General features: G+C 44.0%; 130 protein-coding genes and 2 pseudogenes (1 of these 132 only partly in view). 24 read left to right on the top strand and 108 right to left on the bottom strand.

The genetic code is table 11. The annotated features are described in order from the left end of the window. From JOC95_RS14405 to JOC95_RS14395, 3 genes are all read right to left on the bottom strand, one after another. On the bottom strand, positions 1-515 hold the start of the coding sequence (locus JOC95_RS14405) for an ATP-binding protein (protein WP_204417709.1). The gene continues 1027 nt to the left of window position 1, outside the view; only the first 515 of its 1542 coding nucleotides appear in the window; it begins with the start codon at positions 513-515; its stop codon lies beyond the left edge, outside the window. Positions 516-663: 148 nt separating this feature from the next. Next, the gene (locus JOC95_RS14400) at positions 664-912 is read right to left on the bottom strand and encodes a DUF2552 family protein (protein WP_204417707.1); all 249 of its coding nucleotides are present in this window, start codon (positions 910-912) and stop codon (positions 664-666) included. Then, positions 909-1244 (bottom strand): iron-sulfur cluster biosynthesis family protein, encoded by a 336-nt coding sequence (locus JOC95_RS14395; RefSeq protein WP_204417705.1) that lies wholly within the window; start codon positions 1242-1244, stop codon positions 909-911. Before JOC95_RS14395 ends, JOC95_RS14400 begins: the two co-directional genes overlap by 4 nt. Positions 1245-1411: 167 nt before the next feature. Between JOC95_RS14395 and JOC95_RS14390 the strand changes: the two genes are divergently transcribed. Beyond that, positions 1412-1624, top strand: a complete 213-nt coding sequence (locus JOC95_RS14390) for a CDGSH iron-sulfur domain-containing protein (RefSeq protein WP_204417703.1) — start codon at positions 1412-1414, stop codon at positions 1622-1624. A 40-nt stretch (positions 1625-1664) separates the two neighbouring features. Here JOC95_RS14390 and JOC95_RS14385 read toward each other — a convergent pair whose 3' ends face one another. Continuing rightward, a complete protein-coding gene (locus JOC95_RS14385; protein WP_204417701.1) occupies positions 1665-2504 on the bottom strand; it encodes an SPL family radical SAM protein in 840 nt (279 codons plus the stop codon). Positions 2505-2599: 95 nt separating this feature from the next. Here JOC95_RS14385 and JOC95_RS14380 point away from each other — a divergent pair, with 95 nt between their 5' ends. Continuing rightward, positions 2600-2839: an HPr family phosphocarrier protein gene (locus tag JOC95_RS14380; RefSeq protein ID WP_204417693.1), complete on the top strand. Its 240-nt coding sequence runs from the start codon at positions 2600-2602 to the stop codon at positions 2837-2839. Positions 2840-2925: 86 nt separating this feature from the next. On the opposite strand, the gene JOC95_RS14375 is transcribed toward JOC95_RS14380, so the two are convergent. Together JOC95_RS14375 and JOC95_RS14370 are read right to left on the bottom strand one after the other, a co-directional pair. Then, entirely contained in the window at positions 2926-3252 is a 327-nt protein-coding gene (locus JOC95_RS14375) for a YolD-like family protein (RefSeq protein ID WP_204417691.1), read from the bottom strand. 15 nt (positions 3253-3267) lie between these two features. Next, a complete protein-coding gene (locus tag JOC95_RS14370; RefSeq protein WP_204417689.1) occupies positions 3268-4524 on the bottom strand; it encodes a Y-family DNA polymerase in 1257 nt (418 codons plus the stop codon). A 180-nt stretch (positions 4525-4704) separates the two neighbouring features. Here JOC95_RS14370 and JOC95_RS14365 point away from each other — a divergent pair, with 180 nt between their 5' ends. After that, positions 4705-4899: a YqzH family protein gene (locus tag JOC95_RS14365; protein ID WP_204417687.1), complete on the top strand. Its 195-nt coding sequence runs from the start codon at positions 4705-4707 to the stop codon at positions 4897-4899. A 20-nt stretch (positions 4900-4919) separates the two neighbouring features. On the opposite strand, the gene JOC95_RS14360 is transcribed toward JOC95_RS14365, so the two are convergent. From JOC95_RS14360 to JOC95_RS14350, 3 genes are read right to left on the bottom strand one after another with little or no spacing between them, the layout of a single operon-like run. Continuing rightward, positions 4920-5354, bottom strand: a complete 435-nt coding sequence (locus JOC95_RS14360; protein ID WP_204417686.1) for an NUDIX hydrolase — start codon at positions 5352-5354, stop codon at positions 4920-4922. 14 nt (positions 5355-5368) lie between these two features. Continuing rightward, positions 5369-5989, bottom strand: a complete 621-nt coding sequence (locus JOC95_RS14355; RefSeq protein WP_204417685.1) for a class I SAM-dependent methyltransferase — start codon at positions 5987-5989, stop codon at positions 5369-5371. Then, positions 5958-6596, bottom strand: a complete 639-nt coding sequence (locus JOC95_RS14350; protein WP_239582927.1) for a zinc dependent phospholipase C family protein — start codon at positions 6594-6596, stop codon at positions 5958-5960. Before JOC95_RS14350 ends, JOC95_RS14355 begins: the two co-directional genes overlap by 32 nt. 207 nt (positions 6597-6803) lie before the next feature. On the opposite strand from JOC95_RS14350, the gene JOC95_RS14345 reads away from it, so the two are divergent. Then, positions 6804-7001: a hypothetical protein gene (locus tag JOC95_RS14345; protein WP_204417684.1), complete on the top strand. Its 198-nt coding sequence runs from the start codon at positions 6804-6806 to the stop codon at positions 6999-7001. 121 nt (positions 7002-7122) lie between these two features. On the opposite strand, the gene JOC95_RS14340 is transcribed toward JOC95_RS14345, so the two are convergent. The 4 genes from JOC95_RS14340 to JOC95_RS14325 form a co-directional block, all read right to left on the bottom strand. After that, positions 7123-8808, bottom strand: a complete 1686-nt coding sequence (locus tag JOC95_RS14340) for a hypothetical protein (protein ID WP_204417683.1) — start codon at positions 8806-8808, stop codon at positions 7123-7125. A gap of 99 nt (positions 8809-8907) precedes the next feature. Next, positions 8908-9321 carry an NUDIX hydrolase gene (locus JOC95_RS14335; RefSeq protein WP_204417682.1) on the bottom strand — a complete coding sequence of 138 codons (414 nt, stop codon included), beginning with the start codon at positions 9319-9321 and terminating at the stop codon, positions 8908-8910. Positions 9322-9338: 17 nt separating this feature from the next. Next, on the bottom strand, positions 9339-9827 hold the full coding sequence (locus JOC95_RS14330; RefSeq protein WP_204417681.1) for a DinB family protein: 489 nt from the start codon (positions 9825-9827) through the stop codon (positions 9339-9341). 229 nt (positions 9828-10056) lie between these two features. Continuing rightward, on the bottom strand, positions 10057-10869 hold the full coding sequence (locus JOC95_RS14325) for a DUF2935 domain-containing protein (protein WP_204417679.1): 813 nt from the start codon (positions 10867-10869) through the stop codon (positions 10057-10059). A gap of 207 nt (positions 10870-11076) precedes the next feature. Between JOC95_RS14325 and JOC95_RS14320 the strand changes: the two genes are divergently transcribed. Continuing rightward, positions 11077-11553: a hypothetical protein gene (locus JOC95_RS14320; RefSeq protein WP_204417677.1), complete on the top strand. Its 477-nt coding sequence runs from the start codon at positions 11077-11079 to the stop codon at positions 11551-11553. Between the two features lie 26 nt (positions 11554-11579). On the opposite strand, the gene JOC95_RS14315 is transcribed toward JOC95_RS14320, so the two are convergent. The 3 genes from JOC95_RS14315 to JOC95_RS14305 are packed head-to-tail and all read right to left on the bottom strand — an operon-like array spanning position 11580 to position 13968. Beyond that, on the bottom strand, positions 11580-12143 hold the full coding sequence (locus tag JOC95_RS14315) for a DUF3221 domain-containing protein (protein ID WP_204417675.1): 564 nt from the start codon (positions 12141-12143) through the stop codon (positions 11580-11582). A 53-nt stretch (positions 12144-12196) separates the two neighbouring features. After that, entirely contained in the window at positions 12197-12991 is a 795-nt protein-coding gene (locus JOC95_RS14310; protein ID WP_204417672.1) for an SDR family NAD(P)-dependent oxidoreductase, read from the bottom strand. Continuing rightward, a complete protein-coding gene (locus JOC95_RS14305; protein WP_204417670.1) occupies positions 12991-13968 on the bottom strand; it encodes an MBL fold metallo-hydrolase in 978 nt (325 codons plus the stop codon). The genes JOC95_RS14310 and JOC95_RS14305 overlap by 1 nt, the downstream gene beginning before the upstream one ends. Positions 13969-14487: 519 nt before the next feature. Here JOC95_RS14305 and proC point away from each other — a divergent pair. After that, positions 14488-15327 (top strand): pyrroline-5-carboxylate reductase, encoded by an 840-nt coding sequence (gene proC, locus JOC95_RS14300; RefSeq protein ID WP_204417668.1) that lies wholly within the window; start codon positions 14488-14490, stop codon positions 15325-15327. A gap of 52 nt (positions 15328-15379) precedes the next feature. Here proC and JOC95_RS14295 read toward each other — a convergent pair whose 3' ends face one another. The 3 genes from JOC95_RS14295 to JOC95_RS14285 form a co-directional block, all read right to left on the bottom strand. Then, entirely contained in the window at positions 15380-16057 is a 678-nt protein-coding gene (locus tag JOC95_RS14295; protein WP_204417666.1) for a hypothetical protein, read from the bottom strand. A 13-nt stretch (positions 16058-16070) separates the two neighbouring features. Further along, on the bottom strand, positions 16071-16991 hold the full coding sequence (locus JOC95_RS14290) for a GNAT family N-acetyltransferase (protein WP_204417664.1): 921 nt from the start codon (positions 16989-16991) through the stop codon (positions 16071-16073). A 120-nt stretch (positions 16992-17111) separates the two neighbouring features. Continuing rightward, the gene (locus JOC95_RS14285) at positions 17112-18713 is read right to left on the bottom strand and encodes a M20/M25/M40 family metallo-hydrolase (RefSeq protein WP_204417662.1); all 1602 of its coding nucleotides are present in this window, start codon (positions 18711-18713) and stop codon (positions 17112-17114) included. Between the two features lie 138 nt (positions 18714-18851). Between JOC95_RS14285 and namA the strand changes: the two genes are divergently transcribed. Further along, entirely contained in the window at positions 18852-19868 is a 1017-nt protein-coding gene (gene namA / locus JOC95_RS14280; RefSeq protein ID WP_204417660.1) for an NADPH dehydrogenase NamA, read from the top strand. Positions 19869-20275: 407 nt separating this feature from the next. Here the strand turns inward: namA and rnz are convergent, their stop codons facing one another. Continuing rightward, on the bottom strand, positions 20276-21196 hold the full coding sequence (rnz, locus tag JOC95_RS14275) for a ribonuclease Z (protein WP_204417658.1): 921 nt from the start codon (positions 21194-21196) through the stop codon (positions 20276-20278). A gap of 115 nt (positions 21197-21311) precedes the next feature. Between rnz and JOC95_RS14270 the strand changes: the two genes are divergently transcribed. From JOC95_RS14270 to JOC95_RS14260, 3 genes are all read left to right on the top strand, one after another. Next, complete coding sequence (locus JOC95_RS14270) at positions 21312-22160, top strand: HAD family hydrolase (protein ID WP_204417650.1); 849 nt, start codon at positions 21312-21314, stop codon at positions 22158-22160. Positions 22161-22258: 98 nt separating this feature from the next. Further along, positions 22259-22465: a hypothetical protein gene (locus JOC95_RS14265; RefSeq protein ID WP_204417648.1), complete on the top strand. Its 207-nt coding sequence runs from the start codon at positions 22259-22261 to the stop codon at positions 22463-22465. Continuing rightward, on the top strand, positions 22455-22628 hold the full coding sequence (locus tag JOC95_RS14260) for a hypothetical protein (protein WP_204417646.1): 174 nt from the start codon (positions 22455-22457) through the stop codon (positions 22626-22628). Before JOC95_RS14265 ends, JOC95_RS14260 begins: the two co-directional genes overlap by 11 nt. Positions 22629-22724: 96 nt before the next feature. Here JOC95_RS14260 and yunB read toward each other — a convergent pair whose 3' ends face one another. The 7 genes from yunB to mce all read right to left on the bottom strand — a co-directional run bounded on the left by yunB (position 22725) and on the right by mce (position 29312). After that, a complete protein-coding gene (yunB, locus tag JOC95_RS14255; RefSeq protein ID WP_204417644.1) occupies positions 22725-23570 on the bottom strand; it encodes a sporulation protein YunB in 846 nt (281 codons plus the stop codon). A 125-nt stretch (positions 23571-23695) separates the two neighbouring features. Continuing rightward, on the bottom strand, positions 23696-24937 hold the full coding sequence (locus tag JOC95_RS14250) for a DNA polymerase IV (protein ID WP_204417635.1): 1242 nt from the start codon (positions 24935-24937) through the stop codon (positions 23696-23698). A gap of 104 nt (positions 24938-25041) precedes the next feature. Next, positions 25042-25521 carry a chemotaxis protein CheW gene (locus JOC95_RS14245; protein ID WP_204417633.1) on the bottom strand — a complete coding sequence of 160 codons (480 nt, stop codon included), beginning with the start codon at positions 25519-25521 and terminating at the stop codon, positions 25042-25044. An 88-nt stretch (positions 25522-25609) separates the two neighbouring features. Further along, positions 25610-26728 (bottom strand): tripeptidase T, encoded by a 1119-nt coding sequence (locus JOC95_RS14240; RefSeq protein ID WP_204417631.1) that lies wholly within the window; start codon positions 26726-26728, stop codon positions 25610-25612. A gap of 82 nt (positions 26729-26810) precedes the next feature. Continuing rightward, positions 26811-27290: a GNAT family N-acetyltransferase gene (locus JOC95_RS14235; RefSeq protein WP_204417628.1), complete on the bottom strand. Its 480-nt coding sequence runs from the start codon at positions 27288-27290 to the stop codon at positions 26811-26813. Between the two features lie 59 nt (positions 27291-27349). Further along, positions 27350-28897: an acyl-CoA carboxylase subunit beta gene (locus JOC95_RS14230; RefSeq protein WP_204418109.1), complete on the bottom strand. Its 1548-nt coding sequence runs from the start codon at positions 28895-28897 to the stop codon at positions 27350-27352. Further along, positions 28893-29312, bottom strand: a complete 420-nt coding sequence (mce, locus tag JOC95_RS14225; protein WP_204417620.1) for a methylmalonyl-CoA epimerase — start codon at positions 29310-29312, stop codon at positions 28893-28895. Before mce ends, JOC95_RS14230 begins: the two co-directional genes overlap by 5 nt. 147 nt (positions 29313-29459) lie before the next feature. On the opposite strand from mce, the gene prli42 reads away from it, so the two are divergent. Next, positions 29460-29552, top strand: coding sequence for a stressosome-associated protein Prli42 (gene prli42, locus JOC95_RS14220; protein ID WP_204417613.1), 93 nt, complete (start codon positions 29460-29462; stop codon positions 29550-29552). Positions 29553-29602: 50 nt separating this feature from the next. On the opposite strand, the gene JOC95_RS14215 is transcribed toward prli42, so the two are convergent. From JOC95_RS14215 to pepF, 9 genes and pseudogenes are all read right to left on the bottom strand, one after another. Then, positions 29603-29887 carry a hypothetical protein gene (locus tag JOC95_RS14215; protein WP_204417606.1) on the bottom strand — a complete coding sequence of 95 codons (285 nt, stop codon included), beginning with the start codon at positions 29885-29887 and terminating at the stop codon, positions 29603-29605. Between the two features lie 2 nt (positions 29888-29889). After that, a pseudogene (locus JOC95_RS14210) lies at positions 29890-30429 on the bottom strand (GNAT family N-acetyltransferase). 115 nt (positions 30430-30544) lie between these two features. Continuing rightward, positions 30545-30967: a hypothetical protein gene (locus JOC95_RS14205; RefSeq protein WP_239582924.1), complete on the bottom strand. Its 423-nt coding sequence runs from the start codon at positions 30965-30967 to the stop codon at positions 30545-30547. A 199-nt stretch (positions 30968-31166) separates the two neighbouring features. After that, the gene (locus JOC95_RS14200) at positions 31167-31577 is read right to left on the bottom strand and encodes a hypothetical protein (RefSeq protein ID WP_204417604.1); all 411 of its coding nucleotides are present in this window, start codon (positions 31575-31577) and stop codon (positions 31167-31169) included. 114 nt (positions 31578-31691) lie between these two features. Continuing rightward, positions 31692-31934 (bottom strand): hypothetical protein, encoded by a 243-nt coding sequence (locus JOC95_RS14195; RefSeq protein ID WP_204417598.1) that lies wholly within the window; start codon positions 31932-31934, stop codon positions 31692-31694. A 115-nt stretch (positions 31935-32049) separates the two neighbouring features. Continuing rightward, positions 32050-32256: a type II toxin-antitoxin system RelE family toxin gene (locus JOC95_RS21700; RefSeq protein ID WP_419096250.1), complete on the bottom strand. Its 207-nt coding sequence runs from the start codon at positions 32254-32256 to the stop codon at positions 32050-32052. Between the two features lie 250 nt (positions 32257-32506). Then, complete coding sequence (locus JOC95_RS14185; protein ID WP_204417596.1) at positions 32507-33010, bottom strand: L,D-transpeptidase family protein; 504 nt, start codon at positions 33008-33010, stop codon at positions 32507-32509. A 54-nt stretch (positions 33011-33064) separates the two neighbouring features. Next, positions 33065-34030, bottom strand: coding sequence for an aromatic acid exporter family protein (locus JOC95_RS14180; protein WP_204417594.1), 966 nt, complete (start codon positions 34028-34030; stop codon positions 33065-33067). A 108-nt stretch (positions 34031-34138) separates the two neighbouring features. Continuing rightward, the gene (gene pepF, locus JOC95_RS14175; RefSeq protein ID WP_204417592.1) at positions 34139-36010 is read right to left on the bottom strand and encodes an oligoendopeptidase F; all 1872 of its coding nucleotides are present in this window, start codon (positions 36008-36010) and stop codon (positions 34139-34141) included. Positions 36011-36179: 169 nt separating this feature from the next. Here pepF and JOC95_RS14170 point away from each other — a divergent pair, with 169 nt between their 5' ends. The 3 genes from JOC95_RS14170 to JOC95_RS14160 are packed head-to-tail and all read left to right on the top strand — an operon-like array spanning position 36180 to position 38343. Beyond that, positions 36180-36833: an alpha/beta family hydrolase gene (locus JOC95_RS14170; RefSeq protein WP_239582923.1), complete on the top strand. Its 654-nt coding sequence runs from the start codon at positions 36180-36182 to the stop codon at positions 36831-36833. Further along, complete coding sequence (locus JOC95_RS14165; protein WP_204417582.1) at positions 36830-37636, top strand: GNAT family N-acetyltransferase; 807 nt, start codon at positions 36830-36832, stop codon at positions 37634-37636. Before JOC95_RS14170 ends, JOC95_RS14165 begins: the two co-directional genes overlap by 4 nt. Before the next feature lie 26 nt (positions 37637-37662). Continuing rightward, on the top strand, positions 37663-38343 hold the full coding sequence (locus tag JOC95_RS14160) for a hypothetical protein (RefSeq protein ID WP_204417580.1): 681 nt from the start codon (positions 37663-37665) through the stop codon (positions 38341-38343). A gap of 45 nt (positions 38344-38388) precedes the next feature. Here the strand turns inward: JOC95_RS14160 and JOC95_RS14155 are convergent, their stop codons facing one another. Genes JOC95_RS14155 through JOC95_RS14145 form a run of 3 tightly spaced genes read right to left on the bottom strand, consistent with a single transcriptional unit; the run spans position 38389 to position 40519 of the window. Further along, on the bottom strand, positions 38389-38829 hold the full coding sequence (locus JOC95_RS14155) for a GNAT family N-acetyltransferase (RefSeq protein WP_204417578.1): 441 nt from the start codon (positions 38827-38829) through the stop codon (positions 38389-38391). Positions 38830-38836: 7 nt separating this feature from the next. After that, the gene (locus JOC95_RS14150; protein WP_204417576.1) at positions 38837-39649 is read right to left on the bottom strand and encodes a class I SAM-dependent methyltransferase; all 813 of its coding nucleotides are present in this window, start codon (positions 39647-39649) and stop codon (positions 38837-38839) included. An 18-nt stretch (positions 39650-39667) separates the two neighbouring features. Further along, positions 39668-40519 carry an inositol monophosphatase family protein gene (locus JOC95_RS14145; protein ID WP_204417574.1) on the bottom strand — a complete coding sequence of 284 codons (852 nt, stop codon included), beginning with the start codon at positions 40517-40519 and terminating at the stop codon, positions 39668-39670. A gap of 190 nt (positions 40520-40709) precedes the next feature. Here JOC95_RS14145 and JOC95_RS14140 point away from each other — a divergent pair, with 190 nt between their 5' ends. Beyond that, entirely contained in the window at positions 40710-42686 is a 1977-nt protein-coding gene (locus JOC95_RS14140) for an LTA synthase family protein (RefSeq protein ID WP_204417572.1), read from the top strand. 279 nt (positions 42687-42965) lie between these two features. Here the strand turns inward: JOC95_RS14140 and JOC95_RS14135 are convergent. The 5 genes and pseudogenes from JOC95_RS14135 to JOC95_RS14115 all read right to left on the bottom strand — a co-directional run. After that, positions 42966-43541, bottom strand: a pseudogene (locus JOC95_RS14135) (peptide-methionine (S)-S-oxide reductase MsrA); the annotation flags it as partial. A gap of 81 nt (positions 43542-43622) precedes the next feature. Continuing rightward, positions 43623-44348: a hypothetical protein gene (locus JOC95_RS14130; RefSeq protein WP_204417556.1), complete on the bottom strand. Its 726-nt coding sequence runs from the start codon at positions 44346-44348 to the stop codon at positions 43623-43625. Continuing rightward, on the bottom strand, positions 44345-45049 hold the full coding sequence (locus JOC95_RS14125; protein WP_204417553.1) for a fluoroquinolone export ABC transporter permease subunit: 705 nt from the start codon (positions 45047-45049) through the stop codon (positions 44345-44347). The genes JOC95_RS14130 and JOC95_RS14125 overlap by 4 nt, the downstream gene beginning before the upstream one ends. Then, positions 45050-45961: an ABC transporter ATP-binding protein gene (locus JOC95_RS14120; RefSeq protein WP_338083102.1), complete on the bottom strand. Its 912-nt coding sequence runs from the start codon at positions 45959-45961 to the stop codon at positions 45050-45052. Then, complete coding sequence (locus JOC95_RS14115) at positions 45907-46500, bottom strand: TetR/AcrR family transcriptional regulator (RefSeq protein WP_204417551.1); 594 nt, start codon at positions 46498-46500, stop codon at positions 45907-45909. Before JOC95_RS14115 ends, JOC95_RS14120 begins: the two co-directional genes overlap by 55 nt. A gap of 214 nt (positions 46501-46714) precedes the next feature. On the opposite strand from JOC95_RS14115, the gene JOC95_RS14110 reads away from it, so the two are divergent. Then, positions 46715-47323, top strand: coding sequence for a glycosyltransferase (locus JOC95_RS14110; RefSeq protein WP_419096249.1), 609 nt, complete (start codon positions 46715-46717; stop codon positions 47321-47323). Between the two features lie 31 nt (positions 47324-47354). Here the strand turns inward: JOC95_RS14110 and JOC95_RS14105 are convergent, their stop codons facing one another. From JOC95_RS14105 to JOC95_RS14090, 4 genes are all read right to left on the bottom strand, one after another. Continuing rightward, positions 47355-47561, bottom strand: coding sequence for a hypothetical protein (locus JOC95_RS14105; RefSeq protein ID WP_204417549.1), 207 nt, complete (start codon positions 47559-47561; stop codon positions 47355-47357). Positions 47562-47660: 99 nt separating this feature from the next. Further along, positions 47661-48383: an ATP-binding cassette domain-containing protein gene (locus tag JOC95_RS14100; RefSeq protein ID WP_204417547.1), complete on the bottom strand. Its 723-nt coding sequence runs from the start codon at positions 48381-48383 to the stop codon at positions 47661-47663. Beyond that, the gene (locus JOC95_RS14095; RefSeq protein ID WP_204417545.1) at positions 48376-49044 is read right to left on the bottom strand and encodes an amino acid ABC transporter permease; all 669 of its coding nucleotides are present in this window, start codon (positions 49042-49044) and stop codon (positions 48376-48378) included. The genes JOC95_RS14100 and JOC95_RS14095 overlap by 8 nt, the downstream gene beginning before the upstream one ends. Before the next feature lie 81 nt (positions 49045-49125). Further along, on the bottom strand, positions 49126-49932 hold the full coding sequence (locus JOC95_RS14090) for a transporter substrate-binding domain-containing protein (RefSeq protein WP_204417542.1): 807 nt from the start codon (positions 49930-49932) through the stop codon (positions 49126-49128). Between the two features lie 265 nt (positions 49933-50197). Here JOC95_RS14090 and JOC95_RS14085 point away from each other — a divergent pair, with 265 nt between their 5' ends. Continuing rightward, complete coding sequence (locus JOC95_RS14085; protein WP_204417540.1) at positions 50198-50650, top strand: hypothetical protein; 453 nt, start codon at positions 50198-50200, stop codon at positions 50648-50650. Between the two features lie 144 nt (positions 50651-50794). Here the strand turns inward: JOC95_RS14085 and JOC95_RS14080 are convergent, their stop codons facing one another. The 7 genes from JOC95_RS14080 to JOC95_RS14050 all read right to left on the bottom strand — a co-directional run bounded on the left by JOC95_RS14080 (position 50795) and on the right by JOC95_RS14050 (position 57328). Further along, on the bottom strand, positions 50795-51301 hold the full coding sequence (locus JOC95_RS14080; protein WP_204417538.1) for an RNA polymerase sigma factor: 507 nt from the start codon (positions 51299-51301) through the stop codon (positions 50795-50797). Further along, complete coding sequence (locus JOC95_RS14075) at positions 51302-53539, bottom strand: sensor histidine kinase (protein WP_204417536.1); 2238 nt, start codon at positions 53537-53539, stop codon at positions 51302-51304. Beyond that, on the bottom strand, positions 53517-54209 hold the full coding sequence (locus JOC95_RS14070; protein WP_204417534.1) for a response regulator transcription factor: 693 nt from the start codon (positions 54207-54209) through the stop codon (positions 53517-53519). The genes JOC95_RS14075 and JOC95_RS14070 overlap by 23 nt, the downstream gene beginning before the upstream one ends. A 447-nt stretch (positions 54210-54656) precedes the next feature. Beyond that, entirely contained in the window at positions 54657-55334 is a 678-nt protein-coding gene (locus JOC95_RS14065; RefSeq protein ID WP_204417532.1) for a hypothetical protein, read from the bottom strand. Beyond that, the gene (locus JOC95_RS14060) at positions 55331-56083 is read right to left on the bottom strand and encodes a hypothetical protein (RefSeq protein ID WP_204417530.1); all 753 of its coding nucleotides are present in this window, start codon (positions 56081-56083) and stop codon (positions 55331-55333) included. Before JOC95_RS14060 ends, JOC95_RS14065 begins: the two co-directional genes overlap by 4 nt. Next, positions 56067-56954, bottom strand: a complete 888-nt coding sequence (locus JOC95_RS14055; RefSeq protein ID WP_204417528.1) for an ATP-binding cassette domain-containing protein — start codon at positions 56952-56954, stop codon at positions 56067-56069. The genes JOC95_RS14060 and JOC95_RS14055 overlap by 17 nt, the downstream gene beginning before the upstream one ends. Beyond that, positions 56951-57328 (bottom strand): GntR family transcriptional regulator, encoded by a 378-nt coding sequence (locus JOC95_RS14050; protein WP_204417526.1) that lies wholly within the window; start codon positions 57326-57328, stop codon positions 56951-56953. Before JOC95_RS14050 ends, JOC95_RS14055 begins: the two co-directional genes overlap by 4 nt. Before the next feature lie 259 nt (positions 57329-57587). Here JOC95_RS14050 and JOC95_RS14045 point away from each other — a divergent pair, with 259 nt between their 5' ends. The 3 genes from JOC95_RS14045 to JOC95_RS14035 are packed head-to-tail and all read left to right on the top strand — an operon-like array spanning position 57588 to position 60077. Continuing rightward, positions 57588-58517 (top strand): ABC transporter ATP-binding protein, encoded by a 930-nt coding sequence (locus JOC95_RS14045; RefSeq protein WP_204417523.1) that lies wholly within the window; start codon positions 57588-57590, stop codon positions 58515-58517. After that, on the top strand, positions 58514-59614 hold the full coding sequence (locus JOC95_RS14040) for an ABC transporter permease (RefSeq protein WP_204417521.1): 1101 nt from the start codon (positions 58514-58516) through the stop codon (positions 59612-59614). Before JOC95_RS14045 ends, JOC95_RS14040 begins: the two co-directional genes overlap by 4 nt. A 28-nt stretch (positions 59615-59642) precedes the next feature. Beyond that, complete coding sequence (locus tag JOC95_RS14035; protein WP_204417519.1) at positions 59643-60077, top strand: DUF6526 family protein; 435 nt, start codon at positions 59643-59645, stop codon at positions 60075-60077. A gap of 63 nt (positions 60078-60140) precedes the next feature. Here the strand turns inward: JOC95_RS14035 and JOC95_RS14030 are convergent, their stop codons facing one another. From JOC95_RS14030 to JOC95_RS13980, 11 genes are all read right to left on the bottom strand, one after another. After that, positions 60141-61670, bottom strand: coding sequence for a glycosyl hydrolase family 18 protein (locus JOC95_RS14030; RefSeq protein ID WP_239582922.1), 1530 nt, complete (start codon positions 61668-61670; stop codon positions 60141-60143). 89 nt (positions 61671-61759) lie between these two features. Further along, positions 61760-62251, bottom strand: a complete 492-nt coding sequence (locus JOC95_RS14025) for a GyrI-like domain-containing protein (protein ID WP_204417518.1) — start codon at positions 62249-62251, stop codon at positions 61760-61762. 48 nt (positions 62252-62299) lie between these two features. After that, positions 62300-62659 carry a DUF4181 domain-containing protein gene (locus JOC95_RS14020; RefSeq protein ID WP_204417510.1) on the bottom strand — a complete coding sequence of 120 codons (360 nt, stop codon included), beginning with the start codon at positions 62657-62659 and terminating at the stop codon, positions 62300-62302. 86 nt (positions 62660-62745) lie between these two features. Next, on the bottom strand, positions 62746-63876 hold the full coding sequence (dnaN, locus tag JOC95_RS14015) for a DNA polymerase III subunit beta (RefSeq protein WP_204417508.1): 1131 nt from the start codon (positions 63874-63876) through the stop codon (positions 62746-62748). Positions 63877-63900: 24 nt separating this feature from the next. Further along, positions 63901-64419, bottom strand: a complete 519-nt coding sequence (locus JOC95_RS14010) for a DinB family protein (RefSeq protein WP_204417506.1) — start codon at positions 64417-64419, stop codon at positions 63901-63903. 239 nt (positions 64420-64658) lie between these two features. Continuing rightward, positions 64659-65174 (bottom strand): redoxin domain-containing protein, encoded by a 516-nt coding sequence (locus tag JOC95_RS14005; protein WP_204417504.1) that lies wholly within the window; start codon positions 65172-65174, stop codon positions 64659-64661. Beyond that, the gene (locus JOC95_RS14000) at positions 65175-65576 is read right to left on the bottom strand and encodes a VOC family protein (protein WP_204417495.1); all 402 of its coding nucleotides are present in this window, start codon (positions 65574-65576) and stop codon (positions 65175-65177) included. Between the two features lie 15 nt (positions 65577-65591). Further along, the gene (locus JOC95_RS13995) at positions 65592-65957 is read right to left on the bottom strand and encodes a VOC family protein (protein ID WP_204417487.1); all 366 of its coding nucleotides are present in this window, start codon (positions 65955-65957) and stop codon (positions 65592-65594) included. Positions 65958-65965: 8 nt separating this feature from the next. Next, entirely contained in the window at positions 65966-66949 is a 984-nt protein-coding gene (locus JOC95_RS13990; RefSeq protein ID WP_239582921.1) for a phosphotransferase, read from the bottom strand. A gap of 27 nt (positions 66950-66976) precedes the next feature. Beyond that, positions 66977-67549, bottom strand: coding sequence for a DJ-1/PfpI family protein (locus JOC95_RS13985; protein WP_204417478.1), 573 nt, complete (start codon positions 67547-67549; stop codon positions 66977-66979). A 33-nt stretch (positions 67550-67582) separates the two neighbouring features. Then, complete coding sequence (locus JOC95_RS13980; RefSeq protein ID WP_204417469.1) at positions 67583-68329, bottom strand: class I SAM-dependent methyltransferase; 747 nt, start codon at positions 68327-68329, stop codon at positions 67583-67585. 183 nt (positions 68330-68512) lie between these two features. Between JOC95_RS13980 and JOC95_RS13975 the strand changes: the two genes are divergently transcribed. Then, a complete protein-coding gene (locus JOC95_RS13975) occupies positions 68513-68731 on the top strand; it encodes a hypothetical protein (protein ID WP_204417466.1) in 219 nt (72 codons plus the stop codon). A 40-nt stretch (positions 68732-68771) separates the two neighbouring features. Here JOC95_RS13975 and JOC95_RS13970 read toward each other — a convergent pair whose 3' ends face one another. From JOC95_RS13970 to JOC95_RS13930, 9 genes are all read right to left on the bottom strand, one after another. Then, on the bottom strand, positions 68772-69635 hold the full coding sequence (locus JOC95_RS13970; protein WP_204417464.1) for an aminoglycoside phosphotransferase family protein: 864 nt from the start codon (positions 69633-69635) through the stop codon (positions 68772-68774). 34 nt (positions 69636-69669) lie between these two features. Further along, positions 69670-70608: a hypothetical protein gene (locus JOC95_RS13965; RefSeq protein ID WP_204417462.1), complete on the bottom strand. Its 939-nt coding sequence runs from the start codon at positions 70606-70608 to the stop codon at positions 69670-69672. Positions 70609-70665: 57 nt separating this feature from the next. Then, positions 70666-71355: an ABC transporter ATP-binding protein gene (locus JOC95_RS13960; RefSeq protein WP_204417460.1), complete on the bottom strand. Its 690-nt coding sequence runs from the start codon at positions 71353-71355 to the stop codon at positions 70666-70668. 24 nt (positions 71356-71379) lie between these two features. Then, complete coding sequence (locus tag JOC95_RS13955; protein ID WP_204417458.1) at positions 71380-73965, bottom strand: FtsX-like permease family protein; 2586 nt, start codon at positions 73963-73965, stop codon at positions 71380-71382. Positions 73966-74027: 62 nt separating this feature from the next. Continuing rightward, complete coding sequence (locus JOC95_RS13950; RefSeq protein ID WP_204417456.1) at positions 74028-74342, bottom strand: hypothetical protein; 315 nt, start codon at positions 74340-74342, stop codon at positions 74028-74030. Positions 74343-74467: 125 nt separating this feature from the next. Then, positions 74468-74905, bottom strand: a complete 438-nt coding sequence (locus tag JOC95_RS13945; protein WP_204417454.1) for a BrxA/BrxB family bacilliredoxin — start codon at positions 74903-74905, stop codon at positions 74468-74470. A gap of 169 nt (positions 74906-75074) precedes the next feature. Then, entirely contained in the window at positions 75075-76091 is a 1017-nt protein-coding gene (gene meaB, locus JOC95_RS13940) for a methylmalonyl Co-A mutase-associated GTPase MeaB (protein WP_204417452.1), read from the bottom strand. After that, complete coding sequence (gene scpA / locus JOC95_RS13935) at positions 76084-78264, bottom strand: methylmalonyl-CoA mutase (RefSeq protein WP_204417450.1); 2181 nt, start codon at positions 78262-78264, stop codon at positions 76084-76086. Before scpA ends, meaB begins: the two co-directional genes overlap by 8 nt. Continuing rightward, complete coding sequence (locus JOC95_RS13930) at positions 78254-80113, bottom strand: methylmalonyl-CoA mutase subunit beta (protein ID WP_204417442.1); 1860 nt, start codon at positions 80111-80113, stop codon at positions 78254-78256. The genes scpA and JOC95_RS13930 overlap by 11 nt, the downstream gene beginning before the upstream one ends. Before the next feature lie 184 nt (positions 80114-80297). Here JOC95_RS13930 and JOC95_RS13925 point away from each other — a divergent pair, with 184 nt between their 5' ends. Beyond that, a complete protein-coding gene (locus tag JOC95_RS13925) occupies positions 80298-81080 on the top strand; it encodes an SDR family oxidoreductase (RefSeq protein ID WP_204417440.1) in 783 nt (260 codons plus the stop codon). 91 nt (positions 81081-81171) lie between these two features. Here the strand turns inward: JOC95_RS13925 and JOC95_RS13920 are convergent, their stop codons facing one another. From JOC95_RS13920 to JOC95_RS13880, 9 genes are all read right to left on the bottom strand, one after another. Further along, a complete protein-coding gene (locus JOC95_RS13920) occupies positions 81172-81321 on the bottom strand; it encodes a hypothetical protein (RefSeq protein ID WP_204417438.1) in 150 nt (49 codons plus the stop codon). A 200-nt stretch (positions 81322-81521) separates the two neighbouring features. Then, on the bottom strand, positions 81522-82865 hold the full coding sequence (locus JOC95_RS13915; RefSeq protein WP_204417436.1) for a dihydrolipoamide acetyltransferase family protein: 1344 nt from the start codon (positions 82863-82865) through the stop codon (positions 81522-81524). 78 nt (positions 82866-82943) lie between these two features. Further along, positions 82944-83927 (bottom strand): alpha-ketoacid dehydrogenase subunit beta, encoded by a 984-nt coding sequence (locus JOC95_RS13910; protein ID WP_204417434.1) that lies wholly within the window; start codon positions 83925-83927, stop codon positions 82944-82946. A gap of 12 nt (positions 83928-83939) precedes the next feature. Next, positions 83940-84932 (bottom strand): thiamine pyrophosphate-dependent dehydrogenase E1 component subunit alpha, encoded by a 993-nt coding sequence (locus JOC95_RS13905; protein WP_204417432.1) that lies wholly within the window; start codon positions 84930-84932, stop codon positions 83940-83942. A gap of 67 nt (positions 84933-84999) precedes the next feature. Beyond that, positions 85000-86424 carry a dihydrolipoyl dehydrogenase gene (gene lpdA, locus JOC95_RS13900; protein ID WP_204417430.1) on the bottom strand — a complete coding sequence of 475 codons (1425 nt, stop codon included), beginning with the start codon at positions 86422-86424 and terminating at the stop codon, positions 85000-85002. 16 nt (positions 86425-86440) lie between these two features. Further along, positions 86441-87565, bottom strand: coding sequence for a butyrate kinase (buk, locus tag JOC95_RS13895; protein ID WP_404802048.1), 1125 nt, complete (start codon positions 87563-87565; stop codon positions 86441-86443). Between the two features lie 79 nt (positions 87566-87644). Further along, a complete protein-coding gene (bcd, locus tag JOC95_RS13890) occupies positions 87645-88748 on the bottom strand; it encodes a branched-chain amino acid dehydrogenase (protein WP_204417425.1) in 1104 nt (367 codons plus the stop codon). Positions 88749-88793: 45 nt separating this feature from the next. Further along, complete coding sequence (gene yqiS / locus JOC95_RS13885; RefSeq protein ID WP_204417416.1) at positions 88794-89693, bottom strand: phosphate butyryltransferase; 900 nt, start codon at positions 89691-89693, stop codon at positions 88794-88796. 136 nt (positions 89694-89829) lie between these two features. Continuing rightward, on the bottom strand, positions 89830-91878 hold the full coding sequence (locus JOC95_RS13880; protein ID WP_204417414.1) for a sigma-54 interaction domain-containing protein: 2049 nt from the start codon (positions 91876-91878) through the stop codon (positions 89830-89832). Between the two features lie 209 nt (positions 91879-92087). Between JOC95_RS13880 and JOC95_RS13875 the strand changes: the two genes are divergently transcribed. Further along, complete coding sequence (locus tag JOC95_RS13875; RefSeq protein WP_204417407.1) at positions 92088-92321, top strand: DUF2627 domain-containing protein; 234 nt, start codon at positions 92088-92090, stop codon at positions 92319-92321. Positions 92322-92361: 40 nt separating this feature from the next. Here JOC95_RS13875 and JOC95_RS13870 read toward each other — a convergent pair whose 3' ends face one another. Continuing rightward, on the bottom strand, positions 92362-93081 hold the full coding sequence (locus JOC95_RS13870) for a glycerophosphodiester phosphodiesterase (protein WP_204417405.1): 720 nt from the start codon (positions 93079-93081) through the stop codon (positions 92362-92364). 101 nt (positions 93082-93182) lie between these two features. On the opposite strand from JOC95_RS13870, the gene JOC95_RS13865 reads away from it, so the two are divergent. Continuing rightward, entirely contained in the window at positions 93183-93332 is a 150-nt protein-coding gene (locus JOC95_RS13865; RefSeq protein ID WP_204417403.1) for a YycC family protein, read from the top strand. Positions 93333-93485: 153 nt separating this feature from the next. On the opposite strand, the gene spo0A is transcribed toward JOC95_RS13865, so the two are convergent. From spo0A to JOC95_RS13750, 23 genes are all read right to left on the bottom strand, one after another. Further along, positions 93486-94277 (bottom strand): sporulation transcription factor Spo0A, encoded by a 792-nt coding sequence (spo0A, locus tag JOC95_RS13860; RefSeq protein ID WP_204417401.1) that lies wholly within the window; start codon positions 94275-94277, stop codon positions 93486-93488. 283 nt (positions 94278-94560) lie between these two features. Further along, positions 94561-95853, bottom strand: a complete 1293-nt coding sequence (gene spoIVB / locus JOC95_RS13855; protein ID WP_204417399.1) for a SpoIVB peptidase — start codon at positions 95851-95853, stop codon at positions 94561-94563. A 375-nt stretch (positions 95854-96228) separates the two neighbouring features. After that, the gene (gene recN / locus JOC95_RS13850) at positions 96229-97935 is read right to left on the bottom strand and encodes a DNA repair protein RecN (protein WP_204417397.1); all 1707 of its coding nucleotides are present in this window, start codon (positions 97933-97935) and stop codon (positions 96229-96231) included. Between the two features lie 467 nt (positions 97936-98402). Then, the gene (gene ahrC, locus JOC95_RS13845; protein WP_204417395.1) at positions 98403-98852 is read right to left on the bottom strand and encodes a transcriptional regulator AhrC/ArgR; all 450 of its coding nucleotides are present in this window, start codon (positions 98850-98852) and stop codon (positions 98403-98405) included. A gap of 120 nt (positions 98853-98972) precedes the next feature. Continuing rightward, a complete protein-coding gene (locus JOC95_RS13840; RefSeq protein WP_204417393.1) occupies positions 98973-99806 on the bottom strand; it encodes a TlyA family RNA methyltransferase in 834 nt (277 codons plus the stop codon). Positions 99807-99811: 5 nt separating this feature from the next. Then, a complete protein-coding gene (gene dxs, locus JOC95_RS13835; RefSeq protein WP_204417391.1) occupies positions 99812-101704 on the bottom strand; it encodes a 1-deoxy-D-xylulose-5-phosphate synthase in 1893 nt (630 codons plus the stop codon). A gap of 386 nt (positions 101705-102090) precedes the next feature. Beyond that, the gene (locus tag JOC95_RS13830) at positions 102091-102987 is read right to left on the bottom strand and encodes a polyprenyl synthetase family protein (protein WP_338083101.1); all 897 of its coding nucleotides are present in this window, start codon (positions 102985-102987) and stop codon (positions 102091-102093) included. Beyond that, entirely contained in the window at positions 102988-103233 is a 246-nt protein-coding gene (locus JOC95_RS13825; RefSeq protein WP_204417382.1) for an exodeoxyribonuclease VII small subunit, read from the bottom strand. It abuts the gene before it with no gap. Next, positions 103226-104581 (bottom strand): exodeoxyribonuclease VII large subunit, encoded by a 1356-nt coding sequence (gene xseA / locus JOC95_RS13820; RefSeq protein ID WP_204417380.1) that lies wholly within the window; start codon positions 104579-104581, stop codon positions 103226-103228. Before xseA ends, JOC95_RS13825 begins: the two co-directional genes overlap by 8 nt. Before the next feature lie 94 nt (positions 104582-104675). Further along, on the bottom strand, positions 104676-105548 hold the full coding sequence (gene folD / locus JOC95_RS13815) for a bifunctional methylenetetrahydrofolate dehydrogenase/methenyltetrahydrofolate cyclohydrolase FolD (protein WP_204417378.1): 873 nt from the start codon (positions 105546-105548) through the stop codon (positions 104676-104678). A 32-nt stretch (positions 105549-105580) separates the two neighbouring features. Then, positions 105581-105976 carry a transcription antitermination factor NusB gene (gene nusB / locus JOC95_RS13810; RefSeq protein ID WP_204417376.1) on the bottom strand — a complete coding sequence of 132 codons (396 nt, stop codon included), beginning with the start codon at positions 105974-105976 and terminating at the stop codon, positions 105581-105583. A gap of 380 nt (positions 105977-106356) precedes the next feature. Then, on the bottom strand, positions 106357-106761 hold the full coding sequence (locus tag JOC95_RS13805) for an Asp23/Gls24 family envelope stress response protein (RefSeq protein ID WP_204417374.1): 405 nt from the start codon (positions 106759-106761) through the stop codon (positions 106357-106359). Continuing rightward, positions 106754-108133 (bottom strand): acetyl-CoA carboxylase biotin carboxylase subunit, encoded by a 1380-nt coding sequence (gene accC, locus JOC95_RS13800; protein ID WP_204417366.1) that lies wholly within the window; start codon positions 108131-108133, stop codon positions 106754-106756. The genes JOC95_RS13805 and accC overlap by 8 nt, the downstream gene beginning before the upstream one ends. Before the next feature lie 12 nt (positions 108134-108145). Continuing rightward, the gene (gene accB, locus JOC95_RS13795; RefSeq protein ID WP_204417364.1) at positions 108146-108640 is read right to left on the bottom strand and encodes an acetyl-CoA carboxylase biotin carboxyl carrier protein; all 495 of its coding nucleotides are present in this window, start codon (positions 108638-108640) and stop codon (positions 108146-108148) included. Between the two features lie 274 nt (positions 108641-108914). After that, entirely contained in the window at positions 108915-109526 is a 612-nt protein-coding gene (locus tag JOC95_RS13790) for a SpoIIIAH-like family protein (protein WP_204417362.1), read from the bottom strand. Between the two features lie 2 nt (positions 109527-109528). Continuing rightward, the gene (gene spoIIIAG, locus JOC95_RS13785) at positions 109529-110194 is read right to left on the bottom strand and encodes a stage III sporulation protein AG (RefSeq protein ID WP_204417360.1); all 666 of its coding nucleotides are present in this window, start codon (positions 110192-110194) and stop codon (positions 109529-109531) included. Positions 110195-110200: 6 nt separating this feature from the next. Next, positions 110201-110833, bottom strand: coding sequence for a stage III sporulation protein AF (spoIIIAF, locus tag JOC95_RS13780; protein WP_204417350.1), 633 nt, complete (start codon positions 110831-110833; stop codon positions 110201-110203). Positions 110834-110848: 15 nt separating this feature from the next. Beyond that, on the bottom strand, positions 110849-112018 hold the full coding sequence (gene spoIIIAE / locus JOC95_RS13775) for a stage III sporulation protein AE (protein WP_204417348.1): 1170 nt from the start codon (positions 112016-112018) through the stop codon (positions 110849-110851). 26 nt (positions 112019-112044) lie between these two features. Further along, positions 112045-112434, bottom strand: coding sequence for a stage III sporulation protein AD (gene spoIIIAD / locus JOC95_RS13770; protein WP_204418101.1), 390 nt, complete (start codon positions 112432-112434; stop codon positions 112045-112047). A 16-nt stretch (positions 112435-112450) separates the two neighbouring features. Then, positions 112451-112654, bottom strand: coding sequence for a stage III sporulation protein AC (gene spoIIIAC / locus JOC95_RS13765; RefSeq protein WP_204417341.1), 204 nt, complete (start codon positions 112652-112654; stop codon positions 112451-112453). A 19-nt stretch (positions 112655-112673) separates the two neighbouring features. Continuing rightward, complete coding sequence (gene spoIIIAB, locus JOC95_RS13760; protein ID WP_204417338.1) at positions 112674-113189, bottom strand: stage III sporulation protein SpoIIIAB; 516 nt, start codon at positions 113187-113189, stop codon at positions 112674-112676. Beyond that, complete coding sequence (spoIIIAA, locus tag JOC95_RS13755; protein WP_419096244.1) at positions 113177-114115, bottom strand: stage III sporulation protein AA; 939 nt, start codon at positions 114113-114115, stop codon at positions 113177-113179. Before spoIIIAA ends, spoIIIAB begins: the two co-directional genes overlap by 13 nt. Positions 114116-114174: 59 nt before the next feature. Continuing rightward, positions 114175-114456, bottom strand: a complete 282-nt coding sequence (locus tag JOC95_RS13750; protein WP_204417337.1) for a YqhV family protein — start codon at positions 114454-114456, stop codon at positions 114175-114177. Between the last annotated feature and the right edge of the window lie 513 nt (positions 114457-114969).

The following is a 114969-nucleotide window of genomic DNA, read 5'->3' as shown; positions in this document are numbered from 1 at the left end:
ACGGTTTCCAACGAGGCCATGATCATCGGATTCGCTACATGCAGGAATGTCATCATGGAAATCGTGCCGATCACTTTTTCCTGAAGAAACAACGGGACACTGTAGCAGGCTGTCAGATGGAGAAAATGATAGAAGTGATCATCCCCGATCATCTGGACCGGCATCTTAAGCTCCAGCGCTGCAAGAATGGAATTTACCCCAGCCTTCTCTTCCGTAAACCTGACCCCCTTTTGCAGTCCGATTTGATTGACTACCGTATCCTCGAGACTTTCATCTCCCATATATTCAATAATATTCCCTTTATCATCTGTCACAGCAACCAATAAGGGAATTCCCTTGCTCTTATCTAAAAATTTATCCATAAACAATCTGATAATATGTAATCTTTCTTTATATTCACCTTGTATTCTAGCAAGCTCCTCATTGGATAACCTTGTAAAGGCAGGAATTACATTTGGATCTAACTTATACTCAAGGCATCTAGTTCTCACCTCTGCTATATAATTATCCAACATGCTTATCAACCCTTTTGACTTTAGTTTATTTTATACGTAAAAAGTATACCTTAGTGTGTCTGTATGTGCACGAAGTTCTTTATTTGTTCCCGGATATACAAAAAAGCCAAAGATTTAATCTCTGGCTCGTTTCACATCATTCTTTTCATTAACCCAGTACATCTGTGATGCCATCCATATTTGCCGCTATCCACTCGACGGCAACATCCAAGCTCGCAAATTCCTGCACTTCAAATGTCACTTCGTCCTGCAGAAGCCATACATCCTTATCTTCATGATTGATGCCGCCTATCGACCAGTGCAGCAGGCTGTACGGGTGATTGTTGTTCAGGAAGGATGCCCATGTCTTGGATTGGGCGGCATTCTTCAAGGAGTTGATTTTGCCTTCGACACTCATTTCGTTCCCCCCACTACGAGTAGTGACATGCGTGGGTTCAAAATCTGGCTTGGACACTTCAGCATGTATGTATTTGCACTCTCTACGAAATCGACTGTCATATCCTCATCGAAGAAAAGCAGCTTTGACTTTTCCATCAACAACGGACCGATATTGGTCTCCAATGCGACATCGTCGTCCTCTTTCTCCGGTGTGATCCATAATGCGGAGACTCCGCTGACAACACAGCCACATCCATCTGTATCATATTTAAGCTTCAACCATTTGCCTTCCTGGTTTTCAAGCTTTGCTTTTACTCTTTCTGCTGCTCTTTCAGTAAACGTCACTTTCACGTTTCATGCCTCCAACTGTTTCAATGTTAGCATGATTGTACCATATTTCCACGGATTGTATAACTAGAAGGCATTTGGAAAGGATGGTAGGGGTACAAGTTCTTGTTGTCAAATTGGGTAATTGTAGGTACGATACTAATATGTGAATATGAAGGAGGGTTTTACCAATGTCAAAAGTGACGATCAAAGTACTGGATAACGGAGGCTTCCGTGTAACAGGAGATGTGGAGCTAATTGATGCAGAAGGAAACAAGTTCCCGGACAAGCCGGCATTTACACTTTGCCGCTGCGGCCTTTCCAAGAAGCTTCCGTATTGCGATGCTTCCCATAAAGGGAATTTCGAGTCCTGTGTGCGGGCTGAGCAAGTATTGAACGACTGATACGGTTCAGCCTATCAGGTACATAAAAGAGTATGGGCCTTTACGGTTCCATACTCTTTTTTGGTGGCATGAACCCTTCTGGACTAAGGATCAGCTTCTCGGGTGGAAACACCTCATTCAGCTTTTCCCAGACGCGCCTCTGAACATTTCCTTTATACCACTCTTCCTTCTCCGATCCATCAAACCGCTCATCGATTTTCAACCGATCTGTCCGCTTGCCACCGCTTCCATCTCCTGTAAAATCATCCACACAAATACGGTTCACAAGTCCTCTTAGCTTTTCTGGGAACTTATCCGAAAATGGCAAGGCCGGGGCTACGGCTGCCTGTACTGGAATGCCTGCATCCCCTAACTCCTTTAACGCCTTCAACCTGGCGGGAATGGGCGGTGCTGCGGGGGAAAAGCGTTTCCGCACTTCCTCGAGATCGGTTTCCACGGTAATGCTGACCATCACTTTGTCCCCAAGCTTTTCAAACAAATCAATATCCCTTGACACCATGGGACTTCTTGTCTGCACGAACAGAAAGTCAGGCGGGATTTCCGTCATCACTTCAAGTAAGGTTCGTGTAATCTGCTCCTTGTGCTCGATTGGCTGATATGGATCTGTGCTCGATGACATGAAGATGACAACCTGCTTTCCTTTTTTCCGAAGCAGCAGCAACTCCTTCCTCAGCTTTTCTGCCACCCCTTTTTTTACATCCACCCAGGTCCCCCACTCCTGTTTCCGGAACAATCCGACCGGACTCTGCCTGACGTAGCAATAGGAGCAGCCGAAGGCACAGCCGATATATGGATTCAATGAATGGGTATAGCCCTCGAGAAATCCGCTTGTCGGAGTGAGGATTTTTTGCGGTGTCTTTTCTGTCACATCTATTTTCATGTTCTCACTCCCGATCGATATCAATATTTTTCTCTTGTTGTTTCCAACTTTTTCTTTATACTAATAAGTATTACAGTCCAAAGGGGAAGATATAAATGAAACTTAAAGTGTTAAAACCCATTTTTGCGGAATCCGCCAGCAGCCTTGTCAATACGACTAGCTCTTACCCTGGCACGGTACTATTCAAAAAGGAGCATTGGGTAGTGGATGCGAAAAGCCTGCTTGGTGTGCTTGCTCTTGCGCTTCAGCCCGGCCAAGAGGTCGAAGTCACTTCCGATGAGGGTGACGACGTGTTTGCAGCGATTTTGGAGCTTGGCTATTTCGAACAGGTATAATATAGGAATAAGTCAGACACATCCTCGTGCAGTCTGACCATCCTTCATCGGCGTCCTTCCCCTTCATTGGGAAGGATGTTCGTTTTTTAGGAGATATCCAAAATATTGTCCAGGATCAGATAGCTTGCCTCACCAAACTTATCCACTACATGCAAACGGCGCTGATGGGCATCCAGATGATGCACCGCTCCTACGAATAGATGGTATCTTCTCTTTTCATAATAGGTGATGGTTACTTCCTTACCCGTTTCCATCGCTTCGCAAAACAGTTCATTCATTTCTTCGAGCCGCTGTTCATCGAGTTCCGGTTTTGTTTCATATAGATCTTCCTTCGTCCAGTCCCGCAGCAGCTTTACATGCTCCGGCAGCATCATGGACGTCCATTTGATGGTTCCTCTATCTCGTATTGCCATTCTTTTGCACCTCCTCTATGCTTTATGTCCGCCAACTAATCGGCTGCGATGCTTCGCCGTTCCTGCATTTGTATAAGAGACCGCCCGGAGCAAGGCATTCGATCCATGCTTTCCGCGAATGCGATCCATCACATATCCAAGCTGCCTTTTCTTTGGCCGCTCGAGTTCGAACAGGCTGAGCTGCATCTCGCTGTCGTCGATGATGTTGGAGATGGAGACGGCTATTTTCCTTACCGTCTTATGCTCGTAATTTTCTTCGAATAATTCCAAGCAGGTGTTGTAAAGATCCATCGTGATATTGGTTGCCCGCTCCATCGTCCGGGAACGATAGAAGCCTCCACCAAGTTCGTCGCGGCTGTAACCGATGCCAAGGCTGATCGTCCGACCGGCTTTCCGGTGATGACGCGTCCTTCTTGCCACCTCCTCGCAAATTTCAAGAAGGACATGCTTCACTTCCTCCGGGTCGGTATAGTCGCGCATCAGGATCTGGCTTTTCCCAAAGCTGATCTGCCCTTGGATGATGGGCGCGCCGAGCTCTGACAGATCGATGCCCCATGCATGATGATAAAGCTGATTGCCCATGATTCCGAATTTCTTCTCCAGCAGCTCGAGCGGATAATTCGCAAGCTGTCCGACGTTGAAAATCCCCATCCGGTTGAGTGTTTTTTCCACCTTTGATCCGATCCCCCACATTTCACGCAAGGGCGAAAGGGGCCATAGCTTCGTTTTAACATCCTCATAGGTCCATTCGGCAATGCCCTTCTTTTTCGCTTCAAGATCCAGGCAGAGTTTGGACATCAGCATATTCGGTCCGATCCCGATGGCACATGGCAGCTGAAATTCCCGCTCCATGTCTTCTTTTATTTTCTGTGCAATGATGGTGGCATCCCCCCAAAGGCCTTCCACTCCGTCCACCTGCAGAAAGCTCTCATCGACACTGTACGTGTGGATTGCATCCTTTGGGACGTAGCGGTTAAAAAGACGGGTTATTTCGGTGGAGATGCGGAGATAGGTCGCCATCTGCGGATTGACGACATGAATGCGCGGATCATTGGGTATCTCGAATCTTCGCGAGCCTGTTTTGATTCTGAATTCCTTTTTCAGCATCGGGGAAGCCGCAAGCACGACACTCCCCTGCCTTTCTGTATCCCCGACCACCGCCAAATAGCAGGAAAGCGGGTCAAGCCCCATCATGACAGCCGAGCAGCTGGCATAGAAGCTTTTCATATCTACGCAAAGAATCTTGTTGTTTGGCATCTGGCTGTAATCCATTTTAGGGTCACACCTCTCTAAAATAGAATATACGTTCGCATTAGTAGTATATACCCAATAATAAGCGAATATACGTTCGGTTTCAATGGTAAATTCCAGTACTTTTTCCGACATTTTTCGACGACAGGCTCTTATCTTAAGCACAAATCCTTTATACTAAAGGAATAATGGGGTGAAAACGTGGAAAATAAATTATTGCGCAAGATGATCAGAAATTGTTTCATTCAGTACCAGCATGACCTAGAATCGGTGCCGCTGAGTGAAGAGGATTATATAAGGATGACAGCTGAAATTACGGAGATTTTACGGACGGATGACGCTTCTGATGTATTTGAAATCGTCAATGATGTGGTGTATGAATATTTGAGCCAGTAAAAAAGCTTGAGACGGGAGCCTCAAGCTTTGACTTTTATGACAGCCTCGGCTGCCTTTATGCTATCGATCAACCAGACAGGGGCATCCGGGTGCATGATGACCTCCTCTGAGGTGAGCCAGTATACCGCCTCCACCTCATCCGGGCTTTTGATAAAAGCCTCTTCCGCATCCAACAGCTCGCAAAGATACACGATATCAATCACTTCGCTGCCATCGTCCAGTATGAAGGAGGTGTTTCTCACATAGATCATCTCGTCCTTCACCTTTACCCCGACCTCTTCAAAAAGTTCCCTTTGGACGGTTCTCTCCAGGATGTTGGCAGAGAAGCCTTCCGGATCGACCGTACCACCGACAAGTGACAGCAATCCTCCCGCATGGCCTTCCTTTTTGCTCCTTTCTATCACCAGCCACTTTCCATCCCGGAATATCGCGCCTTCCACATTCACATGAAACATGTGACCCTCTCCCTTCAAACTTCTTTTTTCATCAGTATTTTCCGGTACATCCCGTTCATCATCATGGGTTTGTCGTCTACAATCTTCAAGCTCCTGCTATACTTTTTGTACAGTTTTTCAAAACTCAAGCCGATATCCGTTCCAAGCAGTTGAACGAACGGCCTGATGACTCGTTTGCCAAACGCGAGCTTTCTTTGTTTGGGGGCAAACTTGTCAAACACAATCAGGCTGCCATTCTGCTTTAGGACCCGCTCCATCTCTTGAAAGCATTTTTCCGCATCAGGCACTACAGAGAGAATGAGGCTCGCAACAACATAGTCAAAGGAATGACTAGGAAATATCATGTTCTGTGCATCCATCTCCAAAAATTCAATGCGGGAATTTTTGAACTTAGATTTCGCCTTCTCCAGCATATCCGGAGAAAAGTCAATGGCCTTGATATCCAGATTTGCATGGGGAATCAGTTCCAGATCCGCTCCAGTACCCACACCAACAAACAAAATCTTTTGACACTTTTCAAAAGGGAGCTCCTGAAAGATTTCCTTGCGTGCCTGCAGGAAAGAACCCGAGTTGAAGAACTTATCATACACAGGCGCCCAGATTTTATATATTACTTTGTTCCAAGGATTGTTCATTGTTCCCCACACTCCCGAATGCCTTGTTAATATGTATGATTCCTTTATCCACCGACGTTTCCACATACCCGACTATCTGCTCAAGGGTGAAAACCTTCAACGGTGCTTGAAGGTCATCGGATGGATACTGCATATCGCCTTTTACATAAGGCAGGAAATCGAGCAAGGCCTTTATGGTCACTTCCTCTAGATCAACCATTGCGGCAGGAGGTTGTTCCATTTCCTTCAACACTTCTACATCCAGTCCGTAATAATCCAACAGCTTCGCATTCAGCAGGCCAAAGTCCTCATGATAAAGCCTGAGGATATCCGGATCATGTTCCATCCTGTTTTTCAGCCATGGCAGGTAAAACCCCTTCAGCCACAGGTCATCCGCGATTAGATGGGTGTAGTAGCCGAGAATATAATCATGCTGCGGCAGCGTACGATATTTATCCAGAAATCCGTTGTAATCGATTATCCTGGAATAGTCCTGGACATCTCCCGAGTAGAAGTGGGAAAGATCCTTGGGGGATACGGCATCCGCTGCGATGCCACCTAAAAGGAAAGCAGACCTGTTCAGATCGGGGAATTTTTCAGCGATTCTATTGGCAATGATGAGGTGCATGATTCGAGAGCCTATGTTGCCCACCCTTTCATTAATGGGATAATTATGAAAATTATAACATTTTTTGAATAGTTGGGGAAAAATAAAAAAAATGAAATGATGAGAAATCTCAAAAATGGAATAATTATGGTACTATTTAAATAAATGGTATTCAGTTGATAATCAGAAATGTGACCGAAAAAATATTACATAAAGGGGAGAGAATTTTTGGAGAAAGAAAGATTAGCAGCAGTTTATATGTTATGGGCACTGATAGTCATAATCGAGTTATGGTGGTTACATAGCGTATCTATCGGAACAAACGACACTGCCTCCCATACATTTGCGGTGACAGTAATTGCCGCTACTCTTGTAATGGGTGCAGTAGGGTTAAATTTGCTTGGAAAATCAAAGGGGCAAAAATAGTGTAATTTGGATTTCCATTACATATTTCTAAATACCATTACCCGATATTAATTAAATAATGTAAACGCAGGGTTTCCAAAACCCTGCGTTTTCTGATTCAAAAATGGTCGTAGTTTTTCTACTACTCTTCAATGAACGGCCTCTCACGCAAATGCTGTGTCTGCTCTCTCAATACATAAGAAAAGTGGTCATAATTGACCCATTTCAATGGAACTTGTAGCTGCAGCGCATTTTCTTTATTGAAGATCTCGATTTGCTTCTTGTTGTATTTCACCTTTTTTATATCCTGAATGCGGATCACTTTCGAGTCTTTTCCTTTATTTATAATCAGTTCCTGTCCCACGATGCTAATCTTGCTGCGTTTGATTTTCCACATTTCATAGGCGGTCAGAAGCAGACCAAGCGCAGTAAATCCGATGGAGATGTATACCTCATCATCCACCCCGTTTAACAGCACCCTCACCCAATGCGAAATAAGGATCGCGTAGAAGAACCACAAGCCTTTTGACAATTTCGGGGCACTTTCATAATGGATTTCTTCATGGTATTTCTGACTCATCTCTTCCCGTCTTGAAAAGAAATCCTGCTTATGCCCCTCTAGGGATTTGGAATCGAGCTCCACGAAATCCGTATATGTCCCTTCCCAGACATGCGCAGTATCATCCCCGTCCTCTAGAGAATAGCCGCCGACCCAAGCCACATAGTCGGTGCCGGACTCCTTGAAGCTCATCAGATAATAGCGCACAGGCTGTTTGTATTGATTTTCAGTTTCTATCGTATCCTGCATATGGATCTCTTCGGGAAATTTGTTCATCAGACTTCCTTCTTCATCCCTCAGGTAGACAAGATAGGTGAAGAGTTTAGCTTTTGCCAATAGGGGCTGCTTCTTTTCCTTGATTGGATAAAGGTGTTCCTTGTTACTGGATTTCAGATCCCAATAGAGGCCTTCCGCACTTTCAAGATTGCTTGCAAGTTCATCCAGAAGGTCCTTTTCGACTTCAATATTCTTTTCGATACATACATGAAGCACCCTGGCGCGGATGACAGGGTCCCTGAAATTCAGCGCTTCCCTTAAATACACTTCCGCTTCTTTAGAGTAATAATAATTCATCAGACCGATCAGCATGCTCATATGGTAACGGAGGGTAAAATAGCTTTCCTTCCAAGACGTGTAAACAAATTTCGCATGATAATCCTTGTCGTAGGTGAGGTACTCATCCCTCAGTTTTTCATAATCGGCGTGAAGCAATGGAAGGACTTCTTCTTTCCTGTAGCCCCATTCCAGGTCGGATTCATTGATGGCAGAGATAAATTCATACATCGAAAATTTATAATGAGGAGAATGAATCTTTTCAAAAGTGCGCTCCACTACATCCCGCACAAAGACTGGATATCGGGTGAGCTGATCAACAGGAAGCTGGACATCCTCGCTTTTCATCAATGCAACAAGCTTTTCTTCCATTTCATAAAATAGTTCCTCATCCTCGGTCGCTAAAAATAATTCCATCACCCTCACTTTTGCATCCGAGGGGAGACGGTCAAAATACTTCAATAATTGTTCCAGCACCTCAGGCATCGGATAATCACACAAGAAGTCGATCAGATAATAGGAAGGGTTGTCCCACCCATCCACAGGCTCTGGAAAAGTGCCGGCGGCAAGGCCCACCATTTCCTTCAACAGGTCGACCCTGACTTCCAGGTCTTTTTCCATCTTGCATTCATACAGTGTCCCAAGTGCTTCAAAACGCTTCCCAGGATCATCGCTCTTCAGGCGTTTCATCATACTTCTTATCTTCAATTCGTTCATGTCTTCACCTTTTTATATAGAAATTTTCAAGTTTTCGACTAATTTTAAAAGACAAAAAATAAAATCACATCATTCTTTTGACCTATACAGAAAACTTATTCAACTTGGCAACATGCATCCCATTAAATCAAGCAAGTAATGCCTATCTTCCGGAAAAGAAAGCTTCAACCCCTTCACTTCCTCTGCACTTTTCCAGGCAATTTCATGGATAAGATTGTCCGGGTCCTGGATCTGCTGTTTTCCCCCGACCACTTTCACTTCAAAATAATGGACCTCCACGTCGATTCCGTATGTAGTTCCTTCCTTGATCTTTAATCGGGCAATCACTTCCACTTCATACCCCGTTTCTTCCCTTAACTCCCTCACACAGCACGCTTCAAAGCTTTCCTTTTTCTCCAATCCGCCAGATGGCACCGTCCATACCTTCTCTTCGCCGGGCTTCCCTTGCAGGACCATCAGAATCTCCTTATGTTCATTGATGCAGATTCCTGCTGAACCGTACCATTTTTGCATGGTGCACCTCTCTTCTATCATTTTTTTGAATGATGAGATCCAAGTCCTCTCCCAATAAGGTTTGCGGAGACCGGCTTAAGCCCCAATTCCCTTGACCATACAGAAAGCTGGCCGATGTGATGTATTTCATGTGCAATGATATGTCTCATCACTTCGCCCCAAGTAAATACCGTAACACTGCCATCCTCCTCAGGAAGGTGTAGTAGCTTATTTTCCATATCGTTGTCCCATTTCTCCACAAATTGCTGCACTTCCAGGCGAAAGGAAGCATCCAATTCACGTACCCGCTCCAAACTGTTGTAGCTCTCAAACCTTTCCATAAAGTCGGGTTTCCCCTGTAAAATCCTGATCCAACTCCATTCCACATCAGCATTATGAAAAAGGGTATGCAGAATACCACCCATTCCACCAGTCCGCTTCTTCAACAACTCAGCTTCCTCCACTTCCTCACACCAGCGGTACCACTCTTCCCGAACCATCCAGTTGTATTTGAACAACATTTCCAAGCTCATCCCTCCAAAATAATGCATAAAGACTATATTCCGTAAATATGGAAAAATCCCTTTTTATTTGTGGTTGTTTTCTCCAGATGGTGGTTGGGCATCAACTTGGGGTAGTTTGGCACGAACTCGGGTGACTTTGGCACGAACTTTCCACTTTTCCGCACGAACTCTATTGAACCGAGGAAACAAAAAGACACTTCCTTTGGAGGAAGTGCCTCATTGCAGGTGATTTTTAATAGGAGACCCTTTTCAATGAGCATTTACCCGCTTCACCCTGCAGCTCTGGCGCATAATAGCTGAGCTTTTTGATGAAATAGCACGTTTCCGGGAAATGATGCTCTAGAAATCTTAAGGTGGAGTCGTTGAGGAGTTTGTTTTCCTTGAATTTATGGACCATGGTGGAAATGTATCGGCACATCTCCAAGGTCGTTCTCCCTACTTCGTTTGCGAATTCCCGCTGTCTTGCAAAACCCGGCTCCTTGAAGCGAAGATATCCTTTCAATATCCGGTTTTGTACCAAGAACCCCTGATACAGACCAATATATACCTCCGATTGTCTTCTGGCTGCAAGTTCAATCGGATCAAGCAAATCCTCAAAAAGCAATGCATGACCAAGTTGGTCTTCTAGCCACAGATCCATCAGATTCACAAGGGGAAGCGGCACAGGTTCTTTTCCTTGCACGAGATGGCTTAGAATCCGCAAATACTCCTGGTTTTCCGCGAGTGTCCCATTAAGATAGGTAGGCGATAAATTCAGATTCACCTTGTTATCGATCCGCAGCGACTGCAGCTTCCCCTCGAATTCGAAATACCCCTTCGCAACCGGCCATACCCTCTGGGAAAAATACATCATGTTCTCATCCGAATGATTTGAGGTCCGGGGAATATTTTCTAACATTTTGTTCAGTTCACCGAACCAATTGATATATGCTTCGGCAGTTTTCACATACTCGATTTCCGTAGGTGAAAGGTGCTCTCGAATAAAATAAGCATGATCCTGAAGGATTCCGAGCCAAAAAAGATGCTCTTCCCATATCGAAATCATTTCGCCCCCTCCTTTCTGTCTTCTATATATTTACGACATGAAATTGGAAGTAGAAATGATTTAACGCAATTTATTAAAATTACAAGCACATAACTTGATGATGATTAGGAAAAATATACTTATCATGATGCAAAGTGTTCACGAGTCATAATTCCCTTAAAATAACACATCCTAACTAAAAACCAATCTTGAAAAGGAGGAAAACAGTTGCAATTGAAAAAACATCCAATATTAGTGTTATGGACCATGGTGTTTGTTTCCTTGCTCACACTTCCTTTTCTCGGACGGGAACATATTAAGCGCTTTTTACCTGCTACCATTTTTATGTCTATCGTCATCGCTCTTGAGAGTATCCTTGCGGAAAAGCTGAAATGGTGGAAGATCTACAAGAAAATCCCTCCCTATTTCGTCAATGAATTTGCTTTTATAGTGGGTCCGTTCTTTGCCGGGTCATTATGGATTCTCCGACTGACCTATGGAAGGTTCGGATTGTATTTTTTATTAAACCTTGTAGTGGATGCCTTGTTCGTTTATCCATTTTACTTCTGGTTCCGGAACCTTGGCATCTTTGCCTTGAAAAAAATGAATAATATTCAGCTATATTTACTTTTCCTGATAAAAGCCCTGCTCATGTACGGGTTTCAGTCCTTATGGGAAAAAAAAATCAAAAACGGCTCGCATTAGTCAAAAATGCGAGCCGTTTCTCATGCTTATAATTGTACTTCCACTTCAACAGGTTCGCTGTCCTCCAATAGATTCTTGAGTGTAACCTTGTAGTGGGATTCTTTTATCTCCTCGACAGCTTCCACAAGCCAAGGATCCCCTGCTTTAACGTCACCTAACGCTTTTTCTATGGCTGCCTGTTCACGACCGTCCTGACCGGCATCCACCACCACTTTCAAGGCCCCGGACTGTGCCGGGAAGGATTCGGCTACAATCCCGGTATTCCAGACGGTAACCTTCATGCCAATCTTTAAATCAGCTGCGTCCATTGCCTTTCCATCTGTATCTGACACTTTTGTGCTCTCCTCCAAGGTGTACATCGTGGCGGACACACCGGAGCTGTTTGCTTGAGAACCTGTCACGAGGATACGGATGTTCCCTTCATTCGAAATGGAAATGATATGACCGGTCAGATCCTCCACCGCCTCCTCATCTTCCATATTGTCGGTTGGCGGGGCATTGCCCGATCCTGTGCTGTTATCCTCATCGGCCGTCCCGCATCCGAACAAAAGAAAAAAGCAACCTAACAGTGCAAAAAATTTCAACTTCATCTTTTTCACCTCTTTTTCCTATTTGACGAATTGTCCGAAAAAAGGTTACAAGACTACTTTTGACGAAACGCTTTGCCGGCAAATTTCTCCACAAGCCCAGGGAACATCTGATAAAGCTTGCTCCCCATATTCATCCACCCAGGTAGATTGATTTCGCGCTTATTGGTGAACATGGCATCCGCAATCTTTTTTGCCACCATGTCAGGATCGAGCATCCACTTATCGACTTTTTTCTTGTAGTGCCCCGATGTATCGGCAATGTCAAAGAAATTGGTGCGGATCGGACCCGGATTTACGGCAGTGACATGGATGCCTGTATCATGCAGTTCCATCCTCAAGCTGTTGGTGAAGCCAAGGACCGCATGCTTTGTCGCAGAGTATACACTGGATTTTGGCGTGGCCAGTTTCCCTGCCTGGGATGCAATGTTGATGATATGGCCGCTGTTTTGATCCAGCATCCTAGGTAATACCTTTTTCGTGCAGGCAATCAAACCGAAGACATTCACTTCGAACATTTCGCTCATATCGTCGAGAGACAATGCATGCACCTCATCAAAGATCCCAAAACCAGCATTGTTTACCAACACATCTATGGCAGGGATTTGCTCAAGCATTTTTTCAAAAACAGTTTCCACGTCCTCTCTGCTCCGGACATCCAGACGGAAAAAAGGCGCCGAAATTCGGGTATTCATTTTAATTTCATTCGCAGCCTGCTCCAATTTATCCAAGGAACGTGCCAGAAGCACAGGTGTGGCCCCGCGTTTGGCCACCTCGAGGGCAAGGGCTTTTCCGATTCCACCTGACGCACCTGTAATGACAATATATTTACCCTTCACTTCTGCCATCATTACACCTCTTCCTTCACTTGATATCGGTACGGAAGGGAAGTGGCATCCACCTCTATCCGTTTCTTATCCATCAGATAATCAATTTGACCCAATGTTTCCGATAACGTCAACAACAGCTGTTTTTCGAACACTTTCGGAAAAAGGTGCTGACAGATCTCATAGGCTGTTGCAGGCTTTTCTTTTACAAAAGCCTCTACCTTTGCTGCGCGCTTTTCCTGCTGATGCAAACGCTCCTCCAAAAGTTGTTGCACGTTCTGTACAATTTCACCGTGCCCGGGAAGCACACGTTTTATCGGTAATTTCATCATTTTATTGATGGATGCCACGTAATCGAGCATCGATTTTCTCCGTTCACCCTCACCCAAGTATGGCGGCTCGACCAATGGATTCGGGGAGATATGCGCAAGAATCAAGTCTCCCCCGATCATGGTCCCGCTATTTTCGTCAAAAAGCACCAAATGACTACTCGCGTGACCCGGGGTCTCATAAATTCGCCAGTCGGAAAGTCCCTCCAACCTGTCCCCTTCTTTCACAAAAGATGTCAATCCTCTATGGCAGGAAAAACGCAACGGCTTATCCATGCCCCCGAGAAGGGAATAAAACCGCTCCTCCACTCCCATTTGGGCAAATAATTCTCTATAGTAAGGTTCGTGTGTAGTGAAAAAACGTTGATCCTGCGTCATCCAAGGATGGGCTCTCTCGTGACCATAAACGGGGATATTGGCAGGAAGATAATCCAGCAGCCCGACGTGATCTGGATGATGATGCGTAATCAGGACTTGATCGATATCCAGCACCTTGAGTCCATGTTTTTTAAGCTCAGCCTGAAAGATCTCCCACGCTTCCATCGTTCTTACCCCGGCATCGACCAGGGTAACTTTATCAGTGATAATGATATAAGTATGTACATCTCCAACAGCAAAAGGAGTCGGTATGGTGATCTGTTTTATTTCTTGCTTACAAGAAAGCTGATTCATGATAATCCCCTTTTAATTTATTCCTGTCTATGTAAAGGTGGTTCACTAAAATTATAACAAAATAATGCATTATCATCATAACTGAATACCTATTCATTTAAAGGATGCACTATTTCCACAAAAAAAGAAAGGGTTAATCTTCATAAATTTTTAAAAAATTCCACTTCCATTATTCTTAAATAACTTCAAACTTTTTTCTTGAATCGTGACAAAAATCCCCTTGACTTTCCTTCCGTCACGTTGCATAATGTAAAAAATTATAAATGATAACGTGACGAATGGGATCAGTAGAAGGAAGAAGGATGCAAGAGATGGAGGTTCACCGGCTGAAAGACCTCCTCATTCCCTGTTCTTTTGAACCTACCCAGGAACAATTAGGCAAACCTAATCGTACCCCACGATACGGGAATGAAAGCTGGGTTTAACCAACCAATCAAGGTGGTACCGCGGATAAGACCTATCCGTCCTTACAATAGGACGGATAGGTCTTTTTCTATTTAAAAGAGGAGCGTGGAAAGAATGAAAATTGCTTTTATCGGTGCCGGATCGATGGCCGAGGCCATTATTGCAGGACTTGTGAAACAGGAAATTTGTGATAGGGAAAATATAGTGGTGACCAATAAGCAGGATAAAAGTCGTCTTGAAGCTCTTGCGACAAGGTATGGAGTAAAGACGACAGAGGATAAAAAATGGGCCGTACAGGATGCGGATGTCATTTTTCTTGCGATGAAACCTAAGGATGCCCGGGATGGCATACTTTCCATCCAGCCGTTTGTAAGTTCCGACCAGCTGATTGTCTCCGTGCTTGCCGGGATTTCCAGTGACGTGATCGAGCAGCTTTTCCAGCAGGACTTAAGGGTGATCCGCTCCATGCCGAATACATCCGCGGCAATCGCATTATCGGCCACAGCCATTGCAAAAGGAAAATTCGCCTCAAACGAAGATCTGGAACTTGTGCATGCCATTTTTTCAGCCATCGGATTATGTACAATAGTCGAAGAAGACCAACTACATGCAGTAACAGGTGTATCCGGAAGCGGCCCCGCCTATATCTATTATATCGCAGAGGCGATGGAGAAAGCGGCATTGGCACAGGGACTTGATACAGAGGTCGCAAAGAAGCTCGTAAGCCAGACGCTGATTGGAGCCGCCCACATGCTGCAGGAGACCAACAAGGGTGCAGATGTATTGCGCGCCGAGGTGACCAGTCCCGGCGGCACCACGCAACGCGGAATCTCCCTTTTGAATGACCTGAAAGTATCCGAAGCCTTTGAAACCTGCATCGACGGGGCGACCAAGCGCTCCAGGGAAATGGGCGAGGAGATTGCGGAGAGGTTGAAGGAAGGAACGTCGAACTGATTTATAGAGAAAGCAGTGAATTCGATATAATTCACTGCTTTACTCACTTTCATCATTTCCACTCCCCTAAATGAACACGGAACACATTACGTTCATATTCATTTAATACGAGCTTTTCATTTTCAAGAAGTAAATCTTTTATTTTCCCTTCTGTTAGTTCATCCTTAGATAGATTGTTAATGGCAGCTGATAGTTCCTCTTCCCATGCATCTTTCCAAACTTCAAAAAAATAACTGTAGTAGGAAAGATATAAAGGGCTATTCTCATCGCGCTCACCCTTGATTTCATCTGCAAACCTGTGGGACATCTGTTTAAGAGTAAAAACATCATAATCATGTGAAGTAAACTTCAATTCCATCTTTAAAATATCGTGATCCAAGGTTGTAAATTCATAGAGTATCGTTTCTTCAAGAGGGCTGTCGTCAAAAATAAAAAGCGCTTCATCTGTCGTCATTAACCAGTCATCATGGCTTCCAACTTCAATGATTTCCCCTGCGCCACTAACAATCAGTTCGTAATCCATCACATAGGAAGAGCGATAGGATTCATGAATAATGGACAACAAGATGAATCCCACTATGATTACAGTAGTAGGTATCATCCAAATGTTTTTCTTGAATTTAAGAAGTTGGGCAATCCATGAAACCAGATAACTCACTACGAGAATAACCAAGATTAATACTCCTAAATGAATGACCGTTTGCATCCAGCTTGGGAAAAGAAACGTCATGAACAACACCGCATCATATAGACAGACCCATTTCAATCTTCACATCAATCACCTTATACCCCAATGATAGGTACAAAGGTATCGCCTTCTCGTTTTCACCATAGACACCAAGGGTCGCTTCCGTTTTCCCTTTATCCTTCAGGAACTTTAAGGCTTCTGTTATGACTGCCTTTGCGACTCCTTTTCTTCTCCATTCTGGCAATACAAAAATGTTTTCAGTGGCACCGCGATTTTCACCCTGGCCCCATGTCATGCAGCTGCCGACAACCTCGTCTCCCTCAAAAGCGGTAAACGTATCCCATTCGGACCCTGATTTCGTCCATCTGAGTTGATTGAGGCTCCAGGAAACCCCATTTCCGTCTCCCTCCCGTTCCGCTTTAAGATACTGCTGTTCTTCTGATTCGGTTTTCATTTTCCAGTTCTTAATTCTGATATTGTCAGGAAGTGGCGCATCAAGTATCGGGTCTGTCAAATCCCTTTTCATGATGATATGATTCCTTGTGACGACGAACCCTTTTGAGAGGTAGAAAGCCATCTCCTCGAAATCATCCGCGTCGATAGTATGGCTTACTACTACTTTTTTAAGTGGATATGAATCTCTCATTTCTTGTGCTTTGATCAACAGTTGCTGCAGCAGTTCCTCCAGACAGGATTCAGCCCCTGCTAAATTCTCATTTATCTCGAGCTCCAGATTTATTTTATGGATGAAATCGGGATCATTGTCGCTATCTTCAATCCTGCACCATGTGTGATCCGGAACCACATGGCCAAAAGCAAGGATTTCCCCTTCAGAATTTACCGAACAAAAGATATTTTCAGGATTGAAGTCTTTGTTGAACCGATAATAAAGCATAGATAAGAAGTTGATGGAACCTATTTTTTCCGCATCCTTTTCTACATAGTTTCTAATCTGATAATCCATTGTCTTCCCCATTGAGCTGTCCTCCCAGACGATAAACATGAAAATTGAATATTATGAGACTATTTTAACATTATTAACCAATTTGTATATAAAAAAGAATGGAACCATGGTGATTCCATTCTTTTTTAACTATTATAAATTCCTCACAAAATCAGCCAGAATAGGCGGGAACTCTTCAAATGAGAACTTGGTGTTCAGTCTTTCCGTCCACTGATGCGGATCTTTTCCGACCGGTCCGAGATTGAAGACCGGCATCTGCAGCTCTTCCATTTCGCGGAATGGAAGCGTATAGGTGGCACCATAGACCGGTATATTATGAGGCAGGCGGTTCTTCGCCGTATAATCACCTTTTCCGATGAAGCTCAGATCACACAACCCGGAGAAATAGCGCTGTTCCACAAATTTAATGTTCGCATCCGTCTTCCATTTTGAAATAAATGCTCGCGCTGCTTCCATCATCCCTTCATCCTCGGTAACAACCGCAGGGTAATAAGGCGGTGCAAAAAACAGGATGATCATAGGACCCAGATCCTTGCAGAGGGAAGCAACCTCTTCCACTACCTTGATTGATTGTTCACGCTCATCAAGATGGGAGAAAGCCGTGATGACCGACGAGATCCTCAAGTCCACTTCATGGTTGCCATGTACTTCTTTCGCTTTCACTAGCAGTTCCTCATAAGTATAGACGGCAACCTTGACGGGAATTTCCTTGAATGAAGTAAACTGCTTGTACCTTTCCACTTTATCAAGGGAAAACCTTTCAATATTAGAAGCAGCCTGCTTTGCGATGGAAAGCAGGTCCTTCTCCCACTCTTCCAATGATTTCTTCATGAAAAGAACATTGTATAAGGTAACCGCCGTATGCGGTATTTGAACGGAATACTCTTTTTTAAGATCTTTTTGGATCAGGCTTGTCGGAGGCGGCGTCACTTCGGAGCCTACCTGCTCGCACAGATCTGTGTTCCACTCCATCAATCTCGAAATCTCGGAAACCATCAGATTGGCATTCAGTCCCGATAGTGGCTCTCCTACATGCGTCTCCTTGCCATAGCAGAAGAAACCGGGCAAGAGCTTCCCTATCGATCCGGAATATAGATAAAGATTGTCATCACCCGGATATTGTTGGAACATCGGTTCGGAATTGACACATGCCTTAAAGGTGATATCATGCTTTTTTGCCAGTGCACTCAGCGCAGGCAGTGCCTGAAGCATACCCTGGGAGTTGACCTCTTCATCCGGCACGGCCAAAAGCAGCAGGTTGACATCCCATTTTTCTGCAACCGCCTTTTCGAGCAAGGACATTTGCAGCGCAAGTCCCGCTTTCATATCCATCACACCGCGTCCGAAGAGCCAATCGCCTGATTGCAGGTGCTCTCTTGCTTCGGCGGGAAGTACCTCCGCATGGTTCTCCAGTTCCCTTGTCAACTCCACCGGCTGAAAGGCCAATTCCTTCAGCACGCCATAGTCCTCAACCCCTACCACGTCAAAATGACTGACCAGGACGATGGTATCCTTTTTAGAGGAACCATTCACGAGAGCGGTTACAAAAGAACGCCCGTCCTCCATGCGATGCAGCTCCAGATTGCCAGGCTGCGATTGAAAATAATCCAGATGGTTCAACTGATAATAAATAAAAGATGCTAGCCTTTTCTCTTCACCTGATAATGTCACACTTCCGTGTTGGACAAGGGATACCAATAGATCCGTCAACTGCTCTTTCGTCTGCCAGCGCATCTCCCATCCTCCTCTGGTTTGTAGTATTTTGCTCCTATCATACTATTAAATCCTGCAATTGAACACCTATCTTTTGGAGGCTGAAAAAACATTTGATATAATATTTTAGGAACTCGAAACAAGTAGGAGGAATGACAAATGAAATCAGCTCTTTTTTCACCATATACTGTTAAAGGCGTCACCTTGAAGAATCGCATTGTGATGTCCCCTATGTGCATGTATTCCAGCCACAATGAGGATGGGCAAGTGGAAGACTGGCATATGACGCACTATGTATCCCGTGCAGTCGGACAGGTTGGTCTCATCATGGTCGAGGCCACAGCGGTACAACCGCAAGGAAGGATCTCCGCACAGGATCTTGGAATCTGGAGTGACGAACACGTTGCAGGATTCAAGGAATTGAATAGACAATTGAAAGCGCACGGCTCTGCCACTGCGATCCAGCTTGCACATGCAGGTCGTAAAGCAACGGTGGAAGGCGATATTTACGCGCCATCCGCTTTGGCATTTAACGATAAAATGAAAACCCCTGTTGCAATGACGCAGGAGGATATAAAAGAAACGGTGGAGGCATTTGTGGCAGGTGCAATACGTGCCAAGGAAGCAGGCTTTGATATCATCGAGCTTCATGGGGCACACGGATATTTGATCAATGAATTTTTATCCCCGCTGACAAATAAACGTGAAGACGCTTATGGCGGCAGCACAGAAAACCGCTATCGCTTCCTTCGTGAAATCATCGAGGCGGTGAAGGCGGTATGGAGCGGCCCTCTATTTGTTCGTGTCAGCGCAAATGACTATCATCCTGAAGGGCTTAATGCAGAGGATTATGTAACCTATGCATCCTGGATGAAAGAGCAGGGCGTCGACCTTGTGGATGTGAGCTCAGGTGCTGTTGTACCTGCTCCGATTGATGTATATCCAGGCTATCAGGTGGGATTCGCAGAAACAATCAAGTCCGGTGCCGGTATCGATACTGGGGCAGTCGGCCTGATCACAAGCGGCCTGCAAGCAGAGGAAATCCTGCGTAACGGCCGTGCAGACCTGATATTCGTGGCGCGCGAACTCCTGCGTGATCCGTACTGGCCAAGAACCGCCGCGAAAGAGCTTGGTGTGGAGATTGAAGCACCGAAGCAGTATGAGCGTGGTTGGTGAGTTTGAGGTTTTGTGTGGCGGGGGCCTGACCCCCTTGATTAAATGCGAAAAGTTTTGAGCCCTGGCTGCGCGCGGTGGAATTGCGCGGTCAGGGTTTTTTGTTTTGTTTTGGGATTGGACTATGGTGTTGCTTGGCGTGTGTTGGAGTGTGTTGGAGTGTGTCGACTTATGTCGTTTAATCGATATCCGGTCTGTTTTCATCGATATATCGAATTTTCCGTTGATATATGAAAATTCTCGTTGATAAATTTATTTTTTCATTGATATATCCACATTTTCGTTGATATCCGGTTTGTCAACCCGTTGCCCCCCTGTTGCCAACCCATTCTCCGGCCCCAACCTCCACCCAAAACCCTCATTCCCCACAAAAAAGGGTGCCCCATCACCTAGGACACCCATTTTAAAGACTATTTTATCTCAACAACATCGAAATCCTCGACAACTTTCACCCGTGGGAAGATCTCTCTCGCCTCTTTTTCAAGCACAAGCACATCATCCTTCTGGTATCTTGCGCTGATATGTGTCAGCAAGAGCTGCCCGACTCCGGCATCCTTTGCCACTTTGGCCGCCTGGACAGTCGTGGAATGGAAATACTCGTGCGCCAACAGTTCGTCACCGGCAGCAAACGTCGCCTCATGAACAAGCATATCAGCTCCCATTGCCAACTCAACCGACATCTCATTGTATCTTGTATCCCCCAGGATCGTAACAATTTTCCCCTTCTTAGGGGGACCGATATAATCAACCCCATCAAAGATCCGTCCATCCGCTAACTTGATCGACTTTCCTTCTTTTAACTGCTGATAATGAGGTCCAGCAGGTATCCCCGACTCTCTCACTTTGTCCATCAATAACGCCCCGGGCAATTCTTTCTGCTCGATGCGAAAACCGAATGATGGAATGCCATGGACAAGCTTCCTCCCGATGAACCTGTATTCCTCTTCTTCCAAGACAAGGCCTTCTTCATCAAACTCCACGATATTCAAGGGATATTTCACATGAGTCATGCTGACGGACAAGGAAATCTCTATATAATCCTTTATCCCCCTAGGTCCGTAAACCGTTAGTGGTGTTTCCCCACCCTGGAATGATCTGCTGCTAAGTAAACCAGGCAAGCCAAAGATATGATCCCCATGCAGATGGGTAATGAAAATTTTTGATATCTTTCTCGGTTTTAACGATGTATGTAAAATTTGATGCTGGGTCGCTTCCCCGCAATCAAAAAGCCAGAGCGAACTTTCTTTATCATCTATATGCAAGGCCATGGATGACACGTTACGGTGCTTGGCCGGAACTCCAGACCCGGTTCCTAAAAAAGTAATTTTCACCTTCAACCTCTCCTTCTTCCTCCATTATACTCAAATTGTAAAAAAAGCATAAGGGGATGGAAGCGGGCATTCTTTGTAGTACAATGAAAATAGAACGGATAAAGGAGCGAATCACTTGGAACAAATTACAACCATTGTTTTTGATCTAGACGGAACTTTATACGAAGACACACATCATTTTAGTTATTATGCGGAGCTTTTGAAAGACAGGCTGGCACCCGAAGCACAGGAACGGTTTGAAAAAGACTATTCCGCGTTCGGCCAAGGAGAACTAACGCTTAAAATAGGACGGGTTTATGATGCTAAAAAAGACCTTGTCCTCGCTCATCACCATGGCGAAGTGACCCAAGGCTGGAAATGGGACGGAGAGATTGTACCCTCTCACGAGATCAAGGAGCTTTACCCTGATCCGTTGCAATTCGACCTATTGGATATGCTGAGCATCGGCGATCTGTGGTGGGTGCCGGTTGCCATCGCCAAGCACTATGGCTTAACGAGCGAAGATGCATATAAGGCCTTCCTTCAAACCCGTGAGCATATGATGACGGATGACTTTGAACTGATGCCTTTGAAGGAGTTTGCAGACGTATTGGAAAAGCTGCATGAAAAGTACACCCTTATTCTTATGACCAACAGCCCGCAGACAGATAGCGACATCATCATCAAAAAATTAGGCTTCACTTCTTTCTTCCATGATAAAATCTTTGAAGCAAACAAGCCGATACATACAGCTGAAACTTTGACTCGCATATCGGAGAAATGGGACGTTCCCTTCGACCGGATGCTGAGCATCGGCGACAACTATATCAATGAAATACTGCCTGCATCCCTTTTAGGGTGCTCCACCATTTGCATCGACCCATACGATATTCATGAAAACAGCGTAGCTGACCTGACTGTTCACAACCTGACAGAGCTGTCCGCAAAGCTTGAAGAACTTCTTCTGAATGACACCGTAAATTAACGGTGTCATTTTTTTTGTAAAAATACTTGCAATGCGAACAAACGTTCCTTATAATAAGAAACAGAACAAACGTTCTAAAAACTTATGAGGTGATAAAAATGAAAAACTTCCAAAATTCCTTCTACCAATTCCTTAAACTATTGGCTGTTGCCGGCTTTGGCATCCTGTTCTACTTTGTAATCACAGATAAGACAAGCAGTGCACCAATGCTGATGCTTAGCCTTCTTACCTCCGTCTGCCTGATTGCGATTCCCGGGATGAAGAATGTACTGAATGAAAATGAGGAAACCACTCATGAATCATAAGAAAAGTGATACCATCTCCTACTATTTATCCTTGGAAATCGCAAGAAAAATGATCGACCAAAAGGTCACCAACGACCTTGATGTGATATCTTCCATCGTCAACATCTGCAAAGAGGATGTTATCTCCTATTTAAAAAAGCCAAACCGGGAAGGTTCAGCTTGATCGATCTCACACAGACATCATATCCATACCCACCTTTGGCAAACCTTTGTAGTTGCTGGATTGTGGCATTCAGGTGGGTTGTATTTCGTTTAACTCCTATTCATTTGTGTCTTCTGGTTCTTCCACGGCTTCAGGATCTTCCAGTTTTTCCGATTCCTCTTCCTCAGTAGGAACAAAGACAGGAGCCAAACCTCCATTGGAAGCTCCATTTCCGGATCCTCCACCATGATAATACTGTGGAACTTTACCAGTAACAAATATATCTCCTATTTTTACTACGTTGCTTATCTCGATTGGCGGTTCAATCAATGGAATGATTACATTCATCTTCACATTCACTTTTACATAGATTTCAAGATGCGTATTATTTATTCCCGTTTCGATTACTTTGGTTTCTATATCTGAAATTACATCCCCCATTATTTCAAATTTCACAGGGATTTTCGGTCCAAGATTTGAGAATAAGGTTGCTCCTGATGCCATACCGAGTGGAACATCATAAACAATGCCATGCTGCTTTTTTGATTCTTCATAATCAATGTTTACATCATTCTTGAAAGATTCCAGTTCCTCAAGATCCCCTTCTTCTACTAAATCAAGATATCTTTGCACCCGCATCGTTGCTTCCGAAATGACACGATTGTAGATTTGGGAGTTGAATCTAAAGGTTAATTGACCGTCCGAATATTCATTCACGACAATCAGCTGATCCATTTCGATGCCATCCGTTATTTTCTTGGAAATTGCATCATTTATCGCTTGCGAGGCAATTTGTCTCGCCTTCGTATTCGCTATGCTTTTCAGATTGGGTTCAAGATTGTTATTAATGATGATCATACTGAATACAGTTAGAAAAATAAAAAAGACAAATGTGATAAGAAACACATAGCGCAGTGGCAGAGGTCCCCTTTTGATAATTGAAGTCCGACGCATTTTTCTCATGGCAAAAATCCTCCTTCCCTAATATATATAGTGAAGTAGGACAGATTATTAGCTATTTTTTCGAGGGACAGCCTACTAGATAAAAAAAGTCCCATACACCCGGATTTGGGTATACAGGACAATATTCATTCAAGGAAATCCTTCTGGAAGCTTGTAGTAAGTTTTGCAGTGGAACTTGATTGAACCGTGTTTTTATTCTTAATTCCCCTTTTGATGATACCTTTTCCAAATTTATCTTCCAGCTCTTGCAAGGTTTTGTGAAGAGGCTCATGCTTGGCATCCTCCTGAAAAGTGAACAGGTCCAATTGCTTCACCGATTGGTCCTTCTCCACCATGTCTTGTGCTGTGATTCCCAGCAATCGGACGGGCTCGCCGTTCCAGTGCTTTTTCAGCAAGAACAAGGCGGCTTCCATAATATGCTCCACCGATTCAATGGGATTTGCCAGCTTCCTGCTTCTTGTCACCGTATGATTTATCCCATATCTGATGACCAGCTGTACATTTTGACTGAGTACTGACTTCCTTTTCATACGGGCACTAACCGAGACGGCCAGTTTCTCCAACACCTTCTCTATCACCTGTTCATCATCCGTATCTGAAGGTAATGTGGTGGAGTTACCGATGCTTTTGAACTCTGAAACAGAATCTGGATCTACCGGGCGATTGTCTTCCCCATTTGCCCGCTTCTTCAATCTTTCACCATTGATGCCAAGCAGGTGTTTTAATTGATAATCGTTTCCTTCTGCAAGTTCGCCTATCGTCGTTATTCCAATGGTTTTAAGCTTTTCAGCAGTTTTCGCACCAACACCGTGCATCTCACCAACAGGCAACGGCCATAATTTTGTGGCAAGCTCCCTTTTTCGTAAAACGGTTATTCCCATCGGCTTTTTCATATCAGAGGCCATTTTCGCCAAAAATTTATTAGGTGCAATTCCAATACTACAAGGTAATAATAGCTCACTCTTCAGCCTCTGCTGAATTTCTTCCGCAATTTGAATGGGCGTCAAGGAAAGCGTGCAATCCGTCACATCCATATACCCCTCATCAATGGATACAGGTTCAACGAGATCGGTATAGTTCCTTAAAAGTGCAAACATTGCCTGGGAGCTTTTCCGATACCGTTCAAAATTAGGCTTTCGTACGATTAACTGAGGGCACTTTTGTTTTGCTTCCCAAAGTGGCATCGTTGTTTTTACACCAAAGGCCCTTGCCTCATAGCTGCAGGTGACAACAATCCCCTTCCGTTCTTCCACGTTCCCGGCAATCGCCAAGGGTTTCCCCCGAAGAGTGGAATCATAGGCCATCTCTACTGAAGCATAAAAGCTGTTCATATCTACATGAAAAATAATCCGACCGCTTCTTTTCATCCAAACCATCCTAATGTGTTGTTACTCTTATTATAAGAAATATCCATCGATAAACAAAGAAAGAGACCTTCACTCTCGTAAGATCTCCTTTCATGAAATAGAATCTATTCTGATACTTCTGCCAACTGCTTTTGCATTTCTTCCTTGATATCACCAATTTCTAAAAGACCGTTAACTAGTTTCCCCGGATCTATCACAGCGATCAATCGTTTATCCAGATTGACCATTCCGCTAATGTAATTAGAGCCGTTTGCCGCGATAAGACTTAATGGTTTAATTGTATCCTTTTGTACATCGAGGATTTCTTTCGCATCCTCTACCAGTAGGGCTGCAGAAACCTCAGTGGTTTGAACAACGATTACCCTGGATTTATCCGTCAGTTCCGTTTGGTCATGAAACAAGATCTGTCTTGTATCCAAAACCGGGATCAATTCGTCTCTGACCTTCATTAACCCCTTCATATAATTGGGCATATCGGGAATAGGAGTAACCTTATCCAATTTTTCAATCGAGACCACATATTCTACTGACACACCATACTCTTCTAGATTAGCTTGAAAGATTACAAGTTTTTTAGATTCCATGACTTTTCTCCTAATGGGCTTTTCTTTCATTATAATGGAAGCATGAAAAAAAAGCTTGGCATTTTCACCAAGCTTTTCCAAAAGGCTATTATTTTGCTACTTCCTTCATGATGCTTACAACTAGTTCTGTTGTCTTCACTAATTCTTCAATCGGCATTCTTTCATTGGTAGTATGGATTTCTTCATAACCAATGGCCAAGTTCACTGTCGGGACACCGAAACCGGCGATTACGTTCGCATCACTTCCGCCGCCGCTAGTCTGTAATTCAGGAGTTCTTCCGATAGCGGAAACTGCACGCTTCGCCACTTCCACCACATGATCCCCGTCAGCAAATTTGAATCCTGGGTACATTACATCAATGGTGACTTCAGCACGGCCGCCCATGTCAGCTGCCACAGATTCAAATGCTTCTTTCATCTTTGCAACTTGTGCTTCCATTTTTTCCGGTACAAGGGAACGAGCCTCTGCCAGTATATCCACACGGTCGCATACGATATTTGTCGGACCGCCACCTTCAAAGCGACCGATATTCGCAGTCGTTTCCTCATCAATGCGACCAAGCGGCATCTTTGCAATCGATTTTGCTGCAATGGTAATGGCGGAAATGCCTTTTTCAGGTGCCACACCTGCATGAGCCGTTTTTCCGTAGATGGTCGCCTTCACTTTTGCTTGAGTCGGAGCGGCAACAATGATGTTCCCTACTGTTCCGTCACTGTCCAATGCAAAACCGAATTTAGCAGTCACCATGGACGGATCAAGCGCTTTTGCCCCAACAAGACCTGATTCTTCGCCCGCTGTAATGATGAACTCGATTTTACCATGCTCGATATTGTTTTCCTTCAGGACTTTGATTGCTTCAAGCATGGCAGCTAGACCTGCTTTATCGTCTGCACCAAGAATGGTTGTTCCATCTGTTACGATATAGTTGTCCTCAATGGAAGGCTTGATCCCCTTACCAGGAACCACTGTATCCATGTGGGAAGTGAAGTAGATTGTGTCCACTCCTTCTTTTGTTCCTTTTAACGTACAGATAAGGTTACCAGCACCATGGCCCGTTTCGTTCATTGTGTCATCTTCCACCACATGTACGCCAAGAGCGGAAAATTTTTCTTTAAGCACTTTACAGATTTCTGCTTCGAATCTTGTCTCGGAATCAACCTGGACAAGCTCCAGAAATTCTTCCACTAGTCTATCTCTGTTAATCATATGTATGTTCCTCCTAATGCTTATTAAATCCTTCCCTATTATAACCTATTTATAAATATTTTTCCCGGCAGATAGGTCAGACTCATATTCTAGAATCAAACTCCTGGACAGACCGGCGGTGGTCATCATAGCTTTCCTTGTAGGAATCTCTTGTGAACTCCTGTATCGTTTTTCTCCAGAAAGCCTGGGCAGGGTAGTTGTTCTGGATCTGCACCACTTTCCATTTCCCTTCAAACATGGAAAATAAGCGTTGAGCTGCAAGTCTTCCAAAGCCTTTCCCATGATATTTGCGCACGACAAAGAATTCTTCAACATAACTCGGTAACTCATCCCGACCTTCTTCTATCAGGGCAAAACCAACATACTCTTCCTTATATTTGATGAAAAAAGCATGATATGGACTGGCAGGGTCCCAGTATTTCTTAAGGTCATAGGGCTTGTAACGTCCATCATTTTCAAGGGTGATCACTTTCTGATACTGCGTAAACTCGTAAATGTAAAACTGCATCAAGTTATGAAGAATGCCTTCTTCTTCACTTGTCACTTTTATTAATTTGATCATGAATCTTCCCTCTCCCAAAAAGAAGATAGCAGGGATAGCCTACTATCTTCACAAGTCTATTATAGTGGAATGTTTCCGTGTTTCTTGTATGGTCTTGTATCTTTTTTGTTTCGCAGCATCTCTAAGGATTGAACAAGCTTGATCCTTGTTTCCCGCGGATCAATGACGTCATCTACCATCCCTTGGCTAGCTGCCACATATGGGTTGGCAAACTTTTCGCGATATTCCTCTATCTTCTGTGCCCTTGTCTCTTCCGGATTGTCGCTTTCGTTTATTTCACGGGCAAAGATGATATTGGCCGCCCCTTGAGGACCCATTACGGCAATCTCGGCATTCGGCCATGCAAATACAAGGTCAGCGCCGATGGATTTGCTGTTCAAAGCCACATAGGCTCCTCCATATGCTTTACGCAGAATGACCGTAAGCTTCGGTACTGTCGCTTCGGAATATGCATATAGAATTTTCGCTCCATGACGGATGATCCCGCCATGTTCCTGTTTTACTCCCGGGAAGAATCCTGTTACATCTTCAAACGTGATGAGCGGAATATTGAAGCTATCGCAAAAACGGATAAAACGGGCCGCTTTATCGGAAGAGTCGATATCCAATCCTCCGGCCATCACTTTCGGTTGGTTGCAGACAAGTCCAACGACTTCGCCCTTCAGCCTTGCCAAACCGACCACTATATTTTTTGCGAAATCCTTATGCACTTCCATAAAGGAGCCTTCATCCACCACTTGGTTGATGACGATCCTTACATCATAAGGACGGATCGCATCAAACGGAATTGCATCCGCAAGCTCCGCACGGTAGTCGTCTCCTTCTTCACACGAGATACGGTCAGGTTTTGTTTCATTATTCTGTGGAAGATAGCTGAGCAGCTTTCGGACCTGGGCCAACACTTCCTCTTCCGAAGAACTTGAGAAATGGGCGTTCCCGCTGATTGCATTATGTACCTTCGCTCCGCCTAGACCTTCCGAGCTGATTTTCTCCCCTGTCACCGTTTCGATTACCTTAGGACCCGTTATGAACATCTGGCTCGTCTTTTCAACCATGAATACAAAATCTGTAATCGCCGGTGAGTATACCGCGCCTCCTGCACAAGGTCCCATGATGACCGAGATCTGTGGTATCACACCTGAATAGATGGAGTTGCGGTAAAAAATATGACCATAGCCATCCAGGGATAGTACGCCCTCTTGGATTCTTGCGCCACCAGAATCATTCAACCCGACGATCGGTGCGCCATTTTTTGCAGCCATGTCCATGACGTTGGCAATTTTTTTGGCATGCATTTCCCCTAATGCCCCGCCGAATACCGTAAAGTCCTGGGAGAATAGATAGATCGGCTTGCCATTCACTTTTCCGTATCCGGTGACAACACCATCTCCTGGACCTTTTTTACCTTGGAGGCCGAAATCATTGCAGCGGTGCTCTATGAATGGATTCAACTCGACAAAGGAACCTTCATCCACCAACAGCTCGATTCGCTCCCTCGCTGTAAGCTTACCTTTTTCATGCTGCTTATCGATTCGATCATCACCACCGCCAAGCTCCACCTCGCGACGTTTATCATAAAGTTCGTTTATCTTTTCATAAATATCAATTGTCATGCTGTTTCGCCGCCTTTTCACAAAATTCCACCAGTACTCCATTGCTTGCCTTTGGATGCATGAAGGCGATGTTTGCCCCGCCTGCACCTTTACGTGAAGTTGAATCGATCATCTGGATACCTTTTTCGATCATATCCTGGATTCGGTCTTCTATATTGTCAACACTCAGTGCCACGTGGTGGATCCCTTCGCCACGCTTTTCGATGAATTTGGCTACCGGGCTATCAGGCGAAGTAGGCTCCAATAGTTCTATTTTACAATTACCAGCTTTAATGAAAGCCACCCGGACCCGCTGGCTTTCCACGTTCTCGACAGCTTCAAAGGTCAGCCCCAATGTTCCTGTATAAAATGGAAGCGCTGTCTCGATTGACTTCACAGCAACCCCAATATGATTAACATCCTTTATCATGCACAATCCCCCTTGTTGTGTGTCCTAACTATGACTCTATATCATTTCGACTTATTCTGCAAAAATCCTTCAATTATCGTATCTTGAGAAGAGACAAGTTTCCATGTACAATAGAAGGAGCACAAATGAATGAGGAGTGAAAACTCGATGAACCGAAAAATGCAGAAAGTAGTCGTCTATTTGATGATTGGCGTCATGCTGATTACAACCCTTCTAGCTGGAGCATCCATGTTCTTTTAATAGATAAGATAAAACCGAGCCTTCCATGGATGGCTCGGTTTTCTTGTTTTCTATCTTTCTTCCACTTTTCGAATAGCCCTTCTTATAGCTTTCTCGAATTTTGGATCTGCTGGATTTTTCTCCAGCTTTTTTATGTTGAGTTTACCGATTGTATAGCGCACGTCCGTGTTGTGTTGAATCATCTGATGATATGTTTCGTTGGCAAGTAAATCACGAAACCAATCATTTTTATGAAGAGCATCTATATTCTTCTCAATTTTCTCTTCCGTCACCTCTTTTGAAAAGATGGAAAAGAAGTTCGTTACAATATTGATTAGATCGAAAAAAGTATCCATAGTTAACGCCCAGCCCCTCTGTCAATCCAGAAGCGCCTTACTACATTCCCTGACCCTTCCACGAATTGTTCATCCTCCACGCCGCCGTTATGCAGGATCGTTTTTGAAGATCCTTCATTCGAGGCATCGCATACGACCAGTACTCTATCTATTCCAAGTTAATCTGTCTTTTCCAGGGAAAGCTCCAATATCTTTTTGGCATACCCTTTTCTTCTTTCGGATGGACGAATGCCATATCCTATATGGCCACCCGCATTCATCAAGTGCTCTGTCAGGCTATGGCGGATATTGGTGACACCAAGGATTTTTTCATCTTCTTCCCTGAAGAGCCAGTAGGTCGAATCCGGAACCCAGCCTTGCGGGAGATTTATTCCTTGTTCGGCATCCAATAATTCTTGGACCATACCCTCAAAATCAGTTGGATCTTTACTGACCACCCAAGGTATGACTTCTTCGCCCCTTTCCCTCCATTCGGTGAAATAGGACAAGTACTCCACTTTAAATTCCTTGGTCGGTTTTAAAAGGTATACATGCTCATTCATTCGTTTTCCCTCTCCATCTAGTTTATCTTTGTGGTATATTTTACCTATTATATCTTAAAACAGATAGAGAAGTAATATAATTTTTAGAATAAAAATCTTGTAGACTCTATCACTTCTAGTCTACCGATAATATTTCTTTTAGCTCTCCTGCACCATCCTTATCCAACCCACCGAAATTCTCCCTAGCTACATCACTGATGATCGTTGCCGTTCCATCTTCATTGAACCAGATTTTATATTCAAACAGTCTCTCCGGCATATTTTCATCATATGTATAAAAAAGAGTCAACTGAAAGTCTTCCATTCTCTCCATCTCTGCTTCGACATCTGGGGACCATTGGACTTGTCCGAAGATTTCACGGATGGAAGACAGCTCTTTCTCATCCACTATTATGAACTCTTCCATTTTAGTGCCTTCCACAATGGGAAAAACGTCCACCCTTGAGAGCATCTGAAGATCTTTTTTATCCGATACCTGATCTGTGCAGCCGATCAGAAACAATGTCACTAAACTGATTAACAAATATATCTTTTTCACAGGCATCTCCCACTATTCTTATTCAGGCGGTATGAATCATCATACCTCCACGACCCTTTGCACTGCTCTCCTATTCATCCTTGTCGATATTCTCACCCCATTTGAACCCAGACTTCCCCATATAATAAATAACTCCTACAGTAGAGATTACACCTAAAAGTGCTATGAAAAGTCCCATCATACACCCCCTGACTGAAATTTATACTTTTAAATCTCCAATAAAATTTAAAACCCATCTACACTTGTCCTGTAAAAGTTTGATTCTTAGAATCTCGTCTAATAACCAAAAAAGTGTAGCCGTTAATATAGCCAAAATAAAAAAGAAATTCATCAATAATTCCTGAATATCCATATACATAATATCCCATTCCCAACCAACCAAAGTCGGAGTAAGAATAAATAAGGTAGCAAAGACAACATGGATAAATAACGAAAGTGCTCTTCTAGTAGAACCTTTGAAGCTTTTTAGTGCAAAATCTGATAAAACAGAAACAGGCATACCATATAAAAAGACGATTGGCATTAAGTACATCAAAGCAAAAAGACTAAAATCTACCCCATTCAATAACGAGAATGTTAATAAAGCTATTGAACAGGTTGCAATGGCCACGACTGTCTTTCTTATTATCAGCTCGAACACCTCCCATGGAGTAACAATAAATATATGAGAAACTAGATACGACAAAGCGGTTCTATAATATTCAAAATTTAAATTCCTAGATTCTTATTTTGAATGATGAATCGCCTTATTAGCTTTATGAACAACTTCTTTTGGTACAAATATTTGATAAGTTGAGGAAAATCCGTAACCCCCGCCTTCTCCTCCACCAGAACTAATGGTTTTAGTTTTATATTTAACGTCATTATTTTCAAGATTTCCTTTTATTGAAGAATATTCAGATACATCTTGAGTTGAATAAACCAACTCCCAGTTAACAAATAAGCTTGTAAAAAAATTCTTGATCATAATATCCCTCCAATTCAATATCCCTAAATGACCAACTACCTTAATATTCAAAATACTTATTAGACATTAATATTAGAATATATACCTATTTCTCCCTGTTAAAACATTTCTTTTCCTATGTAAAAACCCCTTTTTTATAAATATCGCCTCTACTACCAACTGCAATAATATAAATAATTAGTAGGTTATTCACTACTTCATAAACAATTCTGAAATCTCCAATCCTTAAACGAAAAGCACTGTCTACACCTTGAAATGAACATATATCTAGAGTTTCTCTCTGATATGAATCCTCAGCCAGGGTGACCAGTGCTTTTTTAATTCGCTTGCTTTTTAGTTGCTTTATCTTGTTTCTTGATATACTTCATTGCCTGCTTGGAATATTTCAAACCATACATAATCTTCTTCACCGAATACATCTTCATGCGAATAAGATTCCCAATTTACTTCCTGTCACTTCTCTCCACATCCATATATTTAAATACTATCATAATTTTTCCATACACTTCAATCAAAAGTCCATGCAAAAAAGCTGTCCTCCGATGGGACAGCTCTACTCAATCAATCTGTTATTATAATGCTCCCTTTTCCCTTCCCAATTCCTCAAAGGACTTATCAGAATGGACAATCCAGATCTTTGTGCCTATCGGGATATGGTCAAACAGTTCTTCTACCATTTCATTTGGCAGGCGGATGCAGCCTTGGGTGACGTAGCGTCCGATGGAATCGGGGTTGTTGGTGCCGTGGACACCGTATGTCCGGCCGTCGGAGTCCTCTGCGTCGAATCCGATCCATCTGGTTCCCAGTGGATTCTGCGGGTCTCCACCAGGAATGTCCTTTTTGCGGTAGTAGGGATTTTTGGCTTTTACGATGATGGTGAATTCTCCTTCAGGCGTGAGTTCGATGGATTTTCCTGTTGCTACGGAATGAACCTCTTTTAGCTGCTCTTCATGAAAATAGGCGAGTTCATTGGTCTTTTTGTTCACAATGATATAGGGGTCGCCTGGCAGCGGGTTTGGTCCGAGTGGCCATATGGGAGAAGTGACGAGTGCGAAAATGAGCGTAAAAATAAACACCTTTCATCCACCTACCTTTTTAGTAGTAGTGTGGTTGAAAGGTGCTGTTTCCATTCATGAAGTGGCCTTCAATCCGACAAACTCACTTTTTAGAATGAGGTATTGCTCCAATTCTTTTGTTAGGTGAACAAGTGATGCCCTTGTTTCAAACTCTTCCCTAGTCTCTGGCAGGGGCATCGCCTGGAAATCTTCATGCATCTTCCTTAGGCGATGCAGAAAACGGTAGGCGGTATTGCCGGAGTGGATCGAATCTGCCAGGTCTTCGATGAATTGGGCGATCATCTTTGCCTGCTCTACATCGTATTCAATGGTAGATACGATCGGCAGCATGCGCTCCATCACATCCAATTGTTTTTCACGCATTTTGAAGTAGTAGTAGAAATGATTTTCTTCCCGCTTGAAGTGGTTTTCGACATCCCGGAATGCCAAGCTTTTCGCTGCACGCAGCACATTGGCGGTCTCGGGTATTTCCTGTCCATCCCAGCCGTTGTCGCCATGCTTTAAATAATAGGCAAGCTCGGAAAAGACTTTGTAGAAGTTCTCTTCAATTTTGATTTGAAATCCGGTAAGCTCCTTCTCCACGCTTGGCATGTAGGTGTTCATGAAAAGAGCAACCCCTATCCCAATCGAAATGATGCTAAGTTCATTGGCAACAAGCCCTAATGAGTATTTTTCTACGGAATAGACATGAAGGAGCACAACGGAACTGGTTGCGATCCCCTCTGTTATTTTCAGCATGACGGTGACAGGTATGAAGAATAGCAGTAATAGTCCGATCGAGACTGGATGGTATCCAAGCAGTTCAAAAAAGACAAATCCGAATACCAGACTCAAAGCGCAGGCAAAAAATCTTGCTGTCGCCACTTTCCATGATTTTCGTTTCGTGTTCTGGATGCAAAGGATGGCAATGATCCCGGCGGATGCATAGAAGTCCAGCTCCAACAGCTGGGCGATACTGATGGCAATACCTGTACCGAGAGCAGTTTTGGCCGTCCGATAGCCAATCTTAAATTTTCTCATGTTTCAAGCTCTCCCGACTATCATTTGTTCATTTTTTCACATAGTACTACTATACCAAAAAGATGAGCAAAGGACCCGGCAGGTTGCCTGCCAAGTCCGAAATTTTCGTTATTGTCCCTGCAAAAGCTGCTCAAACTCGCTGATCAGCTCTTCATAGCGCTTCATTGTATCTTCAATCGGTTCCTTCTTGCTCATGTCCACTCCAGCCCGTTCCAAGATCTCAAGCGGCGGTCTGCTGCCCCCGGAGGAGAAGAGTTCTTTCAAGATTCGCTCCTGAGCCTGCACCCCGCCCTCCTCTAGCTGCTCTGCAAGCGCAGCTGAGGCAGCAAAGCTTGTTGCATATTGATATGTGTAGAAGCTTGAATGGAAAAAGTGCGGCACCCTTGCCCATTCCATTGCGATCTCCTTGTCCACATTGACGGCTTTTCCGTAATATTTTTCATTCAGGGCATAGTACACTTTTTTCAGTGAATCTGCGTGCAGTACCTCTTCGTTCTGCGCCATTTCATGAATGATCTTTTCAAACTCTGCAAATTGCGTCTGACGGAAAAGGGTGACACGGAAGTCCTCAAGATATTGATAGAGGGCATGGAGCTTTTCCTCCTTCGTGCTTGCCTCCCTCATCAGCTGCTTATGCAGAAGATGCTCTTGGAGGGTCGAGGAAACTTCAGCCGTAAATGTCACGTATCTAGCATCATGATAGGGCTGCTTTTTATTTGAGAAGTGTGAATGCATCGCATGTCCCATCTCATGCGCCAATGTCAGCACGTCACTTGGGAGTCCTTGATAGTTCAACAAAACAAATGGATGTGCGTCATATGAACCAATCTGATACGCTCCGGTGGCTTTTCCATTCGTCGAATAGACATCCACCCAATTTTCCTTGAGCCCTTTGGATAATGTGGCTAAGTATGCTGCTCCGAGCGGGCTCAATCCTTTGATGACGGTTTCCTTCGCTTCTTCATACGGAATTTCCTCATCCGGTGAGAATGGGGATGGTGCCGAGAGATCATACATATGCATAGAATCAAGCTTTACATATTCCTTTTTCAACTTCAGATATTTATGAAGGAGCGGCAGGTAATCATTTACCGTGTCAATGAGCTGGGTATACACCTCCGGATCGACTTCATTGCTGGTTAGATGTGCTTCAAGAGCATTCGGATACTTCCGGGTGCTGGCAAAAAAGTTATTGGCTTTCACGATATTTGCCAGCATCGAAGCAAAGGTATCCTGATAATTCTCAAGCGTCCGATAGTATGTCTGAAAGGCGGCTTTACGGACTTCGCGGTTTGGACTTGACATGTACACGCTGTATAAGGGTGCCGTTAAAGAATACACTTTCTCCTGGACAGTGAACGACGGCAGGACAAGATCCTTGGACATCATCTTGAACAGCTCACTTGGTGCATTCACGATCGGCATCGTCTTGATCAGGAGCTGCTCCATTTCATTAGGCAGTGCGTGCTTTTTCTCCTCAAAGGTCTGTTTCAGGAAATAGCGGTACGGAGAAAGCTTATCGCTTTCGATGTAAGAATCCCATTGTTCCTTTTTCACCGCCTGAAGCTCATTTGATAGCCAAGCCGTCCGCTCAACCACATACATCATCATCATTTCGGCTTCGTTGGATAGCTCCTGGGCGCTTGAACTGCTGATATCCACGTCCTGGTTCACCCGGGCATACACATATAATTTCTCCACCAAGCGATAAAGCGCAAAGTACTCCTCCAACAATGTCAGAATCTGCTCTTCGGATTGAATCGTCCCCTTTTTTTCCATAAACTGATCAGCGAGCCTCTTCGCTTTTTTTGCATCATTCTTCCATTTAGCAGAGTCGGAATACAGACTTTGTATCTTCCATTTATATTCTGAAGGAATTTCGTCCCTTGATTTATATGTCTGCCGTTCTGCGAGTACACTGGTCGTCACGGCAAGCATCAGACTGATCACAATTAGGATGACTCGATTAAACTGTTTCATTTCATTCCCCCACTTTTTCTTGATACCTGTTAGTGTTTGTTTTCCATGTTTTTCTATGCAAAAGTTTTGGGATCAAATGGAATGTTTTTCTTTTTATCCTGGAATATTGTGCTAAAATTATTGCATGTATTTTTAATTTTTCGGCTATTTAAAAATGGGGGCAGTATTGATGCAAATCAGGACAAACAGTATACAGGGCTATAAAGGAAAAACCATACCTTTTACAATTTTAAGCAAGGATGGGGGATCCAGGAGCTTGGCGATCATGCTTCCCGGTGCAGGTTATGGCACTCAGGCACCTCTTTTTCATTATGCTACGGGATTATTTTTAAAACGGGGTGTGGATGTACTCCAAGTCAATTACCAGTATAATGACCCTTTCTATGACTCCTTCAGCATGGAGGAAATTACAAAAGCGATCATCCATGATGTACATGAGGTGATGGATCAAGTCATCAGTACCGATGACTATGACCATTTCTTTTTTGTCGGGAAGTCCCTTGGCACCATTGCGATGAGTTCCGAGCTGAAAAGAGATAACTTTCTTTCTGCCAAGGCGATTTGGCTCACTCCGTTACTTCAAAGAAAAGACGTTTCTGATGCAATGATTTCGTGTGAACATAAAAGCATTTGTATGATTGGGGATGCAGATCCATGCTACAAGGAGGATAGGTTTAAAGAAGTCAACGAAAACCCGCTATTCACTACCAAGCTCATACCTGATGCCGATCATGCCTTACAATACAAGGATGATGTACTTGGTTCCATCGAAGTGTTAAAAGATGTAATAGAATCTATAGAAAAATGGGTGGACGGAATATGAACGGGACGGTGAACAAGAACCTTGCCATGCTATTGGAGAATTCGGAAATAGATGCCTTGCACTCCAGGTTAAGTGCCATTCAAGAAATACAAGGCAACCCGATGGGGGTAGAGATAAAGAAAATCGGGAATGCTTTCTGCTATTCTTGCAAAAATATCCCTGGGCCAGCCTTTAATACCGTCAAAGGGCTCAACAGCGAGGATGCAGGTCATGTAGATGAGATTCTTGAATTCTATCGGCAAAAAGAGATTCCCGTACGTTTTGAACTGACACCTGCACACGCTTCAACGGAATTGCTTCATCAGCTTCATAGACTAGGATTTTACCAGAATGATTTTCATACTACGCTTTACATGCCCATCACAGAATTATCGGCCCCAGTGGAGGATTCCATTTCCATACGCAAAATGAAAATGCATGAAGCTTCCACCTATGCCGACATATATGTGCAAGGATTTCAGATGCCTGCTTTCCTTAAAGATGGCGTGGCTCAAAACAATGAAGTGTTATTCGACCATGATCAATGGACCTTCTATCTTGCAACCGTAGAAGGTGAACCTGCAGGGATTGGGGCTGTGTTCATCAAGGATCACATCGCCACGCTTGCAGCAGCAGCTACACTGCCGTCATCCAGGAACAGGGGCATCCAAAGTGGACTGATTCAGCAGCGGATCTATCAGGCTTATAGAGAGGAATGCAGTTTGGTGGTCGGCCAGGCGAAATTCGGTTCTGTGAGTCAAAACAATATGGAAAGGGCAGGAATGCGGATCGGGTATACGAAAGCGATATGGATGAAGGGATAAAGTAGAAAAGAAATGAGTTGAGTACAATGAAAATGAAAATTGTAATAATTGCTCTCTCCCTATTACTTGTAGGAGTCCTTTTTGTAGAGCATCGTGAAAAAAGCGCATATCAAAGGTATCTATCCCACCACCTCTCCAACGATTTCTCCGGTATGTATCAGAAGCTGTTAAACAATCAGGAGATATATGAGCGTGTGCTGGCAAAACAAACGTTAACCATTGAAGAAGCTCAGATTATCAGAAGCACTTATTACGACTATTTAAAGCTACTTGATCATTATGGACAACTAGGGAGGGAACTTGGATCTCTAAAAGAAGAAACAACAGCTCTTACAACTGAGAATGTATCTTTAATGGAATCCTTCTTCACTCGATGGATGCAGGATGCAACGGAGCATGGGACGAGTGAGTATGAGAAGCTCGAACTATTGGAAACAGTGGAAAAAGAACACAACATCGACGAAACCTTTGCAGAAAATCTGAAGATAATCAACGAGTTGAATGAGGAATGGATATCAGCTTTTTCAACATTTTTAAAAGTAGGAGAAAAAAATGAAGAAGTTGATTTTAAAGAATTCTATGACAACAACAAAAATGATGGTGTTTCTCAGGATTTTTGGGTGGAGCTGTTGGAGGAACTCGATGTTACTACCGAGAGCTTCATGAATGAAAAGGGATATCATTCCATGGTTCTGCCAATCAGGTAATTAGTAGAGGGGAAACAGCAAGCATTTCCCCTTTGTTCTTCGGATCTACAATTTAATATAATGGGAGGAATTTGGATACAGCTCTTCCCTCACAAACCCTTGTGACAAATAAAAGCTATCACCTTGCTCTGTATCTGTATGAAGCACCATTACTTTAAAATGGGTCCTGGCGGTCGAAATGATCGCTTTCAACAAGCTGCTACCAACTCCGGTCCTTCGGTAATTTCCAGAGACATAAAATCTTCTCAGCCTACCTACCCCAGGATCTTCGGAATAAGGGTCAGCATTGAGGCCCCCTATAGCTACAAGAATATTTTTATCGTCAAAAACGGCATACAGACATTCCCCAGGATTTTTGAATGTATTCATGCCAGCTTGATATTCAAGCACTAATCGCTCAAGGAATCTATATCCTTCTTTTTTGCTTTCCTCAAGCAAAAGACTCAAATCTACCGTATTCAAGTTTCCGATTACTCTTATCTCCATAACTGGTTCAATCCTTCTTCCGCCCGATATATAGAAGATGGGATGATACTCCAAGAAGATAGGGGTCTGCCGCTTTTTCAATAAACAGTCTAAGCAGTTTTTGCCTCTCCGACTCTCCCCTTTCATTCCAATAGCTCAAGCTTTCCTTGGAAAGCATGGCACCTACATTGGAACCTATCAGCTCTAAGGTCTCAAAACCATTCGCTTCCATGAAAGGCTTGATTTCCCCTATATTGAAATAGTAGGCTCCGGTAAAACGGCCTTCATCGGCATGGTTGAAACAGCCAGAATCGGCAAACTCAGCGATTGCGTCCATTGAGTCATTCGGTTTCCAATTGTGCGGTGATTGCAAAGAGGAAAGGATGTGTTTGCTCCTTGGCATGAACGCCACAAAAACTATGCCGTCCTGTTTTGTAACTCTATGTAATTCTTGAACCGCCTTGATACGGTCCTTCCCGTACTGCAAATGATAGAGCGGCCCGAGCATGAGCGCTGCATCAAATCGCCCTGATTCCAAGCTTGATAGATCTGTCGCATCCGCTGCCTGAAAATCATCGAAGGCATCCCTCAAGCCTAGTTCAACCGCTTTTGTTTCCGCTATATCGACCAATCGGGGAGTCAGGTCCGTTAATGTGACCCGGAATCCTTCTCTTGCCAATTCCATTGAATATTTCCCTGGACCAGCCCCATTATCCAAAATAGCACCCTCTTTTGGCAGATACTTCTTGATATAATGCCAGTTTACTTGAAATTCAATGGGTTCCCGTTCCAAGCGGCCCCATTCATCGAATTGATTGTAATAGTTGATAATCTTGCTCATACTCACACCTCTTGTCCTTTATTTTGCCAAGGGAGAAACATTTGAAAGCTCCAACCCATCGTTTACAAGTTTCAGAAAATGATCCCTATGTTCGGGATGACAGGCAATAAAGTAAGGTGCTTTGCTGGAGTCCGTTTGCCTGAACTCGTTCCCTTCAAAGTCAACGACGATTCCCCCTGCCTCTTTTACCATCAGAATCCCGGAATAAAGGTCATCCCCTTCCGAGTTGTAAAGGATGATACCATCGAGATCCCCCTTTGCCAGCATGCACCATTGTAAAGTAGGCGCCCAGAGTCTCATCATTCTTTTACAATTCAAATCTATGTAATTTCTCAGTCGTACCGCCCTGTCTTCATTCTGGACTTTGTGACCTTGGATCCAGCCGACAATGAATCGATCTGGATTTTCTTTTTTACTGATATTTAATGGCTTACCATTGCAGAGTGCCCCTTCATTAATGGAAGAAACATAGAGGCGGTCCACCATCGGCTCATAGATGACTCCGAGTACCGGTTCGTTTTGAAAAAGCAGCGTGATGGAAGCAGAAAAAACTGGCAGCCCGATTGCAAAATTATTTGTTCCATCCAACGGGTCGATCTGCCAAAACCAATCACTTTCGACACCGTTATCACCAGCTTCTTCACTTTGAATTCGATGGACCGGAAACGATTGGCTTAGTTCCTTTAGAATGACCTCTTCCGCTAAATAATCGACCTCTGTGACCAGATCCCCGAATTCATCCTTTTCCTCCATTTGCGCAGCCTGATCGAACCGTTCCTTCGCAATCGCACCTGCTTCTAAAATGACTCTTGTGGCAATTTCCTTGGCAACCTGTATCGTTTCCTGAATGGATGCCCCGACTTCTCTCATTGTTATCACTCCTTTTGTCTATCATCTTCATTTTCATAGTATTCCAACTGTTCCTACATATCAAGAACTTCCACAACAGGAGGTGGGAATTTATAGTAAATAATGCCTACTATGTGTTAATATAATATAAAATCTGAATATTAAGAAATCAAAAAGAGGCATATACTTATTCATGGGGAGGTGATAGAGAATGAAGACTAATAAGAAATTGCATTTATTCGGCTTTTTTATTCTTTCTTTTTTTCTATCGGAATTGCTATTCAGAATAATCATGGATGCCCATAATGTTGCTCCTTTCGGACTCGGATTATGGATATCATTCATCTTCTCTTTTTCCATTGGAATGGTGTTCCTGGCAATCGGCTCGATCTTTCATAGCAAGCTTAATTTTATAATTTGTGCCGGTTTATTATGTATAGTAGGTTTTTTCTATTCCAGTCAATTGGTCTATCATGATTTTTTCCGGACTTTTTATACTTTTTATTCCGCCGGCAATTCTGCCCAGGTCATTGATTTCTGGAGGGAGATACTTTCCGGAATATGGAGCAACCTTTTATGGATAGTCATTTTCTTCATTCCGATGATTTTGCTCATTATCTTCCGAAAGGGACCTTTCTCTTTTGAAAAATCCAATGCGAAAGTGATAATCAGCTTGTTTGCCTTTTCCCTATTTCTGCATGGCGGGGGTTTGATGATGGTTACAAGCGGAGATAAATCTCAAAATACCGCTTACGACCTTTATTTTCACAATAGCTCACCCGTTCTCTCTGTGGAAAAACTGGGGTTGCTTACGAGTATGCGCGTCGATTTCATGAGACAGGTTACTGATTGGTCCCCAGTATTGAAGGAACCGACTTTTGTGACCGCCCCTCCCGATAAAACGGAGGATCTTGAAAAACCGACGGAAGAACTGCCGGGTGATATTCCGGCTCAATACAATATGATGGAAATAGATTTCGAGACCTTGATCAAGAAGGAAAAGAAGAACGCCATAAAAAAGATGCATCAATATTTTTCAAAGGTTCCGCCTACAAAGAAGAACGATTATACCGGCAAGTTCAAAGGCTATAACCTGATATTTATAACAGCAGAAGGCTTTTCACCCTATGGAGTGGACAAGGAGATAACACCTACCCTTCATAAACTCGTGCATGAAGGCTATCAATTCACTGATTTTTATGTTCCATTATGGGATGTCAGCACTTCAGACGGCGAGTATGTAGCGCTAAACGGGTTGATACCGAAACCGGGAGTCTGGAGTTTTTCCAAATCAGGAAACAATCATGTACCATTCGTGATGGGGAATCAGTTAGGGAAGCTTGGCTATAAAACAGTTGCCTATCATAACCATACTTATTCTTACTATGACCGTCATGTATCACATCCTAATATGGGATACAGCTATAAGGGAATCGGGAATGGCCTGGACATCAAGGAAACCTGGCCGTCCTCCGACTTGGAGATGATGAAAAAGACAACAGGTGACTATATGAAAGATGAACCCTTCCACGCTTACTACATGACCGTCAGCGGACACCTGGAATATAATTTTGGCGGTAATCAAATGGCCTACAAAAACAAGGATTATGTCAGTCACATGAATCGATCCGACCAGGCAAAAGCCTATATGGCCACCCAGATCGAACTGGACAGGGCGATGGAATATCTCCTTTCCCAGCTTGAAAAAGAAGGGGTGGCAGATAACACTTTAATAGCATTAAGTGCCGACCATTATCCATACGGACTCGATTACAAGACGATTGATGAGTTCGAAGGGAAAGAAGTGGAGAGGAATTTTGACTTATACAAAAGCAACCTGATCGTCTATGCAAAAGGAATGGATGAAACGGTCATAACCAAGCCCGTTTCAAGCCTTGATATCCTTCCGACTCTCTCGAACCTGATGGGATTGGAGTATGACTCGAGGCTCTTGATGGGCACAGATATCTTTTCAGACTCTGACCCGCTTGTTATTTTCCGCAATAAAAGCTTCATAACGGATAAAGGGAGATATAATGCAGAAACGAAGAAATTCACACCAAATGCAGGCGCGGAAGTCAACCAATCCTACTTGGATCAAATGATTTCCATCGTCAATCAGAAGTTCTATTATTCGGCACAGATTTTGGAGAACGATTACTATCAGGCGGTTTTGGGGGAACCTTGATGATGCGGAGTTTAAACCACTAGTAGCAATGCTAGGCTGTAAAGGAGTCGTTGTTTCTTTGACGTCCTTTAGGGCCTTTTTATATGCTCTTTTCAGGACCAATTGAAGGGTATTTGGTTGAATGGGTAATTTATCTACTTCTTTCGTACCGTCATTGCCCCCAATTGCTGCTTATCGCGGTACGATTCCTTCGACTATCTACAAATCTCAAAACAAAGAGACAAGGAACCACACAATTTCCTTGCCTTCTTTCATGATGGGACCATCATTTATCCCCTGTCACCATCGTATTCCATCTATCAATTCAAAAAGTTCCACTCTTATATCTTCCGGTACATTCCAACCCGCCATTTCCTCTTTCAAAGCGGCAAGTGTGCCATATCCCTTTACAAAGCTGTTAAGCCTTGCAACAAGTGTCCCATCAACAAATTTCTCATGTGTTTCATAATATGACAGCAACCTTTCCATAGCCTTTGGATAGCGTTTCAGATAATATTTCTGATGCCGCTCCTCTGCAAGGGTAAAACCTCGATAGGAGGCGATTTCCGTATCAATTTTTCCTGCCAGGGATTTCTCCAGGCTTTCTTTCACCCGCTCTATCACTTCTTTTTGCTCAGCATCATGAAACAAGATAATTGAAAGGTATTGTCGCCCTTTATAATTACCCCGGTTAGGATTATGGGATCTCCAAAAGTGCTTTACAATCTCTTCAAAACCGATAATTAGCGGATCGAAATCAACCTCGAGGCATTCCGTATGATCTACCATCTGTTTATAGGTCGGATTCGGCGTTGTACCTCCAGCATAGCCGACTCTTGTTCTTATCACTCCAGGTAAATACCCGAACCGGGCATCGGTTCCCCAGAATCAGCCCATCCCGAGGGTTGCTGTTGCTAAACTCGGATTGCTCGAAAATGCCATTATCCCCACTCCTTTCTATTCCGTTTTATTAATAAACATACGGTATAATACTCCAATATACAAGCCATGAACTGCTATACCGCCAATCATAAATGCGGTGAATGAACCAGTGTCCCCCACTCCTGCTGCCATTGCCATCACCGGCCAGAATGGGGGCAAAATCGCCAAAAGCCATTTAAACGATCCAGGCATAAAAAATAGGAGTAAAGGTAAGGTCACACTTACACTCAATACCTTATTCAGTGCCAGACCCTCCACTTTATTGTTGGCAAAATTCGCGAGCATTAATGCAAAGATTGGAGCCTCCAATGCAAACAACAGAGCCAACAGAAAACCAGCAATCAACGGAAGTTCCACAAGATCAGCCAATAAGTGGACGGCAAAGAAAAGCAGCAAGGTAAGCACCAATGTGGAAACCATTCGATATCTCATATAACCTGATTTCCGCATGGGAGTTACGGCATAATAGGCAAGCATCCCTTCGTCCCTGTCATCGAGCAATAGGAATCCTGCCATCATTCCAAGCATGGAGGGAACGGTTAGAAATGCCACCGCAAGAATGGGTACATGATAACTCTCCAACGAAAATGAATAGTTCTCCATCAGCCATTTTTCAAGGACAGGAAGAAGAAACCGAATAAATAATGCCAGAATGATAGGGGCAAAAATCGCGACGAGAAGAATGCCATCCCTCCTGATCAGTTGAAAATCCGTTTTTGCAAATTGATTGACTTTCATCATTTTTCATCTCCCGCTTTTGCGAGTATATACTTGTGAAAATCATGTTTGGCCCAGAGGTACAGTCCAACAGCCCATAAAATAAGGATGGAAATTGCCAAGAATAACTCCCCTATATTCAAATCATGAAAAGTTCCTTCGATTAACAAAAGTCCTGCGTAACTCGGTAGCCATTTGAATAAAATAGAGTCCCACCATTCAAACAAGCCGAAAACCGGTACAAAGAAAACCATTAAAACCAGTGGAGAAGTCAGCAAAAATTGATTGACAGTATTCACTCTGACCGCAAGCAAGAGTCCGATGAGCGTAAATACAACGGAGCTTAATAGAATACCAACCAAAAATGGAATCACATCAAAGTTGGAATGAACCATCAAAAGAATCGCTACACTCGAAAGCAACGAAATAATAGATAAAGAAAGAATTTTGGATAGAAGAAATTCACCGACCCTTAAAGGTGTCACAAAAAATGCATCGTACACCCCCTGGCTCTTTTCCAACAGGACAATCCCGCCAATAAAAAAGGCACCCAAAAAGGATGGATCGCTGAACACCACTACAACGGTCACACTATCCAAGTAATCTACTGGAACAAATTTCAGCATCCATATATAAATAATGGTCATCAATAGATATGCATAATAGAAACCATGCTGAAATTGAAATCGCATATCCGAAACAGTGAGTAGGAGGATCCGTTTCATCTAATTCAGGCTCCTTCCTGTCACTTCAATAAAGATTTCTTCCAGTGACTTCACTTTTGTCGAAATGCTTTCAATTGCATTAGACTTTAGCATGGCAAGAAACTCTTTGTTTTCTCCCGCATTTTCTAAGGGGAAATCCTGTATCGCCCCTTCTTTTGATTCAACGATGATTCTCTTCTCCCCGTCACTCTGCTTCAAACGGTGAGGAGAATCAATCAATGCAATTTTCCCGTCCACGATAAAGGCAACTCGGTCACAGAGCTCTTCTGCAAGCTGCATATTGTGGGTGGTGAGGATGATGGTCTTTCCTTCATTTTTCTTCTTGAGGATCATATCCTTCAGCTTTTTAGCATTCACGGGATCAAGGCCGGATGTCGGTTCATCCAGAAAAAGAATTTCGGGATCATTCAAAAGCGCCCGACAGAAGTTCAGACGCATTTTCATCCCTTTTGAATAGCTGTGAAAGCGATGTCTGGCGTCGTTTTCAAGGTCAACCATCTTAAGAAGCTCCATCACCGGAATGGTCGGTACGGTATAAAGTCCTTTGAACAGAGCTAGATTTTCATATCCAGATAGTTTGTGATAAAAATTCGGGAATTCAAAAGCAACCCCTATCCTTTCATAGAAATCCCTGTTTCGTTCTTTCACTTCTGTTCCCATCACCCGGACAGATCCTTCATAATCCCCGAGAAGACCAATCAAAATCTTCTGCGTTGTACTTTTACCCGCCCCTGAAGGACCTAGAAATCCGAAAATTTCCCCTTTTTGGACGTCAAAGGTGATGTCCTTGATGGTGTTTGCTTCCTTGCCTTTAAACCGGTACGATAAATTCTTCACCTGGATCATGACTCTTCCCCCTATTTGAACAGGCGTTCTGCCAAGCTTTCCGCCATGAGCTCCATCGTCTCCCAATAAACGTCTTCCCCTATCTCTTTTTGATGCAGTGCCATGAAAATAAAGGAACGGAATGCACCACTTACCACTTCAGGACGCATTGACCTCATCGTTCCTTCAGATTGCCAGAGTTCCACAAGTGGAGTCAGATCCTCTGCATCTTTGTTTATATGCTTTTCCATACGATCCGGAGGCAATTTCCTGACCAATCGCTCCATCTCGTTCTGTTGAAAGAGCTGTTGAATGAATGGGTTTTCTTCGATTGTTTTGATCGAATATAATAAAAGCTGCTTGAAAGCCCCAGCAGTCATGGGACTTTTTATATGCTCAAGAATGGTCGCCTTCAGGTTCTCCTCCTCTTGTTCCAAAATGGTGAAGTATAGTTCTTCTTTGGATGAGTGAAAAAGATAGAATGTCCCCTGGGCGATTCCCACTGCTTTGGTCAGTTGGGAGATGGATGTCTTTTGCAGCCCGAATCTCTCAAAAAGCTCCTTACCTTTTGACAACAGTTTTTCATGAATGATTTCCTTCTCTTCATTTGTAAATCCCTTGGACATTTTTTCTGCCTCCATGAACCTATGAATATTTTTATTTTTTATTCATTAAAATTATAACTCTCTTTCGTATAATAAACAATTTATTTTCAAACCGAATATATGCTTTATGGTGATTAAAATAATAAAAATATCCAACAATAACAGCGTATCCACCATTTTCAAAAAAGGAGAAGATATTTTGAAAAAAGTCATATTGAAATTAACTGTCCTGCTTATGGTCATTCCTATGATATTTAACTTTGGGGATGCAAAAGCGAATGAGTTCGTAAGCCAAAATCAGAAACTAAGCGAATCAGCTGTTCAATTGAAGTGGGATTTAAGAAAGCTCTGGATCGATCATACAATCTGGACCCGAAATTATATTGTGAGCGCACTGGCAGATCTGGACGATAAGGATAAAGTGTTGGAAAGGCTGCTGAAGAATCAAGAAGACATAGGAAAAGCCATACAACCATTTTATGGGAAGGACGCCGGGGACAAACTGACCCTTTTGTTAAAGGATCATATCCTCATTGCCGGCAAAATAGTGGATGCAGCCAAAAAAGGCGATCAGGCCGCTGTTAATAAACACAATAAAGAGTGGTATCAAAACGCTGATGACATCGCCAAGTTTCTAAGCCAGGCAAATCCTAATTGGAAGGAACAGGATTTGAAGGATTTGCTGTATATGCATTTGGCACTGGTTACAGACGATGTTGTAGCAAGGATTAAAAAGGATTGGGATGCGGATATCATCGCTTTTGATAAAGGCGAAGAGCATATCATTGTACTGGCTGATGCCCTTTCAGACGGTATTGTGAAACAGTTTCCTGAAAAATTTTAAAAGAACTTTCAACGGATACGTGCAACGGATGTTAGATGATGCGGCTATTGGACTTTTCACCCGGATTCACATTCAAAAAAGCCATTAGATCGCTGCTATTGGACTTTTCACTGAAATCGACACTCAAAAAGGCCATTAGATCGCAGCTATTGGACTTTTTACTGGAATTCACATTCAAAAAAGCCATTAGAACGCTGCTATTGGACTTTTCACTGGAATTCACATTCAAAAAAGCCATTACAACGCAACTTAAGAAATCCCTAAAGAAATCAAAGTAAAAAGAGGCTGTCCAAAAGTCAATAATTACAGACTTCTGGCCAACCTCTTTATTACTAACTTATAGCATCTTCTCCAAAAATACCTTCGCGCGCTCGGATTTCGGTGCTGTAAAGAATTCCTGCGGCGGGGAGTCCTCCACCAGCATTCCATTGTCCAAGAACAATACTCGGTCTGCCACTTCGCGTGCAAATCCCATTTCGTGGGTCACAATCGCCATGGTCATTCCTGTATGGGCAAGTGACTTCATGACCTCCAGCACTTCTTTGACCATTTCCGGATCAAGTGCGGACGTCGGCTCGTCAAACAGCATAACTTCCGGGTCCATTGCAAGCGCACGGGCGATCGCAACACGCTGTTTCTGCCCGCCGGAAAGACGGCTTGGGTATTCATTCGCCTTTTCCAACAGCCCCACTTTTTCAAGCAGGTCCATCGCCTTTGCTTCTGCATCCTTCTTGCTTACACCCTTCACTGATACCGGAGCGTAAGTCAGATTTTCAAGCACGGACTTATGAGGGAAAAGATGAAAGTGCTGAAACACCATACCAAGATTTTGACGTACCTTCATGATGTTCGTCTTTTTGCTCGTCACGTCTTCACCCTTGACGAATATGTGTCCGGATGTCGGTTCCTCGAGCAGGTTCATGCAGCGGAGAAAAGTGGATTTCCCGGAACCGGATGGACCGATGATCGCCACCACTTCCCCTTCTTTTATACTAGTTGAAATATTTTTTAATACCTCTAGCTTCCCAAAGGATTTATGCAGATTTTCGACTTTAATCACTGCGTCTCATTCTCCTTTCTATCACTTTACCAAGGAGTGTCAATATCATAACAAGTACGTAATAGATCAGGCCTGCGAAAATGAAGGCCTCAAGGAAAGCATACGTGTTGGAACCGACCATGTAGGATCGTCTCATGACGTCCGTGACTCCGATTACTGTTACGATGGCGGATTCTTTTGTAAGAGTAATATATTCATTCATAAGTGCTGGTAAAATATTTTTCAATGCTTGCGGCAAGATGATATCCTTCATCATTTGGCGGTAAGGCACGCCAAGGGCCATCGCAGCTTCACGCTGCCCTTTGTCCACTGCCAGGATCCCTGCCCGGATCACTTCGGAAATGTATGCACCGGAGTTCAAGCCGAAAGCAAGCACGGCCGCCGTCACAGGCTCAAGATTGACACCTATTGCCTGAGGAAGTCCATAGTAGATCAGCATCAGTTGCAGAACAAGCGGTGTTCCACGGAAAACGGATGTATAAATATCAGCTAAAATCGTTAAAAATTTCATTCTGCCAATTTTACATAGTGCTAATAGTGTTCCAATTATAAACCCAAGAACACCTGCAAGTGCAACCACCTGCAAGGTCATCTTCAGACCTGCAAGGATAAATTCAATGGAACCACTTATTGCGCTAAAGTCTAAGAAATCGAAATTCAAGTGCTACCATTCCTCTCTGCTAAAGTACCTACAACAACAAAATCAAAAGGGCGGCCTGCACCCTTTTGATCTACAGATCTATTATTCTTCTTCGCCGCCGAACCACTTGATGATCAGCTTGTCCAGTTCGCCATTTTCTTTCATTTCATTCAATACACGGTTGAACTCTTCTGTCATTTCGCTGTCCTTTGGAAGAGCGATAGCAGATCCGCCTTCTTCTGTATCAAGCTGGAAGCCAGTCAAGTCTTTATCCTTTTCAAAATAACCCTTGATGACAGTGTCTTCAATGATTGCTGCATCGATGCGGCCAGTCTTCAATTCCTGGATCAACTGAGGAATACGGTCACGGTTCTCAATTTTGATATCCACGCCGCCTTCTTTGATTTTATTCGCTTCTTCCTCTTGGATGGAACCAAGCTGGACACCTATTGTTTTGCCTTGCAGATCTTCAAGTTTCTCCAGTTTACTGTCCTTTAAAGAAACGACCATATGATTCGCTGTATAATAGATATCCGTAAAGTCGACCTGTTCTTCACGTTCAGGAGTCGGAGTCATACCCGCAAGGATCAAATCGATGTTTCCTGCATCCATTGCTGTGATCAAGCTGCCAAAATCGATATCCTGTACTTCTAGCTCATAGCCAAGTTCTTTAGTGATTGCTTTTGCAAGGTCAATATCAAAACCGATGATTTCCTCGCCTTTTTCTGTGTCGATGTACTCAAATGGAGGATAATCGGCAGAAGTACCCATGCGAAGCACTTTCTTGTCGCCATTCCCTTCACCGGATCCATTCCCTGCAGCCTGGTCATCATTTCCGGATGTCCCGCATGCCGCTAGTAGTCCTGCTACTAAAATACTCATCAATGAAACTATAAACCACTTTTTCACAATAATTTCCCCCTATACTATTTTCAGAAAAGTTAAAATTAATACAATTATGAAACAAACTTGTGTTTATTTCAAGTATTATTTATCTGTATGTTTATTCGATTAAATGTATTTTAACACATGTACATATTTATGCAATATAGTTAATAAAGATTAATAAAGTTTTTATATTTTTACTATTCTGAAATATGTTATTAAGGTTATAGCTTAATTATCATATGGTCATGTTATAATTATAAAGACCTAGAAAAGGAGGTGAGAAGTCATGCGTACTGCTGATAAAAAATTGGACATGATCTTGAACAATATGATCGAATTCAAGATATCCCAAGATGAAATGAAAAAAGAACTAATTGGGTTGAACGAAAAGGCATCTACTCTTTCCGAAAATCAACGAAGGATGAATGAGGAACTCGGCGGGTTGAACGAAAAGACATCCACCCTTTCCGAAAATCAAAATAGGATGAATGAGGAACTCGGCGGGTTGAACGAAAAGACATTCCTACTAACAGTGGGTCAGCATCAGATAAAAGAAGAACTTCATTCTTTAACAAACACTACCTATACATTAAGGGAGGAATTCTACTTATTCAGACACGATGCTATTGAGAGATTCAATGAAATCAGCTCCACTTTGACTAGAATCGAAGAGGATCAAACAAAGGATATTGAAGCAATCCTTGAGGAAATATCAGTTAAACTGGACGAGAGAGGTTAATTTGGTTTTTGCTCAAGATAATTCCGTAAAGAGTGTCCCCGTATAAACTTCTCAAATACATCTTGTTGATTGACACATCCCTATTAAACCAAAAAAGTGCAAGGAGCACTTTTTTTCAAGTGGTCCTTGCACCAACATCATCATCTATGCGCTCCATTCCAATTCGATCCGTTCCCGGAGCTTTCTTCTTGCACGGTGGATTTTTGACTTCACAGTGGATGGATTCATGTGCAAAGCAGTAGCAATCTCCCGCTCCTTCAGGCCTTTATCCATTTTAAGCGCCAACATCTTTTGGTCTTCGCCTGGGAAGTCTTCCAGCGTTTCTTTTAAGATCTCTTTCAAAAAGCATACTCCTACTTCTTCCTCCACATTCTGCTTTGACTCTTTCCCAAGGCAGTCAAGCATGAACAGCTCCATCGGAAATCCTTTCATCTTTCTCTCGCGCCTGATAAAATCAATGGCCGTTCTTGATGCGATGACAGAAAGCCACGCACCGACTTTTTGCATGTCTTCCAAATCCGGAAGTTTCTTGTATGCCTTGATGAAGGTTTCCTGCACATTATCCTCTGCCAATTGACGATCTCGGATAATGGCAAAGCTCACACGGAATAGTCTGTCATAGTACTCTTGATACATAGTGGTGAATTCCATTTAGTCCACCACTCTCAAACTGATGGTAACCTTAAAAAGATCTCCATCTGTCTCTATTTGAAGGCTGCCTTCATGGAGGTCGATGATGGATTTTGCAATGGCAAGGCCAAGGCCGGAGCCTTCTGTGTGTCGTGATGTATCTCCCCTTTTGAATCGTTCATATAGCTCTTCACTCTGATCGTTGAGCTCATATTTCGAAATATTTTTAAGGGTGATGATCACTTTGCCATCGGCTTGTTGCATAAAGATGTATACCCGTGAGTGCTCCAATGAATATTTGATGATGTTTCCGATAAGATTATCAAATACCCTCCACATCTTCTGACCATCTACCATCGCCCATATAGGTCCATCTGGGGAACTGACCCGAAAGTGCAGGTTTGATTCAAGCATGGAACTATCGTGTTCAGCAAGTGATTGCTGAAGAAGCTGTTTGATATCAACCTTTTCCTTCAATAATTCCATATTGCCGCTTGCCATTTTAGACACTTCAAAAAGGTCATCAATCAATCCCTTGAGGCGCTGGGATTTACGGTCGATAATCTCCAAATATGCCTTGCGGTCCTCCAAGGGCAAATCATCCCTTTTCAGCAATTCGGTATAAGTAATGATAGAAGTCAGGGGTGTCCTTAGATCATGGCTGACATTGGTGATCAGTTCCGTCTTTAATCGCTCGCTTTTGGCCTGTTCATTTATCGAGACCTTCACGCCTTGGTTAAGGGCATTCAAATTGGCAGCCATTTTTGCCAGTTCCGATTTCCCCTTTATCTCCAGATCCTCTCCCAATCTGCCTGCAGCCATCTCCTCCGTCTTCATGCTTATCCTGTTGAAATAGCCTATGCTCTTGATAAAATAACGAATAGCAGGGACGCCTACCACAATCAGAAACAATAAGTATAGGAAGAAGAAAATCGGATGAATCAATATCGTAATGATGGTGACTCCCAAAAAGAATACTATCGCCAGCAGGACAAACGCCTGAATACCGATCGACCTGGTAAGGAACGCCTCTTTTAAACTACTTTTGATTCTGAGGTACACCAGTCTTGACCATCTCAGAGTTTTAACTATAAGACTGTTGGACCACTCTTTGTTGATTGTTTCGACACTTTTATGACTAAAAGCAATGAATCTAAGCTGGTGATAGAGAATTAAGCTTAGAATAGCACCTAAAATCATACTTATGCCAAGTTCCGCTGTTTCTGAAATGGAACGGAAAAACAGTCCTACTTCCATGCTGTCTTCGATCCATAAGAAGGTTAGCATGGTGAAAAAGGCAGTTACTACAGTCACTCCAACTCGGACATCAACCGGTATTTTTTCATAAATGCCTTGCAACATGCCCGTCTTTTTGGGAAGCCTGGCAACCTTTATCATGATGAGTAACCAGACCAAGAGTGCCACTGCCGAACCTACTCCCAATCTCCAAAACCATTTTCTTGCCAATTCATAACTGGACTTTGCATTCATGATCTCACTGTCAGGCGAAATCGAAGTTGGAACAGCTATTTTCCCTACATAGGGCGTGACTGCCTGAGCTATCGCCTGGTACATCCAATCATCATTGGGCCAATAGCCTGCTGAGATAAACAGATCTCCATCGATATTGAAGCTGTCACTGAAATACATTTTCTCATCGGAGAACGCTTTTTCTGCTCGATCCTCACTATAGCCTGTGTTAGTAAAAAAAAAGTTTCCATTGGAAGCGTAGTAAACAAGCTCATCCTGAAATCTTGTTCCCGGTGCCTCATGAAGGGCAAGAACCTTAAAATATTCTTGCACCATCTTTTCTTTCTCTGCAATGACCTTCTTTTCTACATGTTCATCACTTTCAAAGTTTTTTTGTATATCTTCAAGCTTCGCATCACGTTCTTCTATCAATTCTTCCACATTCTCGTCGGATTCACCAGACTCGGCAAGCTGTATTCTGTTTTCATATTGTAAGCGGATATTTGCCAGTTGCTCGTCGAGAAATCCATAACGATAGCGATGATTATCTATGTCCTCCTGTGTAACCGTAATATTTGCTTTCACGTCTTCTTCTGACAAGGACACTTCTTCCATTGCCAGGTTGTTGATGAACATACTCAGTTCATACTGAAACTCATCCGTGTTGAAATAACTTTCATTCTCATACTTATATAGATTGAACAGAAAGTACATGCTTCCACTGAGTGCAACGGTGAACACCAATGCCATCAGAAAGGCCAGTACACTATTTCTCCATTTTGTAGCCAATCCCCCATACCACCTTTAAATATCTTGGATTTTTCGGATCTATCTCTATCTTTTCTCTGATTTTCCTAATATGTACCGCCACCGTATTTTCCGCATTGTAGCCCGGTTCCTTCCACACCCGCTCATAAATGTCGTTGATCGAATAGACCCGCCCGGCATTGCTCATCAAAAACTCCACTATCTTATATTCGATCGGTGTCAGTTTTACGGGCTCACCTTGAACTGCAACCTCTTTCGCTTCTTTATCAAGTGTAAGTCCATTAAGATCGATGACCTTCTTGATGCCTTCAAACGTACCAAGGCTCACATATCTTCTCAGCTGTGACTTGACCCTCGCCACCAGCTCCATCGGATTGAAGGGTTTCGTCACATAATCGTCCGCGCCCACCTGCAGACCCAATATTTTATCCGTGTCCTCACTTTTTGCACTCAGGATGATGATCGGGATGTTTTTCTCTTCCCGGATCCTATATGTGGCTGAAATTCCATCGAGGCGCGGCATCATAACATCCAACAAAATGAGGTGCACCTGATTTTCATGCAGCATCTCGAGCGCTTCGACCCCGTCCTTCGCTTTTAGCACCCTTACGCCTTCGTTTTTCAGATAGATCTCTATCGCATCCCGTATTTCCTTTTCATCATCCACAACCAAAACCGTATACGTTTCCATCTCTCACCCTTCTCCCACTTGCCTTCATTCCATAAACCTATAATACTTTGAAAATCTTAACAACAAATGATCTATTTTCTTAAGAATTTCTTAAGGTTGGAAGTTTTTTCTTAATTCTGTTTTGGTATTCATTGAAGCTATTTAGATATATGTAATCATTTAATGTAGCCCTTTGATTTCCGCTCCGGACACAAGATTCCCCGGGGACGGATGGGAGCCTCCTCGGCTTCGCCTGTGGGGTCTCCCATGCCCTCTGCGTTCCCGCAGGAGTCAAGTGTCCTCCGCTACAATCAACTCAGTTTTTTAATGTTTTTTGCGCCACTGAAACGTCTAAAGCAATAATCCTGACAAAAAAATCCTTTCTTTATTATACCGTTTAAAATGATAGCCTAGGCAACCCAATGAAAATGGACACCCAGATGATCTAAGTGTCCATTTGTCCATAGGCTATTTTACTTCGTCGTAATATAGCCCCTCAAGGGTACTGATTTTTATATCTTCCGGCACTTTCAGATACAGGATGGGAGCTGAATGGGTGCTACCAAATCGATCGTCCTCAAGCCAGCTTTCTTTTGAGAATTGGGAGTAGACGAACTCCTTTTTTATCAAATTCAGCTCTACCTCAAGCTTCGATGGCTGCATGATTGTTAAAGTGCCATTTTGTAGCTTTAAAGTCGGCGTTGGGATCTCATTGGAAAGATCAAATCCGTTCACTGCCAGATAACTCGCATACAATGTAGCTTCGACCCTATTTTCCAAACTGCCATCCCGTTCCACAATGATAGAGACATAGTAATCGGGAGATGTAACTGCAAGCTGCAGGTCTTTTTCTTCTATAGAATAGCTTGTTTTGCTTCTGACATGTTTCTGATCCACTTCTCTTTTTTCCAGGAGATCTTCATATAACTTTTCCCAGCTTTCATCGGCTACGGGGATACTTTCAACGGGTTGATATTTCTTATTAGGCAAAAGGTAGAATACGGCAGTCGCCACTAATAATAGGGCAATATATCCTGTCAGTAGATTCATGCTCCTGGTAGAAGACTTTGCAAAAATAGGTTTTTTGATAAGAATGACTATTGGAATAATCATACTCATTAACAGCAAGGGTATCAGAATGTTCACATTCTTACCTCCGTTCTATCATTGATCATCGCTGATACATACAGTAATGAGGCAACTGTAATCAATACTTTAATTAAAAAGAGGAGAAAGGAGGCTTCTGTAAAGAAAAATCCTAGGACAGACTCGACGATATCCACTCTTCCTATTATCCCACCGAAAAGTAAAAGTCCGAAAAATACCACCGGGAGCACGACCTTTACCAATGGATGCAGCTGTACCAGTGTTCCCACAAGGTAACCCAGGGCTGCAAAAAGAATCATATATAGAAAAGCGGCTATTGCTCCTTTTATGATAATTACAGGAGATGTCTGCAAGGTGGAAAAATACATCACTTCGGTACTTGGCAGTACATACAGAATTACTTTTATAAGGAAACTCGACAACAGTGAAGTAATTGTCCCAATCAAGCCGACAGTTCCCAGAAAAGCGAAATTGGAAAGATCACTGCTTAGCCGATTCGTGACCAGGTTAAAATCACAATTTCTATATCCCTTCAACGTGACTGTGATCGATGTGATGAATGCCCAGAGCATCGTCAGCCCTATCACGACATCGACTGAATAGTAGTTGATATCCAAACTGAATGCCTCACTGGATGTTCCAAATGAATTCATTGCACTGAACGCAAACAATAATGCGATTGCCTGTATGACCATCAAGGATGTATATACACCGGAATACGCCTTCAGTTTATGGAGATACTGCTTTTTGACCACTTCTATGAGCGTCACCTTATTTAAAGACATCATCGATTCCCCCTTTGGCCTTATTTGTCAAGTATACACAGGCATCGCTTGCGGATACCGGCCTCACTGTAAGCCCATGACGAGCAGCCTCTGATACACCATAATCCTTCTTCACAACGACATATTTGCTGTCAGGACCTATGCTTTTCGCATAGAGTACTTCCCTATCAAGCAGCCATTCCTCCAAGACGCTCTCTTTACCGGAGATGCCCACTGCGTACTCCTTCATCTCTTCCATGGAAACGTTCAGGAGGACTTCCCCTTGATCGATCAGTAGGATATCTTCCAAAAGATCCTCAATTTCATCAAGATGATGACTTGATAAAATGATAGTTCTAGGAAAAGCCAAATAGTCTTTAAGTAGTGCCCGATAAAAGTCTTTCCGGACTGCTGCATCCATTCCGGTTGTCGGTTCGTCGAAAATGGTCAATGGACACCTTGATGCAAGCCCGATTATCATGTTGAACGTATTTCTCTTCCCTTTAGAAAGCGTGTCGTGCGATTGCTTCGGATGGAAGGAGAAATAATCAAACAGCCTTTTTGCAAGCTCTGCGTTCCAGTTCGCATAAAACCTTCCCATTTCCCCAATGATTTCACCAAGGTTCAGTGCAGGGGCAAAGCTCATATGGTCATCCACAAAAATGGTATTGGCCGACACAGTGAGACTATTGAATGGACGTTCCCCCCAAACCTTGATCTCGCCTGAAGTTTCTTTATAGAATCCGGCAATCAGCTTCAACAATGTTGTTTTTCCGACTCCGTTTCTTCCTATCAATCCCGTAATCTTGTTTTCTTCCAAATTGAAGTTCATGCCATCTAACACTTTAGTATGGCCATATGCCTTCGTAAGACCCCTGCACGCTACTACCTTCATCGCTGATCCCCCTTTCCAAGCGATCGAATCATGTTGACCAGTTCCTCTTCATCCACATGAAGACGCGCCGCTTCCTCCACTAATTCCATGACAAGTTTTTTTAAAGTATGATCTTTCCTTTTTCGTAAAATAATCTCTTTCGCTCCCTGATTGACAAACATCCCAAGACCCCTTTTCTTGTATAAGACATTTTCATCCACCAAAATATTTAAACCCTTTGCAGCTGTTGCGGGATTGATGTTAAAAATTTCCGCCAGCTGATATTGCGAGTGAACCTTTTGATCCTTTACAAAGTTTCCGTTCAGAATTTCTGCTTCCAACCACTCTGCTATCTGTACATAAATAGGCTTTGATCCATCCGCATTTAAAATCAACTTGGCACCTCCTCTAACATAGTGCATTACTGTTGTAATGTAGTATATAACAATTACCATAATCATGCAACTGAATTTAGCCTATTTTTGTAAGTTTTCTGAAACCGACAAATTCCGAGTATGTAATTTTGGTATAATGGCGGGGTTCAACATAAGAAAATTGACAACTTTTTCTTTCTCCTATACGTTTACTTTAGGGCAATCAATACCCACCATTTCAAGTGTTTAAAATAATGAAGAATAGTATGGAGTGTGAAAAATGGATACACCCCAGGAAATTATCCAAGTGCAAAATCTAGTGAAGAAATACGGTGATTTTACCGCCGTAAATGGAATTGAATTTTCGGTTCATAAAGGGGAAGTGTTTGGTCTATTAGGTCCGAACGGGGCAGGCAAATCGACGACGCTGGAAATGCTCGTCGGCCTTCGGAAGCCGGATGATGGGGCCGCCATGGTAGGCGGGTACAGTATTCAATCGGAGTTGAACAGGGTAAAAGAGATAATCGGTGTGCAACTGCAGTCCACCACATTATTTGAGCTCTTGACTGTTACTGAAATCTTAAAGATGTATGCGAGCTTTTACCCAAAGAATGTAGACATACCCGATCTTATCGAGGATATGCAGCTAACGGAAAAAGCGAAGAGCAGGATCAAGGGTTTATCAGGCGGGCAAAAACAGCGGTTGGCGATTGCACTCGCACTAGTTCACGACCCGTGGATCCTGTTTCTGGATGAACCTACAACCGGACTGGACCCTCAAGCCAGGAGAACACTCTGGGAAATCGTCCTCCGATTAAAGGAACGGGGAAAAACTGTTGTCCTGACGACCCATTATATGGATGAAGCGCATGTACTTTGCGATCGCATTGCTATCATGGACCAAGGACAGCTAATCGCCTTGGATACCCCTTCCCTTCTCGTAAAACGTTTACAGTCAGCCAGCGCGGTTGAATTCAGCTTTCCAGACATGAAGGAAGAAGTGTCCTTTGAACAACTGAATGGGGTAAAACAGGTTGGAAAACAGAACGATACATATGTACTCTATACGGATGACATCCAAGCGACCCTGACAGCCCTCATTCATTTTGCCTCTGAAAATGAGCTTGAATTGGTGGACCTAAAGACCAGGACCGCCACACTGGAGGATGTGTTTATCCATATGACAGGAAGGAGGTTGCGGGAAGGATGAGAGCATACTGGCAATTAACGCTTGGGCAATTACGGATATTCCTTCGCAATCGCCAAGTTCTGTTTTGGACGCTTGCTTTTCCCATCTTCCTTATGGTGATGCTTGGTTCTTTTTTAGGAAATGGGCGAGAGATAAGTGTATCGCTTGCAGTGATTGATGAAGACAAGTCAGATGAGTCCAAGGCGCTAATCGAAATATTCAAAGATTACAAGGCACTTGATCTGACCATGATGGATGACCGAGATGAAGCATTTGATGTACTAAAAGAGGGAGAACTGAATCTCGTGGTCGTTATACCGGAGGGCTATGGGGATTTTTTCGCCGAAGCAGCACCGGACACCAATCCATTTACACTACCTTTATTTTATGATGAAACAAATATGGCCGTTTCACAGCTTGGCATCCAGCTTGTAAACAGTACAGTCGATTCGATCAGCAAGGAAATGGTGCAATATTCTCCCCTTCTAGAAACGAAACCCGAAGGAATCGAAGCCTTGAATCTGCAATATATCGACTTTCTCGTACCTGGGATTGTGGCCATGATGATCATGAGCAACAATATGAACGGGGTTGCAGGACAAATCGCATCCTGGAGGGAGCGCGGCATTCTCCGAAGAATGCAAGGAACCACTTTGAAGGCATCCACTTTTATCGCAGCCCAAATTACCGCGCGACTTCTATTGAACGGTTTCCAGGCATTGATTGTCCTCTTGGTGGCACAGCTCATCTTTGATGTGGAAGTGAGGGGCTCATGGTTTACATTGGTCAGTTTTGTGATACTTGGAACGCTTGCATTCATGGCCATCGGATTCATCATTGCCGGGATTGCAAAAACACCGGAAAGTGCCGCACCGATAGCCGGATTCCTATCCTTTCCACTACTGTTTTTGGGAGGCGTTTTCTTCCCGATCAGTGATATGCCGGAGTTTTTACAGCCGATTGTGAACGTATTGCCCATATCCCATCTGAGCCATGCTTTACGGGAAACGATGAATGTAGGAGCCTCGTTCCTGACTTTAGGTACCGAAGCCCTCATCCTGGGATGCTGGCTGGTCGGAGCTTTCATTGTTGCAAGCTATACCTTTAAATGGGAATAAGAAAATAGAGAATAAAGAGGAGAAACTAATGAAAACACAAAACTTCGAAAATCACGTAAGGATGCATCCGCTTTATCATTATGTACTTTTATCACTGGTCCTTGCTTCGCTCATTACAGCCATCGTGAATCTGGTGCTTTCACTCCAATCAGGTGAAAATATATGGTCAGCCCTTGCAATTTTACTGATGGCTGCAGCATTCGTGGTGACTTTCATCCTGCTGCGAATCTACCCTTTACGTGTTCAGGACCGAGCCATCCGAGCAGAAGAAAACTTACGCCACTTTATCCTGACAGGTAAACCATTCGATTCCCGCTTGACCCTGGGGCAGATTGTGGCACTTCGCTTTGCATCTGATGCAGAATTGCCTGGACTGAGCAAAGTATCAGCGGATGAAGGATTGACACCAAAGGATATTAAAAAGAGAATCATGGAATGGCGGGCAGATCATAATAGGATTTAAATGAAAAGTTGGACAAAACAAGGCTCATCCAATTGGACCGGGATGAGCCTTTTCACTGTCCTTCTATTCATCTTTCATATCATCATATATCTTCTTCAGGAGGACCTCATCGGGATCCTGGCTGAGCTCCCACATCATGGCACCACCAAGGCCCATCTCTTTGATGAAAGCCGTTTTATGACCAATTGATTCCGGATCATCATAGCTTACTACGGTCGTTCCATCAAAAAGCAGCGGTACTTTGGAATCTTCTATCCATACTCGGGAAAAACCATCCTGATTCACGTAATCAGAGGCTATCTTCGCATAACTGAGGGACGTACCCCCACCGCTGAACGACTGGTATAAACCGTTATTCCCTGCATCATCGACACTCTTGAAAACTCTTCCGTAAAAAGGAAGACCCATGACAAGCTTTTCTGGAGGAACGCCACCGTCGATATAGGTTTGCACTCCGTCCCCGACACTCCACTCGCCAGGAAATCCACTCGCTGGATCAGGGTGAAGCGGAGCGTTCAATCCTGATAAAGGATCCCATTCTCCATGAATATCATAGGTCATCAGTTGGATATAGTCGAGATAAGGATGAATTTCCGTGAGCTCGAGATTGGCAGCATGAACTTTACTCGCTCCTGCTGCAATAGTTAACAGGTATTCTTTGCCATCCTTCTCAGACTGCTCGTCCAGCGTTTCACGGATCTTTTTCAACAAGAGAGTATAGTTCCTTTTATCTTCGGGGCGATTCGTATTATCCGCTTCCCCTCCACCTACCGGGTACTCCCAATCAAGATCTACGCCATCAAATCCATAGTCCAACAGGAATTGACGTACACTCTCTGCAAATCTTGCCCGTGACTCCTCTGTAAGTGCCGCATCCGAGAAATTCTCCGACCATGTCCAGCCTCCTACAGAGATCAGCGTTTTGAGATGAGGGTGCTGCTCTTTCAATTCTTTCAGTTGTTGGAAGTTTGCTATATCAGTCGAGGTATCCCCTACCGCTATCTTGCCGTCCTTTGTCACGTTGGCAAAAGCATAATTGATATGCGTAAGCTTGCCAGCATCTATATCTGCCACTTCATATCCGGAATAGGCAGCCCATCCCGCGTAATAGCCTACAAGTTTTGCAGAAACAGGCTCTGGATTCTTGACCATCACTTTTTTCGTCACTTCTGTCACCTGATTCGTATTATCATAGGCAATCACCTTCAGGATCTGTTCCCCATCCGGCACCCAACTTTCAGTAGCCCAGTTAATTGTGTAGGGCTCTGAGGTCACGGTCCCGATCAGGTATTCGCCATTACTGCTGTAAAATTCAACTTTGCTTATGTTGTGATCATCGGTTGCATTTACGGATAGTTTGACCTCTCCACTAACTGTATTCTCTTCTGTGGAATCGGACTCAGTTGAAATATCACTTACTTGCGGCGGCTGATCTACTGTTACCTTCTTTGTAGCAGTAACTTTGCTTGTATTTATAGACTCAGTTTCCTGTTTATTTGATGTTAATACGATAACGACACTTACTATAAATATAGGAATCAATAAAAAACCGATCCATTTCATGCTGTTATGTTTTTTCCTTCTGTGCTGCATTACGATTCTAGCTCCTCCTGTTCCCATACATATCTATCATTGTAATATGGGGATACATCGGGAAATAGCGGTAAATATTAGCACCAGTCTTACACGGATTTGGAAACTGGAATCAAAATCTCAAAATGCGGATCATCCAGGTCACGATCCACCGGATACCGTTCATGCTTAATTGGAAGGTCGTCAAAATAATCTACACCAGGTTCCTTGAAAGGGATATAATCATTCTGCTTAAACCACTGATAGATCTTTGTGTAGGTATGGTCAAAATCCTGACCTTTCTCATGAAGCACCTTCAGATAGGTCATTTCTGGGACACGAATGTCGACCATTCCCTCTGGCACTTCTTGTTCCTCCTCCACGCGAAAGACCGAATAGTGTACAAATCCGTCAGGGCGCAGATGATAGGATAGTCCCAACTGAACTTCCGGCTCCACCGCTGATGGCAATTCACCAACCCGATCACTCATTTGTAAAATAACATTCTTTAAGCTACCGACCTCTGTGTAAGGACCTTCCCACTTCACGCCCATTGCCTTATAGGAAGGGAGTGTTAACAGTTCGTATTGTAGTTTTTCCATAAAGGATCTTCCTTTCTATTAAAAAATTTGATTTAAACTAATGGACTATTATAAAAAGAAACGCTCCATCAACCCGACAGGCAGCAAAAGTATGTATATAATTATTACCATTGCCGTTCCACTCAGTATCAGAAAATATTGTTTAGATTCATGGGCAAACTTCCAATGAAAATAGGCATTTTCCAAATCGAGTATGATTAGAAATAGGAGTAACCCCACCGTAAAATGGGTAAAAGTATAACCGTTCTCATATGAATACATATTGAAAGCAATCAAGGAAATCAACCCGACAAACCTGAGGGAAAGATCAACCTTTTTATGTGTCTCATTGACAAAGTTATAGGAAAGGCTACTCTTTTTCTTTTCAATTTTGAAGATCTTCCTGACGATAAATTGTGTAGAAATCATCAGAAAAACTACCACCATACATAATAAAAGTAGCTTTAATAGAAACAATGGCACTTCTCCTCTTTTCAATTACATGTTTTCATATTTTATGCAGTTCTCACAGGTGAAATAAGATGAAATTGCATTCCTGAATCCATTGCTTGCAGTAGTAAGGGTTTCATTGAACCGCTATAACTTAGCTGCACCTCATCTTCCCCTATGGCTTTCAGTGCATCCATCATAAAATTGCCATCAACGGTAACGGTCAACTCACTCTCGCCATTCAAACTGACAATGTCTTGGACCTCTGCAATTTCACCATACTCTGTGGAAGAGGAACAAATTTTAAGTTGCAACCCTTCGATGACTTCCAATAATATTTTGTTGTTATCAGAAGCACTAGCAAATAAAGAAGCACGATCAATACCTTGCTTAAGCAATTCTTTGTTTAAAGTGAGCGTGGTTCTTGCCTCTTTGGGTATCAAACTCTCTACATTTGGATAGTTTCCCTCAATTAGGCGCGAAAAGAGGGTAATTGAAGGAAATTGAAACGCAATGTACTGTTTCGTTATGTAAAGTTTCATATTCCCATGATCTATGTCCGTAACCTTAGAGCATTCATTTAGTGCTGCAAAAGGGACGACACATGACACTGTTTCTTTTGAATCCACAGTCCCTCTGCTGAAAGCCAATCTATGGGAATTTGTTGCCGTACAAGAAAATCGTCCATTTTCCAATGAAAGATGAACTCCTGTCAGTACCGGCCTTGTATCGCTCTTGGACACAGCAAAAAGGGTCTGTTTCACCATTCGCTTAAAGTCGAGGAAAGGCATGCTTATATCCTTGGAATCATCTAAGATGGGAGGTGGTGGAAATTCAATAGAGTCCAAGCCATTCATGTTCGCCTCGATTCCATTGGAAATTAGCTTGATTTTGTTTAGAGCTATTCCTTTGATGTGTATCTCCCCGGATAGCTTTTTGATTACCTGCCCCAAATATCTAGCAGATACAACAACACTCCCTGAATGGATAATCTGTAGTCTATGAGATTGTTGGCAACATACAGGAATAACCTTCTCGATGGTAAGGTCCGAGTTAGTAGCCAGTAAAGCTATCTTATCTTTGTCTGCTGTTATTTTGATACCTGAAAGAATAGGACTTAACGTTTTTGAAGATACTGCTCTACTGACATCTTGAATTGCCTGATGGAATATTCCCTGCTCAATAATAAACTCCACTTTATGACCTCGCCATCCTCTCTATTAATTCTGGAGGTACCTTTCCTCTATGATTCTCATATGATGAATCCAGTGACCGGCAATGATAAAGGCAACTGCCTGGGCTGTAACGGGAAGTTCATTTGCTGTACCGCTTCTAGGCCATGCATATTCCGGTATACCGCGTAAAAGACTTATGGTCGATTTTCTGACCGTCTGAAGTTCTTCGACCAATTCAGTGAGCAGTCTTTGCGTAAACTTCCCCTCAAATGCATAATCCTCCTCGCTGAAGCCGGCAAGAGGCGACTTATCCCCCCTGCTGATCCGAAGAAGTCTATAGCTCATTATCCGTTCCGTATCGATCATATGGCCAATGACCTCTTTTACCGTCCATTTTCCACTTGCATATGCAATACTACCCTGTTCTTCCGATAGACCGGAAAAAAGGGTAACCGCCTCTGTTAATTGTTCTTCAAGTATCTCCAACAGATTTCCTGAGGGTACCAACTTCAAATAGTTGTTGTAATATGAAGGATATTCATTTTCTAAAGGACGCTTCAGCATATTCTTTACTCCTTTTTCTTATTCTTTTTTGACACTATTGCCAATTCAATTAAAAATAGAATTCCTATAATCGTTTATGCAAATAAAAGCAAAGATTCTAGCCAGGCAAAGTCTAAAATAAATCGGTTGATGAGTTTTACAATTATTGTAATAAAAAATATGTTGGTTAACACTTTTTGAAACTTCGTTTGCTTACTTGCATCTTCAAAAAATATTCCCCTTATGCCCATTGGTCACCTTCAATCTAATATTTTTTCTTTTGCTTCAACAAGTTTGTCATAGTCCAACTCTCCTGTATGCTTTCCAACTATCACGCCTTCCTCATCAATGAAAAAGGTTGCCGGCATGTCCAATACTTCGTAATAACGAAATAATCCCTCCGTATCGAAGAGGATTGGAAAAGTAAAACCTCCAGTAGTCACATATTTTTCTACAACTCCTTTATTTACTTCATTGCTTGTGATGTTCACCGCGAACACATCTACCTCATCTTTGTAATCCTCATAAAATCTTTGGATCTCCGGCATTTCTTTTTTGCATGGAGGACACCATGTAGTCCAGAAGTTTATGATTACGGGTTTTCCTAGGGAATCCGATAAACGGACTTTGTTTCCTTCCATGGACTCCAGCTTAAAATCAACAGCTTTTTCTCCCTTTGCACTAGCTGGTTTTATTTCCCCCTCTTTGAAAAACTGCTGGTAGACTGCAGTTCCAATTAATAGTGTAAGTATGATAAATGCGAATACTTTTCTCATTTATACACCTTCCTTGAGACCAAGAACCGAATAAACCCTTTCCCTCTCAACTTCTTTATCCATGTATTCAAACAATCCAATACGGTTACCCCAAGGATCAGAAAAAGTTGCCCACTTTACAGGCACTTCTTCTCTTGAATGAATTTCGAATTCCTCCACATGAAGTCTATGAATCAATCGGGACCTTTCTGCCTCTATGTCAGTGACCCCTAAACGCAATGGGCCGCTTCCTTCGGAGGGAATTCCCTCAGCAACCTGCAGCCAGCATCCTGGAATCAGTTCCCATTCAGCGAAGCCTTCATGCGGTGTGAAATCTGGTTGCTTATTCAGTAATGTCTCATACCACATTTGCCCATCCTTCATATCTTGTACACGAACTTGGTAAGTCATTTCAAAAATCAAGTTATCTTCCTCCCTCTATTCCATATTGGAAAATTCCACAACCTCAATCCTATTACCAAAAGGATCTTCCAACACAAAGAATCGTCCAGGTGGACATGGCTGTGGTTCATCAAACAGGATGGTGGCTCCTTTTTCTTTTAAACTGGCAAAATCCTTTTCTATATCTTGTGATAGAATGCCAAGAAGCACCGAATTATATGTTTCTGTTTTTATAGAGTCCGCTTTCTCAAGGACAATGGGAAGGCCTTCATGCACCAGACTGACAATGTTTTCTCCATAGTATTTGGAAACCTTGAAGTCCAATATTTCCGTATAAAATTGAACGGCCTCCTGAATATTCCCTACTTTTATCGTAATCACGCATACTTTATTCAGCATCATCTTTCCTCCTAAAAGTCATATAACCTATTCTCCAATTCCTGCAAATTCTCACCCAACCACACCATCTCCTCGGCAAATCGAACAGGCGGACCTTTTAACTCATCCATATCAGCTTCTATCCACCAGGTGCTTTCCATATACCATAGTAAGCAAAGGGCTTTATATAGATACCCTCTATCAACTCTTCGCTCTTCCTTATAACCCTCCATAAATGCAGTGGCGGCTGATACATTCAAACCACTTCCACCTAAACAGCCAGATATAACCGCTCTAGCTACATCGAGTTGCGGGTAGTCGTATTTAAGCCGGTCGAAGTCAAGGATGGCAGAGACCTTGTCTTCCTGAAACAGAATATTATCCATGAAAAGGTCTCGATGGGCCCATCCTGTATCATGCAAAGTGAAGTCTTCCAGCCTAATTGATTGAGTAACCTCCATTTGTTTTTCTATGATTGAAATGATTGATTGTTTCCCATTGCCTAGTGCGTTTTTTATAACCGATTGCCAGTAGTTTATTCTGTGTTCTAAACTTGGAGCGATGAACTCTGGCTTATTTTTCTTAGGAATTCCGGCATCATTTAATACACGATGCATCCTTCCAGCTGCTTTTCCGAGGTGGTACATCTGTAATTCGGTGGCAGTACCAGGTTGTAAAATGCTCCCGTTACAGAATTCCATGATCATGAACCTTTCACCTTTACATGACTCCAACAAATACTGTCCGTCAATCGGGAATAGCTTCGGACATGGGACGTCGTGGCGGAATAATCTTTCCTGTTGTGTATGGGCAAAGTGCAGTTCCTCATCGCTATACTTCCGGAATCTTTCCTTGTTGAATTGCTTGATCAAGTAATTCCCCTGCTCCGTCCTGACCCTCCACTTCAAATTTAGCCAGCCGCGATAGATCGGAAAACAGTCCAATATTTCCATTCCGTAAACCCGGAGGCAGGTTTCGCTTATATCTTCCAGTATCTCTTCTTTTGTATTTATCAATATGTAAACCGCCAATCATCTATCCTTCTATTGAACCTGTTCCATAAAAGCATTTCCTTTGCCTCTATAAAAATCTTCTTTTTCACAAGAGATCTCTTTAACCATTTTATTTAGCGCAATTCCGAACTCTACGTACGCATGACCTTGGGCAGTCAGGACATTGCCTTTTGAAACTACTGGTCGATAGGAAAATAGCTCCTCTTCAAAACAATCAAGGAAGAGTCGTTGTTCCTTCGAAAGCGTTATTGTATACGGAGCATCTTTCAGAAGCCCTGCCCTCGCCAACACGAATACACCACTGCAGATGGCTGCAGTTATTTTATTTTCTGCACCGAATTTCCCAGCGAGTTCAAATAGCGCATCAGCTTCCGCAATCTCCTCAAGATCCCCGCCGGGTATGATCAGCATATCAAAATCCACAGGGTCCACTTCATCAACCGACATGCAAGGGATCGTCAACAATCCTGCTTCCGATCTGCATGGAGTTTTCCCTAAGGAAAAAGTGTATAACTCATGCGAATCCCTCAGCATCGAAATTGCAGGTGCTATCTCAAATTCACAATATCCTTCAAAAATAAATAAGAGTGCCTTTTTTCTCATTTTTTAATTAGCTCCTGTCATACTTTTCATGACCTATGGTTTCCTACACTTTATGATTAATGTAGTTGGCACCATTTTCGCCTTCTCATAGGAATACCAACGGTTGGAATGTCGCTCTCTATCCTTTTCCGTCAGTCGCACCTCTTCAATGATTCTTTCAATAATGAAACCTTGATCAATCAACGTATTAATATATGTACTTACTTTAGCCTGCTGCATCATGGCAGGGAGCTTCCATGCCTCGTGATCGTATGGGCCTTCTTCATGATAGGCCTGTTCCATCATCAACGTTCCTTCTTTCAATCTGACTCTGCTATAAAGGGGGTGTTCCCAGCTGAAAATGAAATGACCGCCGGACTTTAGGTATCGGAATACATTTTCTACCGTCTTGGACAGATCCGTGGTCCATCCGATCGCAAAAATGGAATACACGATATCAAAATATCCCTCGGGCAACCCAGGGTTCGCCTCCATCGGGGATTCAAAAAGATGGACCGGTGCCTTACAATCCTCAAGAAGTTTTTCTGCCGCATGTATCTGGTTCTTCGAAAGATCCAATCCCCATAGCTCCTTCACGCCGCGCTCAGCCATATAAAGCAGGGAATGTCCGCTACCGCAGCCAATGTCCAGTACGGCCGCCCCTTCCACTTCTCCAAGCAAGTTCAGCTCATCTTCGCAAGGCGCAAGTGGACCATACTCCGGAAGCGGATTTCTGCCAAAAAAAAGGGCAGCAGCTTCTTCCCAGCTGGTTTTATTGATCGTGAGTGTTTCCTCATTCATTTTCCTTACCTCCTATCCTTCCATAAGAACATACATTCTATATTCATTTCTGAATTCCTGCACAGTTTTAAAATCTATTTTTTTAGACCTGACAGATACCTGGTCTAACTCCTTCCAATGATTCATAGGTTATATAAAGGTTCTGCCAAGCAACATATTTTATAGGAAATAGGGGAGACGAAAATGTTTGTTGTTCATTATTATGAAGAAAAAAATCAATTATTGAACCAGCTTTGTGATAACGTCCCTGCCGTAGGGGATAATCTTGTGATAAAAGGACGCAAGGCTACGGTCACAAACGTCACTGCACTGGATGAAAAGCATGTTCACGTCCATGTCACTCTTGAAAAAGTGGTCAAAAAACAGCTTGCACTTGATCTTTCAAAAAAGAAAAAAAGATAGCATGATAAAACGCACATGTAGAAAGCTTGCATGTGCGTTTTTACGTAATTGAATCTACATGGTACAGCCCTTTCCAATATTCCCAAGCTTTAAGATACTGTGGGAAATCCAATGGGTGATGCTTTATACAGGCTTCCATTCTGAGATATAGGCCTATCAAAATTTCTTCACAAGGATACTCTTTACTCCCGGTAATAAGATTATCAAAAGCAACGTCAAAGGTTTCCTTAGACAGATTCTCAGGAGAAGAACAGAAGGCATAGACCAAATCATAAAGCGGGTCTCCAATTATTGCTGTCGGATCGATGATGCCGGCCAGCTCTCCATTATAAAAAATGAAATTATGCACCCCGCAATCTCCATGCAATAGGTGACGAGTCCTTCTTTTATTTTTAAATCCCTCTGAATCAAGGATATTCCGAACAAACTGATATTCTTCTTTTCCTAAATGTCCTTCGAGGACTTGATTCCCTTCCTGAACTTCATTCAGGAGAAAACCATGCCAAGATTCCATCGGTTGATCTAGCCACCCCCAACCGGGATGATCTGTCACCTCTTCATACTTGTTAATGAAAGATTTTACTAGAGTAATCAGCAACTCTTTTTTATTTTGCCTGTTATAGTTGGTGGCCCCGGGAATGAAGGAATAAACGATATATCTGAATGACATGTCTTCATAAACTAGTTTTGGCAGTAATTCTATGCCGCGGTAAATTTGAAGAAATTTCGCTTCAGAGTATATGACTTGCGGTAAATTTGATTTCACCACAACTCTACTCCCACCCTTGCAGGTCAAAAGATACAACTTACTTGTCGTGCCTCCATTTAATTGTTTATACTCCGCCACTTCGGACTCTAAGATATTTTTATGTAACAGGTCATCGATGACGCTATGGATATCCATACAGATCCCCCTCTAGATTTTTAAACAGAACCTATTACATACTCTCCACGAATTCTCTTCTCTCTGATAGTATCCTGTCCAGCTCGCGATTTTTCTGTCCCAACTGGACTCTAAGATCGGAAAGGATCCTTGAGATATCATATTGCTGCCTTTTTGTATTCTCCAGTGATATGGTGATTTTGTCCTGCACCAGCATGTCCATGATGATTCCATCAAAGAAATAATCGGAGAATTTCAGCAGTCCTGATACCTCCAGTTCCATGGACGCAGTCTTATTCAAGTCCAGGAGTTCCTTCTGAAACTTCCTCATCAAGTATTGCGCCTCATGGACGTGACCGCTCGAATCGTCCATATGTCCATGCTTTAGCGCGGTCGAAAGCAGTCCTCCCCCTATCATATCAACAGTACCCCAGCCTTTTGCCTTTTCCAGTGAGTCAACAGCACGGTTGAGTGCATCATTCACCTGATTACCGGCATGGATTGCCTCGTTCAGTTCTTTTTGCAATGCTTTAACATCGGCTTCTTTTTCATAAGATTCATAAAGAAATGTGGAAGTTCGGGAATTACTCTCTTTCAAGTATTGCTCCTTTGTGGCAAAAAGCTTTTCATAATCCTTTTCCACATTAACAGCCAGGTTCAATTTATCTTCAAGGTCGCTGATGAGATCCATTACTTCCTTTTTAGCAAGCCGCGCTTCTTCGAGCCTAAGCTGAACCGCTGCCACTTCTTTCTTCTCTTCCTCCAGCCTTTCATCTGCTGTGCCCCGCAATGTCAGGAAGAACTTTGTCACACTGAATCCTTCCAGACGCTCTACATCCTTCTGCTCCATATCCAATGTGTTTTCTAGATTCAACACATCCTTCTCCAGGTCGGCAAGCTCTATCCTATAATGTTTAAGCTGATTGTCCCATTTCTCCTTTTTCCTTATCTCGGCTTTCAGTAGGATCAAACCCTCGTTTATGTCTTTCAGCATTTGAATTTCCCCCTATCCATCTAAAAGAAAGACGCTTATACAAGCGCCTTTATTGGTTTACTTTATTAAAAAGTCATTCATTCTGTGTTCTACTATCTCTCCATCCAAGAAATGGACCACTTCTTCGGCCCGGTTTGCAATATCCCTATCATGCGTGATTAATAGAATGGTAATGCCATCTTTTTGATGGATGTCCTCTAACAATGAAATGATATTTTCCCCATTTTCGGAATCCAGATTACCTGTGGGCTCATCTGCAAGTATAATTCTTGGCTTTGTGACAAGTGCCCTTGCTATCGCGACACGCTGTTGCTCACCACCAGATAAGCGGGAGGGCAGGTGATGCATCCGATGTCCTAGCCCAACCCGGATCAATGCCTCCTCCGCTTTCTCCCGTATGATTTTAGTGGAGAAAAAGCGCAATAATGGCATCATCACATTTTCCAATGCTGTTGATGAGGATAATAGTTGAAATTGCTGAAAAATATAGCCTATCTTTTCTAATCGCAGTTTAGCAAGCTGATATTCTTTGAGATGGTGGACAGGCTGGCCATCCACCCAAACTTCTCCGCTGTTAATCGTTTCAAGGCCCCCTATGGAATGCAGCAGTGTTGATTTCCCTGAACCTGAAGGCCCAATAACCGAAATAAAACTCCCTTCTTGAATAGTCAGCGAAACATTTTTCAACACATGCAACTGTTCATTTCCAATTTGATAATACTTTGAAACATTACATAACTTTATCAATCGAACAACCCCTTTATATTATCGCTAAGCTGCATGTTGATCTCTCACTGTCGACTTCATTTTTATAAGGCGGGAGATGATAATGGTGAATGCAAGCAGCAAACAGATCGACACGCCGAAAGCGAGCATATAAGTCCATAACGGAAGCGTGATACTCGTGAATAGCTTAAGTACTATGGATGCACCCAATACTCCAACCAAGGATCCGGTAAAGGCAATGACGATTACTTCCAAACTGAGAAACCATTGAATCTGCTTTAGGGACCAGCCGATGGAACGCATGATCAGGAACTCTTTCTTCCTTTCTACTATATTCAGAAAAAGTAGAAAGAATATGCTCATAATTGTCAGTGTCATTCCACCAATTAGAAAGATCCTTTGATACGATTTTATATTTAGATCAATCGTTTCTCCCAGGACGCTTAAAAATAGAAAATCGGACATACTCTGCTGTGTCGCTACGAAAATCAAACCGATAAACAAAGTCATTGCCAATGTGCCTACTAATAAACCGAATCGCAATGGTCTTCTTACCACTTGGTGCAGGACATAGGTCCCCAACCCTTGGATCGGGATGAGTCTACTTGAGCCCCATTGATTGCTTTCTCCACTTAACCCCGCTCTTGGGGATTTCCCAAGTGATTTTCCAGCTCCAGAAATATATCCTATTCCAATCACTGCATGGAAGATCATCCAAATGATGAATAATTGAAACGCCTCTAGAACGCCAATGAATCCATTAACAATAAGTATAGTAAGTATAGCTAATGAACTTATTGTCAGTACTTCTGCACATAATCCCAGTACAATTTTCCCTCGGGACCACCCGATAGCTCGAAGCGTGGCAAATTCCATCGCCCTTTTCAGTAAACTATGCGTGATGACAGTATAGGAGAAGACAAAGCTAATGATCAATAAGTAGAAAAAGAGCCACTTATTCGTTTCATCCATCTGTTTTTCAATGCTCCAGCTGACTCCTTGCTGCTGCCAGGCTTCCTCCACCACTCCCACTTCACCCTGTGCTGTGCCCTCTAGCTGTACATGTACTTTTCCGCCAGCTGAGCCGAGCATTATTTCCACATGATGTCCTGTTTTTTCCATAATGGCTGCCGCCACCTGCTCAATCTTCCTTTGGCTTTCCCCTGAGCGTTCCGCTACTCCATCCACCACCACTCTGATTGAAGACACCGGAGGTTTTCCTCCATAAAACCATTTTGCGGCATCCAGGGAAGTTAATAGATCTGGAGCCCCTGGATAATAAGCGCTCTTCAAAGGAATCGGGATGAGAGGAGTTGGTTCTATTTCTCTCCCTGCGCCATCTTTGATGATCATGCTATGATGAGGAGTATAGATGTCCACCGGATCTCCTTGTTTCCATGCACCTTCAATTAGGGGTCTGATTTTATTTGCATCATAATATCCCATAATCTTCGGTGTAATATGCTTATCTTCTACTGCTTCATAGCGATGGCGGTAGCTCGGGAACTCAATGGGAAACTCCGCAAACTCAGGGGCATCAAACCTCTTGGCTCTTATGAAAGGGATGGAATTTTCCAGAAAGCTTATTTCTTCATATAACAATGGGCTGTATTTATATAGAGTAGAATAAGTGGAATATTGCATAAGCTGCTCTTCATAACTGTTGCCATCCAAAAACAATTCAGCCTTCTTGTTTTTCCATTCTGCTGAAAATGTAGGAATGGAAAGACTGGCAAGCTGTTGTTTCGGTAAGCTTTTCAGATAATTTTCCGCACCATCTGCCAATTCCTCCTCAGATACTATCTCAGGCACTTGAATTTTGTTCATAGTAATCGATTCTGTCACTTCGTATTCCTGGGCTTTTAGTGCGATAAAGGGAATGTGAGGCTGAAAAGATATAATCTCAATCGGCGCATGGAGACCAGATAATCCTCCCTCAACACTTTCGGAAAAGGAGAAAAGCTTTTCCTCCGCGTCGGGATCTACAGCCACCACCATCAACTCATTAGGATACCTAAGCATGGTGCCCGGCGGAACCTCTACTTTGAAGCCTTCTGGAATACGCTTCTCCTCGTTGAAACGTTTGTAAACCAGTGATTCCTCCAATTCAGGCGAGTAATAACTAGTCACATAGCTGTTTTCATACAATATGTATTCATTCAAGCCATCAAATGCCTTTTTAAGTTCATGTACTTCATAAAATTCGCCAGGCTGTGCATTTTTGGCTTGAACATCGAGGAAATCCCCTTGATAAAAACCAATCATGGATAATGGGGCTGCCACTTTTACTCCTGGAATATCACGAATAGCGGATAGATCCTCCAACGTTATTCCACCATAGCTGGCCAGATTAGATTGAGGCGGAACCCACCCCTCACCCAGAACACGCTTTTCCTTCACCTCTTCAGGGAGTACTAAAATATCATACTGATAACGCCATTTCTCTTCCAGATTGTTTCTGGCTTCAATAGTGATACGATCTGATACTGCAAGCGATCCAATATATCCAAGACCAATAATATTCAGTGTGACAAGTATGATAAGAAAAATAGCCCACCTTTGCTTAAAAGATGACTTCAGATAATTGAATATGATATTCCCCCCAATTCTACAGCTTGTATAATTAAACAATAAAAGATAATCTTTTCCATTTCAAGTATTTTCAGTAAATTCATATTTTACTAGAGTTTCCTTTAGCCCATAAAAAACGACATCCCAAAATACACGAGTACACACAAAATGGACCCGACCATAACCGGTCCGACCCTTAATGTCATTTTTTCATGTTTCGGCTGATAGCTCCCTGCCAGCGAGTCAAACACTGCAACCTGCGAATTTTTTGAGAAGACATCCCCTGTTGAACCTAGGATGAATGCAAGCAGTACAAATGAGACGGAGCCAAAAAACATCGTGCTCAGCAGATTAAAGTCAAAGAAAAACGAGATGCCAAAAAGAATTCCGAGTTCAATAGCCAAAACCACCAACACACTAATAAGATACTTTTTCATTTTCTATAGGCCCCCTAACCTTTTCATCATAATATAGGTATACGATGGGAATTGCAGGAAGTTTCAGATAATTTACAAAAAAAATAAACCGCAGCTCTATTTCAGCTACGGTTCAGTCGGTCTGATTACATTTCTTCACAATGCTCGTCGAAGTATCCTTGAAGCTTGTTGATAACAGACATTGGTGCATGCCCTTCGATTTCGTGTCTTTCTACCATCGTGATGATCTTTCCGTCTTTTAATAGTGCAAAAGACGGGGAGGATGGCGGATAGCCTTCGAAGTATTCGCGTGCCTTTTCTGTTGCCTCTTTGTCCTGTCCGGCAAATACCGTTACAAGGTTTGTAGGGCGTTTATCGTAATGGACAGCATGTGTTGCCGCTGGTCTTGCGATGCCACCTGCACAACCGCAGACGGAGTTCACCATTACAAGTGTAGTCCCCTTGCGAGCAAATGCCTCTTCCACATCTTCCACTGTTCTTAATTGTTCATAGCCTGCTGCATCCATCTCTTCCCTTGCCTGACGGACGACATCATTCATAAATAAATTGAAATCCATGTTCATGTTGTATCACCTCTTATTTTACTAATCCTATCATACCAATTTTTTTCTAATAAATAAAATAAAATGCAGGTTTAATCTTTAGGGGAACGGGTATTATAAAAGTAACATCTAGATATCCATACCCCTATACTCCCTAGATGAAGGAAAGTGATGACCCGCTTTCCTTTTTTTATTGCCCTTTTTTATAGATTTCCATCAGTCTGTTGACCGCAACAGACACTGATATCCGGTCCTCCCTGATCTCCTCTTCCATTATAGGGAGCTGTTTCTTCACTTCATCGTTCTGGAAAAACATCATCTCAAGCTGACTTTTCACCGAGGTGTAAAGCCATGTCTTCTTCTGCTCGTTCCTTCTATTATCAAATTCTCCAGAAGCTATGGTCGTTTCCAAAAATTCATTGATGGTCTTCCACGTCTGGTCTATCCCGATTTCATAAAGCGCGGAACAGGTGAACGCCTTTGTCTCCCAGCCCTCTGTTGCAGGCTGAAGAAAGTGGAGGATCTGCCTATACTCTTCCGCAGACTTCTTCGCCTTGGCTGCATTCTCGCCATCCGCTTTATTTACAAGGATTGCATCGACAAGCTCCATGATCCCTTTCTTCATTCCCTGAAGCTCGTCTCCCGCACCTGTCAAAACAAGTAATAGGAAAAAATCGACCATATCCCTGACGATCGCTTCACTCTGCCCCACCCCAACGGTTTCCACAAGGATGACATCAAAGCCTGCCGCTTCACACAGGAGAATGCTCTCCCGCGTCTTGCGATGCACGCCTCCAAGGGTACCGCTTGACGGGGAAGGACGAATGAAGGCCTGCGGGTGTCTTGCAAGCTGTTCCATTCTCGTTTTATCCCCGAGAATACTGCCACCTGTGCGCGAACTGCTAGGATCGACAGCCAAGACTGCCACCTTTTTGCCCAAGCTGCACAAGTACAAGCCAAAAGCTTCAATGAAGGTGCTTTTTCCGGCACCCGGCACACCGCTGATCCCGATCCTGACAGACTTGCCGGTGTCAGGCATAAGCTGCCCAAGAATGTCCTGGCTTTTGCTGAAATGGCGTGCAGCATTGCTTTCCACGAGCGTAATCGCCTGGGCAAGGTCAGACCGGATGCCTGCTTTTACACCTGAGACGATTTCCTCGGTGCTTCGTTCATGTTTGCGAAGCGCCTTTTTCTTTTCTTTAGTCATTGGACGCTTCCACATCCTCGTAGCCAAGGCGGTCGTAGATTTCCTCAAGGACCTTTTCCGCTGCGCGGGGAATCACAGTTCCAGGCCCAAAAATAGCGGAAGCGCCTTTACTGTATAGGAATTCATAATCCTGAAACGGGATGACCCCGCCAATCACCACGATAATGTCTTCACGATTCAATTTTTTTAATTCTTCCACAAGCTGGGGCAATAATGTCTTATGTCCGGCAGCAAGCGAGCTGAATCCGATCACATGCACATCATTTTCCACTGCCTGTAATGCCGTTTCCTCCGGTGTCTGGAAAAGCGGCCCGATATCGACGTCAAAGCCCAGATCCGCAAATGCAGTCGCGATGACTTTCGCCCCTCTGTCATGGCCGTCCTGCCCCATCTTCGCTATCATGATCCTTGGTCTTCTTCCCTCTAATTCGTAAAATTCCTCAATTTTATCCTTCACGATTTTCATCTCTTCCTCATTGGAAAATTCGCTGCTGTACACCCCGCTGATCGAACGGATGACCGCACGATGACGGTTTGCCACCTTTTCGATCGCATCCGAGATCTCTCCAAGGCTTGCCCGCACTCTTGCAGCATTCACGGCGAGCTCCAAAAGGTTCCCTTCACCAGTCTGCGCTGCAAGGGTCAATGCCTCAAGCGCTTCCTTAACTTTTGCATCGTCACGATTTTCCCGCAGGTGCTGCAATCGTTCCAGCTGCTTTTTGCGGACCTCTTCATTATTGATATCAAGCACTTCTATTTCTCTATCCTCTTTATCCAGGCGGAACTTGTTCACGCCGATGATCGCTTCTTTGCCGGAATCGATTTTTGCTTGGCGGCGTGCCGATGCTTCCTCGATTCTCATTTTCGGAAGACCGGTTTCAATCGCCTTGGCCATTCCGCCAAGCTCCTCGATCTCCTCGATATGCTTCCAGGCTTTTTCAATCAATTCTTTCGTCAGGGACTCCACATAATAGGAGCCTGCCCATGGATCGATGACCTTTGTAATATCCGTTTCCTCCTGCAGGTAGAGCTGTGTATTGCGGGCAATACGTGCCGAAAAGTCCGTCGGCAGGGCAATCGCTTCGTCCAATGCGTTGGTATGCAAGGATTGTGTATGACCATTCGCTGCTGCAAGTGCCTCGATGCATGTACGTGTCACGTTATTGAAGGGATCCTGCTCGGTCAAGCTCCAGCCGGATGTCTGGGAATGTGTCCGAAGTGCCATCGATTTTTCATTTTTCGGACCGAATTCCTTCATCATTTTTGCCCAGATGAATCGGGCCGCACGCATCTTGGCCACTTCCATGAAAAAGTTCATGCCGATTGCCCAGAAGAATGAAAGCCTTGGAGCAAATGCATCGACATCAATCCCTGCCTCAAGTCCTGTCCGCACATACTCGAGACCATCAGCAAGCGTATAGGCAAGCTCGATATCAGCCGGCGCCCCCGCCTCCTGCATATGATATCCCGAAATACTGATACTATTGAACTTCGGCATATGCTTGGATGTGTAGGCAAAAATATCCCCGATGATCCGCATCGACATTTCCGGAGGATAGATATAGGTGTTGCGCACCATGTATTCTTTTAATATATCATTCTGGATCGTACCGGAAAGCTTCTCCTGGCTGACACCCTGTTCTTCTGCCGTCACGATGTAAAAAGCCATGATAGGAAGTACGGCCCCGTTCATCGTCATCGAAACCGACATCTTATCAAGCGGAATTCCATCAAAAAGAATTTTCATATCCAGAATGGAATCGATGGCCACTCCAGCTTTCCCGACATCCCCGACCACCCGCGGATGATCCGAGTCATAGCCGCGATGGGTTGCAAGGTCGAACGCTACGGAAAGTCCTTTTTGACCCATTTCCAGGTTGCGTCTGTAAAAGGCATTGCTCTCTTCCGCTGTGGAAAACCCGGCATACTGTCGGATCGTCCAAGGACGGTTCACATACATCGTCGGGTAAGGTCCCCGCAGGTAAGGTGCGATACCAGGTAAGGTGCCAAGGTGATCGGCATCTTTGGTATCTTCCGCCGTATAATGTGCTTTCAGCTTTATCTTTTCATTCGTTTCATAAAATAGGTCTTCTATCGTGTCTTTGTGCAGAGCTTCAGTTTCCGCTGCACCAATAGTATTGTTTAACGGTCTGGTAGTAAAATCAGGCTTCATTTGACGTCAACCCCATTTCTTGGTGAATCACAGTCAGCTGCTCATAGCAGTTGGATTTCATATGAATAAAGTCGCTTACCCCTCTTTGTTTCAGCTCGGCTTGACGCTCGGCATCCGGCAATCCAGCAAGTAGGATTTTGACTGGATGTTTTTGGATAAGGCTTAACACATCATCCAACATGCTTCCATACGTGTCATCACTGCCGCAGATGCATATATAATCCGTCTTTGGTCCTTGCGCAATCCAAGCTTCCAATTCTTCCATTCTAGAAAAACTTGGGCTTACAATGGTTGATAATCCGCCAACATGGAAAAAGCCTGCAGCAAAATCCGTTCTTGGTTTATGTGACGCAAGGCTGCCAAGATTGATCAGTGTGATAGCCGGTTTCGCACCGCTCTTTTCCGCATATTCTTTTGCTTGGTAACGGAGGGTTTCAAATGACTGGGAAAGAGTCAATGGTGTAATCGGCTCCACTTGCATCACTGCACTTTCTGATGGTGCTGCAATGTGTTTCTTCTCTAATTTGGAAAGCTCTTCGGCTAAGTTGGCATACATATTGGTTCCAACCAGCACCTTTTTTCTGCTCTCCACATCTTTCAAACGCTTATCACGGACCTGTCTTGTTTTTTCTTGAAAGAAGCCAGTTTCTAATGCGCCAACCATTCTTCCATGTCCTTCGATTTCCTGGAATAGCTTCCATGCTTCATCAGCCAGCTGATGGGTAAGCTTTTCCACATAATAAGAGCCTGCGGCAGGATCTACCACTTTTGAGAGAAAACTTTCTTCTTTTAAAATATAGTGTGTGTTCCTTGCTATTCTTCTTGAGAAAACATCCTCACCTTGCTGATAGCTGTCAATATTGATGCTCTCCGCTCCCCCGATCGCAGCGGAAAAAGCTTCGGTCGTCGTGCGAAGCATATTGACATAAGGATCAAGATTCGACTTGGTGAATACAGATGTGGTCGCATGCATGGTCATTTTCCTTGCCTCTTCATCACCACCAAATGCTGCTACGATGTTGGCCCATAAAAGCCTTGCCGCACGCAGCTTGGAAACCTCCATAAATAAGTCGCTGCCGACCGGGAAACTGAACGCCATTTCTGATGCCGCTTCCTGCACTGTTGCGCCTCTCTCCATCAACGCATTCAAATAAGTGACGGCAGTTGCCATCGTCGCTGCCAGTTCCTGCACTGAACTTGCACCGCCATTATGGTAAGGGGCAGCTTGTATCCAAATAGTCTTTACACTTGTCCCACTTTGCTTTTTCCACTCCATGGCCGCTTTCATTTCATCGAAAAGCTGTTCCAAAGGCTGACTAAGACTACCTGCTGTGGCCAATTCACCTATTGGATCTGCACCAATAATTCCGTGTACATGGGTCTTAACGATACTGCTGTCCTTTAATAGATTCATAAATGCAGTTGCACTTGAACCCGTGTAAACTTGTAGCGGGACTAGCTCGAAAGGTACATCTTTTAATAATGTTTCCAGCGCTTCAAGGCTTGTTATCTCCAGCGCCTTCGGATTTGAAGCTGGTTTTACAGTGAAGTGAATCGCCTGCAATCCATTTTGCAACTCTTGAAGAAGCTGATTGTTCATTTCCTCCAATGATGTGCCAGGGTACAACTGTTGACTTACTGTCCAGTCGGCACCCCCGGTTTTATCGACGGGAGTGATTCCCTCCAAGTCCACTTTTGTATAAATCGGCTTTCTTGTTATTCCTTCATATGTAAGGCTTTTCAGTTTTGAAACAGGCTTTCCCTTTAATGCTTTTTCAGCCTGGGCTGTCCATTCCTCCAAAGTCACTTTCGGGAAACTATTATTCTTCATTTCATCTAAATTACTCATTCTTCATCCCCTCGTTCCCTATGCTGCGTAACCGCTTACATGTCTATCTAGTCAAAATAGTTCTTATATTTATTTTAATATAGTTATAGAGGTTCGGCAAACTATTCAGCCAATCAAATGAAAGGAGTGTTTTCATCTGAAAATGGGTAAATGATTGAAATAACGAGATATGGAGGGTGAAAATATGGATGCGCACAATGAGAAGGTGGCTATTATCACCGGAGCTTCATCGGGAATGGGCCGGGCAAGTGCAATCAGCCTTGCAAAAAGCGGGGTCAGGGTGGCACTTTTTGACTTAAAAGAAGAAGGTGCAAATGAGGTCAAACAGGAAATCGAACAACTCGATGGAAAAGCTATGGTGGTGACAGTCGATGTGTCCGATCCGGATGAAATGGAAAAAGCTTTCGAGCAAGTGCTCTCCCGCTGGGGCCGGCTTGATATCATATTCGCCAATGCCGGCATCAATGGAAAAATAGCTCCGATTGAAGACCTGAGTGCCGAGGATTGGGATAATACGCTAGATACAAATTTGAAGAGCACCTTTTTAACCGTAAAATTCGCCATCCCTCATTTGAAAGAGCATGGCGGGAGCATCATCATTACAAGCTCGATCAATGGCTCGAGGACTTTCCGCGGCTTCGGTATGTCCGCATACAGCTCCTCCAAGGCCGGACAGGTAGCATTCGGGAAAATGGCTGCGCTTGAACTGGCAAAATATCATATCCGGGTCAACGTCATATGCCCCGGTGCAATCGAAACCAACATCGACAAAAACACTTTTCCAGATGAAGAAAACCTCGAAAAAATAGAAATCCCAATCGAATATCCGGAGGGCTCCCACCCATTGGAGAATAAACCGGGTACACCGGAACAGGTTGCTGATCTTGTATCGTTTTTGGCGTCCGATGCGTCCAGTCATATTACGGGTAGTCAGATCTTTATTGATGGGGCGGAGTCTTTGTTGTAGTTTATTTTGCCATGTAACATATTTTAGAAGACGAGTTTTTCGCAAAAAAAGGAACCTCTTTATTTCGGAGGTTCCCTTTTCATCATTCATATTATTTATCTGTTTGCTTTTGTTTCTTTTCCAAATACTCCGCACGTAATTTTTCAAGTTGCTGCTTTTTATCAAATTTAGCAGGTGTCTGTTTTTCATGAAACTTTGCCACAGCTACCTTACCTTTGGTATCTAATTGATATTTCCCCATTTTGTTCACCTACTTTTCTTGTTCTTAAAGAGAATCTATCCAACAACTATAATATACCTTATCTCCTATTCGCAACTTAACTCATGAAGATTCGCAGTCTTATTCAATTTAATGCGAAACGCAATTTTTCCTCACAAAAAGTTGCCACTAGATTCAAAAAACCGACAAAACGCCACAGCGCCTCGTCGGTTTTCCAAAAATCAATAAATAGAAGTATTCTCTTTGGACATCTTCTCGATGATTTCTTTCACTCGAGCAAGGAAGCGTCCGCAAACAAGTCCGTCCAGTACTCGGTGGTCAAGGGACATGCACAGGTTGACCATGTCGCGTACTGCGATCATGCCGTGGTCCATGACTACCGGGCGTTTTACGATGGATTCCACTTGCAGGATTGCCGCTTGCGGGTAGTTGATGATGCCTTGTGATTGCACAGAACCGAATGAACCGGTGTTGTTCACTGTAAATGTTCCACCTTGCATTTCAGCGGATGTTAATTTTCCAGCGCGAACTTTGTTGGCAAGTTCTGTGATCTCGCGGGCAATGCCTTTGATTGTTTTCTCATCTGCATTGCGGATGACAGGAACGTATAGAGCATCGTCCGTTGCAACTGCGATGGAGATGTTGATATCTTTCTTCTGGACGATTTTATCGCCAGCCCACATGGAGTTGATCTGCGGGAATTCTTTTAACGCTTGAGCGACTGCTTTTACGAAGAAAGCGAAGAATGTCAGGTTGTAGCCTTCCTTCTTCTTGAAGTCGTTCTTTAAGGAATTGCGATAATCCACTAGGTTTGTCGCATCCACTTCGATCATCGTCCAAGCATGTGGCGCTTCGTGCTTGCTGCGAAGCATGTTCGCTGCGATCGCCTTACGCACACCGGTTACAGGGATTTCGATGTCTCCCGCTTCAACAGGGACATTGACCGGTTGAGCCGCTTTTGATGCGCTTGCTGCCGCTGGTGCTGAAGGTGCTGGAGCTGCCTTCTCCGCTTTTGGTGCTTCCTGTGCAGGAGCCGCTGCTGCCGCTGGTTTGGAATCTGCCGTAGGAATATTACCGGATTCGATCACCGCTTGGATGTCTTTTCTAGTGATACGTCCGCCTGCACCTGTTCCAGTTACCTGCTCAAGATCTACATTGTTTTCTTGTGCAAGGCGCAGAACTGCCGGTGAGTAGCGGCGCTTGTTTGGTGCATCCGCGTCAGTTGGTGTTGCTGCTGCAGGAGCATTTGTCGTTGGAGCCGCTGCAGGAGCAGACGCCTCTACCTTCGGTGCTTCAGTTGAAGCAGCATCGCCAGCTCCACCTTCACCTGTTTCGATATAGCAGATTACTTCGCCGACAGCCAATGTGTCGCCGTCTTCCGCTACAAGCTCTGTGATTGTTCCTGTAAAAGAGGATGGAATTTCTGCATTTACTTTATCTGTCATAACCTCTGCTAGAGGGTCATATTTGTTTACTTTGTCACCGACGCTTACGATCCAGCGACTGATAGTACCTTCAGTAACGCTTTCCCCAAGCTGTGGCATCGTAATTTTTTCAACTGCCATGATGAGTGCCTCCTTTATTCCGTAAAGAAGAGTCAGCCGCGAAGTAGCGGCACTCTCTTCCTAGTATCAAAACATGTATTAATAAGCCGCTAGCTCGCGCATCGCTTTTTCCACTTTGTCCGGATTGACCATGAAGTATTTCTCCATTGTTGGAGCGTATGGCATTGCAGGAACATCAGGACCTGCAAGACGCATGATCGGGGCATCCAGGTCGAATAGGCAATTTTCCGCGATGATGGCAGAAACCTCACTCATGATGCTTCCTTCTTTTGTATCTTCTGTAAGTAAAAGAACTTTACCTGTTTTAGAAGCCGCTTCCATAATCGCTTCTTTGTCCAATGGATAAACTGTACGCAAGTCAAGGATGTGAGCGGAGATGCCGTCTTGAGCAAGACGTTCTGCTGCTTGAAGTGCAAAGTGGACACATAGTCCGTAAGTGATGACAGTGATGTCTTCCCCTTCACGTTTCACATCCGCCTTACCGATTGGAAGAACATAATCATCAGTAGGGACTTCGCCTTTAATCAGACGGTATGCACGCTTGTGCTCGAAGAATAGAACCGGATCTTCGTCACGGATTGCCGCTTTCAACAAGCCTTTAACATCATAAGGTGTGGAAGGCATCACGATTTTAAGGCCAGGCTGGTTGGCAAATACCGCTTCCACTGATTGAGAGTGGTAAAGCGCACCATGTACTCCTCCTCCGTATGGAGCACGGACAACAAGTGGACAAGTCCAGTCGTTGTTGGAACGGTAGCGGATTTTCGCCGCTTCCGAGATGATTTGGTTTACTGCAGGCATGATGAAATCAGCGAACTGCATTTCAGCGATCGGGCGCATGCCGTACATTGCTGCACCGATTGCCACACCAGCGATTGCAGATTCTGCAAGTGGCGTATCGATTACTTTATCTTCCCCGAACTGGTCATAAAGGCCGGTTGTCGCTTTGAAAACCCCACCTTTGCGTCCTACATCTTCCCCAAGTACGAATACTTTGGAATCGCGCTCCATCTCTTCACGGATGGCCATTGTCACTGCATCTATATAAGAAATAACTGCCATGATTGTTCCCCCTTACTCTGCGTAAACATGCTTCAATGCGGATTCAGCATCTGCATATGGAGCATTTTCTGCGTATTCTGTTGCTTCGTTCACTTCTTTGGCAATCTCGTCGTTCATTTCTTTCTCTTTCTCGTCAGTCAATACGCCGACCTCTTTCAGGTATGCGGCAAAGCTGATGATCGGATCCTTCGCTTTTGCTGCATCCACCTCGTCACGCTCGCGGTATGCACGATCATCGTCATCACTGGAGTGTGGAGTCAGACGGTAGGAAATTGCTTCTACCAATGTTGGGCCTTCGCCGCGACGGCCGCGGTCTGCCGCTTCTTTCACTGCCGCATATACTTCCAACGGATCGTTTCCGTCGATTGTAATACCAGGCATACCATAACCTAGTGCACGGTCAGAGATTTTTTCACATGCCACTTGCTTCTCATAAGGAACGGAGATGGCATATTTGTTGTTTTCGCACATGAAGATAACCGGTAATTTGTGCACCGCTGCGTAGTTCGCACCTTCATGGAAGTCTCCTTGGTTGGAGGAACCTTCACCGAACGTTACGAATGTCACTAGGTCCTTGCCTTCCAAACGCCCGCCAAGTGCTACACCTACTGCGTGTGGAACTTGTGTCGTTACCGGTGAAGAACCAGTCACGATGCGGTTTTTCTTTTGGCCGAAGTGACCTGGCATCTGGCGTCCGCCTGAGTTTGGATCTTCCGCTTTTGCAAAACCTGATAGCATCAATTCTGTTGCAGTCATACCGAATGTCAAAACGACACCCATATCACGGTAGTATGGAAGCACATAGTCCTTTTCACGATCTAGTGCAAATGCTGCTCCAACCTGTGCCGCTTCCTGACCTTGACAGGAGATGACGAAAGGAATTTTCCCCGCACGGTTCAATAACCACATACGCTCGTCAATGCGGCGAGCCATTAACATCGTTCTAAACATTTCTAATACATTTTCATCACTTAGCCCTAAAGCCTGGTGGCGATTTTCTGCCATTGTATAACCCTCCTATATGTAGAAAGTGGGAAACGGCTTCGGATTCCGCCGCTCCCTTATTCTCTTTTTATGAATGAATTGCTTTTCCATCGACTGCAAGTGCAGCTTCCCCGATCGCTTCCGATAAAGAAGGATGCGGATGGATCGTGTGTCCGATTTCCCATGGAGTCGCATCAAGTACACGTGCAAGACCTGCTTCTGAAATCATGTCCGTAACGTGTGGACCGATCATGTGAACGCCTAGGATATCATCGTTCTCTTTGTTTACAACTAGCTTTACGAAGCCATCAGATTCGCCGTATACAAGCGCTTTACCAATTGCACGGAAAGAGAACTTCCCTGTTTTCACTTCGAAGCCTTTATCTTTTGCTTCTTCCTCTGTATATCCTACACTTGCCACTTCTGGGCTGCTGTATACACATTTGGAGATCATAGTGTAATCGATTGGTGCAGGATTTTCATTGGCGATATGCTCCACTGCCACAATTCCTTCGTGAGAAGCAACATGTGCAAGCTGCAGGCCACCGATCACATCACCGATAGCATAGATGTGGGATTCTTTTGTTTGGAACATGTCGTTTGTTTTGATGAAGCCTTTTTCCACTTGAATGTCCGTGTTCTCAAGGCCAATGCCTTCCACGTTAGCTTGACGGCCGACAGATACCAGCATTTTTTCAGCAGTAAAGGATTTTTCTTCTCCTTTGTGCTCTGCTTTGATTGTGACGGAATCAGCAGCTTTTTCCAATGTTTCAGGAAGTACTTTTGCACTTGTCACCACTTTGATGCCGCGCTTTTTCAATAGGCGCTGCATTTCTTTGGATACTTCCTTGTCTTCTGTCGGTAATACACGGTCTGCATATTCGAGGACTGTCACTTCCACTCCGAAATCGTCAAGCATGGAAGCCCACTCGATTCCGATTACGCCTCCACCAACGATGATGATGGATTTAGGAAGCTCTTCCAAGGATAGTGCCTCATCGGAAGTCATGACCTGTGTGCCATCGATTTCGAGTCCAGGCAGGGAACGAGGACGGGAACCGGTAGCTACGATCACGTTTTTCGGGATCAACATTTCGTTTTCGTCGCCATTTTCGAACTCAACGGAGATCGTTCCAGGCATCGGGGAGAAAATGGATGGTCCCAAGATACGCCCTGTACCGTAAAATACATCTATCTTACCTTGCTTCATTAAGTGCTGTACACCACCGTGAAGCTGGTCGATGATTTTCTGTTTGCGCTCCTGCACCTTGAAAAAGTCCAATTTCACTTCTCCTGAGATGACGCCGAATTCTTCACTGTTCTTTGTCTGGGCAAATACCTCTGCGCTGCGAAGCAATGCTTTACTAGGGATACAACCTGCATGAAGGCAAGTTCCACCGATTTTCTTTTTCTCTACTACTGCTGTTTTCAAGCCAAGCTGAGATGCACGGATCGCTGCTACATAACCACCCGTTCCTCCACCTAGTATGACCAAATCATATTCTTGTGCCATGTTTGCCTCTCCCTTCCTAGCTGCGTACTTTGCTGTCCACTTTATTGCCTGGGTAAATCTTTGCATCCTCTTCGCCGCGAAGCACACGTAATGCCCCTTCTGTCAGGGCTTGAAGTTCGTTTTCGCCAGGCTGTACAATCACGTCTGCTATCCAGCTGATGCGGTCTGAGATCTGTTTAACAAATCCCTTTCCGTACGCAAGACCTCCGGTAAGCACGATCGCATCCACTTTTCCTGCCAGCACGGCACTTGCAGATGCAATTTCTTTTGCTACCTGGTAGGCCATCGCTTCGTATACCAGCTCGGCCTGCTTGTCGCCATTTTCAATCATTTTTTCAACTTGAACCGCGTCATTTGTTCCAAGGTAGCCTACAAGTCCACCTTGCCCAACGAGCTTTTTCATGATTTCATCACGGTAGTAATCACCTGAGAAGCACAGTGACACAAGATCTCCGGCAGGTACAGTACCTGCACGTTCCGGGCTGAATGGTCCATCACCGTGCAGACCGTTATTCACATCCACCACTCTCCCGCCGATATGCGTACCAACTGTGATCCCCCCACCCATATGAGTAACGATCAGGTTCAGTTCTTCATACTTTTTGCCAAGCTCTTTTGCCACACGGCGAGCTACAGCTTTCTGGTTCAGAGCATGGAAGATGCTTTTGCGTTCAATCAGTGAGAAACCTGAAATCCTGGCAACATCCGATAACTCGTCTACAACGACAGGGTCGACAATAAACGAAGGAATATTCAAGCCTGTTGCTATTTCATAGGCTAAAATTCCACCAAGGTTCGATGCGTGCTGTCCTGAATAGCCTACTTTCAGATCCTTCAGCATTTCGTCATTGACCGAATAGGTACCACCTTCGATTGGACGAAGAAGTCCTCCGCGGCCGCACACAGCACTCAGTTTCGAAATGTTTATGCCTTCCTGGTCCAATGTTTCAAGAATGGTCGTTTTTCTGAATTCGTACTGATCAAAGATTGATGCAAAGGAATTGATCGTTTCACTATCGTGACGTATTGTTTTCTCAAAAACGGAGCGTTCGTTATCGAATACACCTATTTTCGTTGATGTGGATCCTGGGTTGATGACAAGTATGCGATAAACATTTTCTAGCAATGTGGAAACCTCCATTATTACAGGTAACAGGGGTGTCCCAAGCGTGTTTCCACGAAGCCTGGCACAGCCCCCGTCCCTTATTTCTTATTTACTATTAGCGTCCGTTACGACGGCTTAAAATATGATGTCCGTTTTGTAAAAATTGGCTGCGTGACATTCTCATGCGCTCGATGCGCTCTTCTGCTAAACGGTCAGCAGCTTTGTATGTCGGGATTCCGTCACGTTTTGCAATTTCAATGACTTTTTCGATGTTATCGTAGATGCCTTCCACTTTTTTCATTGCACGCTCACGGTTGTAGCCGTAAAGCTCATCTGCAACGTTGATTACCCCTCCGGCATTGATTACATAGTCAGGGGCGTAGACGATACCCATTTCATGGATGATGTCGCCGTGTTTTGTATCAAGCAATTGGTTGTTTGCAGCACCTGCAATAACTTTAGCCTTTAATTGTGGAATCGTTTCGTCGTTGATTGTCGCACCTAATGCACATGGAGCATAGATATCGCATTCCACGCCGTAGATGTCGTTGATGTCGACAGCTCTTGCACCGAACTCTTCAACTGCACGGTTGACCGCTTCTTTATTGATGTCTGTCACGATCAGTTGTGCTCCTTCTTCATGCAGGTGACGGCAAAGGTTGAATGCCACGTTACCCACACCTTGGACAGCAACTACTTTACCTTCCAATGAATCCGTACCGAAAGCTTCCTTCGCAGCAGCTTTCATTCCGCGGTATACACCGTAAGCTGTTACAGGAGATGGGTTGCCTGAAGAACCGAATGCTGGTGATACACCTGTTACATAATCAGTCTCTTCATATATAAGGTCCATATCCGCTACAGTTGTCCCAACATCCTCAGCAGTGATGTAACGGCCATTCAACCCTTGGATATAACGACCGAAAGCGCGGAACATCTCTTCGTTCTTGTCTGTACGAGGATCTCCGATGATAACGGTTTTTCCTCCGCCAAGGTTAAGACCGGCAGCAGCGTTCTTGTAGGTCATCCCTTTTGCAAGGCGAAGTGCATCCTCGATTGCCGCTTCCTCGGAAGCATATGTCCACATGCGAGTTCCACCCAATGCTGGTCCAAGTGTCGTATCGTGGATCGCGATGATTGCTTTCAATCCTGATTTTTTATCCTGACAAATAACTAGTTGCTCGTAATCGTAAGTCTCCATATATTTGAAAATTTCCATGATAAAATTCCTCCCCAAGATAGTGTTGATTTTTAGTTAGATATATTATTTAACAGAACAGACGGCTAATGCTAATGAATTCAATTTACTTTCCGCCGAGTCTGCTCTTGATGTTAATACAATCGGAGCTTTGGCACCTGATATGATGGCACCGACCTTTGCATTTGCAAAATAGATAAGTGATTTATAAAGGACATTTCCCACTTCGATGGTAGGTACAAAAAGGATGTCTGCTTGTCCTGCCACTTCACTTTTGATTCCTTTATGCTCTGCTGCAAGTGCGCTCACAGCATTATCCAATGCCAAAGGACCGTCAATGATGCAGTCCTTGATCTGGCCTCTGTGGTTCATCTGGGTCAGCAGCGCAGCATCGACTGTCGCCTGCATCGCCGGATTAACAACCTCCACTGCGGCGAGTGGTGCAACTTTCGGCATCTCAAGCCCCAATGCCCTGGCTACAGATACAGAGTTTTGTACGATCTGCACCTTCTGCTCTAATATCGGTTCGATATTCATCGCCGCATCAGTGACAAAAATAAGTCGGTCATAGCCCGGCACCTCAAATGCTGCCACATGGGATAACACACTGCCCGTGCGAAGACCATATTCTTTATTCAGAACTTCTTTCAATATAGTAGCTGTCGGGACATTGCCCTTCATCAAAACATCTGCCTCTTTACCGGAAACCGCCTTCACGGCTAGCTGTGCCGCTTCCTTTGCAGTGGCCGCAGGAACAATCCTTACGCCTTCATGCGAGCTTTCGATTCGATGGGAGGCAAGCATGCCAGTGATCTTTTCCTCATCACCGAATAGGATAAAAGAAGCCAGATCCTTTTCAAGTGCATGGGCGACCGCTTCCATCACCTCAGCATCCTCGGCAGCTGCAATTGCTACTACTTTGGATGGCAAATGGGTTGCTCTGCTGATAAGTTCATCTAGTTTCATCTCTTCAACCCTTCCTTTCTACACCATAAATATAATATGCAAGAAGCGTGCCAACACAAAAATCATGTAAACGCTTTATTTACCTTCAATCGTATATGCCAAAATTTGCGCATCGTGCAATATTTTGCATGCAATATTATACAAGTTGAAACTTTTCCATTTTATAATAAAGATTGCGGATGGATACTCCGAGCTCTTTTGCCGTCTTCGTTTTATTGCCTTTGTTCTTCTTCAGGGTCTTTTGGATGATTTTTGCTTCGTACCCTTCGAGCATTTCCATCAGCGTCTGATTTTCCGGAATGGCTTCAGTAGATTCCTGACTGACACTTTCACCTTTGGCAAGGGCTGGAATATGGCTCGTATCGATGAACACTTCACTATACTGCATGAAGATGATGGCCCGTCCAAGGACATTCTCAAGCTCCCTGACATTTCCCGGCCAGTCATAGGAACCCAGGTAATGGATCGCCTGAGGCGTCAATCCCTCTACATTCCTACCATAGTCCTGATTGATCTTCCTGATCAGATGCTCGCTTATCGCTTCGATATCCTCTTTCCTTTTCCTTAAAGGCGGGATATGGATCGGCATCCTGTTCAATCGATAGTACAGGTCTTCCCGGAAGGTCCCGTTCGCGATGCCCTTTTCGAGATTCACATTCGTTGCTGCAATGACCCGAACGTTGATGGATATCGCTTTTGTTCCACCAACCCTGATAATTTCATTTTCTTGCAATACCCTTAATAGTTTTGCTTGTGTATTGGCAGACAATTCCCCTATTTCGTCAAGGAAAATACTACCGTTGTTCGCTTCTTCAAAAAGCCCTTTCTTTCCGCCGCGTTTAGCCCCGGAAAAAGCACCCTCTTCATAGCCGAACAGTTCACTTTCCAACAGGGATTCAGAGAGCGCCGCACAATTGACACGGATGAACTTGTTATATTTTCTGCTACTTCCATTATGGATAGCATGGGCAAATAATTCTTTCCCCGTGCCGGATTCCCCGCGCAATAAAACCGTTGCAGGGGTTTTCGCACCGAGCTTCGCCTGTTCGATTGCAAGGCTCATTTCCTCGGAGGAACCGATGATATCCTCAAAGGAGTATTTCGCTTCCAATGTCCGGATGATCTGTCTTGCCCTGTCCAGCTCTGTAGTAAGCGTCTGGATTTCGGAAACGTCATGGATGACCCCGACACTTCCCTTCAGCTTACCGTCCACAATGATCGGCGCGACATTTACAATGACCTCTTTTTTACCAGGCCCAACCTTCAGGTTAACCCCCCGCACCGCTCTCCTTGTTTCCAGCACCTTCATATGCATGCTGTCACCCTCGGAAATATCAGCAGTGGCAGGCTTACCGATTACCTGTTCTTCCTTCAGGCCTGTAAGCCTTGTATATGCAGGGTTGATCATCAGTCCGCGGCCAAATTCATCCACAACCGATATCGCTTCATCGGAGGATTGGATGATCGCCTCGAGCATTGTCTGGATGCCCTTGAGATTGGTGACTTCCTCAGCCAGGTTCACGACTTCCGTAATATCCTTGAATACCGCAAAAGCCCCTATCACTTTTCCATCCTCATCAATCAATGGGGATCTTGTAGTAATGATTTTCTTGCCGTTCTCCAGAATCATTTCTTTGTTTTTTTCGACTCGTTTTGTATGTATCACATCAATCAGTCTGCTTGACGGAATATACTCGAGAACATGCTTGTTTTCAATGTGCTCTTTTTTTATTCCTGCAATCCGCTGCGCACTTTTATTGAACAGGATCACCTTGCCGGACTGGTCGACTACCAATAGGCCGTCATGGAGGAGGTTGAAGATAAGATCCCGCTTATGCGATTCGTACTTCATCTTCGCAATGAGGTCTTCCCGTTCTTCCACAAGCTTTGCCGTAATGTGTGCAACCGTTCCTGGTACTAGAACCGTGCTTTTATCTTTTTTATCTCTTATTTCTTGAAAAACCTCTTCGGATCCGGTGGCTTCAATGATGATATCAATCTTTTCAGCAAGAAACTCTTCCCACTTTTCACCAACTGGTATCCCCATCCTGGATGCCATCGCCAAGCCCGCAGCATTTTTATCAATATCAACCACTGCAACAAGGTTAAACATCCCTGAATGCGTTAACATTTTTAAAATCGCAGAGCCACCTTTACCAGCGCCAACTATCAGTACAGTCTGCATAACAAACCCCTTTATTTAGTTAAGAACGACTAGTGAATCATCTTCTACCATTATTGTGTCATCCAGTTGTAAATTGAAAGAAAATTCATAGTCTTCTTATAAACGTATGAAATATCTTGCATACTTCTATCATAAACGGTTTTTTTCGTCTAAGCAAGACAAAATCTGATATAATATGTTCGAACGCTCGGAAAGTGAGGCACATATTTATGCAACGAATAATCGCATTAGTCATAGTTCTAATACCGGGATGTCTTGCTGTATACGGAATCAAGCTGATGAGGGACATGGTGTTTAACATCGGCCATCCTCTGATTCCTTATCTTTGGTTGCAGTTCTTGATAGGACTTCTTTTCTTCCTGGTCGGACTGTGGTTTGTAGCAGGATTCATCTTTTATAGAGATCGCAAGCGCAGTAAAGTGCAGAAACGTTTTCAAAAATAAAAAAATCCGGTACTCCTGATGCGGAGAACCGGATTTTTGTCTATTTCCTAAGCTGCACGGCAATTTTCGGATAGTCCGTGAAAAAACCTGCACAGTTTATCTCAAACAATTTTTTCATCACTTTTTTATCATTTACTGTAAAGGGCCTTACAGGCACCCCCGCTTTCTGTGATTGCTCGATCAAAACCGCCGGACAAGCTTTGATACTAGGATGGATTCCGTTACCGCCGACCCATTTCGTATATTCCCAAGGCTTATAAATCCCTTCCATATACAGGACCGCCTTGTCTATATCAGGAACGAGCTTATGGAGTTTGGCAATGCTATAATGATTAAAGCTTGAAAAGATGATGTTGGAATGAAGATCATATTTGTCTATCAGTTCTACGACTTTCTCCTCCAGCCCCTCATAAGCGATGATCCCATTCTTTAGTTCAATATTGATAAGAATGCCTTTACCCTTTGCCCAGTTGAGCACCTGATCAAGAGTCGGTATTGCAGCTGCTTTATATTGATCAGCAAATTTATAGACCGCATTCAGCTTCTGCAATTCCTTCAGCTTCATATCTTTTACAAAGCCTTTGCCATTTGTTGTCCTGTCGACTTTTTCATCGTGAATGACAACAGGTATCCCATCCTTGCTCAGTTGGACATCCAATTCAATGCCGTCTGCCCCATCTATATATGCCTGCTCGAAGCTGATCATCGTATTTTCAGGATGAGTGCCGGCAGAGCCGCGATGACCGAATATTTTCGTCATGTTTTCACACCTTTCGATATTCCCCTAAGAATAAGAGTTACAAAAAAGCTCTTTTTTTAGTAAAATAAATGTATTACATATTAAAAAAAGAGGTGAATGAGATGCGTCCATTGCAAATCTCCGCAGAAACCGCCCAAAAACTCGCCAAAGCATTAGATGTACCGATCGAACAGATCATGCACCTTCCACAGCACATATTAGTGCAAAAGTTAGTGGAAATCGAACGCGAGGAAGCAAAGAAGAATAGTTGATTTGGATTAAGTATAGCTTATCATATAATATAACGTAAATTATTTACTTGGGGCGGACATTGTGTGCGCCTCTTTATTTTTGATGAAAATAAAAAATGACCAATAATCGGGATTACTGGTCATTTTTAGACGTTATTCTTATTCCTTACCCTTTCAGGAAGCTCTGTGCTCCAGGCGCAGCTTGTCAGCCACCATAGCGATGAACTCACTATTGGTAGGCTTTGCTTTTGTCATGGATACGGTGTAACCGAACAAGGAAGAAATGCTGTCGATATTTCCGCGGGACCATGCAACCTCGATGGCATGGCGGATCGCCCGCTCTACACGGCTCGCAGTTGTGTTGTATTTCTTTGCAATATCCGGATATAGAACTTTTGTGATGGAACCCAACAGCTCAATATCGTTATAGACCATGCTGATCGCTTCCCTTAAATATAGGTAACCTTTGATGTGTGCCGGTACGCCGATTTCGTGAATGATGCTCGTGATGTTCGCATCAAGGTTTCTACCTTTTGGTTCTGGGCTTGAAGGACGGAAGGACGATGAACCTGAACGCTTCAGGATCGGTGAAGATTTACCGCTCACCTGACGGATGTTGCTTACCAGATTTTCCATATCGAACGGTTTAAGGATGAAATAGGATGCACCAAGATCAACAGCTTTCTTTGTTACATCTTCCTGGCCAAAAGCTGTAAGCATGATCACATTCGGCTGCTTCTCAAGATTCAGCGAGCGCATTTTTTCCAAAACGCCCAAACCGTCAAGATGAGGCATAATAATATCTAAAATTAAAACGTCCGGTGACTTGTCCTGGATTAATTGAAGGCATTCCTGACCGTTATGCGCAACCCCTACAACTTCCATGTCTTCCTGAGCTGAAATATACTCCTCTAACAGGCCAACCAATTCACGATTATCATCTACGACACACACTTTGATTTTCATACAGCTAATTTCCTCCTCAGTCCCTATACATTCTTTTCTTTGGTTTTTAATTTTCTCTATATTTTTATTCTAAATGTTAAATTCGACAATGCAACCACTTTTCCTCTAATATTTTAAAAAATCCTTAAAATTATTAGAAAAAGAGGGTTTTTCTTCAGATTCCTTCTTTTTTCGACTAAATACGCATAAAGTTGCAATTCTGCCCCTCTGTTTGTCGAAAAATCTTTATATTTTCTATGATAACGTAATTTAATACCAAATAAAAGAAAAAAAGCGAGCTGGATCAGCCCACTTTCTTGAGGTTTTCCTTTTTATAGATGTCAATTCCCGCTTCATTCAGCATCCATTCGATGTGGACGCCATAGCCTGAAGTCGGATCGTTGACAAACACGTGTGTCACTGCGCCGATGACCTTGCCGTTCTGTATGATGGGACTGCCACTCATTCCTTGGACAATTCCACCTGTTTTCTCTAATAGTACCGGGTCCGTTATCTTTATGACCATCCCTTTTGTTGCCGGGAACTTTTGTGGAATCGAGCTGATCACTTCCACATCAAACTCCTCCACTTTGTCCTCATTCACCACTGTCAGTATTTTTGCAGGGCCTTCTTTTACTTCATGTGAGAGCGCGATCGGCAATGCTTTGTCCATGATGCCGTTTTGGATATCCTGATGGAGCTTCCCGAAAATGCCGAACGGGCTGTTTCTCGTGATATCACCGATGGAAGAACGATCGCTCGAGAAGCGTGCCAGCTTCTCACCCGGCATCCCATTGCTTCCTTTTTCAATCGATGTCACGGTGGAACGGACAATCTGGCCATCCTGAACAACAATCGGCTTCTTGGTATCCATATCTGATATTACATGGCCAAGTGCACCGTATTTCATAGTGATGGGATCATAAAAAGTCATGGTCCCGATTCCAGCTGCGGAATCACGTATATACAATCCGATGCGGAATGTACTGTCCTGCTTGTCTTTTAAGGGAACTAATTTCGTTTCGATGGTTTTCTTATCTCTGGATATGACTACATCGAGCGGAGCACCGGTTTTTCCGGCATTTTGAACAAATGGGGCGACATCGCTCATCTGTTCAATTGTTTCACCATTGATCTTTGTGATGATGTCACCGACTTGTATGCCAGCAATTTCACCTGGCGACTGCTTTCCCTCTACCGTATCCACTTGGTGATGACCGACAACCAATACACCTAAAGTATTTAATTTCACACCGATGGACTGACCACCAGGATACACTTTATATTCAGGGATGACATCCACATTCACTTGCTTGATCGGGATACCGGCAAGCTCTAGGACAACTTGGCTTTCCCCGCTTTTCTTACCGTTAAGAGCGACTGCGCCATTTGCCGTATCTATTCCAACAGAAGGTTCATTCCCCTTCACAACCGCATTTACAGGTAATGATGACTGAAAATTGATACCTTGCCCTTCAAACATCGTTATTTTATTGGGAATTTGGATAAACTCTTTAAATGGTTGACTTGCACACAATACCATGACTGAAACAAGGAGAAATACACCGATAATTTTTCTAATTAAATCTTCTCTCAAACTTTTTCACTCTCCTCGCTCCTATCCCACACCTTTCATGGCTACATTATATAATTTTGCCTTCTACGCCCACATTTATAACCAATATATAAATAAAAAAGCTACCCATTATGGATAGTTATACAAGGTATGAGGGATGTATAAATGAAGCTGTGGTGAGTTTGTGGAGTTTTCGGAGGAAATTTTGATCGGTTTTCACTCTATTCTCACGTAAAGAGAGGTTATTCTCACGTTACTCCGTTTTATTCTCACGTAACGCATACTAATTCTCACGCAACCTCTTTCTATCCTCACGAAACAGCACTATTTTCTCACGCAGACAGAATAGACAAAAAAAAGCGCTCCCCAAGTCGAAAATGGGAAACGCTAAATCCTTTAAGCCTGCTTCATACTGCCGGCAAGCTCCAATAATTCTTTTGCATGCTCTTTGGTGAGGCTTGTAATTTCCACACCGGAAATCATCCGGCCGATTTCGCGGATTTTCTCTTCTTCACCAAGGACGTTCACCTTGGTTTTCGTACGTTCTCCCTTTACATCCTTGCTGATGAAAAGATGAGTATCGGACATGGCAGCCACTTGCGGCAGGTGGGAGATGCATAGCACCTGAGAATCCACGGAAACCTGATAGATCTTCTCTGCGATGCTTTGCGCGACACGACCGCTTACACCTGTGTCCACCTCATCAAAGATGATCGAGGTGATGCCCTGATGCTTTGAGAAGATGCTTTTCAGCGCCAGCATGATCCTGGAGAGCTCTCCACCGGAAGCGACCTTTGCCATAGGCTTCAACGGTTCGCCAGGGTTGGTCGTGAGATAGAACTCCACCATATCCACGCCATTTTTCTGAAAAAGAAAACCGTCCTGGCCTTTTTCTTTTCTCACTTCAAAATGGACATCGAATATCGCTTTTTCCAAGTAGAGATCTTTAAGCTCCTTATGGATGCTCTTTGTCAGCTTTGCAGCAGCCTTCATTCGGGCTTCCGTCAACGCTTTTGCTTCAAGTGCAAGATCCTCCTTCAACGATTGCAGGGATTCTTGCAGCTGGTGAATGTGTGAATCACGATTCTGCAGAGTTTCCAGCTCTTCCTCGATTTTAGAGGCGTATTCCAGGATCTCCTCAACGGAACTGCCATATTTCCTTTTCAACTGCTTGATCTCATTCAGTCTGCTTTCGATGAAATCAAGGCGCTTTGGATCGAATTCGAGCTGATCGATTTCGTCCCGCAGCTGGTAGGACAATTCTTCAAGCTGGTAGTAGGAGTTTGAAATCGTATCAAAAACATCCTTCAGGTTCTTATCGATCTCCTCAAGGCCTTCCGCTTCGGACATTGCCTGTCCTATCCAGTCGAGTGCCTTTTGTTCCCCATGCATGGAATAGTAGCAGTTGTTAAGGGACTGATAAAGCCGCTCATAGTTGCTGATCTTGGTTCTTTCCTCAAAAAGCTCTTCATCCTCATTGATGGTAAGCTGGGCGTTGTTGATTTCCTCTGCCTGGAATTGGAGCAGATCAAGCCGGTGTGCCACTTTCTGCTCGTTTTCCGTCAAGTGAAGAAGACGCTTTTCTACATCCTTATATTCTTTGTATATCTCAGTATAGGCAAGCAGCTCTTTTTGAACCGCTTTGCCCCCGAACTGGTCAAGAAGGGCGAGATGCAGATCGGGATCCATGAGTTCCTGATGCTCGTGCTGCCCGTGGATATCGACAAGGGTCTGTCCCACTTCGCGCAGGAGGGCGATGGTCACAAGCTTCCCGTTCACCCTGCAGACGCTTTTGCCTGTCGCATGGATTTCCCGCCTCAAAACGACCATCTCATCTTCAATATCTATGCCAAGCTCCTTGCAGACCCGATAGCACGGATGGGATTCGTCCTCAAGCAGGAACAGCCCCTCAAGCTCTGCACGTTTTTCCCCAAATCGCACAAATTCATGGGAGCCCCGTCCACCGGCTAGCAGGTGGATTGCATCGATGATAATGGATTTCCCTGCACCGGTTTCACCAGTCAGTACAGTCAGCCCCTTATCAAAAGAGATTGACAGGGATTCGATAATAGCAAAATTTTTGATCGTTAATTCTGCAATCATTCCATCACTTCCTTTACGGAATCTTTCTATTTTTTGCTCCATTTAGCACCGCTGTTGATTTCCGCAATAGGCTTCGCTTTCCGCAGGCTTGCCTGAGCCTCCTCGGCTTTTGCCTGCGGGGTCTCAATCTAACCGCTATCTCCCGCAGGACAAGGAAGGCTCCGGCAGCGATAACATCGCACGAAGAAAATGCTCGCATTTTCGAGGAGTCTTCGCCTTTTGCTCCAATCACCAGCTAATATTCTTTTAAAAACTTCCAGCAAAGGCCCGACCCTGCCGACTTTGGAGCCCAAACGGATGAATTTTGTCGAAATATGCGTTTTATCGATATGTGCTGTGTTTTCGTTGATATATTGAAATTTCCGTTGATATACGCAAATTTTCGTTGATATCCTGAGCGGATTCATCGATAAATTGAAATTTTCATCGATATCCCACTTCGGAACATAGACAAGCGGCAATAAATTTTATAGCATATTAATAAATTTTTCGGAAAGCTCTTCGGCCTGGTCCGGGGTGCGGCAGATGATCAGGCATGTGTCGTCGCCACAGATGGTTCCCAGTATTTCCGGCCAATCGAGGTTATCGATCAATACACCGATTGCATTGGCGTTGCCGGGCATTGTTTTCATGACGATCATATGACCTGCAATGTCGAGTTTGACGAAAGCGTCCATCAGGGATCGCTTCAGCTTCTGCAATGGGTTAAAGCGCTGATCGGCTGGAAGACTATATTTGTATCTTCCGTCCATCATCGGCACTTTCACAAGGTGCAGCTCCTTGATATCCCTTGAAACTGTTGCCTGTGTGACATTGAATCCTGCGCTTTTTAAGCGGTCCACCAATTCGTCCTGTGTTTCCACTTCACTGTTTGTTATAAGTTCTCTGATTTTTATATGTCTTTGCCCCTTGGTCATTTCGGCACCCCTTAAATATATCTATGTTGCATGACAATACCTAGCTTTATGTTAATTCAAACCTTCTCATATGTAAAAGAAAACCATCCCCGCGCGTTAAAAAAAGGAACAACTGAAAAGTCATTCCCCTTTTTCTGCTTTTAATTGTTGATGCGCCTCTGCAACCACTTGGGAAATGGTATTTTTCAGGTAGTCTGATCCAGCTTCCTTCGGTCCGGACCATTTCAGATGAAGGAGGAATTCGATATTCCCTTCTCCGCCTGTGATCGGGGAAAAAGAAAGATCCTGTACATCATAGCCTTCCTTTAAGCTGAAATCACGGATCATCTCAAGGACAGCCTCATGGATATTCGGATCGCGGACAATGCCTTTTTTGCCGACCTGTTCCCTACCTGCCTCAAATTGCGGCTTTACCAGCGCCACGATATCGCTATCTTGAACCAGCAATGTTTTCAGGACTGGCAGGATCAATTTGAGGGAGATGAATGAAACATCGATGCTTGCAAAATCGGGCATCCCCTTAGTCAGGTCAACTGGTGTGACATAGCGGAAATTGGTCCGTTCCATCACTTCGACCCGTTCATCCTGCCGAAGCTTCCAGGCAAGCTGGTTATAGCCTACATCGAGGGCATAACTCATTTTGGCTCCGTTTTGAAGCGCGCAATCCGTGAAGCCACCGGTGGAAGCCCCGATATCAAGGAGAATCTTTTCCTTTACATCCAACTCAAAGACTTTAAGCGCTTTTTCCAGCTTAAGGCCCCCTCTGCTGACGTAGGGAATAAGATTTCCCTTAACCGTCAATGGAGCATCGATCGCCACTTTTTCACCAGGCTTGTCCAGGCGCTGTTCATTTGTATATACAAGTCCTGCCATGATGGAACGCTTCGCCTTTTCCCGTGTTTCGATAAGGCCGCGCTCCACTAATAATACATCTAGTCTTTCTTTTTTCGTCATAAGTCCTATGCCCTTTTTTGTTTTCTTCTTGATGAGATCAATTTTACATTTTCAACGACTTTGGCAGCCGTCAGATCTATTTCATTCATCAGTTCCGCTACACTTCCGTGTTCGATGAATCGGTCTGGTATGCCCATTCTCACCACTCTGTTCGTGTAGCCGTGATCGCTGGCGAATTCCACGACCGCACTTCCGAATCCGCCCTGAAGGACAGCTTCTTCAATCGTCACGACCGGCAAGCCTGATTTGAAGAGATCATGCAGCATCGCTTCATCCATCGGTTTGATGAATCGCGCATTCACTACCTTCACGGATAGATCATCCTTCGACAATGCTTCCGCTGCCTCAAGCGCCATGCCGATCGTTGTACCGAATGTCAGGATTGCAGCATCCGTTCCTTCCTTCAGCACTTCCCATGAACCGATAGGGATTTCTTTAAGCTCCTCATCCATTTTCACGCCAAGTCCGTTTCCTCGTGGATAGCGGATTGCAATCGGTCCCCCGTCATACTTATTGGCTGTATAAACGAGATGCTGGCCCTCATTTTCATCCTTCGGCATCATCAGCACCATATTGGGCAGATGTCTTAAGAATGCAATATCAAAGACTCCCTGATGCGTTTCCCCGTCCTCACCAACAAGGCCTGAACGGTCAATACCAAAGAATACATTCAGGTTTTGGCGGCATACGTCATGCACAACCTGATCATAGGCTCTTTGCAGGAATGTGGAATAGATGGCCACAAACGGCTTCATCCCTTGTGTCGCAAGTCCGGCAGCCATCGTCACCGCATGCTGCTCGGCGATGCCGACATCATACATGCGCTCTGGGAATTCTTTCGCAAAATTCTCAAGCTTCGATCCGACAGGCATGGCAGGAGTGATCGCAACCACACGCTCATCCTCACGCGCTATCTTCCTGACAGTCTCACTTACCACACTGCTCCATGCAGGAGGTGCGCCAACCGGCTTCAGTACATCGCCTGTTTCAATCTTATAGGGGCCGATTCCATGCCATGTGCCGATCTTATCGGATTCTGCTGGTTCATAGCCTTTCCCTTTTTTCGTGACCACATGGATCAGCACTGGGCCTTCTGTTTTCTTTGCATACTTCAGGTTTTCTATCAAGTCGTTGTAGTTATGTCCATCAATCGGCCCGAGATACGTAAACCCGAGCTCTTCGAAGAACATCCCGCTCACCACAAGATATTTCAAGCTGTCTTTGATTCGTTCTGCCGTAGAAGCAAGTTTCCCGCCGACTGCCGGGATTTTCTTCAACAGCACTTCCAGCTCGTCTTTCACCCAATTATACTTGCCGGCAGTGCGCATTCTTCCAAGGGCACTATGCAGGGCTCCTACATTCGGTGCGATCGACATTTCATTATCATTGAGGATCACAATCATATCCTTTTTTTCATGACCGATATGGTTCAGGGCTTCAAGTGCCATTCCGCCTGTAAGGGCGCCGTCCCCGATGATCGGGATGACGTATTCCTTTGTGCCTTTAATGTCACGCGCTGCAGCCATCCCCATAGCCCCGGAAAGAGAGGTGGAGGAATGTCCCGTTTCCCATACATCATGCTCACTCTCATTGCGCTTCGGGAATCCGCAGAGCCCCTGATACTTTCGCAATGTGCCGAATTCACAGGCCCTGCCTGTCAAAATTTTATGTACATAGGCCTGATGCCCGACATCCCACAGGAATTTGTCTTTCGGGCTGTCAAACACTTTATGAAGGGCGATGGTCAATTCCACCACTCCGAGGTTGGGACCGATATGTCCTCCGGTAGTCGATAATTGCTCAATCAGGAACTTTCTCACGTCGGCACTTAAATCTTCCAACTCGGCAATAGACATTTTCTTTAGAAATTGCGGACTTGTAATCTTTGTAAGATCCAAAAGGGATCACTCTCTTTCCTTGCTGAATTCGCTTATTTTTTCTTTTTTGTTATAGTCCTCTGGAACCGTTTACTTATGGACCGTCCTGAGGAAGAAATGATGCCATTATGTTGCCGTCTGAAAAAATAGCCGCTAACACAAGTGTGATAACGGCGAAAAGCTAAACTCCAATTAATGGCTTCATTCCATTTATAAAACAATAGTATAATTCTGCACCTTATATGTTAAGCATTTGTATTTTCTTTACAATTATTTATAGTATTTCACGATGATGCCGCTTTCCCTTAGTCAGGATGGAGTATTGCCGGTGTCCGACAATACTCTTTGTTCCACTAACTATATCATAAAAAGCGGAAATGCTCAATTTTCCATAGGTTTTTTGTCGATTAATGGTCCCTTTTGGCAATCAGGTCACATAGTTGGAATAGCAGGTCGGATTCAAGGGGCAAGCCCGCAAGCAATTTTTTCGCCTGTTCTATGTGGTGGTCCAGTTTCTCCTTGGCACCTTCCATGGTCAGAAGTGCAGGATAGGTAACTTTTTCGTTCAGTGTATCAGAGCCGACCGGCTTGCCTATCTTTTCCGCTTCGCCTTCAATATCCAGGATATCATCCCTGATTTGAAATGCGAGTCCAAGGTGATCGGAGAATTCGGAAAGCAGGCTTAATTGGTCTTCCGTTGCATCTGCAAGGACTGCTCCGGCATAAATGCTATAACCAAGCAGCTTTCCGGTTTTATTCCGGTGGATATATTCGAGGTCCTCAAGCAACAGCTTGGCACCTTCCCCTTCCATATCCGCAACCTGTCCACCGACCATACCGGTGGGACCCGCAGCTTTTGCCAACTCTTTGACAAGCAGTATCACCTTTGAAGGGGAAACACCTTTTTCGAGCAGACTCTCCATTACTTCAAAGCTGTAGGTCAGGAGTGCATCGCCCGCAAGAATCGCCATTGCTTCTCCGTACACCTTATGGTTGGTCGGCTTCCCCCTGCGAAAATCATCGTCATCCATGCTTGGCAGATCATCATGGATCAAGGAATAGGTATGGATCATTTCTATCGCGCAAGCAACAGGAAGACCCAATTCCTCATTTTTACCGAAGGAATGCAGGGTTGCAAGCACTAGCAGGGGACGGAGTCTTTTCCCCCCGGCTTTCAAGGAATATTTCATCGATTCGACGAGTATTGACGGGGCATCGATGGTTTCCATATAACTATATAGCTTATCTTCCACTAAAGGTTTTCTATCGTGCAAAAAGGTTTGGAGGTTGGTATGTGTCGACAATTAAGCTTCATCCTCCTGTATCGCAAAGGACTCAAGTTCGCCGTTTTCCTTCAGGATCTTTTCCATTTCCCCTTCTACATGTGTCAGCTTGTCATGACACAGCTTGGAAAGCTTCATGCCTTCTTTATAGTGGGAAATGGCCTCTTCTAGCGGTACGTCCCCTTCTTCGAGTTTTTCCACAATAGCTTCCAGTTCTTTCATGGCCTCTTCAAATGATACTTCTTTTTTCGCCTTCTTTTCACTCATCTTCTTTTCGCTCCTTTATCTCTTGCACTTCACAATCGAGGGTGCCGTCCTGTAAATTGACCTTCACGGTGTCCCCGACCTTCACCTGCTCTTTGCTTTTGACGATTTCACCGCTGCTTGCGTATGCCACGCTATAGCCACGGCTCATGATCTTTAAAGGACTCAAACCATCTATTTTCGTTAACTGGTTCTTGAATTCCCATTGCTTTTTTTGCAACGCCTGCTGCATGTATTGGGTCAGCATTTTGGTCTGCTGCTTCAAGGAGTTCATTTCCGATTCAATCTGTTTTCTCGGGTGATTGCGCTCGAGCAATGAAGATACCTGCAATTGCTTGTCACGCTTTTTTTCCACAAGCCTCTTCATGGCTGTTTCCAGGTCATCCATCATCCGGTCGAGCTCCTGCTCCTTTTGTACATAAAGGTTCTTTGGGAATCTGAATGCATAGGACTTCTGAAGCGCAGTAAGCCTGTCCTTATATCCTTGCATCAATTTATTCGAAGAGTGATGCAACCTGAATTTCCTGTCTGAGAGCCGTTCCATCAGCTCATTGATGTGGGGAACCGCCAGTTCTGCAGCTGCAGTCGGCGTCGGTGCCCGCATATCCGCCACAAAATCAGCTATCGTAAAATCGGTCTCATGTCCAACAGCGGAGATGATCGGAATCTTTGAGGCAAATATCTCCCTAGCAACGATTTCTTCGTTAAATGCCCAAAGTTCCTCGATCGAGCCGCCTCCACGCCCCGCGATGAGTACATCCATTCCGCCGATTTGATGCGCTTGCCTTATCGCCTTCACAATGGAGGGTGCCGCATTGTTACCCTGTACAAGCGCAGGGATGACGACTATCCTCGTCAGCGGATATCTTCTTTTTAGTGTTGTGATGATGTCCCGGACTGCCGCTCCTGTCGGGGAGGTGATGACTCCGACCGTTTTCGGGTATTTCGGGAGGGGCTTTTTGTATTCAGTGGAAAATAACCCTTCGCCTGAGAGCTTTTTCTTCAGCTCCTCATAGGCCAAGTATAGGCTGCCTACACCATCCGGTTGCATTTCTTTTATGTACATCTGATACGATCCATTCGCCTCATACACGGTCAACTCCCCGCGTACAAGCACCTTCATCCCTTCTTCCGGTTTAAAGGCAAGGCTCCTGTTCTGCCCGGCAAACATCACAACCTGAAGCCTGGCATTCTGATCCTTCAGGGTGAAGTACATATGTCCTCTGCTGTGCTGCTTGAAGTTGGATATTTCACCCTTCAGCCATACATCCTGAAGATGGGGATCGACATCAAATTTTCTTTTTATGTATTTCGTCAGTGCGGTGACTGTCAAGTACTTGCGATCACTCATTCATGTCGCTCCTTTGTATCATCCTCTATTATAAAAGAATATGAAAAAAGACGGAAGAACCAATGTTCCATCCATCTCTAAACATACCATATAGTCAGGAAAACGTCTTGTTTGCCCTACCGATTTTTTGTGCAGATTGAAGGGTGTTCTGAAGCAGCATCGTGATGGTCATCGGACCGACCCCGCCAGGAACAGGAGTGATATAACTCGCTTTTTCCTTTACCGTGTCGAAATCCACATCTCCGCATAGCTTGCCGGTCTCCAGTCTATTTACACCTACATCAATGACAATGGCGCCTTCCTTTACATAGTCGGGACCAATAAGTTTTGCTTTTCCGACGGCTGCAATCAGGATGTCAGCCTGTTTTGTGATGGAGGAAAGATCCTTTGTCCTGGAATGGCAATACGTGACTGTGGCATCTTCTTTTAAAAGGAGCTGACCAACCGGTTTGCCGACAATATTGCTTCTGCCGATCACCACCACATGTTTTCCTGCAATAGGAATGTTCAGGGACTTGATCATTTCAACTATTCCATATGGGGTACATGGAAGGAAAGCCTGCTGATCGATCATCATTTTACCGATATTTACGGGGTGGAATCCATCCACATCTTTTTCTGGGGAAATTCTTTCAATGACTGCAAGTTCATTAATGTGTTTAGGCAAAGGCAACTGCACCAATATTCCATGAACCGTCTTTTCTTGGTTATAGAAAGTAATGCGTTCCAGCAGCTCTTTTTCTGTCAGTGTTTCGGGATAATGTTCCAAAATGCATTGCATGCCCGCTTCTTCACAAGCTCTCTGCTTTGCTCTGACGTATGAATGGGATGCAGGATCATCCCCGACCAAGATTACAGCCAAGCCTGGTTGCGTTTGTCTATCCGCTACAAGTTTCTGAACTTCTGTTTTGATGAAGGCTCTTTTCTCTGATGCTAGTTCTTTTCCAGATACGATTACTGCTGACATGAATAGCTCCCCCTTAAGCCTGCTACGCTTTATTAATTTTCAAAAGTTGTTTTTACTTTGGATAAAACCGCGTTGATGAAACTGCTCGATTTTTCGTCACCAAATACTTTCGCCAATTCAATCGCTTCGTCAATACTTACATTGACAGGGATTTCTGTTTCGTATTTCATTTCATAAACAGTCATACGCAGGATTGTGCGATCGACTGTCCCTAGACGGTCAAGTGACCATTTTTCCAAGTGCTGTTTAAGGGTGGAATCGATTTCTTCCCGGTGTTCCATTGTTCCAAATACAATGTTGTTCAGGAAGTCATCCGCTTTCTCGCCTTCTTCGAGCACATTTTGCACTGCTTCTTTCGGTTCTAGATCGCTAACATCCATCTGGAAGATAGCTTGAAGGGCTTTTTCCCTTGCTTTACTTCGCTTCATTCGTAAATCTCCTTATCGTGCTCAACTAGTATAAAAAGATAATAGCACATTATTATAAAAAAACACACATTTTTTACTCGTTTTTCACACAAAACACATACATTATTTCATAGCAGAATATATTCATTCGTGTTTTCGGATAATTCTACAGGCTTTGGGGAGCGTTTATTATCCGTTTATTCCATTTTTCAATTCAACATCATCATTACCTAGTTTCGCTGGTGTTATTCGTTCCTTTCAAAAAAGGAAAGCGCCTAAAATTGTACCGAACATTCCTATGGAATACAAGTAATTTTTAGTCGGGCACCATTGTCCTTTTGTACATAAAAAGGGGGCAGACATTCAATCCGTCCTGAATGCCTGCCCCCTATGTTCATATTTTAGATTTCCTGCTCTACTTCCACTTCATTCTTTTGCGTCTCAAATTGAACGCCAACGACATGGATATTCACTTCTGTGATTTCAAGAGCCGTCATGTTCAATAACGCCTGGCGGATGTTGTCCTGCACTTTTTGGGCAACAGTCGGGATGGAAACGCCAAATTGCATCACGCAATACACGTCCACTTTGATGCCTTCTTCTGAAAGGTCCACCTTGACGCCTTTACCATGGTTCTTCTTACCAAGTCTTTCCACCACTCCTGCGGCGAAGTTTCCACGCATTTGTGAAACTCCTTCCACTTCCGAAGCAGCAATCCCAGCGATCACTTCAATGACTTCTGGCGCGATTTCCACTTTACCAAGTGAACCGCTATTATCCATTTCCAATAAGTTTCTTTCACTCATGTTCGGACCCTCCTATTATTTTTGAATTCATGACATCATATTTTTCAAGGAATTTCGTATTAAAATTGCCTTCTTTAAATTTCTCGTGATCCATTAATTTCAAATGGAATGGTATTGTAGTATGCACACCTTCGATAACGAATTCGCCTAAAGCACGCTTCATTCTCGAAACAGCTTCTTCACGAGTTGCCCCGTAGGTGATAAGCTTTGCTACCATGCTGTCATAGTATGGCGGTATGCTATAGCCAGGATAAACAGCCGAATCTACACGAACCCCGAGGCCGCCTGGAGGGAGATACATTTCTATCTTACCAGGTGATGGCATAAAATTCTTTTCAGGGTTTTCTGCATTAATACGACACTCGATGGACCAGCCATTGAAAACAACCTCTTCTTGTGTCAAAGAAAGCTTTTCCCCAGATGCCACCCGAATCTGTTCTTTGATCAAGTCTACGCCTGTGACCATTTCTGTCACCGGATGCTCCACCTGAATACGAGTGTTCATTTCCATGAAGTAGAACTTTCTGTTTTGATAGTCATAGATAAATTCTATCGTACCGGCACCCGTATAGTCCACTGCTTTCGCCGCTTTTACCGCAGCTTCTCCCATTTCCGCACGCAATTCGGAATCCAGGACAGGGGATGGCGTTTCCTCGACCAGCTTTTGAAGACGTCGTTGAATCGAGCAATCACGCTCACCAAGGTGAATCGTGTTACCGAAGCTATCCGCCATCACCTGGATTTCCACATGGCGGAAATCCTCGATGAATTTTTCAAGATACACTCCAGGGTTTCCAAACGCTGTCGCAGCTTCCTGCTGTGTAATGGAAATCCCCTTTTTAAGTTCCTCTTCATTCCTGGCAACACGGATCCCTTTCCCGCCGCCACCTGCTGTTGCCTTGATGATGACAGGATAGCCGATTTCACTCGCGATTTTCACGCCGTCCGTGATGCTTTCAATGATTCCCTGTGAACCGGGCACGATCGGGACATTCGCCTTTTTCATCGTTTCCCTTGCGACATCCTTCGTTCCCATTTTGGAGATTGCCTCAGGACTTGGCCCGACAAACGTGATATTGCATTCCCTGCACAGCTCCGCAAAATCGGAATTCTCGGCAAGGAAGCCGTAACCCGGGTGAATTGCATCTGATGCAGTCAATTTTGCCACACTGATGATATTCGTAAAACTCAAATAGCTGTCCTTCGAAGCAGTCGGACCTACACAATAGGCCTCGTCCGCAAGCTGTACGTGCAACGAATTCTTGTCCGCTTCAGAGTAGACAGCGACTGTTTCAATATCCATTTCACGGCAGGCACGAATGATGCGTACCGCGATTTCTCCTCTATTTGCAATCAATAGCTTCTTTATCATGATACCCTCTCCTTATACTGTTTTTACAAGGAATAAAGGTTGGCCGTATTCCACCAGCTGTCCGTTATCAGCTAAAACCTCTACAATCTCGCCTTTAACTTCCGCTTCGATTTCATTGAAAAGCTTCATCGCTTCCACGATACAAACAACAGAGTTCTCTCCTACTTTATCGCCCGCCTGAACGTACGCCGCAGCATCAGGTGATGGGGAAGCATAGAACGTCCCAACCATCGGGGAAGTGATCTTATGCAGGTTTTCAGCTTCCACTTTTGGTGCTTCGTTTACCGGTGCCGGAGTTTCAGCTTTCACTTCCACTGCCGCAGGTGCCGCCGCAACTGGTGCAGCCTGTACCGCTTGAGGCTGTGGTGCAACCGGCGCACTGACAACCTTTTGCTCCCCTTGCTTTTTCAATGTGATCTTGGAGCCTTCATGCTCATACAAAAATTCATCTATTTTGGATTGGTCAATCAGTTTGATAATTTCTCTAATTTCTTGGATCTTTAACATGTCTTTCACTCCTTAAGTTCCTGTTCTTTTCTTTAGGTGATGGTTCGTTTGCTATGTAAACACCACAAGAGTTCATATTTATCATACGATACCGACCATCTAAATTCAACTAGAAATAGTAATAGATGTTATTACCTAGTGCTAAATTATGTTTTTATTTGAAAACGCTTTACTTCTCTATTCTCTTATTGAAGTTGGATATTGACAAGTTTTTTTACTCATTTGATAGAAAAATAAAACGGGCGACGCTTATGCGCTGCCCGTTCGGTTTATATTATTCGTTATTGCTTGTAGCGAAGTCGAAGGCGATGTTTTCGTTTCGGACATCTGTGAATTCGCTGCGGACGATGTGGTAGATTTCATTTACCATTTGCGGATTGTGTTCGCCGTTCACTTTTACCGTCACTTTGATCTGATCGCCGGTTACGCGGACGATTGCATCCTCGACATCTTTTCTGGATTTGATGCTAGTTTCGATGACAAGCTCTTTTTCTGTTGTTTGATTCAGCGCATTCAATTCATCACGTGCCTTGGAGATTTCCTCGGCAGGAAGATCTGTATTTGCCATTTGCTCATTCAGGTCTGCACGCTGCTGACTTCTGACGTTTTCTAGTTCAAGACGAAGTTCTGTGAAGGCTTCATCCCCTGAAATGTAGTTCACCACTTCATTACCTTCTTCTTCCGTACCTTCGGCTTCTTCACCGTCAGTTCCGGCTGTTCCTTCTTCCCCATCAGCTGGTTCTTCATTTCCTGCTTCTTCACCGATTCCCGGTACATCTGTTGCCATATTATCAGCTTCCTGGTTTCCTAAAAAGTAGTAGACCGATAGAACAAATACTAAACTTAACATGGTCAATAACCAGACCGTTTGTTTTTTCAATAACATTCTTATTCCCCCTTAGATTTTTTTGGAAGGACTGCCACCTTGTGCTGGGGCACATCGAGCACGCGTGTGACTGCTTCCAAAATCATTTGTTTGACATGTATATTTTCAGCGCCCTGTGCTACTACAAGCACACCGCGGATGACTGGCTTTTTTGTTTCCAGTACGATCGGGTGCTCGTCATTCCCTTTTCTTGACATGACAACTTGTTCTTCTTTTGAGCCGTCTGTGACACTACGTTTCCCTCCATCTTTGTCGGTTTCTTCCGTCGTTTGTGTGGAGGTGGTCTCGTTTTTCTGGAGCACCTTCTTTTCGGTTGCATCGACATTCACGACTACATTGACTTTGCCGACCCCGATTATTTCTTCCAGTGCCTCTGTCATCTGGCTCTCAAAACTAGCTTCATAGTCAGAGATAGTAGAAGGTACGTTGTCACCATCTTTTTGATTGAACACAGGTGTCTCGGACTCCGGCTGGGTCATTGCCGGGATGGCTGCGTTCAATGTTGACGCTTCCTCCCCTCCGAAGAAGAGGTTGCCAAACAGCATACAGCCTACACCAATCAGCAGGACGACGAGAAAGTACTGCTTTTTGGAAGACTTCTTATCTTTTGATGAATCAAATAAAAGAGATTTTAACCAAGGAATGAATGCTTGATTTTTCTTTTCCACCTTGTACTAATCCCCCCCTTCCACATCTACTGAGATTATTGTTTCGTGTAGTTGCCAGCGATCTGATAGGAATGCTGCGATGTTTCCTTCCCGACCGGAGTTTGGCGAAGAAGGTTCTGGTTCATTAGGTCTGGAGGTGTCAATCTGAACAGGCTTTACTACTGAGATGGCTGTCTCATCTGTTCCTTCTGCTAAAACTATCTCCACCATTTCAAGGTCTTCTTCTGTCGGTATCTCGGTGAGCTGATCTTGATTTTTCACAACAAGATTTACCTTTTTTACAGTTAAACCATATTGTTCCCTCAACTCCTCTTCCACATCTTCTTTCATTTGGACAGCCGCTTGTTCTAAAATATATGCAGAGTGGGAGGCTTGTATTTCTTTTTTCTTCATTTCTATTAAATTTTCTGTATTTTTTTCTGAAATATAGGAAGGATGGGTCATCATCTTGGCAAACATCTCGTCCATGTCAGTCGATAGAAGCTTCAGGATCGGCGTCAGGATCACGACTATCAATAAGAGGCCGATTACGAGCTTCGTATATTTCTGCATGCTTGAACTCGGCAGCAGCATATCCACGACAGTGGCCAGCAGTATGAATAGGATGATGGTGGTAATCCATTCTGTTAAGTAACTCACGACTTTTTCACCTACCTACCGGATCATGACGGTGATGTTACCAGCCGCCACAATGACCGTAATGCTAAGAAAAAACATGAATGAAACGATGGCAAGCGCAGCGAAGATATAGATGATGCTTTTGCTGATGATGTCGAGGCACGTGATGACCGTTCCCCCGCCAAGCGGCTGCAAGAGTGCCGCCGCCAGCTTATAGATGATGGCGATCGACAGGATCTTAATCGCAGGAAACGCGGCCAACAGTATGACGGTCGCAACACCAAGGATCCCTACCGTATTTTTCAATAGAAGAGAGGCGGTGATGACCGTGTCTGTTGCATCCGTGAACATCCTCCCGATCACCGGTATGAAGTTCCCTGTGACAAATTTGGCGGTCCGGATTGCGATTCCATCCGTTACAGCAGCGGTAGCTCCCTGCACCGAAATGACACCGAGGAATATCGTCAAATACATCCCAAGAATACCGATACTGACATTCCGGAGCAGCTGTGCAAGCTGAGTCACTTTATACTGCTCGCTTAACGTGCTGACGATACTGAGAACAGCGGACAGAAAAAGCAGTGGCAGGACCACATATTGGATCAGCATGCCGCTCGTATTCATAAGGAAAAGTATGATCGGATGAAAAAATGCCGCCGATACGAGCCCTCCAGATGATGCGATCAGCGCGATCAGCAATGGAATCAAAGCGATGATGAAGCCCGTCATGGCGGAGATCGCATCAAGTGTGTAGTTGATGACAATATGAAAGCTGTTCAGTGCGATGATGATGAGGACCATGAACACGACCGAATAGGCAATCTTACTGACCGTCTTCTGTTCAAAGGCATTTTGAAGCGTCTGCAGGAACATGCTGAATATCGTAAGCAATATCAGGCTACCAAGCAGCTTTCCGTTTGCCAGAAGCTCATAGAAAAGGTATTTCACAAACCCTTTCAGCCATTCCTTCAGTGAAAAGGACTTGTCCCCTTTTACAAACTCCATGAACGTCCCCTTCTGGCTTTCCGGAAGATAGCCACCGTATTCATCCATGATCCCTTCCCAGTAGACCTTGATCTCTTCGACGCCTACCCCTTCTATCTGGTCGGTCACGAGTTCTGATGGTGATGAGGGAGATGCTTGTACAGATTGTGGCAGCAAGTTAATTAGGATAAATAGTGAAAAAAATGCTAGAAGTATTTTCATCGAATTCCCCCTCCCAGAACTTCTTTTTAAGAAGGTATCAGGTTTATGATTGTTTCGATAATGACGGTGAGGATCGGGATGGCCATCGCAAGGATGAGAATTTTTCCTGCCAATTCAATTTTGGAAGCGATGGCACCTTGACCTGCATCCTTGGTGATCTGGGCGCCGAACTCGGCTATATAGGCAATCCCGACAATTTTTAAGATGGTCTCCACATAGATCAGGTTCACATTGGCATTGACCGCTATTCGTTCAAGCATCCTGATGACGTGGAATACCTGGTCAATCAGGAATAAAAAGATGACACATCCGACGAATACGACAAGCATGAACGCAAAGGTGGGCTTCTGTTCCTTGACGATCAGGGCGAGGAAGGTGGCAACAAGTCCAAGACCTACTATTTGAATGATTTCGATAGGTCAGCCCCCCTCATCATTGGAACAGGAACACCGATTTGATCTTTTTGAACAGGTCCTCCACGATACTTGCCACCATGAATAAAATATAAATAAAGCCAAGCAATGTTACCCAGTTTGCATATTCTTCTTTACCAAGCTGCTTCAGGACGGTATGCAGAAACGCCACCACTATGCCGATGCCAGCTATTTTAAAAATGATATCCACTTCCATGCCCATGAATGCTTCCCCCTATTTTTTACATCAGTAAAATAATGAGCAATAAACCTGACAGCACCCCTAAGCTTTTCACCATTTTTTCATAGCGGATCTGCTTATCCCGTGCCTCCAATTCTTCCCGTTCCAGATGCGTCATTGCCAGAAGTATATGTTTTTGCTGGGTATGCCTGTCATGCTGCCCCAGTGTGTCCCCGAACTGTTTCATGATTTCCAGCTCAGCCTTTTTGAAAGCGGTCGAATTCCAAACCTCATCCAAACTTTGATGCCAAGCATCCTTTGCATGGAGATTTGCCTGCTCCAACTTATTGGAAAAAGCTTCAAAGAACCAGGTGAGCGGCTTTTCCAACTGCTTGGCAATATTCCTTGTCGCCTCTGCAAGAGGGGTATGCCCATACATGATCTCCGCCTCGAGGGATTGCAGGGCGACCTTCAACTGGCGCAGCTGCCTCGGCCTTTCAGTCAGATGCCTTGCCGCTTCAAACCCGGCCCATGAAGTGGAAATGATGATAAGAACCGCGCCAATCAATTTGAACATCTTCTCACGCCCTCTTCCCGGTATATCTCTTCTCCAGCTTCGTTCAATATGCGTTTGATGGAGCCTGGCCCCTTGTGCCTCGACAGCTCGACGAACCGCTTGACTGCCCTTATGCTGATAATCTCGCGCAGTGTCGGCCGCATGAGGAGATCTTCATAGGAAAAGGCATGTACCGACATGAGAAGTCCCACCCCCGCATTTACCGCTTCCATGGTCGCCTCGCTATCTTCCATTCTGCCAATCTCATCCACGACGATTACCTCGGGACTCATGGAGCGGATCAGCATCATCATCCCCTCCGCCTTCGGACAACCATCGAGAACATCCACCCTCAGTCCCAAGTCATGCTGAGGAATCCCTTCCACACAGCCGGCAATTTCAGATCGCTCATCCACGACCCCCACCTTGCACGAAGCGATGTTTTTTTCCTTCACACCGCTGCTCATCACCCTTGCAAGATCCCTGAGCATGGTCGTCTTTCCTGTCTGCGGCGGTCCGATGATCATCGTGCTGAGCCAACGTTTTTGATAGAGGTAAGGAAGCAAAGGCTCCGCCACTCCTATTTTTTGTTTTGCGATCCGGATATTGAAGGAAGAGACATCTCTTATTGCCTTCACTTTGCCACTTTCGGTAATCACTTTGCCTGACAGGCCGATCCGATGCCCGCCAGTGATGGTGATATAACCCCGGCGAAGCTCCTCCTCCAAGGCATAAATCGAATATTTGCTTATTTTATTCAATAGATGAGTCCCATCCTCACTCGTGACGGTGTAGGCGAGAAAAAGCGGCAGCCCATCCACCATCACCTCCAGAGGCCGATTAATCCTCACCCGAATTTCCTCCATCCTGTCCATCGTCTGAGGTGACAGCCTTTCAATGACATTGGCCAGATTTGGTGGAAGCACGTTCATAATCCCAGCAATCATACAATCCCCTTCTTGTCCCTTTATTACTTACAATGTATGCGGGCCTGGTCAATATATGCTCATTTATAGATTCCATATAGGATGAACCCGACTCCGATCGCAATGAATACCAGTTTAGAAAAGGAAATCTCATTCGCCATACTCACCAACCCGATCATCATCGTGGAAATGAAAATGACCGGACCGACCACGGCAAGCATCGAATTCACCACCACCGCCTTCTTGACATCGTTGAGGTAGAGCATTAAAAATGCCGCACTGAGTTCCAGTACCCCCGAAAATAACCGAATGCCCGCCATCGATAAAACAGCAGGATCTATATTACCCAAAAGCTTTTTCATTGATTGGTTTTCCTCCCTTTTGAGTCCACACAATTTCCATTGTCTTGTACAACCTATGCTGTGGCGGGGGTGGGCAGAAGTGTTTTTTTGGGTGAGGGTGGGGGGAAATTGATATTACGTGGGTGTGATGAACTTTTTATCTATTAACTGGCTCGGGCGGTGAAAAGGGCTTTCATCTCACTTATGATGAACCTTTTGACTGGCTCTGGAGGCTAAAAGGGCTTTCATTCCGCTTATGATGAACCTTTTACCATACTCGGAAGGCTAAAAGGGCTTTCATCCCGCTTATGATGAACCTTTTGCCATGCTCGGAAGGCTAAAAGGGCTTTCATCCCGCTTATGATGAACCTTTTGAATGGCTCGGAAGGTGAAAAGGGCTTTCATTCCGCTTATGATGAACCTTTTACCATGCTCGGAAAGTCAAGTCCTGATTATTGTGTAAAATTGCAGGCAATGATTTCAACCCTATTATTTTTTTGGCGAAGCTTCCATGGACTTTTTTCTTCAAATCTG

It is taken from the genome of Sutcliffiella tianshenii (genome assembly GCF_016908565.1).
GTDB classification, from domain to species: Bacteria; Bacillota; Bacilli; order Bacillales; family Bacillaceae_I; genus Sutcliffiella_A; species Sutcliffiella_A tianshenii.
The sequence above is the reverse complement of the archived record's forward strand: the minus strand, read 5'-3'. Positions and strand labels throughout refer to the sequence as shown.

Bases quoted from the DNA above. Each gene is read 5' to 3' on its own strand.
- JOC95_RS14400 (WP_204417707.1), bottom strand. From the start codon at position 912: ATGAGTGTCGAAGGCAAAATCAACTCCTTGAAGAATGCCGCCCAATCC.
- JOC95_RS14390 (WP_204417703.1), top strand. From the start codon at position 1,412: ATGTCAAAAGTGACGATCAAAGTACTGGATAACGGAGGCTTCCGTGTA.
- JOC95_RS14385 (WP_204417701.1), bottom strand. From the start codon at position 2,504: ATGAAAATAGATGTGACAGAAAAGACACCGCAAAAAATCCTCACTCCG.
- JOC95_RS14380 (WP_204417693.1), top strand. From the start codon at position 2,600: ATGAAACTTAAAGTGTTAAAACCCATTTTTGCGGAATCCGCCAGCAGC.
- JOC95_RS14375 (WP_204417691.1), bottom strand. From the start codon at position 3,252: ATGGCAATACGAGATAGAGGAACCATCAAATGGACGTCCATGATGCTG.
- JOC95_RS14370 (WP_204417689.1), bottom strand. From the start codon at position 4,524: ATGGATTACAGCCAGATGCCAAACAACAAGATTCTTTGCGTAGATATG.
- JOC95_RS14360 (WP_204417686.1), bottom strand. From the start codon at position 5,354: ATGTTTCATGTGAATGTGGAAGGCGCGATATTCCGGGATGGAAAGTGG.
- JOC95_RS14355 (WP_204417685.1), bottom strand. From the start codon at position 5,989: ATGAACAATCCTTGGAACAAAGTAATATATAAAATCTGGGCGCCTGTG.
- JOC95_RS14350 (WP_239582927.1), bottom strand. From the start codon at position 6,596: ATGCACCTCATCATTGCCAATAGAATCGCTGAAAAATTCCCCGATCTG.
- JOC95_RS14340 (WP_204417683.1), bottom strand. From the start codon at position 8,808: ATGAACGAATTGAAGATAAGAAGTATGATGAAACGCCTGAAGAGCGAT.
- JOC95_RS14335 (WP_204417682.1), bottom strand. From the start codon at position 9,321: ATGCAAAAATGGTACGGTTCAGCAGGAATCTGCATCAATGAACATAAG.
- JOC95_RS14325 (WP_204417679.1), bottom strand. From the start codon at position 10,869: ATGATTTCGATATGGGAAGAGCATCTTTTTTGGCTCGGAATCCTTCAG.
- JOC95_RS14315 (WP_204417675.1), bottom strand. From the start codon at position 12,143: ATGAAGTTGAAATTTTTTGCACTGTTAGGTTGCTTTTTTCTTTTGTTC.
- JOC95_RS14310 (WP_204417672.1), bottom strand. From the start codon at position 12,991: ATGATGGCAGAAGTGAAGGGTAAATATATTGTCATTACAGGTGCGTCA.
- JOC95_RS14305 (WP_204417670.1), bottom strand. From the start codon at position 13,968: ATGAATCAGCTTTCTTGTAAGCAAGAAATAAAACAGATCACCATACCG.
- proC (WP_204417668.1), top strand. From the start codon at position 14,488: ATGAAAATTGCTTTTATCGGTGCCGGATCGATGGCCGAGGCCATTATT.
- JOC95_RS14295 (WP_204417666.1), bottom strand. From the start codon at position 16,057: ATGACGTTTCTTTTCCCAAGCTGGATGCAAACGGTCATTCATTTAGGA.
- JOC95_RS14290 (WP_204417664.1), bottom strand. From the start codon at position 16,991: ATGGGGAAGACAATGGATTATCAGATTAGAAACTATGTAGAAAAGGAT.
- JOC95_RS14285 (WP_204417662.1), bottom strand. From the start codon at position 18,713: ATGCGCTGGCAGACGAAAGAGCAGTTGACGGATCTATTGGTATCCCTT.
- namA (WP_204417660.1), top strand. From the start codon at position 18,852: ATGAAATCAGCTCTTTTTTCACCATATACTGTTAAAGGCGTCACCTTG.
- JOC95_RS14265 (WP_204417648.1), top strand. From the start codon at position 22,259: ATGAAAAACTTCCAAAATTCCTTCTACCAATTCCTTAAACTATTGGCT.
- JOC95_RS14260 (WP_204417646.1), top strand. From the start codon at position 22,455: ATGAATCATAAGAAAAGTGATACCATCTCCTACTATTTATCCTTGGAA.
- yunB (WP_204417644.1), bottom strand. From the start codon at position 23,570: ATGAGAAAAATGCGTCGGACTTCAATTATCAAAAGGGGACCTCTGCCA.
- JOC95_RS14250 (WP_204417635.1), bottom strand. From the start codon at position 24,937: ATGAAAAGAAGCGGTCGGATTATTTTTCATGTAGATATGAACAGCTTT.
- JOC95_RS14245 (WP_204417633.1), bottom strand. From the start codon at position 25,521: ATGGAATCTAAAAAACTTGTAATCTTTCAAGCTAATCTAGAAGAGTAT.
- JOC95_RS14240 (WP_204417631.1), bottom strand. From the start codon at position 26,728: ATGATTAACAGAGATAGACTAGTGGAAGAATTTCTGGAGCTTGTCCAG.
- JOC95_RS14235 (WP_204417628.1), bottom strand. From the start codon at position 27,290: ATGATCAAATTAATAAAAGTGACAAGTGAAGAAGAAGGCATTCTTCAT.
- mce (WP_204417620.1), bottom strand. From the start codon at position 29,312: ATGATAAAGGATGTTAATCATATTGGGGTTGCTGTGAAGTCAATCGAG.
- prli42 (WP_204417613.1), top strand. From the start codon at position 29,460: ATGAACCGAAAAATGCAGAAAGTAGTCGTCTATTTGATGATTGGCGTC.
- JOC95_RS14215 (WP_204417606.1), bottom strand. From the start codon at position 29,887: ATGGATACTTTTTTCGATCTAATCAATATTGTAACGAACTTCTTTTCC.
- JOC95_RS14195 (WP_204417598.1), bottom strand. From the start codon at position 31,934: ATGATCAAGAATTTTTTTACAAGCTTATTTGTTAACTGGGAGTTGGTT.
- JOC95_RS14180 (WP_204417594.1), bottom strand. From the start codon at position 34,030: ATGAGAAAATTTAAGATTGGCTATCGGACGGCCAAAACTGCTCTCGGT.
- pepF (WP_204417592.1), bottom strand. From the start codon at position 36,010: ATGAAACAGTTTAATCGAGTCATCCTAATTGTGATCAGTCTGATGCTT.
- JOC95_RS14170 (WP_239582923.1), top strand. From the start codon at position 36,180: ATGCAAATCAGGACAAACAGTATACAGGGCTATAAAGGAAAAACCATA.
- JOC95_RS14165 (WP_204417582.1), top strand. From the start codon at position 36,830: ATGAACGGGACGGTGAACAAGAACCTTGCCATGCTATTGGAGAATTCG.
- JOC95_RS14160 (WP_204417580.1), top strand. From the start codon at position 37,663: ATGAAAATGAAAATTGTAATAATTGCTCTCTCCCTATTACTTGTAGGA.
- JOC95_RS14155 (WP_204417578.1), bottom strand. From the start codon at position 38,829: ATGGAGATAAGAGTAATCGGAAACTTGAATACGGTAGATTTGAGTCTT.
- JOC95_RS14150 (WP_204417576.1), bottom strand. From the start codon at position 39,649: ATGAGCAAGATTATCAACTATTACAATCAATTCGATGAATGGGGCCGC.
- JOC95_RS14145 (WP_204417574.1), bottom strand. From the start codon at position 40,519: ATGAGAGAAGTCGGGGCATCCATTCAGGAAACGATACAGGTTGCCAAG.
- JOC95_RS14140 (WP_204417572.1), top strand. From the start codon at position 40,710: ATGAAGACTAATAAGAAATTGCATTTATTCGGCTTTTTTATTCTTTCT.
- JOC95_RS14130 (WP_204417556.1), bottom strand. From the start codon at position 44,348: ATGATGAAAGTCAATCAATTTGCAAAAACGGATTTTCAACTGATCAGG.
- JOC95_RS14125 (WP_204417553.1), bottom strand. From the start codon at position 45,049: ATGAAACGGATCCTCCTACTCACTGTTTCGGATATGCGATTTCAATTT.
- JOC95_RS14115 (WP_204417551.1), bottom strand. From the start codon at position 46,500: ATGTCCAAGGGATTTACAAATGAAGAGAAGGAAATCATTCATGAAAAA.
- JOC95_RS14110 (WP_419096249.1), top strand. From the start codon at position 46,715: ATGGTCATTCCTATGATATTTAACTTTGGGGATGCAAAAGCGAATGAG.
- JOC95_RS14105 (WP_204417549.1), bottom strand. From the start codon at position 47,561: ATGGCTTTTTTGAATGTGAATTCCAGTGAAAAGTCCAATAGCAGCGTT.
- JOC95_RS14085 (WP_204417540.1), top strand. From the start codon at position 50,198: ATGCGTACTGCTGATAAAAAATTGGACATGATCTTGAACAATATGATC.
- JOC95_RS14080 (WP_204417538.1), bottom strand. From the start codon at position 51,301: ATGGAATTCACCACTATGTATCAAGAGTACTATGACAGACTATTCCGT.
- JOC95_RS14070 (WP_204417534.1), bottom strand. From the start codon at position 54,209: ATGGAAACGTATACGGTTTTGGTTGTGGATGATGAAAAGGAAATACGG.
- JOC95_RS14060 (WP_204417530.1), bottom strand. From the start codon at position 56,083: ATGATGTCTTTAAATAAGGTGACGCTCATAGAAGTGGTCAAAAAGCAG.
- JOC95_RS14055 (WP_204417528.1), bottom strand. From the start codon at position 56,954: ATGAAGGTAGTAGCGTGCAGGGGTCTTACGAAGGCATATGGCCATACT.
- JOC95_RS14045 (WP_204417523.1), top strand. From the start codon at position 57,588: ATGGATACACCCCAGGAAATTATCCAAGTGCAAAATCTAGTGAAGAAA.
- JOC95_RS14040 (WP_204417521.1), top strand. From the start codon at position 58,514: ATGAGAGCATACTGGCAATTAACGCTTGGGCAATTACGGATATTCCTT.
- JOC95_RS14035 (WP_204417519.1), top strand. From the start codon at position 59,643: ATGAAAACACAAAACTTCGAAAATCACGTAAGGATGCATCCGCTTTAT.
- JOC95_RS14030 (WP_239582922.1), bottom strand. From the start codon at position 61,670: ATGCAGCACAGAAGGAAAAAACATAACAGCATGAAATGGATCGGTTTT.
- JOC95_RS14025 (WP_204417518.1), bottom strand. From the start codon at position 62,251: ATGGAAAAACTACAATACGAACTGTTAACACTCCCTTCCTATAAGGCA.
- JOC95_RS14020 (WP_204417510.1), bottom strand. From the start codon at position 62,659: ATGATTTCTACACAATTTATCGTCAGGAAGATCTTCAAAATTGAAAAG.
- JOC95_RS14010 (WP_204417506.1), bottom strand. From the start codon at position 64,419: ATGCTGAAGCGTCCTTTAGAAAATGAATATCCTTCATATTACAACAAC.
- JOC95_RS14005 (WP_204417504.1), bottom strand. From the start codon at position 65,174: ATGAGAAAAGTATTCGCATTTATCATACTTACACTATTAATTGGAACT.
- JOC95_RS13995 (WP_204417487.1), bottom strand. From the start codon at position 65,957: ATGATGCTGAATAAAGTATGCGTGATTACGATAAAAGTAGGGAATATT.
- JOC95_RS13985 (WP_204417478.1), bottom strand. From the start codon at position 67,549: ATGAGAAAAAAGGCACTCTTATTTATTTTTGAAGGATATTGTGAATTT.
- JOC95_RS13980 (WP_204417469.1), bottom strand. From the start codon at position 68,329: ATGAATGAGGAAACACTCACGATCAATAAAACCAGCTGGGAAGAAGCT.
- JOC95_RS13975 (WP_204417466.1), top strand. From the start codon at position 68,513: ATGTTTGTTGTTCATTATTATGAAGAAAAAAATCAATTATTGAACCAG.
- JOC95_RS13970 (WP_204417464.1), bottom strand. From the start codon at position 69,635: ATGGATATCCATAGCGTCATCGATGACCTGTTACATAAAAATATCTTA.
- JOC95_RS13965 (WP_204417462.1), bottom strand. From the start codon at position 70,608: ATGCTGAAAGACATAAACGAGGGTTTGATCCTACTGAAAGCCGAGATA.
- JOC95_RS13950 (WP_204417456.1), bottom strand. From the start codon at position 74,342: ATGAAAAAGTATCTTATTAGTGTGTTGGTGGTTTTGGCTATTGAACTC.
- JOC95_RS13945 (WP_204417454.1), bottom strand. From the start codon at position 74,905: ATGAACATGGATTTCAATTTATTTATGAATGATGTCGTCCGTCAGGCA.
- meaB (WP_204417452.1), bottom strand. From the start codon at position 76,091: ATGACTAAAGAAAAGAAAAAGGCGCTTCGCAAACATGAACGAAGCACC.
- scpA (WP_204417450.1), bottom strand. From the start codon at position 78,264: ATGAAGCCTGATTTTACTACCAGACCGTTAAACAATACTATTGGTGCA.
- JOC95_RS13930 (WP_204417442.1), bottom strand. From the start codon at position 80,113: ATGAGTAATTTAGATGAAATGAAGAATAATAGTTTCCCGAAAGTGACT.
- JOC95_RS13925 (WP_204417440.1), top strand. From the start codon at position 80,298: ATGGATGCGCACAATGAGAAGGTGGCTATTATCACCGGAGCTTCATCG.
- JOC95_RS13920 (WP_204417438.1), bottom strand. From the start codon at position 81,321: ATGGGGAAATATCAATTAGATACCAAAGGTAAGGTAGCTGTGGCAAAG.
- JOC95_RS13915 (WP_204417436.1), bottom strand. From the start codon at position 82,865: ATGGCAGTTGAAAAAATTACGATGCCACAGCTTGGGGAAAGCGTTACT.
- JOC95_RS13910 (WP_204417434.1), bottom strand. From the start codon at position 83,927: ATGGCAGTTATTTCTTATATAGATGCAGTGACAATGGCCATCCGTGAA.
- JOC95_RS13905 (WP_204417432.1), bottom strand. From the start codon at position 84,932: ATGGCAGAAAATCGCCACCAGGCTTTAGGGCTAAGTGATGAAAATGTA.
- lpdA (WP_204417430.1), bottom strand. From the start codon at position 86,424: ATGGCACAAGAATATGATTTGGTCATACTAGGTGGAGGAACGGGTGGT.
- buk (WP_404802048.1), bottom strand. From the start codon at position 87,565: ATGGAGGTTTCCACATTGCTAGAAAATGTTTATCGCATACTTGTCATC.
- bcd (WP_204417425.1), bottom strand. From the start codon at position 88,748: ATGGAAATTTTCAAATATATGGAGACTTACGATTACGAGCAACTAGTT.
- yqiS (WP_204417416.1), bottom strand. From the start codon at position 89,693: ATGAAACTAGATGAACTTATCAGCAGAGCAACCCATTTGCCATCCAAA.
- JOC95_RS13880 (WP_204417414.1), bottom strand. From the start codon at position 91,878: ATGCAGACTGTACTGATAGTTGGCGCTGGTAAAGGTGGCTCTGCGATT.
- JOC95_RS13875 (WP_204417407.1), top strand. From the start codon at position 92,088: ATGCAACGAATAATCGCATTAGTCATAGTTCTAATACCGGGATGTCTT.
- JOC95_RS13870 (WP_204417405.1), bottom strand. From the start codon at position 93,081: ATGACGAAAATATTCGGTCATCGCGGCTCTGCCGGCACTCATCCTGAA.
- JOC95_RS13865 (WP_204417403.1), top strand. From the start codon at position 93,183: ATGCGTCCATTGCAAATCTCCGCAGAAACCGCCCAAAAACTCGCCAAA.
- spo0A (WP_204417401.1), bottom strand. From the start codon at position 94,277: ATGAAAATCAAAGTGTGTGTCGTAGATGATAATCGTGAATTGGTTGGC.
- recN (WP_204417397.1), bottom strand. From the start codon at position 97,935: ATGATTGCAGAATTAACGATCAAAAATTTTGCTATTATCGAATCCCTG.
- ahrC (WP_204417395.1), bottom strand. From the start codon at position 98,852: ATGACCAAGGGGCAAAGACATATAAAAATCAGAGAACTTATAACAAAC.
- JOC95_RS13840 (WP_204417393.1), bottom strand. From the start codon at position 99,806: ATGACGAAAAAAGAAAGACTAGATGTATTATTAGTGGAGCGCGGCCTT.
- JOC95_RS13825 (WP_204417382.1), bottom strand. From the start codon at position 103,233: ATGAGTGAAAAGAAGGCGAAAAAAGAAGTATCATTTGAAGAGGCCATG.
- xseA (WP_204417380.1), bottom strand. From the start codon at position 104,581: ATGAGTGATCGCAAGTACTTGACAGTCACCGCACTGACGAAATACATA.
- folD (WP_204417378.1), bottom strand. From the start codon at position 105,548: ATGTCAGCAGTAATCGTATCTGGAAAAGAACTAGCATCAGAGAAAAGA.
- nusB (WP_204417376.1), bottom strand. From the start codon at position 105,976: ATGAAGCGAAGTAAAGCAAGGGAAAAAGCCCTTCAAGCTATCTTCCAG.
- JOC95_RS13805 (WP_204417374.1), bottom strand. From the start codon at position 106,761: ATGAGTGAAAGAAACTTATTGGAAATGGATAATAGCGGTTCACTTGGT.
- accC (WP_204417366.1), bottom strand. From the start codon at position 108,133: ATGATAAAGAAGCTATTGATTGCAAATAGAGGAGAAATCGCGGTACGC.
- accB (WP_204417364.1), bottom strand. From the start codon at position 108,640: ATGTTAAAGATCCAAGAAATTAGAGAAATTATCAAACTGATTGACCAA.
- JOC95_RS13790 (WP_204417362.1), bottom strand. From the start codon at position 109,526: ATGTTATTGAAAAAACAAACGGTCTGGTTATTGACCATGTTAAGTTTA.
- spoIIIAE (WP_204417348.1), bottom strand. From the start codon at position 112,018: ATGAAAATACTTCTAGCATTTTTTTCACTATTTATCCTAATTAACTTG.
- spoIIIAC (WP_204417341.1), bottom strand. From the start codon at position 112,654: ATGGGCATGGAAGTGGATATCATTTTTAAAATAGCTGGCATCGGCATA.
- spoIIIAB (WP_204417338.1), bottom strand. From the start codon at position 113,189: ATGTTCAAATTGATTGGCGCGGTTCTTATCATCATTTCCACTTCATGG.
- spoIIIAA (WP_419096244.1), bottom strand. From the start codon at position 114,115: ATGATTGCTGGGATTATGAACGTGCTTCCACCAAATCTGGCCAATGTC.
- JOC95_RS13750 (WP_204417337.1), bottom strand. From the start codon at position 114,456: ATGAAAAAGCTTTTGGGTAATATAGATCCTGCTGTTTTATCGATGGCG.